Consider the following 111,403-nt stretch of genomic DNA (forward strand, 5'->3'; position numbering starts at 1 on the left):
GTGCCTAAGGGGTAATTCTGGATCTTATTGTTGAAATATATAGTTACTAATTGGCGGGTAATCCAGTAAAAGAAAGTAGGACTACAAATCGTGTGTAGTAGACAGATAGCCGTAGCCTGATTTTAGTGTCTGTAGAAGCTGACAGAAACGGTTGTGTTTTGCGTTTTTTAGTGTTCGTAATTGCCGTTTTTTTTGAACTTCAAATACAATACATACGTATGTATTGAATGGTGCAAAACATGAGTAAACCACGCAGCATAGATAGAGACAAAGTGTTAGATGTTGCTGAAGCCATCGTAGATCAAAGCGGGGCAGCGGCATTGACTATTGATGCCGTCGCTAAGGCGATGGGCATTAGTAAAGGTGGGGTGCAATCGTGTTTCGGTACCAAACAAGGCTTGGTGAATGCCATGTTGGAACGCTGGGGGCGACGTTACGATGCGTGCTTGGAAAAGGCGGCTGGTGTCTCAGTGGAGCAGTTATCCAGCATAGATAAAATCAGTCAGCACATACATATCACCGCAGATGAGCAGGCGCTTATTGCGCGAGCGGCCAGCCATCTTAGTGTGCTTCTAGAGGCTAAAGAGTTACGCGAGTGGATAAAACGCTGGCATCACGAGCGACTAGCTGAGTTAGACACCTCTACACCTGAAGGTAGACAAGCTCGTATTGCTTACTTTGCGACAGAAGGGGCGTTTGTATTGCGTTACTTCGGTTTGGCCGAGTTAAGCGATCAAGCGTGGCAAGACACCTTCAACGATATAGCAGGCTTGATGGGCAAGCAGGCGATGTAACCACCTCTTAAGTCAGGGCAGTAGTTTTCATGTTGAGTTGGATTTTTTTAGTGATATCCAGTGCGCTGGAGGTCTTGTGGGCAGCAGGGCTGAAGTATGCAGCAAGTCCAGGGGAGTGGGCTGCAACCGTTCTGTGCATTGTGGGTAGCTTTGTGTTCATGGTGCTGGCTGCACAGCGTATGGGGGCGGCGTTTGCCTATGTGGTGTTTGTCACCTTTGGCACAGTAGGCACCTATATGTTGGATGTGCTGTATTTTGGCAAAGAGCTTAAATGGGCAGCTGTGCTGGCCATTGCCGTGATTTTGTTCTCGGTGATCAAGTTAAAGCAGAACGAGGTATAGGATGAATTGGCTATTTCTGGTTCTGGCGGGTTTGCTAGAGATTTTTGTGGTGGCCGGTATTCGTGATATTGCGAGTAAGCGCTATAGACGTGGGGCTGTTGTGTATGGCTTAGGTTTATCTAGCTCGTTGTATTTCTTGTACCTTTCCATGCGTAGCATTGATGTATCTATTGCGTATACCGCTTACACAGGCATAGGGGTGATAGGTACGGTGGTGTCCGGCATTGTGTTGTGGGGCGATAAAGGTGGTGTACGCAAGTTTTTCTACTTGCTGTTGATCATTGCATCTATCGTGGCGTTGAAAATGCTGGGCTGATGAGCTGCATCGCAGAGGACAAGAGGGTATATCGCTGCTGTTTGTTAGGTTAATTGTTTCTAAAAGTTTTTATTTTTATTTTATTTGTTTATAAATTTCAATAAAATCTGCTAAATTTGCTTTATTTCTCTTAATGGTCCATGCTATAGAGTGTTATGGGTTTTAGGGAGAATAGTATGCATGCGTATGAAACACGTATACAAACTGTGGAAGTGCGTGAAGCAGGTAATATGCGATTGCGCACTTTGGCCGACACTCAGCAGTTTCATGATTACAAAGGGATGGCGGCACGTTTGGGTGTTTCGTCGGCTACGTGGCCGTTATTTGGTCAGCTTTGGCCCTCCAGTGTTCATCTGGCCAATAAAGTCGCTACACGTCCTTTAGACAAAAAATTACGGATACTCGAAATTGGTTGTGGCTTGGGGCTAGCCAGTTTGGTGGCGCACCAACGCGGACTGCAAATCACAGCCAGTGATACGCACCCGTTAAGCAGTGAATTTTTACGTCGTAATGTACATTTGAATAAGCTTTTGCCCATGCGCTACAAGTATGGCCGTTGGGGAAAAAACTATAATCAGCAAGCCAAAATATTAGGGCTAGAAGTGTTAGAAAGCCGCTTTGATTTGATTATGGCGAGCGATGTACTGTATGAGCCAGATATGCCTAACGATTTAGCAACATTCATTGACCAGCACAGTGAGCCTAATGCAGAGTTTTGGTTAGTAGATCCAAACCGTGGTTATGCCGGACGCTTTGGTAAGGCGTTGCAAGAACATGGGTTTGAGTTGTTGGAAAATACAGAACTTAAAGAAGATCCTAGCGAGCACAATGCTAAGGGGTTTTCTGGACGCTTCCTACGTTATGGCCGACAAGTGGTACACCAATAAGTAGAGCGGTAGTGTTAAAAAAAACGGCAGGCTGATTCGCCTGCCGTTTTTTCGTACAGAGGTAGCGCGAATCAGTGAGACTGATTGCGTTCTTCTTCTAGGCTGCGGTTGCGTTGTTCTATGGCAGCAGGGAACAGATCCCAGCAGGCAATAAAGAGCGCAGCGATCAGCGGGCCAATCACAAAGCCATTCAGGCCAAAGAGCGACAAGCCACCTAGTGTCGAAATCAAGATGATGTAGTCAGGGATTTTCGTGTCTTTGCCAACCAAAAGTGGGCGCAGAACGTTGTCTACCAAGCCGATAACGAACAAGCCAAATGCGGTCAGGACAGTGCCTTCAAACATCTGTCCTGTGGCAAAGAAGTAAATGGCTACCGGCCCCCAGATCAGCGAAGCGCCTACGGCAGGCAACAAAGACAACACGGCCATCAGCACGCCCCAAAATAGGGATGCCTGAATACCGAGGATAAAGAAGATCAACCCACCAAGAGCACCTTGGGTAGCGGCAACAGCAAGGTTACCTTTAATGGTGGCTCGTACTACGATTGTCAGTTTACGCAGTAGGTGGCTTTTTTGTTCTTCGCTCAGCGGAATTAAGTTGCGGCAGTGACGGCCAAGCATAGTGCCGTCACGTAACAAGAAAAACAGCATGTATAGCATAATCCCTAGGCTAACTAGGAACTGGAAGGTGTTGGAGCCTATGCTGAGCGCTTGTCGGGTTAAGAATTGCCCAGAGCTGATAGCAAACTCGGAAAAACGCTCTCGCATGTTGTCCAGATCGCCACCAAGTAGGCGGTTAGCAATGTCATGCACACTTTGTGGCATCACACGCAAGATTTGGTCTAGGTAGTTACCGAGGTTGAGTTGTCCCCCCTCCATCATTTTATAGAGTGAGACCATTTCTTGGACCAGCGCACCGGCCACTAGAATAACGGGAATAATGACGATCAGAATGATGATCAATAAGGCAAGTAACGCGGCCAGTGTTTTTCTACCATTCATGGCCGTCAAAATACGGCGTTGCAGTGGGGCAAAAATAATCGCTAAGACTACGCCCCAGAATACAGCGCCGTAAAACGGCAATAGCAGCCAAATAAACGTTAGGCTGACGAAAGCAAGCAACACCAGGAAGCTGCGGAAATAAAGGGCCGTTTCAATTTTCATGGAAAATGTGCGTAATGAGAAATCCGTGAAGTGTGCTAACGATAACCTGAATCCTGGTGTCTGCGCTTGAATTATCTGTAATTAGATATCAGTCATCTTTTCCCCACCAGCCCAGGGTTTTATAGAGCTGTACTACATAGCGTTGGGCGGTGAATTCTTCTTGCCGCAGCTGTTGCTCTATGTCGTACAGTGTACGTTGAGTTTCCAGAACGTAAAGATAGCTGCCCGAACCTGCTCCGTGCCGTGTTTTGGCAATGTCAGCAGCTCGTTGTATATGCACGCTGGCTTGTAGCAGTCGCTGTAGTTGCTTTTGGTGCTCAGTGATATTCAAGATGGCGCTTTGCACTTCTTGCTGGGCTGTGAGTATTTGCTGTTGGTAGCTTATCAACGCATAGTCACCATCCGCCTCGGCAGCACGTAATTGTGCTCGTGCAGAGGACAGGTTCACTGCCGGCCATTGCAGCAGCCCTTGAGCCGAATACGCTTGTGTAGCAGAGTTCAGGCCTTGAGTGCCCAGTGAGAAAAAGCCTAAAAAGCTACTGATACTGAGGCGTGGATACAGGTTGGCTGTGGCAGCACCGATGTGGGCAGTAGAGGCTTGCAGTTGTGCTTCAGCGCGACGTACATCGGGGCGCTGTTGAATCCACTCGTTTACCTGCGCAAGCGGCAACGTTTTGACCTCGGGGGTAGAACCTTGCTCGGGTTGCAATGATAGGTTCTCATCTGGCGCTAATCCCAGTAAGGTTTTGAGCGAGAGTAGTTGCTGCTGCATATCCAGCGTTAGGGCTTCATACTCTTGGTACTGATGTTGTAAACGGGCTTGGGCATCTTCGCTGTCTTCTGGGAGTCCAGAGCCTGCTTGGTGTTCGGCCTGCAATTGTTTGACAGTAGCTGTCCAGCTTTGTATTTGCTGTTCTTTCAGTGCTACCTGTTTTTGCAGATGACGGTACGAGAAATATGCATCGGCCACTGTGGCGGCAATAAGCTGCTGCATTTGTGTCACGTCAGCACTGGAGGCTTCGGCATCAGCGGCAGCGGCCTCGCTTAGGCGCTGTAGCCTACCAAGTAGGTCTATTTCCCATTGTACTTGCATACCTACCTGACGCGGTTCGCCTACTTCGCGTCGGTTGGGATCTATGCTGACCTGCTGGCTTTGTCGTGTTTGGCTGGCACTGCCAGTAATTTGTGGCCAGCGTTCGCTGTCTTGCTGATCTAACAAAGCTCTAGCCTTGAGCAGTCTGGCCTCGGCTTTGAGTATGTCGTGGTTTGAGAGCAGCGCTTGTTGTATGAGACTGTCTAATTGTGGGTCGTTGAACCAGTTCCACCAATGGGTGCTAGGAAGCACGGCAGAGAAGTCTTGATAAGGCAGTGCTGTTTCTGACAACTGGTGGGTAACGGGGCGCCCATAATCGGGACCCACGGCGCAGCCTGCCACCACCAGGCTGCTCGCAATCAGCGAAAGTAGAAAAGGTGTACGCATAATCATGATTGGGCTGGTCCTTCTTCTAGATCAAACTGCTCCAGTTGCTGTTGTCGGATAGTCAGTCTTTTTTGAGTATGATCTTTGGCCATCAGCAAGTAGAAAGAGGGCAGAATAAATAAGGTAAATAACGTACCTAGTGCCATACCTGTAATCAGTACAGCGCCTAGACCAAAGCGGCTATTGGCACCCGCACCGCTAGCAAACAGCAACGGCAGTAGACCAAACACCATTGCCACGGTGGTCATGAGCACAGGGCGCAAGCGAATTTCGGCGGCACGCAAAATAGCGTGGCGTTTATCCAGTTGTGATTTGTGCTGTAGCTCATTCGCGAATTCCACCATCAGAATCCCGTGTTTACTGATCAGGCCTATTAAGGTGACTAGGCCAATCTGGGTGTAGATATTGAGTGAGCCTAACCCTAGGGCGAGTGGTAGTAGCGCACCACATAACGACAAAGGAACAGTGACCAAAATGATCAAGGGGTCTACAAAACTGCCGTATTGAGCGGCCAGCACTAAGTAGATAACAATCAGCGCCCCCATGAATGCAAACACTAAGGTGTTGCCTTCTTGTTTGAACTGCCTAGAGTCGGCTAACCAGTCATGACTGAACTCAGCAGGCAAAGCAGCTAGACTTTCTTCCAAGAATGCGACGGCATCCCCCATGGCAACGCCAGGTGCCAAAATTGCCTGGAAGATGGCGGCGTTTTGCTGGTCAAACTGGGTTAGCGAGTTTGCTGTAACGTCAGACTCCAAGGTCACAATGGTAGACAGTGGAATGGTATCGCCTGCTGCTGTGCGTATGCGGTGTAGCTTTAAGCTGTCGGGGCTTAAGCGTTCTACATGATTGCCTTGTGGAATGATGTCGTATGCACGGCCTTGCATGGTGAAGCGACTGATGTAATCTTCGCCCATCAATAAGGCTAAGGATTCCCCAATTTTTTGCATGCTAATACCCAAGCTGTTGGCTTTGGCACGGTCTATGCGCAAGCGGGTGACGGGGTTGTTGTAGTCCAGATCGCTGTCTACGACAACAAACAAACCGCTTTTCCATGCTTGTGCCTTGATTTGATCCATGGCTTCAAACAGTTGTGGGTAATCTACAGTGCTTTTCAATACCATTTGTACCGGCAAGCCGCCAGTAGAACCGGGCAGGGCAGGAAGTTGGAAGATGAAGATGCTGCTACCTTCTACGTCACTGACTTTGCCTTGTAGCTCTTGCTGAATTTCAGCGGCAGTACGTTCCCTATCGCCCCAAGAGCTTAGCTCTAGGCCACCAAAACTTGCGGCTGGGCCATCGGTGCCATTGATGATCCATGAGCCTCTACCCTCAGGGATGGTGTTGAATACTTCGGTCAGCTGACGAGAGAAGTGTTCGGCATAGTTTAGGTTGCTGTATTGCGGGGATTTCACTGCACTTAACAGATGAGCTTGATCCTCAGGCGGTGCCAGTTCACGCTGTGGCATGTTGTAGAGAAATGGCAGGCTGATGAAGATCAGCACAGCAAAGGCCAGTACTTTCTTGTGATGGCGTAGTAAACCTTCCAAAATGTTGTGATAGCGTCTGCCCAGTGCGGTAAAGAAATGTTCAGCTAGCTGCGCGAGTTTGCCTTCTTGTTGTTGACGGTTTAGCAAATACGAGCTCATGACGGGCGACAGCGTTAAGGCCACCACACCAGATACCAATACAGCGCCAGCTAAGGTCAGAGCAAACTCACGGAAGAGTGCACCGGTTAACCCATCCATTAACCCAATGGGGGCGTACACAGCCGCCAGTGTTAAGGTCATGGCGATCACAGGCCCAGCCACTTCGCGTGTACCCAGTAAGGCAGCTACCACAGGAGATTTGCCTTCTAAAATATGACGGTGCACGTTTTCTACCACCACAATGGCGTCATCCACGACCAGCCCTACTGCCAGCACAATAGCCAGTAAGGTTAGCAAGTTAATGCTGAAGCCAAATGCCAGCATGATGGATGCGGCACCCAATATAGAGAGAGGGATAGTAGCAAGTGGCACCAGTACTGTACGTAGCGAACCCAAGCACAGGTAAATCACGCCAATCACAATTAGCATGGCTTCTAGTAGGGTGCTCATCACCTCATCAATAGAGGCTTGAATAAAGCGGGCAGTTTCAAAGGCCAGTTCTACCTCTACGCCAGGCGGCAAGGTGCTGCGGATGGTAGGTAGTAGCTGGCGTATGCCATCTACAATCACCAACGGGTTGCCGGTAGGGGTGGAAAACAAACCTAGATACACAGCGGGTTTGTTGTTCATTAAGCCGCTGCTGTCCGTAGCGTTGGCAGCGAGCTCTACAGTACCCACATCGCGTATGCGTATAGGACCGTCGTCGTCGTGTCGGATCACGAGGTCTTGAAACTCCGATACGCTACCTATGTCGGTGTTTACCTGAATGTTAGAGAGCACATAGCGACCCTTCACTTGTCCGGGGGCGGCAATGTAATGGTTGTTGCGTACTGCTTGGGCTACATCATTGGCGGTAAGGTCGCGGGTGGCGAGTTTTTGTGTGTCTAGCCATAAGCGCATCGCCAAGGTTTGGCCGCCATAGACTTGTACGTTTGATACGCCATCAATGGTGGAAAACAGCGGTTCCACAACCCTAGATAAATAGTCAGTGAGCTCGGGAATAGGAAGCTCTGCGCTGGAAAAGCCTACATAGGCTACAGCCGTAGAGTCGCCAGAAGAGCGTTCAATAACCGGGTCATAGGCTTGTTCAGGTAGCTTGTAGCGGATCTGGCTCACACGTGCCATGACTTCAGTCAGGGCTTTATTGGAGTCATGATTTAAGTTCAAGCGAATGGTGACGCGGCTTTGTCCTTGTACGGACGACGATTGCACATAATCAATACCTTCAACGGATGACACCGCCTGCGTGATGGGCTGTGTGATATAGCCCTGCACCACATCAGAGGGGGCGCCCGGGTATTGGGTAGTCACCGTGATAGAAGCGTTTTCTAGTAATGGGTATTGGCGTATAGGGAGTTTGCCCAATGCTTGCAAACCCAGTAAGCAAATCAGCGCACTAACAACCACCGCCAACACAGGGCGGCGAATAAAGAGATCGGTAAAGGTCATGGTGCTAGCCCTTTGTCATCCGAGAGCGCCAAGGTGTTGTGCTCTTTAATGTGAACAGGGGCTTGGTCTTGCAGTTTGATTTGGCCCGAGACTACCACTTGGTCTTCGGGTTGCAGGCCTTGCAGAATTTCAGCCAAACCTTGCTCTCGTCTACCTACGTCTACAGAGGTGCGTTTGGCTAAGGTGCTACCAGACTCGGCGGTTTGTATAGTGAACAGCGTATTGCCGTAGCTGGCGTAGTTGATGGCGGTTTCAGGCACCCAGTAGCTACTGCCGTCTTGTGGAATGCGTACTTGTATCGTGGCAGAGCTGCCCGCGCGCGCAGGTGTATCTGCAGTGGTTAGCTCGGCCTGTACAGACACATTACGTGAGCGATTGGTTAAGGGATCAATCGCGATGATGGTGGCATCGAAATCTTGATTAGGGTGAGCGTCGCTGTGCACCGTTAAGCGTTGGCCTAGTTCTAAATGGGCCGCGCTTTTTTCATCCACCTGAAAGTTCACATAGACGGTGTCGTTATTCACGAGCGAAACAATACTATCGCCGGTGTGTAGGTATTGGCCGGGATGCACTTGGCGTACACCGACTACACCAGAAAACGGCGCTCTGATCTGCTTCTTAGCAATTTGTGATTCCACTAAGCGTAATTCACCTGTGCTCATATCCAAGGCGGCTTGGGCTTGTTCCAACTGTTCTGCAGTGGCAACGCCTTGGCGATTCAGGGTGCGGGTACGTTGGTAGTGTTGTCTGGCCTGAGTGAGTTGAGCTTGTAGGCGTTGGCGCTCGGCTTGTTCGCTAGCGTCGTTCAGTTGCACTAGGGGTTGATCGGCTTTGACAGTACTGCCTGATTCTAGTAGCAGTTTCGTGATCCGGCCTTCGGTTTCTGCAGTCAGGGTGACCTGTTGTGCTGCCTCAAGCTCTCCGGTGCTAATAATATCTACATACGCAGGTTTGATCGTGACAGAAGCCACAGCAACTGGAGTAGGGGGGTATTGATAGCCGCCTTCAGACGAGGCGCCGGGAAAATAATAATAGCCAAGTACACCTATAGCTAGCACGGCGATGCCAGCAAAGGGGAAAACTACTTTCTTGGGCATTCTGTACTCCAATAAAAGGTAACAAGCGCATGTAGCCTTGTCTCTAGGTTTTAGTTGGAGTTACTATAAGACCTAAAGTTAACTTGAGGTCAAGCGATGCAAACCGCAAAAAAACAGGAAATACAACAGACTAGTGAGCGTTTTCTAACGGTGGGTGAAGTGGCCAATCGTAGTGGTGTTGCCGTCTCGGCCATACACTTTTATGAGAGCAAAGGGCTAATACACAGCGAGCGTGGTGCGAATAATCACCGGCGCTTTTCTGCGGTTACGTTGCGTTATGTGGCGATTATCAAAGTGGCGCAACGAGCGGGCCTATCATTAGAGGAAATCACACAAGCGTTTGGGCGTTTTCCGCATGGCAGCAAAATGAAAGCCGAGGAATGGCACCAGTTGTCTGGGCAGTGGCGAGAGGGGTTGGATGAGCGTATTGCACGCTTGACCCGCTTACGTGATGAGCTAGATAGCTGTATTGGTTGCGGGTGTTTGTCGCTAGAAAGTTGCCCCTTGCGTAACCCCTATGATGAGTTGGGTCAGTTGGGGCCGGGCGCTCATATCTTAGAACGCCCGGTAATAGACAAGCCGCGCGAGTGCTTAAATGCGGGAGATGGCGATTACGCCCAGCAGTAAGGCTGCAAAAAAGTAGGGCACACTGGGGCTCAAGCTGTACAGCAAGGTACCGGCAATGGGGCCTACTACCATGCCAAAACCTTGAGCAGCACCAATAGAACCAGCGGCTGCACCTTGTTCATGGGGTTCTACGGCATTAGAGGCTAACGCTGCAAAAGCCGGGAAAATGCAGCCCGTCCCTACAGAAACCACTAAGAAACTAGTGGCTAACATGCCTGTAGAAAGCGAAATGGCAGCTGAAGCGAAACCTAGCATCCCAATAACAGCGCCTATGCGGATGAGTTTCTTGGGTGGCCAGTTTAGTTGACGCACAGCAATTTGGGTCAAGATCAGGCCAACGCCTACCAGTGTGAGCGACGTGCCGGCGGCTTGTGCTGCTTCGGTGGGGGTTAGTCTTAATTGATCTATTGCAAAAAAACCAATGGTAATTTGAGCAATAGCCACACATAGCATGGCCACAAAAGCCACTGTCATAGGCCCGCGTAATCGAGGGTCATGCAAAGCAATAGCAGCACGGTTAGCGTGGGCTTGTGCTGCTTGCTTAGGTAGATAACGCCAGAGCATAAAGCTGGCTACTACTGGCAAGATAGCAATCAAGTACAACGGAGCAGCTAGGCTGTGATGGGTAAGGCTGGCGGCTAATGCTGGGCCCAGCACTAAACCAGCAGCATTGGCGGCTCCTAATGCTGCTAGGGTGGCTGTGCGTTGAGCGGGTTGTACATTATCAGCGACCAACGCTTGGCCTACGGTAGGAATGGTGGCATAAAACGCCCCCGTCACACTGCGGGCGAGCAACATACCCAAGAAAATAAGCACACTGGATGGCATAAATTGCAGCGATAGAATCAGTAGTGCACACATGGCTAAGTTGCTGAGTAAGAAGCCATTTACCCCTTGTAGCAGTACGGTTCGTCTACCGTGGTGATCACTGCGTTGTCCCCAGAGGCGAGCGGTGGCCATCCAGAGTACTCCACCAGCGGTAGCGATGGTGCCGGCTTGCCAGGGTGCCAAGCCAACGACGCTGGCGATAGGGCCTAATACGGCAATGAAAGCCATCATGGTCATACTGCACACCATGTTAGAAATCAGCAGGGGTTTGAAGTTGAATGCAGTTGAGGGCGTAGAGCTCATGAAGCGGGTATCACGAAATATTGAGGGTGAGCGCAGCGGAAAAGGAGCTGGCCAGTAGGTGCGCGAGGGCGGAGTGTTGCTGAGGTGTTTGGTTGGAAATTAGCGTATCGGCTAAGCCGTGCATGCTTTGAAACATCATAATAGCCATTTCTTGCGGATGGTCGCAATGCCATACGCCAGTGGCGTGGCCATCGAGTATGAGTTGCCGTAATTGATCAACGACCGGGTTGTTCTGCATTAAGGAGCGACTGGCGGGATGTATGTCATGAAACAGCATGTCGTGCAGCAGCTCTTGGTGAATTAAGCAGCCAAGTGCCGCGTCAAACCAATGCAGCAAGCGCTGTGCCCAATCGGCGTACGGTTGTTGTAGCGCGTGATGGGTGCGCTGGCAGAAATCATCAATAAAGCGCTGCTGTAGCGCCATGAGCAAAATGTCTTTAGAGCCGAAATGGACGTAGAACGTCCCTTTGGCTACATCAGCAGCAGCAACAATGTCATCCACACTTGTGTGCTGTATGCCTTTTTCCAAGAATAAAGCTTGGGCTGCATTCATCAGCTCCAGGCGGCGCTCTTTGGGGGCGCGGCGTCTGGGGCGTGATGTTGGGGTAGAAGGTAGATTCATGAACGCATTGCAGTTTGCAGGGCTGTCAGCGTGTGCTCCAGCGAATCTGCTTTGGGCAGTGGTTGCTTAAACACATGCTGTTCTAGCCAGACTAGTGATGAGGGGATGTCGGCAAAGGTTTGAGCGGGTACGCCAAACAGCTTTTCGGCATTCATTTTACTCTGCTTGGGGTAAAGGGCTTCAGGTACGACGCTTGCCATGCCAGTTACTTTCTCACGGATACTAGCTCCCCATTGTTGTAACCACTGTTTAGACTGCTGGGCAGAACCAGGTGGATGCACAAGAGAGTCGTCATCCATAAAAATGCGCAAGGTGGCAAAGTGTTCGTCTTGTTGCAGCCACTCAGCCCATTGTGCGAAGTGTTCATCATACTCTTCTACGGTGGCGGGGCCAGTTGCTACAGTGATGATTAAGGGCCAGTGGGATAGATCAGTTTTAAGCATAATAAACTCCTATATGATATAGATGAGAATGATAATGACTATCAGTCGGTAACGCAAGTGTTGTGATGAGTTTAAAAAATTCTTAATGAGTATCATTCTTGTCTCTAAAGACTGCTTATAATGCTGGGATATGCCTAAAAAGGAATAATGATGAAAATGAGAACAGTTTCACTGATGATCGGTTTGATGATGGCCTGCTCAGGCGTGCAAGCTGAAGAGGCTGTCAAAATCGGTTTTATGAGTGAATTGTCGGGGCCTCAAGCTGCATTGGGGCAGGACAAACTTGATGCCTTCATGATGCTGGTAGAGCAAAATGGCGGCAAGCTGGGTGGTGTGCCGGTTGAGGTCATCAAGCGTGATACTCAGTTGAAACCCGAAGTGGCTAACCAAATTGCTGATGAGCTCATCGAAAAAGAAAAAGTAGCCATCGTGACGGGGTTTTCATTCACCAACATTATGATGGCGGTAGCGAAGAAATTTGCAGATGCCAATGTCATCGTGATGAGTGCTAGTGCTGGCCCAGCACCGTTGGCTGGTGAGCAATGTGATCCTCATGTGTTTGTCATGAGCAAGCAGAATGATCAGTTTGCTGAAACCATGGGTGTGTATGCCAAGAATCAAGGCTACGAACGCGTCATTACGCTGGCACCAAACTATCAAGCGGGCAAAGACTTTGTGCGTGGCTTTAAAGTGGCCTATGCCACTGAGCTGCAAGACGAAATCTATACACCATTGAATCAGTTGGATTTCTCTACCGAAATCTCTCGTATCATGGCCGAGCAGCCCGATGCCGTGTACGTGTTTTATCCCGGTGGTTTGGGTGTAAGTTTTGTACGAGCCTACCAGCAATCGGGTTTGATGGGCCGCATTCCCTTGATGAGTGTTTCTACAGTAGATGGTACAACCTTGCCTGCGCTTAAAGGTTCGGCTGTGGGTGTACTCAGTGCATCTGATTGGGGCCCTGACTTAGATAACGCGGCTAACCATCAGTTTGTACAAGACTTTACCGAGAAGTACGGTCGTATTCCTTCAGAGTACGCCGCACAATCTTACGATGCTGCTAGATTGTTAGATTCTGCGCTGACAAAAGTAGAAGGCAATGTGGAAAACACTGAAGCTCTGCAAGCGGCTATCAAAGCAGCTGAGTTTGAGTCGGTGCGCGGTAATTTCAGATTCAACACTAACAACTACCCCATACAAGATTTTTATGTCTTTGAGGTAGTGAATCAAGATGGTGATACCACCTTGAAGACAGTGGCCAAAACCTTGACGGATGCCAAGGATGGTTATTACCAGGCGTGCCCGATGCAGTGATGTTTTGGAATCTCTTTTTTTCGCAGCTGCTCAATGGCGTACAGTTGGGCATGCTGCTGTTTCTTTTTGCTGCAGGTCTGACCCTGGTGTTGGGGATCATGAATTTCGTGAACCTCAGCCATGGGTCTTTCTACATGATGGGCGCCTACTTTTCGGCCACCACTTTTGCGCACACAGACTCATTCGTGTTGGCGGGGTTGGCAGGGGTAGGGGGAACCATGTTGTTGGCCATGGCGCTAGAGTTCGTTGCGTTGCGACGCTTGTATGCGCGAGAACACTTGGATCAAGTGTTGGCCACACTGGGCTTAATCCTGTTTTTCAATGAAACAGCTCGCATGATTTGGGGCGCCCAGCCCTTTTTTGCTAGCGTGCCAGAGTGGGCCAATGGTGCTGTCAGTATTTTCGGCATGTTCTACCCCATCTATCGTTTGTTGATTATTGCGATGGGTCTAGCAGTAGCGGCACTGATTTATTGGTTAATACATCGCACGAAGGTAGGTATGTTGGTGCGCGCCAGCTCTACACACGTGGATATCGTGTCGGCGTTGGGCGTGAATGCCAAGCTCTTGAATACCTTACTGTTCAGTGTAGGGGCAGGGCTTGCTGCGCTGGCTGGATGGCTAGTGGGGCCTATTGTGTCCGTGCAGTCCGGTATGGGCGATAACGTGCTGATTTTGGCCTTGGTGGTCATTGTGATTGGCGGCATAGGCTCCATACGTGGTGCATTTTATGCGGCGCTGATTATTGGCATTGTGGATACGATGGGCCGTGCGTATATGGCTCAAATCCTGCGTGGATTCTTAGAGCGTAGTGTGGCTGATGCGGCTGGGCCTGCGTTAGCGTCTATGTTGATTTATTTGTTTATGGCTATTGTGCTCGCGTTTAAACCGCATGGGCTGTTTCCGGTCAAGCGTTAAGGATATCTATCATGACATCACCTTCGCGAGACAAGCCGTGCTGCGGTGGCAGTACTTTCTTTGGTTTTTTGCCTGAGTCCCTTCAGTGGCGATCTGTGCGTACTATCGCTGCGGTGTTGCTGATTGCGGTGTTGCTGATTGTGCCGATGGTATCGCAGTGGTTGGGGCAGAGCTTCTATCTGACCTTGGCTACGCGTATTGTTATTTTTGCGATTGTGGCCAGTGGGTTGAACCTGATTTTAGGTTTTGGCGGACTGGTAAGCATGGGGCACGCCATGTTTGTGGGTATAGGTGCTTATGTGGTGGGCATCAGCAGTTTCCACGGTTTGCAAGATGGTTGGATGCAGTTGGGGTTGGCGATGCTGATCACCATAGGAGTTTCAGCGATAACGGGGCTGGTGTCTTTGCGCACGCGCGGTATAGGGTTCATTATGATTACCCTAGCGTTTGGGCAAATGTTCTATTTCTTGTTTGTGAGTCTTAAGCAATATGGCGGCGATGATGGCCTGTTGATAGAGCAGCGTAGTCAGTTTGCTTTCTTGCCTGATTTGAATAACAGAGTAGCGCTATATTACGTCACGGTGGTTGTGCTGTTGATGGTGATGTTCTTGGTGTGGCGTGTAGTGCATAGTCGCTTTGGCTATGTGTTGCGAGGTTTTCAAGCCAATGAGCAACGTATGGTTGCGGCAGGCTTTCCGCGTTTGCGTTATCAGTTATCCGCTTATGTGGCATCGGCTGTGATTTGTGCGATAGCCGGTGCACTACTGGCTAATTTGACGTTGTTTGCATCCCCTTCTTACTTGTCGTGGCAAGCCTCTGGTGACTCTGTGCTGATGATTGTGTTGGGCGGCATGGGTACTGTCATGGGGCCTTTATTAGGTACGGCAGTGTTCTTGTTGTTGGAAGAGGCCTTATCGGGCATGACGCAGCACTGGATGGCATGGATAGGCTTGTTTATCTTCCTGATTGCATTGTTCTCTCGTAAAGGGTTGTGGGGGGCGTTAATAGGGCTGTCCTCTAAGGGGGGAAAGTCATGAGCTCTTTACTTACCGTGCACGGGTTGCAGAAGCGTTTTGGCGGTTTAGTTGCTACCGACGATGTGTCGTTAGAGCTTAAAACTGGCGAGTGTCATGCGTTGATAGGCCCTAATGGTGCAGGCAAAACCACCTTGATGGGTTTGCTAGTGGGTGAGCTTAAACCTGATGCGGGCACTATACATTTTCAGGGTAATGACATTACCTCATTAGCGGTGCACCAGCGCTCTTTGCAGGGTATTGCGCGTTCGTACCAAATTACACAGTTGCTCAAAGGCTTTAGTGTGCTGGAAAACGTCATGATGATGATTCTGGCGCGTACAGGGTCAGCGTGGCAGGTGTTCAAGCCAGTAAGAAAAAACCAAGCAGTGAGCGATGAGGCAATGATCGCGTTGCAGCAAGTGGGGCTGGCTCAGCGCGCGCATGATGATGTGATGGCGTTGGCGCACGGCGAGCATAGACAGTTAGAACTCGCCATGGCGTTAGCGATGAAACCTACGCTGTTGCTATTGGATGAGCCTTTGGCTGGGATGAGTCGTTCAGAATCTCAGCAAATGATTGCCTTGCTGCAAGAGTTAAAAGGCCAGTACAGCATCTTAATGGTAGAGCACGATATGGAGGCGGTATTCCAGTTAGCCGATCGTATTTCCGTATTGGTGTATGGCCGCATTATTGCCTGCGATAGCCCGCAAGCTATACGCCAGAATGAAGCGGTGAACTGTGCGTATTTGGGTGACGAGGAATAGGGCATGGCGACTTTGTTAAACGTGGATGATGCGCACGCTAGCTACGGCAGTAGTCATGTGCTGCACGGTGTGAGCCTTGCATTGCAAGAGGGAGAGGTGCTTACCTTATTGGGCCGTAATGGTATGGGTAAAAGCACGCTGTTGAAATGCATCATGGGTTTACTGCCATTGCAACAAGGTGTTATTAGCTTTTTAGGAAAGCGCACTCACAAACTGGCTGCTTTTGAGGTGGCGCGGTTGGGTGTAGGGTATGTGCCTGAAGGCAGGCAAATTTTCCCTACCTTGAATGTGGAAGAAAACTTAGTGGCCACGGCGGCGAATAGGCATGGTGCAAAGCCAGTATTCGATTTGCAGCGCATCTACGAATTTTTCCCACGGCTGGAAGAGCGCCGCAACAACATGGGTAATCAGTTGTCAGGAGGCGAGCAGCAAATGTTGGCAATCGGTAGGGCGTTGATGACCAACCCTAAACTTTTAATCTTGGATGAGGCAACTGAGGGCTTAGCGCCTTTGGTACGCGCTGAGATCTGGCGGGTCTTGGGTGAGTTAAAGCAGACAGGGTTGGCGATGATTATCGTAGATAAGAATCTAAAACCACTGTTGGCGTTAGCTAACCAGCATGTGGTGCTGGAAAAGGGGTATGTGGTGTGGTCAGGAAGCAGCCAAGCCTTACAAGATAATAGGGTGATGGTAGAGCAATACCTGGGGGTATAGTGCCTAGATGGTGAATAAAAAAGCCTGAACTGAGTTCAGGCTTTTTTATATATAGGGTGCAGCATTTATTCGTCAATTTCTTCGCCTAACAGTGCTATGCGTGCTTTTTGGGCTTCACGGATATGCAGAGCAGCGGCATCGCTAGCGGCTTGGCTGTCACGAGCAATAATGGCATTGATGATGTTGCGGTGCTCTTGTATGACTTGTTGGGCGCGGCCTTGTACTTCAAAGGTGGTCTTACCCAGCAAAATCATGGAATCACGGATAGAGTTCAGTGATTTAAGCAAATAACGATTGTGTGCAGCGTAGGCCAGCGCATGGTGAAAAATGCGGTTGTGACGCGCTTGCTCAGCAGGTGTAGTGGCTGCTTCGTAGCGTTTCATGATCTCGTTTAACGAATAGATCTCAGCGTCGCTCGCATGTTTGGCGGCTAAGCCTGCTGCTGTGCTTTCTAGCACGACGCGCATATCGTAAAGTTCCATGACTTCCTGATAGCCTAAACGAGTGATTTGCATGCCGCTATATGGCGCACTGGTGAGTAAGCCTGCTGTTTCCAGGCGTCGTAGTGCCTCGCGTACAGGCGTGCGGCTCATTTTGAGCCATGTGGCAATTTCTACCTCGGTAATGCGGTGGCCCGGTTTGAGCGCGCCTTCGCGTATACCGTCTAGGATTTTTTGATAAGCCAGTTCAGATCTGGAAGTGCGATCGTCTGATAGATCATGTGAATCGGTCATGGGGGAGGCGGCTGACGCAGTCATGTATCAAATAGCCCATAGGGCTTAATTGTGTAGTCAGGCTATTGTAGGGGGCTTGGCCTTAAAAGCAAAAGCACGCGTTAACGTAAAAGCAGTACAACCGCCACAACCGTACACACTACGGCAAAAAGGCGTTGCCATAGTGGGGCGGGAATACGGGGTGCAATCAGACGGCCACCCACCATCCCCATGATGGTGCACCAAATAAATAGCCATTGTAGGGCAGTGATGGATAAGCCCTTGGTGAACGCGGAAACCACCGTGGTGGCAGAAACTAGAGCAATCACCATCAATGAGGTGGGGACGATGTTATCCATCTTAGCGGTGCTGAAATAAGCCAGCGCAGGAACAATAATGAATCCACCACCGATGCCGAGCAAGCCAGTAAAAAAACCAGACACTGCACCTATACCCGTCAATGTGATCACGGTGGCCGGTGTCCAGATAAATTTACCGTTGTGGGGTGAGAGCGTACAGGTTTTATGTGGCAGTAGTCCGGTGTCATTCATGGGGAGTCGCTGCTGTCGTGTGGCTTGATGCCACATCCGTAAGGCCACCAGAAACAGCACAATGGCAAAACAGATATTCAACCAATCTGGATTGGTGACCTGTGCCACCTTTAAACCGAAGGGGGCAGTTAACCCTCCAGCCACAGCCATGAGTATGGCGGCTTTGTAGCGTACATTGCCTTGGCGTAAGGCTTGTAACGCACCCACTAAAGCGGCGGCACCTACTGCAATTAAGGCGATGGGAGCCGCTTGAGGCAGCGTTAAACCTAAACCAAATATCAGGGCAGGTACCGCCAAAATGCCACCGCCTGCGCCAGTTAAGCCCAGCGAAAGTCCAATAATCAGCCCTAAAAGAATAGACCACATATTCTAAATTTCTAAAAGAAATAAACTTATATTAATAAATAATATGATAAGTGATGTAAAGCGCTTTGGCGAGGAGAGATGGCTGTCATTTCAATGCTTTGCTGGTTAGCAAGAAAGAAAAATTGCAAAAAAAAAATTACAGCGTCGAGAGAACGCATGATTCGTCGTGCGTGATCACGACAAAAATAGCTAGGGGTTTGCCCTTGTATTTGAATTTCAGCCCCTACAATCGCTGGAATTTTTTTTAGCCATATGCTTTTATATAAAAAAGTAACTTTCATTTATGAATTTTTGTTTAGGAGTAAATGAAATTTGCAGCGCGCTTAGAAGAATGAAATGGGTGGTTCAAACAAGCTCTAAGCAGTAGTGGTGGTTCGTATTAATCGTCAGGATGAAGTAAGTAATGACAAAAATTACCTCAATGGAAGTGCGGGATATCCGCTTCCCTACGTCAGACAATCTGGATGGCTCTGATGCCATGAACTTGGATCCGGATTACTCGGCAGCCTATGTGGTACTACATACCGATACGGCTGGGCTAGAAGGTCATGGGTTGACCTTTACTATCGGCCGCGGTAACGACATTTGTTGTGCCGCAATCAGGGCTATGGAACATCTGGTAGTAGGGCTGGATTTGGCATGGGTGGCAGAAGATATGGGACGCTTTTGGCGTCATATCACCAGCGACAGCCAATTGCGTTGGATTGGTCCAGATAAAGGGGCGATTCATTTGGCGACGGGTGCTGTGGTCAATGCCATGTGGGATCTATGGGCGAAATCCGAAGGCAAACCTGTATGGCGCTTAGTGGCCGATATGAGCCCCGAAGAAATCGTCAAACTCATTGACTTTCGCTACATCACCGACTGCATTACGCCAGAAGAAGCACTAGAGCTGTTGCGTAGTCGTGGTCAAGGCAAAGCAGAGCGCATCGCCGACTTGGAACAAAATGGTTACCCCTGCTACACCACGTCAGCGGGTTGGTTAGGCTATGACGACGCAAAGTTACGTCGCTTGGCGCAAGAGGCTGTTGATGCCGGTTTCGACTACGTGAAATTAAAAGTAGGGCGCGATCTGGAGGACGATAAACGTCGTCTGCGTATTGCTCGTGAAGTGCTGGGTGAGCGCAACTTAATGATTGATGCCAATCAGGTGTGGGAAGTGAACCAAGCTATTGATTGGCTGGATCAGTTGGCCTTTGCTAAACCGTGGTTCATTGAAGAGCCTACTAGTCCAGATGACATTGCAGGTCACCGAAAAATTCGTGAAGCCATGAAAGGCAAAATGCAGGTGGCTACGGGTGAAATGTGCCAGAACCGCATCATGTTCAAGCAGTTGATTATGGAAGGTGCGATTGATGTGGTGCAAATTGATGCCTGCCGTTTGGGCGGTGTTAATGAGGTGTTGGCGGTGATGCTGATGGCGGCCAAATACAACCTGAAAGTATGTCCTCATGCTGGCGGGGTAGGGTTGTGCGAGTACGTGCAGCATTTGTCCATGATCGACTACGTGTGCATTGCCGGTACCAAAGAGGGGCGTGTAATCGAATTTGTGGATCACTTGCACGAGCATTTTGTGGACCCGTGCCGCATTAAGAATGCTGCCTATGTGGCGCCTACCATGCCAGGTTATTCCATTGAAATGAAACGTACTTCTATTGATCAGTACGAGTTCAAAGGCTAAGTAGGAGTAGCAACGTGAGAATAGATGCGCATCAGCATTTTTGGTCTTTTGATCCTGCTCAGTTTCCGTGGATTAGTACGGAGATGGCAGTGTTAAGGCGCGACTACCACGTTGCTCAGGCCGTTGCACTACTGGATGCACACGGTTTTGACAGTGTGGTTGCGGTGCAGGCTCGCGCTGACTGGAAGGAGAATGAGTGGCTGCTTGCAGTGGCCAAGCAGTCTTCGCGTATCGCTGGTGTGGTGGGATGGGCTGATTTGTGCCATGACGCAGCGCATGCCAAGTTGGACGAATTCTTAAGCCAGCCCGAGAGTGTGGGAGTAAGAGCCATGTTGCAAGACATGGCTGACCCTGCATTAGTGCTTCAGAGCAGTATTTTCAATGATTACGTTAAGCAGATTCAACAGCAAGGGCAGGTTTATGAGCTGTTATTGCGTCACGATCAGCTAGACGGATCGGTCGCTTTTAGTCAAAGAAATGACCGCCATGTGTTGGTGGTAGACCATTTGGCTAAACCAGATTATCAAGCTGGCTTAGCGTCAGAGCAAGGCCGTCGATGGCAGCAATATTTTCACCTGTTGGGTGACTTGCCGCATGTTTATGTGAAGGTCTCAGGCCTATTGACGGAGGTGGGGGCATCGACGCTTGAACGCACAGAGCACATTGATGCACTTTTTCATCCGTTTTTGGATGTGGCACTAGAGTGTTTTGGGGCACAGCGATTGGTGTTTGGTAGTGACTGGCCTGTAGCGCATTTATGTGGTGGTTATGACGCGGGACTGGGCGTGATTGAGCGCTGGGCGAAAGCGCGGTTGTCTATAACGGAAGCTGAACAGTTGTTTGGTGGCAATGCGCAGCGTCTTTATTCAAGGTAGGGCAAAACGATGGATTTACATTTAACAAACAAAGTGGTGATTGTGACTGGGGGAGCCTCGGGAATAGGTGGTGCGATTTCCGCTCAGTTATTGCGTGAAGGGGCAAGGGTGGTGATTTTCGCGCGTTCGCCAATCAGTGCCGAGATGCAGCAAGTATTTGCTGAAACTGGTGAGTCACCGGTGTTGTATCAGCTTGATTTGCGCGATGAGGCCGCTTGCACCAAGGCGGTAAATGAGGTGATTGCTACGCAAGGACGTATTGACGCCTTGGTGAATAACGCCGGTATCAATGATGGGGTTGGATTGGATGCAGGTCGTGAGGCCTTTATGGCTTCACTGGAAAGCAACTTAATCCACTGTTATGTGATGGCGCATTTGTGTGTGGAAGAGTTAAAGCGTAATCAGGGTGTCATCTTAAATATTTCCTCTAAAACTGCGGTGACGGGGCAGGGTAATACAAGTGGGTATTGTGCATCTAAAGGAGCGCAGTTGGCATTGACGCGTGAATGGGCTGCTGCGTTGGCACCATATGGCGTGCGGGTAAATGCAATTTTACCAGCCGAAGTGATGACGCCGTTGTATGAGCGCTGGTTGCAAAGCTTTGACGACCCTGAGGCGGCCAAGGTCAATATCACGCGTCATATTCCCTTGGGTCAACGTATGACTACAGCAGAGGAAATTGCTGACACCGCCGTGTTTTTGTTGTCGTCTAGAGCGTCACACACAACGGGGCAGTGGGTGGTTCCAGATGGCGGCTATGTGCATTTAGACCGTTCGCTTACCTAGTCGAGGTGTGTATGAGAACGTGCATGATGTTGGATTTGAAAGACGACGAGCAACTCATACAAGAGTACGAGTGTTGGCACCAGCAGGTATGGCCAGAAGTGCAGGCACAGTTTTCTGAGTACGGCGTGTTAAGCATTGATATTTATCGTTTAGGCACTCGTTTGTGCATGGTGATGGAGACCGACGATACGAGTTTTGATGCGGCAGCATTTCAGCAAGCACAGCATAGCAACAGCCGAGTACAGGAGTGGGAGCGTTTGATGTGGCGTTTTCAAGCCCCTACACCGTGGACTCCAGAGGGTGAAAAGTGGGTACAAGCGCACTGCATTTATCAGTTCAACGCTGAGCGCTAAGCACTTACCAAAAGATTATCGTAGAGGTGGACAGTGAGTAATGATCAAGCAGGACAAGGTGTAAACCACGTGCAAGGCGGCTCGTACAGAGTGGCTCTGATTTTAATTACCAGCTTGTTTTTTATGTGGGGCTTGTCGTATGGCTTGCTTGATGTGCTGAATAAGCATTTTCAAGAAGCTCTAGAGCTAAGTAAGGCGCAGTCAGGATTATTGCAGGCGGCGTATTTCGGTGCTTATTTTATTGTGGCTGTACCGGCTGCGATTTTTATGGAGCGCTTCGGTTATAAGCCAGGGATTTTATTGGGTTTAGGGCTGTTCGCAGTAGGTGCCTTGCTCTTCATTCCTGCTTCTGGTGCGGCAAGTTTTGCCTTGTTTTTGTTTGCCTTGTTTGTGTTGGCGTCAGGGCTGGGGTGTTTGGAAACAGCGGCCAACCCGTATGCCACGATTTTGGGTAGCGAGGAAGGCGCAGCACGTAGGTTGAATCTGGCGCAGTCATTTAATGGCTTGGGAAGTTTTGTTGGCCCATTGATTGGTGGCACATTTTTCTTCAGTACGGCCGCAAACGAGGCAACAGGTGCTATGACAGAAGTGGCAGGGTTTGATGGGGTGCGTATCACCTATATTGCGATTGCTGCTGTAGTGGTGATTCTTGCACTATTGATTGCGCGTATTCCTTTGCCGGATATACGGGAGTCTGATACCAATGTGCAGACGCAATCCTTGCCGTTAAGCCAACAGCGCCATTATGTAAATGGCGTGATTACCTTGTTTTTCTATGTGGCAGCACAAGTGGGTTTAGGGGCGTTTTTCATCAATTACGCCATGGATCATTGGGGCAGTATGACGGCGTCTAAAGCATCGTATTGGTTATCGGTGGCCATGCTTTGCTATATGGTGGGGCGCTTTGTTAGCACCGCTCTGATGAAAGTGATAGCACCACGTGTGTTGCTGGCATGGTATGCCTTCGTGAATGTGGTCTTGATGGGGGTTGTGGTGAGCGGCATCCCCGTGTGGTCGGTCATCGCGCTAGTGTTGGCATTTTTATTTATGTCTATTATGTTCCCCACGATTTTTGCGCTGAGTTTAGAGCGACTGGGTAGCCGTACTAAGCGGGGATCATCGTATTTGATTATGGCCATTGTGGGTGGTGCCATTGCGCCATCGCTGATGGGGTGGATTGCGGATAACAGTTCAATTGAGCAAGCGTTTTGGTTGCCGTTGGGTTGTTTTGTCATCGTGTTTTGGTTCGCAAAACGAGGTAGTCAGTTAGTTTAAGTAATGTACAGAAAATAAGAGCAATGACTCTGGAGACAAACAATGAAAACACTAAAAACGTATGCAATAGCAGCTTTATCAACGTTCGCACTGGCAGCACCTATGGCAGTATTTGCTGCCCCTACCACCATTAAAGTCGCCTATGAGAACCATCCAGGGGAGCCGGCAGATTTAGTGATGCACTATTGGGCAGATTTGCTCAAAGAACGCAGCAATGGGGAGATTTTGTTAGAGCTGTACCCTAGTTCGCAGTTGGGCTCTAAAAGCGATGTGATGGATCAGGCGCTGATGGGGATGAACGTGGTGACGATTAGCGATGTGGGTTTCATGGCCGATTACGAACCAGACTTGGCTGCACTGTATGGTCCATTTTTAACGGAAAACACCGAGAAACTGTTTGAGCTGTATGACAGTCCGTGGTTTGCTGAGAAAAATAAATCCTTGCGTGAGCAAGGTGTGCATTTGGTCATCACTAACTACAACTATGGTGACCGCCATATCATTGCCAAAAAGCCTATTCGTACACCAGAAGATTTGGCTGGCATGAAAATCCGTGTGCCCAATAATGTTATTCAAATCAAAACTTTTGAGGCCATGGGAGCCACGCCCACACCTATGCCATTAGCCGATGTGTACCCAGCGCTGACGCAAGGTGTGATAGATGGTGCAGAAAATCCGCTTAGTGTGTTGTATGGGCAAAAACTGCATGAGCCCGCTAAGTACTTGTCGCTGGTGAATTACCTGACTACTGCGGCAGTATGGGTGGGGGGGGAGGCCTTCTTTAGTACTTTGCCCGAAGACCAGTTGGCATTGATTCACGAGACAGGGCGCGAGGCCGGTTTGTATAGCCAGCAGTTGGCCAAAGAAAGTGATGCCAAAGTGTTAGAGCTGATGCGTGCTCAAGGTGTAGAGATCATTGAGCCAGACCGAGAGGCCTTCAAAGCTAAAGCACTGAAAGTGTATGAGCAGTTCCCAGAGTGGTCTCCCAACTTATATCAAACCCTACAAGATCAGCTGAAATAAGACGAAATTTTGTGTTTCACGACTCATCGCTCTAGAGGTGTTGGGTGGGCTTAGGCTTGCTTAACCTTAAGAGTGATGGGCATTAGGGCTGAGGGGGAATGATGAAACAAGTGTTGAATAAGCTGGGCAATGCATTACTTGGCTTGATTCTGGGAGCGCTGGTGTGCATCACGGTTGGTGGTGTATTCATGCGTTACGTGATGCACATGCCGTGGCATTGGGTGGAAGAAATGTCGGGGCTGTTGATGGTGTGGATTATTTTTATGGGTGTGTTTTTTGCTGAGCGCGATCATGAAAATTTAACCATCAGCTTTTTGACGGATGCCATGCGTCCGCGTGTACGCCAGATTGTGTATGTGCTCATGGGGGTGTTGTCGGTGGCTGTATTGCTAATCGCAGCATGGTGGAGCTGGAGTCTGGCTGGCGCTGTGCAGGCACGTATGACACGTATTTTGGGTATTTCGCTGTTCTGGATTTATGTGCCAGTGACTATTGGTTTTACCGCTACAGCAGTGCTGATGTTTAGGCGTTTGTTTGTACGGGAATCGGCAAGTGGTAGTGGAGACGAAGTATGAGCTGGATGTGGATATTACCCATAATGTTTGGATTGATGCTGCTGAACATGCGCATTTATCTGGCCATGTTTACGGCGATTGTCGTTTACTTTTTGTTCTTTAATAGCCTGCCATTCGGTGTGGCAGTACAGCGCTTGGTTGCGCCAGCACAAAATAGCACCTTGTTGGCTATTCCCTTTTTTATTTTGTTGGGAACCTTGCTGTCTCATACAGGCGTAGCCGAACGTATCTTGCATTTGGCTAACCTGCTGGTGGGGAAATTTAGAGGTGGTATGGCAATGGCCAATATCACCATGAGCACCTTGATGGGCGGGGTGAGTGCATCTAACTTGGCTGATGCGGCTATGTTGTCCAAAATGATGGTTCCAGAAATGGAGCGTCAAGGGTATAGCCGTGCTTTTGCGGCAGCGGTTACAGCCTCGGGCTCATTGGTGACGCCTATCATTCCTCCTGGTATTGCGCTCATTATTTACGGCATGGTGGCCGACGTTTCCATTGGTCGTATGTTTATGGCGGGTATTTTGCCTGGCTTGTTATGTGCTGTATTGCTGATGGTGGCGGTGTGGTTGGTGTCAGTGAAGCGTGGCTATAAACCCATGCTTAAAGAGTGGCCCAAGCCACGAGAGCTAGGGCGTGCAGGCTTAAGTGCTTGGCCAGCGTTGTTAGTATTGGTGGGTGTAGTGGGCGGTATACGTGCCAATATCTTTACACCTACAGAAGCAGGTGCCGCAGGTGTGGTAATTGTGGCATTTATAGGTTTTGTGATTTATAAAAAAATGACCCTGGGCCATGTGGGGCATGCGCTCACTACAACTGCAAAATCGACGGCTTCGATCATGCTGGTCATTATGGCAAGTTCGGCCTTGGCGTGGATATTCTCGTTAGAGCATGCTGGGGTAGCGATGGCGAGTTGGATTAGTAGCCTTACTGATAATAAATACGTATTTTTGGCAGCGGTGAATATTTTGCTGTTGCTGCTAGGCATGTTTATTGAGGGTACTGCGCTGATTATCGTGCTGGTGCCGTTGCTCAAACCTGTGATGATGCAGATGGGTATAGATCCCATACATTTTGGACTAGTCATGATCCTGAATTTGTCTATTGGTACGCTGACACCGCCAGTAGGAACAGTGATGCTATTAGTCTGCAACATTACTCGCGTAACTATGAATGAATTCCTTAAAGAGTCTGTGGCATTGTTATTAGCCTTGTTAGTGGCTTTGGCTTTGGTAACATACGTACCTGCAATCTCGTTATTACTAACGTGATCAGTGCAAGGGGTGGGCGCGTTGGCCTAGGTTGGCGCTGCCCATTGTGTTTACTGTGTGCGAATACGAAGCTAAGCGTCCTGAATGGTTACTGCGAAAAAAACAGCCGATACAACTACAGCACCGCGCTATGCGGCTCCTGCGCTTGAGAAAGGGTTGAATATCCTTGAGGTGTTATCTGATTCTTACGAGGGCTACACCTTGAACGAAATCTCTAAAAAGCTGGATCGCAGCATGAATGAGATTTTTAGAATGGTGATGACGCTAGAGCGATGCGACTGGGTGCAGGTGGATGAGAACGGCAGATACAGCCTTACGTTGCGCATGTTTAAGTTGGCACATCAACATAGGCCTTTGCGTTCGTTGGTGAGTATTGCTACACCGTTAATGCGAAAACTGGTTAATCAGGCAAGGCAATCGTGTCACCTTACTGTGTTGCAAGATGCGAAAGTGGTGGTGATTGCACAAATAGATAGCCCGGAACGGTGGTCTTTTGGTTTAAAAGTGGGGGCTTTAGTTGGATTGCGTGACACGGCGTCTGGGCATGTATTGTTAGCTTACCGAGAAGAGTCCGAGCGCGAGCGTATTTTGGCCTTGCACGGGCCAGTAGACGGTGAAAGTACATTAACCAAAGCGCAACTGGATAAGGTCTTAAAGCAAGTGCGGGTCAGTGGTTACGCCGAAACCCCTAGCCAGCAGGTAAAAGGCATTGTGAATATTGCGTACCCAGTGTTTGGACCTAATCAAACCGTGGTGGCATGTTTGAATGTACCGTACCTAGAACGTGTGGACTTGGGTGTACAGCCCTCAGTTGATGAGCTAAAAGAAATTGTAGATAGCTATGCTAAAGAGCTGTCTGAAATGATGGGTTACAGCAGTTATAACGCCAATCCCTAAGTGGCAACATAAACCGAAAACGTCACCTAAGGGTGGCGTTTTTTTATGGGGTGTAGAAGGTGTGGTTGCCCAGAATATGGGCGGGAAAAACAAAAAGCGCCTATGTGTGAACATAAGCGCTTTTTTAAATCTGGCTCCCCGAGCAGGGCTCGAACCTGCGACCTGCGGATTAACAGTCCGTCGCTCTACCGACTGAGCTATCGGGGAATCGGTAAAGAAAGAACTATAGCATAGTTTCAAAAATTAACACAAGCCCCTTGTGAAGAAGACATGAATTATTTGTGGCGTGGGCATATTTTGACTTTTTGTTCACTCATGAAAACCCTAATCCCTTGTCTCTTTACTTACATGTTTGTTAGTTTTTGGCAGCATTTTTTTATGTTTCGGGATTTCCCTAGTTTAATAGGCAAGCAAAAATCCAGATACTTACACCTAACAAAACTGACAAACATGTAAGTTAATAAGGGTGGATTGATGGGAAAGCAAGTTTTTGCATCTGGCTCGTGTCTAGTACAACCCACGGGCAGCGAGAGTTACTGGCAGCCTGTGCCAGCGAATGGTTTTGTACGTTGTTTATTTAATAGCAAGGCGCTAGAGGCGAAAGCAGCATTTTCGGCAGGTACGCAAACCATTGATCCAGGCTGTTATGTGCGTGAACACATGCACGACACGCATGAAGAAGTGATTTATATCTACGAAGGCGAAGGCTTCGTGGTGTTGGATGGTGTGGAACATACGTTAGCGCCAGGTGCCTCGTTGTATTTGGCATCTAAGAGCACGCATAAATTTGTGAATACGGGGTCAGGGCCGTTGTCGTTCTTCTGGATGCTGATGCCTGGTGGTTTGGATGATTTTTTCAAACAAATTGGTAGAGAGCGTAAGGCTAGTGATGTACCTCCTGAGCCATTTCCTCGTCCTGACAATATTGAGGAAATAGAAGCCAACACCGTATTTGGTTGGACTAAGTCGTAAAAGGAGAGGGCTGTGTATATAGAAGAGCGTGATTACCGTATTAAACCTGGGTTAGTAAACCAGTTTGTACGTACCTATGAAGAGCATGGGTTGGCATTGCAAAAACAGTATTTGGGCAAATTTCTGGGGTATTTTATCTCTGAGATAGGCGAGCTTAATCACGTGGTGGCATTGTGGTCATACGAGAGCTTAGATGAGCGCGACAGGGCTCGTAGTCAAATGCTGGCTGATGAAAAATGGCAAGCGTATTTGGAGAAAGTCATTGATTTGATTGATACGCAGCAGACACGTATTTTGAAACCGGTATCGTTTTCGCCTATAGGCTAGTGGTGAGCAGTATGAAAAAAGTAGCTGTAATAGGTGGTGGGATTATCGGCAGTTCATGGGCCGTCGTGTTTGCTCGTGCTGGGATACAAACCAGTATTTACGATCATGATGTGAACAGCGTTGAGCGTATCAGGTCGGTTATCCGTGAGAGTGTACAAAACTCCACCCCGTTATTGATGGAAGGCGATAGCGTTGACGCCGTGATGTCGCGCATTACTATTCACACCAGTTTGGCAGAAGCATTACACGATGCTGATTACATACAGGAAGCCGCCTCGGAAAATCTGACATTGAAGCAGCAACTCTTTGCTGATATGGCAGCTCAGGCAAAAGATACAGCTATTTTTGCAAGTTCTACTTCTACTTATGGCGCGAGTTTGTTTACGCGTGATTTGGTGCAACGTGAGCGTTGCTTGGTAGTGCATCCTATGACACCTCCGCATCTGATGCCTATTGTGGAAGTGGTAGGGGCAGAGTGGACTAGTCCAGAGGTGGTGAAGACAGCGTGCGCGTTTATGCGGCAGTTGGGGCAAAGACCCGTGGTTCTGGAAAAGGAGGTGTCTGGCTTTGTATTGAATCGTTTGCAGGGCGCGTTATTGATGGAAATGTTTGAGTTGATCGCTGATGGGGTGATACGCCCAGCAGATGCCGACTTGATCATTAGCCAAGGACTAGGGTTGCGGTGGTCAGTGGTAGGCCCGTTGGAAGGCATAGATTTAAATGCACCCACAGGCATACAGGGTTACTTGGAACGTTACGGGCATATTTTTAATGAGATGGCAGAAGCCAAAGGGTTACGCCCGCCGGTAGATACGCCATTAATTCAAACCTTGCATCAGGCTATGCGAGCATCATTGGGCTTAGAGCGCCTAGATGCCAAGCGTGCGTGGCGTGATCAAGCTATGGCAGCGGTGCAGTTACAACTTAGAGAGATAGAGGAGCGCGCATGATACGCCTAGTTAAGTTGGTTGATAGTTTGAACTGCGCTATTCGGTGGGTGTTGGCGGTGTGCTTGTTAGGCATGACGTTGTGCACTTTATGGCAGGTGGCAGTACGTTTTCTGCTGGGGACGTTCAGCTTGAATATTGCCGCACCGTGGACAGAAGAGGTGGCACGTTACTTGATGATTTGGGTGATCTTTTTGGGCGCATCTATTGCGTGCCGAAAAGCGCAGCTTATTTCATTAGACGTGGTGGTGTTTAGTTTGCCCAAGAAAATTGGGGTGTTCTTACGCTACGTCTCGTTAGTCGTGTGTTTGGGGTTCTTTGTGCTGATGGTGCAGTTAGGCATGGAGTTCTTGGAGTTTGGTGCGATTGAGTCTAGTCCGGTGCTGTCCATGCCTAAAACATGGGTGTACGTAGCAATGCCCTTGGGTTTTAGCCTCATGATCGTGAACACAGTAGCCCTCATTATCGAAACCATTTCCCGTGGTGAAGATATACGGTTTACCAATGGCGAAAATATAGAGTAGGAGACGATCATGATGGGATTTGGAATTATTCTGCTGTTGGGGTTGTTTTTACTGAGTGTGCCGGTTTCGCTCAGCTTAGGTATCGCTCCTATTCCTGCGGTATTGGAAAAAGGTTTGCCGCTGATTGTGTTGCCGCAAACCATTTTCGAAGCGATGGATTCATTTGCCTTGATGGCGATTCCATACTTCGTGTTGGCCGGTAGATTGATGCAAAGCGGTGGTATTGCGAAGCGTTTGATCGAGCTGGGGATGGCACTGATTGGTTGGGTTAAGGGCGGTCTGGGTGCAGCGACTGTGTTGACCACCATGTTCTTTTCTACCATTAGTGGTTCGTCGTCAGCGACTACGGCGGCTATTGGTGGGGTGATGATTCCTGAGATGGAACGTAACCGTTACCCACGCGCTTTTTCGGCATCGGTAGTGGCGGCATCGGGTGAGTTGGGTGTGATTTTGCCACCTTCTGTACCGATGATCGTGTATGCCATGTTGACGGGTACGTCGGTCGCACAAATGTTCTTTGCTGGGATTATTCCTGGTTTGATGATCGGTTTCTCTTTAATGCTGACCATCATTATCTGGTCATCCATTAAAGGCTATGGCGATACCAAACGTGTGTCTTTCAAGGAATGGTTTGTAGGCGTAATGCGGGCATTGCGATCAGCTTTCTTGTCGCTGATGTTGCCGGTTCTGATTCTGGGTGGAATTTACGGCGGGATGTTCACGGCCACAGAAGCGGCTGTGATGGCAGTAGCGTATGCGTTTGTAGTGGGTACCTTTATTTATAAGGAGATCAACCTTAAAGAATTGCCTGCGATTCTCTGGGAGTCCGCGATTACATCAGCCATTGTGATGTTGATTGTAGGTTTTGCATCGGTGTTCGCTTATGCCTTGTCGCTGTATCAGATTCCTCAGTACATTGCCTCGGCCATTTTGTCGGTTTCCGATAATCCTTATGTATTCCTGCTGATTGTGAATATTGCGTTGCTGGTGATTGGTTTGTTTATGGAAACCTTTGCTGCCATTTTGATTCTGGCACCAGTACTCGCACCGGTAGCAGTGAGCTTGGGCATTGATCCCGTGCACTTCGGTTTGATTGTGATCGTCAACTTGGCAGTAGGGATGGTGACTCCTCCGGTTGGTGTGAACTTGTTCTTGGTTTGTGGTATTGCCAAAGTATCAATGGAAAAATTGATGCGACCACTGTCTGTATTTCTTGGCATCTTGTTTATTAATTTAATGCTGATTACCTATGGGCCATTGTTGTTAAAAGAATGGTTCAACTAAAAATAACGTTGGGAGACCGTAGCATGAAAAAAGTAGTCAAATTTATGGCTGGTATGTCGCTGTTAGCGGTGGCATTGGGTGTAAGCGCCAAACCAATCGAAATCAATATTGGCCATGCGCTGAGCGAAAACAGTTCTTATCAAGCAGCAGCCGAGCATTTCGCCAAGCTGATGAATGAGAAAACCAATGGCGAAGTAACCGTGAAAATCTTCCCGTCCGGCACATTGGGCGGTGAGTTGAAACTGGTACAAGGCTTGCGTACTGGTGTGGTGGACGCGTCCATCATGGGCCAACCTTCGTTAGAAAACACCGTGCGTGAGTACCGTGTGTTGTCACTGCCGTATTTGTTCGACAACTACGAAGAAGCCAACACCATCATGCAAGGCCCGGTAGGTGATCGTTTACTGGAAGAGCTGGATAAATACGGCATGGTAGGTCTGGGCTGGGGGGCAATTTATGCACGCAGCATGGCATCCATGAAGCCCATCAACAATGTGGAAGACATGAGCCACCTGAAAGTACGTGTGATTCAGTCTCCAGGTTATGTAGAGGCGTACCGCTCTTTAGGTTCTCAGCCTACACCTACCGCCTACGGTGAGCTGTTCTTGGCGTTGCAAAACGGTGTGGTAGATGCGGCTGAGCTGAGCCCTGATCAAACGGTGGGTGACGGTTTCTCGGAGACCATCAAGTACTACACCGTGAGTGAAGTGCATCAGTTGCCTAGCTTGTTCATCATGTCCAAGGCTAAATACGCCAGCTACCCAGAAGATGTACAGCAAGCCATTAAAGAAGCCTCTCAATCTGCGATGGAAGTAGCGCTGCAGTACCAAGATCAAAAGATGGCGGATGGCTTCAAGACCATGGAAGAAAAAGGCATTACTATCGTGCGCCCTGATTTGACACCGTTCAAAGAGAAAGCGCGCGCTGGCTGGGCTCGCATTACGCAAGACTCTCCCGGCGGTGAAGACTTCCTGCGTCAAATCGAAGACGCTCGCAAACAGTAGTAGGGGTTAGGGCAATGACGTCTTACTTTGAGTCTAGTGTGGATGGCGCAACCTTTGCTGTAGAGCGTACAGGGGAAGGTCCTGCTGTATTGCTCATCAGTGGCTTAGGCGGTAGCGCCGCCTTCTGGAAAGGTGTGAGTGCCGCGTTAGCGGCTCAGCACTATCACGTGATCTGTATGGATCAACGAGGGATTGGTGGTTCAGAGCGTGGTACAGCCAAAGTAAGCATTGCCCAGTTGGCAGAAGACTTTAATCAACTTTTAACGCATTGCGGGGTTGAGCAGGCGCATGTTGTAGGCCACTCAACTGGGGGATGTATTGCGCAGCAGTTGGCCTATGTCCATCCAGAAAAAGTGCGCTCTTTGGTGTTAGGAGCAACCTGGGCAGGGCCTAATGCGTACATGCAAAACCTATTTGCATTACGAGCGCAATTATTGCGCTTGGACCCGCAATGCTATGAGCAGCAAGGCGTGTATTTATCGTATCCCGCAGAATGGATATGGAAACACAACGCCTTTGTAGCAACAGGAAAAAAATGGGGGCCAGAGCAGGTCCAGACAGTGCAGGAACGTATAGAGGCATTGTTGCAGTTTGACGGTAGAAGTCAGGCTGCAGCCTTGAATATTCCTAGTTTGATTTTGAGCGCTGAGGACGATGCTGTGGTTCCGCATGCATTACAAAAAGAGCTACAGACTCTAGTGGCAGGCGCCACCTTGACCAGTTGGCCAACGGGTGGACATTTCTTTCCCATCACCTTGTCACATATCTATAACGATACTTTATTGAATTGGTTTTCGAGGTTTGAACATGATAAATAGCGTAGCGTTTATCGGCTTCGGTGCCATAGGCCAAGATGTTTTTAAAACATTGCAGCCTATGTTTAGTGCACAACAAACGAAGTTGCTGGTACTCAGACGACCAGACCCTCTTCAAGCTGAATTGCCTGAAGGTGTGATTGAATGTGCGTCGCTAGAAGAGCTTTTAGCGTTTAAGCCGCAACTCGTGATTGAAGCAGCGGCACAAGCTGCTGTACGGGAGTACTTACCTGCATGTTTGGAGTTGGGTATTTCAGTGGTGATCACGTCTATTGGTGCGTTAACTGATGCAGCGCTGGTGGATGAGCTGGTCCGTGTTGCAGGAGAAAACGGGTCGCAAATTCTATTGCCTTCGGGTGCTATAGGTGGATTGGATTACCTGCAGTCAGTACGTCATGCGCCTGATTTGCAGGTGGTGTATGAGTCTCGTAAACCTGTGGCGGCGTGGTTGCCTGAGTTGGCCGAGCTCAACATAGAACCAGCGTCGGTTTCTACAGAAATACTGCTGTTTGAAGGCAATGCAGCAGAAGCAGCGCAGCGCTATCCCAAAAACCTGAACGTGGCAGCAACCTTGGCGCTTGCAGGTGTGGGGATGCAGAAAACCAAGGTCAAAGTCGTGGTGGATCCAACGCTTACGCAAAACCAGCACGTTATACACATCACCAGTCAGTTTGGCAGTATGCGTTTGGTGTTGAGTAATACGCCGTCGCCGTCTAATCCTAAGTCGTCGTGGGTGGTGGCGCAAAGTATTGCCAGCGTCGTACAGCGTGAGTTTTCTATCTTGAAAGTGCGCTAGGAACCATCAATGAAACTACAGCATAAAGTCGCTGTCATTACCGGAGCAGCCTCAGGTATAGGGGCTGCAACGGCACAGTTATTTGCAGCCGAAGGCGCAAGCGTTGTGGTAGCAGATAAGGATTTGGTTGCCGCACAAATGCTGCAGCAAAGTTTGGTGATGAGTGTTGGGGCATCGGCGCTGGCTGTGCAGGTGGATGTGGCTGATTCTATTTCTGTACAGCAAATGCTGCAGCGTACGCAGGATCATTTTGGACGTGTTGATGTGCTGGTGAACAATGCGGGTTTTGGTCTGGCTAGTACGGTAGAAAACACCTCAGAAGACGATTGGACGCGATTGATGCGTGTGAACGTAGATGGTGTGTTTTACGGTTGTAAGTACGTTATCCCTATGATGCGTCAACAAGGGGGCGGGGTTATTGTGAATACCGCTTCGGTAGCGGGTCTAGTAGGCTTGCGTGAACGGGCTGCGTATTGTGCGTCTAAAGGTGCCGTGATTGCACTGACACGTGCGATGGCTTTGGATCATGCTGCCGAAAATATTCGGGTGAATTGTGTAGCACCAGGAACGGTACAATCGCCGTACTTTACTGACATGCTAGCAAAAGCCGAGGACCCACAAGCCTTATTACAGCAGCTTTCCGCAAGGCAGCCTGTGATGCGTTTAGGACAACCGGAAGAGATTGCTAAAGCAATTTTATTTTTGGCCTCGGCGGATTCGTCATTTAGCGTAGGTTCAGTATTAGTGACGGATGGTGGTTTAAGCGCCGCGTAATTTAATTTGGTAGGAATTAGTTAATTTATAGGCATGAAAAAAGAATTGAATGAAATGCTCTCAATGAAAGAGCGCATCAAGCAAGAGGCTACGCGTATGTTGATCGCGCACGGTAGTGCGGGGTTTAGATTTCAGCAGATCGCCGAAGAGCTTGATTGTACGCGGGGTAATGTGCACTATCACTACCGGCATAAGCATCAGCTTATAGAGGAAGTCACAGTGGAGTACTGCCAACGTACGATAGGGCATTTTGATCAAATTTGGCTGTCCGAGAATGATTTAAGCGAAAAGATACAGCAAAGTATGCAGTTCAATCGCTCGCGCTATTTGATCTTCAATCCTTCAGGCAGCACAGGCCATCCATGGAGTTTGATTGCGCGCATGCGCTCTGAGCGCGATCAAATTACGCCGCTGGCACGTGAAGCAGTTACCCGCTATACCAAAGAGCTACAGGCATCCGTGTTCTCGGGTATGCATCAGGCTGTAGCGCGTGGTGAGCTATGCAAAGATACCCCCGTAGAAACGGTGTCGTTGCTGCTGGTGGAAATTGCCAATAGTGCCGATCCTATTACCCGTGATGCGGGTAGCTTCACACGTTTGCAGATGATGTATGAGGCGTTTGAACGCTTGGTACGCGATGCCTATGGTAGAAAAGTGGCGGTGTAATAAAGCAGTTTAGCTAGCTGAGGTGGTGTTGGCTTGGTTACGCCTCATAAGCCCAGTAGGCAATAAATAGGCCTGCTGGGCTTTTTTGTGACCATCACATGGCGCATGGTTGTTCAGCCTGCGCGCTGGGTGGCGTGTCAAATATATGGCTATTGATAGAAGGCAGAGGGGGTCATGCCGAAGTGGCGTTTAAACATGGCGGTATAGGCGCTTTGGCTATTGTAGCCGTGCTCTAACGCTACCTGAACGATAGGGGCGCCTTGCGCCAAGCTTTCCAGCGACAGTAGTAAGCGGGCCAACTGGCGCCATTGTCCAAAGGTAATGCCTGTGTGGTGTCTAAATTGCCGATGGAAGGTTTTGGTGCTCATGGCCAATTGTTCTGCCCACTGGTCGGCAGTGGTGGGTGTGTCGGGTTGTTTAGCGAGTTGTGTGCACACACGTTTTAGTCGCTTCTCTTCAGGCCACGGCAGGTAAAAGGGCAGAATAGGCAGGGTTTGTAGCTCATCCAGAATCAGGCGCATCAATCGACCATCACGGCTGTCTAGTTCGTAGTCCAGTGGTATTTGCGAAGCCTCTAGCATTAGTTCACGCAATAAAGGTGAGACATTTAACACGCAATCGGTATCGGGTAGGTTGGGGGCGGCATCGGGGTCTATAAACAGCGTACGCATACTGACAGCACCGCTCATGCGTACTGTGTGTTTGACGTCAGCCAGTAACCACACGCCCCTAGTGGGTGGCACCACCCAACGTCCACGACTGGTTTCTATCACCATCACGCCTTGTGTGGCATAGAGAAACTGTGCTCGAGTATGAGCGTGGGATGCTATGACGTGAGCATGTGGATACTCCACCGCTAAACCTGTAATGGGGCGGGCTGCGGTCTCTGAGGGCAGGTGTACTAACGGGTCTACGCTCACTATGTCTCTTTTGCGATAACGAATGACTCATTATCTTAATACAGTCTTTTGACTTTGACTCAACATAGCCTTTTTATGTGTGTAGAGGATGAGCATGAGATTCTGGTTGTTTCCCTTTTTGGCCATCGCCATCTGGGCCGGTAACGTGGTGGTTTCTAAAATGGCGTCGGGGGCGATATCCCCTTTAGCTATTACCTTTTATAGATTGGCGTTGGCCATCAGCATCATGAGCCTATTCATAGCTGGGCCAGTATGGAAAAATCGAGCGCAAGTGAAACGGTATTGGCCAAAGCTGATGTTTTTGGGCTTTCTGAGTATGGCGTTTTACCAATGCTTGTCGTACTGGGCGGCGGATACCTCTACAGCGACTAACATGGCGATTATTACAGCATTAACCCCGTTGCTCACTATGTTGGTGAGCTCGTTAGTGTTACGTGAATTTCCTACAGTGGGGATGGTGTTTGGTGGTGCTATTGCCTTGTGGGGCACGGCTTACCTCATTAGTGGTGGCGCACCGCTAGAACTAATCAAAGGAAATTACCGTGTAGGTGATGTGTTGATGCTGACGGCTGCTATCAGTTATGCGTTTTACAGTGTGTTGTTGCGTAAATGGCAGATAGCGTTGCCAGCATGGCAGTCTACCTATATGCAGGCGATCTCGGCGTTGGTGTTTATGTTGCCCATGTTTTTATGGGTACCCAAAGGTCAGGCTATGTTGGATACCGCGACGATTCCGTTGATTTTGTATGCCGGTATTTTGGCGTCTGTGGTGCTGCCGTTTTTTTGGATCAAGGGTATAGAGTATTTAGGTCCTAATCGTTGCAGTGTTTTCATGAATTTACTGCCTGTGATGACGGCCGGTCTGGCGATTATGCTGCTGGATGAGCACTTAAAGACATATCACATTATGGGTGGTGGCATAGCCTTGCTGGGGGTGTTTATTGCTCAGACGTGGCGAGGTCGATTCTTTGCTCGTAGATCGGTACCTACCGTGAGCCGTTAAGTGGGAGAGAGAAAAGCAGGGTGGTGAACTATGGGTTGACCATGGTTTCTGCTCTGTTTTTTGGCTGACCTAACGTGTATAGCCATTGGTAAAAGAAAAAGCCCAGCTAAAAATAGCTGGGCTTTTAAATTTGGCTCCCCGAGCAGGGCTCGAACCTGCGACCTGCGGATTAACAGTCCGTCGCTCTACCGACTGAGCTATCAGGGAATAGAAAGAAACTATAGCATGTGTTTCAAATATTATGCAAGCACTTTTTAATGGGCATCCGCTGGAGGTTTGGGGCTATCGGCACTAGGTTTGATGGGTTTGGCGATCCAAACTAGCCCTAAGAGCAGCAAGAAAATAATGGATGATGCCAAGAATATATCAGTGACCGACATGGTATGCGCTTGTTGCTCAATAATGCGGTTCACCATTTCAGCGCCTTGTTGCTGTGTAAAGCCTTGATTGCGCACAGTTTGCATGACGTAATCAAAAGCAGGTTCTCCTGGTCTCGCTATCTCGGTTAAGTGGGCATGGTGCATGCTGGCGCGATCGTCCCACGCGGTGGTGGTGATGGAGGTACCAAAAGCTCCCGCTAATAAACGAGCAAAGTTAGACAAACCTGCTGCACCAGGTACACGCTCTGGAGCCAAACCCGAGAGGGTAATGGTGGTCAACGGAATAAAGAATGTCGCCATGGCAGCCCCTTGAATGAAGGTGGGCAGCATGATGGACAAGATATCCACATCCGTATTGAAGCGTGAACGTATGTAGCTGGTTAACGAGAACACTAAAAACGCAAAGGTAGCCAATACCCTAGGGTCGTGTTTGCCAAGTAGCTTACCGACTATAGGAGAGAGCACAATGGCCAGTATCCCCACCGGTGCTAAGGCTACTCCCGCCCAGGTGGCTGTATAGCCCATGGTGCTTTGTAGCCATAGCGGCATCAGTACTACCGAGCCAAAGAACACCCCATAGGCAATAGATACCGATAACACGCCTGCAGTGAAGTTGCGCTCTTTGAATAGCGTTAAATCTACGATAGGGTGTTTGGCAGTGAGTTCCCAGATCAAGAAGTACACAAAGGCCACTACGGAGACGACGGCCAGAATAACGATGAACGGGCTAGCAAACCAATCCAGTTCTTTACCTTTATCCAGCAAGATTTGTAGGGCACCTACCCAGACTATCAGTAGTGCCAACCCGATGGTGTCTATAGGTAATTCTCGGCGTCTAGACTCGCGCTCATTGTAGATTTGCCATGCGGCCCAGCCTGCTAATAAGCCAATGGGGACGTTGATATAGAAAATCCACGGCCAAGTGTAGTTGTCAGAAATCCATCCCCCTAATAAGGGGCCGGCAATAGGCCCCACCAAAATGGTCATGGACCACATGGCGAGGGCAAAGCCCGCCTTATCGCGGGGGTAACTCCCTAGCATTAAGGCTTGAGATAACGGGATCATGGGGCCAGCAACTGCACCCTGTAATACCCTGAAAAGCACCAACGATTCTAGCGACCAGGCAAAACCACATAGCCACGAGGTCAGTACAAAGAGCAGTACGGACAAGGTGAATAACCGCACTTGTCCGAAGCGTTGAGTGAGCCATCCCGTTAACGGTACGGTGATGGCGTTAGCTACCGCAAAAGATGTGATGACCCACGTACCTTGTGTGCTACTTACTCCCAAATCGCCAGCAATGGTCGGAATCGACACGTTGGCAATAGAGGAGTCCAGCACGTTCATGAACACCGCTGCAGACAGGGCAATAGTACCCATCACCCGGGCACGGCCTTGCAGCGGCGGGTAGATGATGGGCCCTTCTGCGGGTTTGCTGTCAGTAGTGGTGTCACTCATGATGCAAGATTGGCCTGAATAATGTCAGCAATACGTTGGTTCACTGCATCGTCATTTTGTTGGAAGATATCGGTGCTGAGATGAGCTGGGCCACCGGATATGTCTTCAGGTTCGCTATCCAAATCTACGATGACCAGCATCGATAAGCCAATGCGCAGAGGGTGCTTGTGCAGCTCTTTAGGGTCTAAGCGTATGCGTACGGGTAAACGTTGCACCACTTTGATCCAGTTACCGCTAGCATTTTGTGCGGGCAGTAAAGAGAACGCACTGCCTGTACCTGCCGCTAAGTTTTCTACAACGCCGTGGTATTCCACGGTAGAGCCATAGAAGTCTGCATTCAGCGTCACTTTTTGGCCTGCGCGCATGTCTTTAAGCTGGTTTTCTTTGAAGTTAGCCTCAACCCAGAGTTGATCCAACGGGACCACAGACATCAGCGTCGTACCTGCAGCAACGTGTTGACCTACTTGTACCGAGCGTTGTGCCACCATACCGCTGGTAGGCGCATCCACGCGTGTACGGGTAGTGGCTAACCATGCATTGCGGTAATGATCAGCGGCCAGTTGTACGTCGGGGTGGTTTTCTACGGTAGTACCTGCTGTTAACGCCAGATTGGTATTCAAACGAGCTTTAGCGGCTTGTATGGCAGCTTCTGCTTTATTGAGGGCGCTACGCGCAGTTTTAACGGTGGCTTCAGCGTGCAGGATTTCTTCACCGCTTACCCCGCCAATTTTGCGCAGGCTTTGACGACGACGTAAGTCGCTTTCTGCCTTTTCCAGTGTCACTTTAGCTTGGCGGGCTTCGGCTTCTTGTACTTGTACTTCTGCTTCTAAGGCATCATTTTGCGCAAACAGAGTACGAGTTTTACGTACGCTTTGTGCCAACTGTGCTTCTGCTTGTTGCATGGCAATGTTGACGTCAGTAGGGTCTAACTCAACCAATGGAGAGCCTTGCTGCACCATCTCGGTGTCATCCGCCAAGATGGCTTGTACAGTGCCCGTTTGACGGGCAGAAATCTGCACCATGTTGCCATGCACATAGGCGTCTTCAGTGCTTTCGGTATTACCTGCAAGAAACAGAGCCCACACGGCATAGGCTATGCCTATCAGAATAAAAACCGTAGTAATGCCGGTTAGCAAGCGTTTACGTTGCGAAGAGGGTTGTGTAGTCATGATTGTCTGTCTGTGTTTGGGCTGTATTATTGATCTTGAAAACCACCGCCTAGCGCGGTAGCCAATTGAGCATCGGCATTAAAGGCTTGCACACGTAGATCGGTAGTTAGTAAGGCTTGCTGGGTGACGGTGTTTTGTGCAAGCAGCACTTGCACGTAATTACCCAAGCCTGACTTATAGCGCTCTACGGCAATGTCTCTGGCTACAGAAATAGCCTCGTAGGCTTGCATTTGCTGTTGCTGCCTAGCTTCCAAAGTGTGGATGGTGCTAATGGCATCGGCCACTTCACGCACGCTGTCCAAAACACGCTGGTTGTATTGCGCGATGGCTTCATCGGTTTCTGCTTGACGGGCATGTAACTGCGCGTTTAATGCGCCACCGTGGAAAATGGGCAGGCTAATTGCCGGGCCAACGCCATAGACGCCACTGTCACCGTGCAGCAGGTTATCGGCTCCCAGAGATAGGAAGCCGGCAAAAGCGTTCAAATTAACATTGGGGAAGAAGTCGGCTTTAGCGGCTTTGATTTTGGCTTGGCTGGCTTCAATGCCTAGTTTGGCAACCAAAATATCAGGGCGTCTACCCAGTAACTCCAATGGAATATTGGCTGGCAGCAGTTGCGCTGGTAATTGCAGCGTAACAGCTTGCAGCTTTTCACCGGCAGCAGGGCCTTCACCCATTAGGCTGGCCAATTGATTACGTAGCAGTTGCGCATTGCCTTCTGCTTGCAGTTGTTGTGCACGGGTGCTGGCCAAGGATGAGCGAGCTTGTTGCAGCTCTACTTCAGTGTCCAAGCCAGCATTAATACGTTGCTCGGTAATAGTCTGAATTTCTTGATATTGCTGTTCCAGCGTTTTCAACATGTAGGCTTGGGCCAAGGCATTTTGCAAGTTGAAATAGCTTTGGGTAACGGCGCTGATTAGCGCATTGCGTGCCACCTGAATGTCTGCCGAGGCAGCCTCTTCTTGAGATAACGCACTGGCATATAACGCACGATTTTTACCCCAAATATCCAGATCAAAACCTATGTTCAAGCGCAGCGATGTATCGGTATACATAGAGCCTGCATAGGGTGCGGGGGTGCTGTAGCGTTCCGAGTAACGTTGGCGTGTCAGGCTATAGTTGGCATCAGCTTGAGGCAGTTGTACCGCGCGGGCGCTACCTACAGCAGCTTGTGCTTTACGTAAGCGGGCTTGCACTATTTGTAAGCTAGGGCTTTGCTGCAAAGCGTGTGCTATGACGTCATTAAGCTGTGGATCGTGGTACCGCACCCACCACTGATCCTCTGGCCAGCTGATTTGGCTGGATTGCAGACCAAGGGTAGAGCCTTCTATTTGAGATAAGGGCAGTGGCTGTGTGTCTATAGCGGCACAACCACTAAGAAGGGCAGCAAGTACTAGAGGGTAGATTCGCTTCATGCTTACATTTAGCTTAAACATACTGACTAAGCGCTTACTGCTTAGGCAGATATTTGTGAAAAAAATAGTGAAAGGTTCAAGAGTCAGATTCGTATGAACGTAAAGCCGCTTCGCCATTCTGACGCAAGCGGTCCAGAAAGGAGAGTAGTTGAAAAATTTCAGTAGTGCTAAAGCCGTCTAAGTGTACGTTTAAGGCTTCAGCAATTTCAGGCAGAATTTTACCTGAAACCTCGTGGCCTTCGGGTGTTAGGCTCAGCAATACTACACGTCTATCTTGCTCACAGCGTTGACGTGACAACAAGCCTTTAGCTTCTAGCCGGTCTAGTGTACGCGTCATAGCCCCTGTGTCCATTCCCATTTTCTTGGCAAGACCAGCAGGTGTATTAATGTGCTCGTGATAGCGCAGAGTCACCAGAGGGCGCCATTGCATGGCAGTAAGCCCTAAGTGTGCAATGCGCAACGCAATCACCGCATGTATGGAACCCAATACATGTTTGGTGAGTAGCCCCAGATTTGCCTGGGTTTTCAGAACATCCGTTCCTTCTTTGTAGAAAGAAGATTTTGTCATGGCGTCGCGTATATGTAGCACTGCAAGCAAAAAATTGCGTGAAGAATGCATTGTATGGTGTACTTGTCTGCCTAGGCAATATTTTTTACATCTTTAGCATCAACCCCCCCCATGCATAATGAAGCTCGCGCGGCGTTGCGCTCTAACTCTTTGTACACTGGTCTGTTACTGGCAGGTCTTGGTTCCATTTTGTTTTCAGCCAAAGCCATCGTGGCAAAGCTGACATATCAATATGGGGTCAATGCGTTGACCGTATTGGGGTTTAGGATGTTGTTGGCGCTACCGGTGTTTTTAATGATTGCGTATTGGCAGATGCGTAAGGTGAGAGCAGGGCAACTAAAACCCTTAACACTTAAGCAAATGTTTGAGCTGCTAGTGTTGGGCTTTTTAGGTTACTACTTAGCTAGCTTGCTGGATTTCATGGGTTTGGAACGTATTTCAGCCAGCCTAGAACGACTGATTTTGTTCTTGTCACCCACCTTTGTGCTGTTGTTATCGGCAGTATTTCTACGTAAAAAAATCTTGCCCAAGCAATGGTTGGCACTTGCCTTATCGTATTTAGGGGTAGGGCTGGTGTTTGTACAGGACTTATCCTTTTCAGGGGATGATGTACTGCTGGGTTCATTCTTTGTGCTTGGGTCAGCGCTGTCTTACTCTATCTATTTGATTGCTTCTGGTGAGCTTATTAAGAACATAGGCTCTACGCGGTTGGTGGCGTATGCCATGAGTATTTCCGCTGTGTATACGCTGATTCACTTGATCTCGGCCCAAGGCTGGGGGGTATTGATACAGCCAGCACCTGTGTATGGGTTATCGGTGCTACACGCTGTGTTTCACACCGTATTGCCAACGTTTATGACCATGTGGGCAGTAGAGCGCATCGGCGCCCCCATGAGTGCTCAGATGGGGTTGGTAGGGCCCGTCTCTGTACTGTTCTTGGCCAGTTGGTTCTTAGACGAGCCCATCACTGTTGTGCAAATTCTAGGTACGGTGTGTGTGTTAGCAGGGGCTTTGGTATTAGGTAAAAAACGCTAATAACGTGGTTAGATGAACCACGAAGCAGGGCTGCGGTAAAGGGCTACGCCGATGATATACATAAAGATCAGCACCGCAATGACGGCAGCAATGGCACGGGTTTGCGGTGTACGGCCACGCTTGATGGCGTAGGTGCCAACAATAATATATGCCACTAGCAACACGATTTTGGTGTACAGCCACGGGGCAGCGGCGGCGGCACCCAACATGCTTGCCATCCCCAAACCACAGGCTAACAGCACGGTATCAATCACATGGGGAGCGATGCGCACAAATTTCTTTTGTAGCAGCGCAGAGCCCGATACCGACCACCAGGCGCGAATAATGAAAAAACAGATGCTGAGTACGGCAGCCGTGACATGAGTGTGTTTAAGGGCTAAATACATGAAAGTCCTGTTTTAAAAGCGACAAAGTGGCTTCAGTATAGGTCACGATTTTGTACGGTGACCACCAAACCCTACAGTCTTTCACGTCATTGATCTAGCTCTTCGTTTAATATTATAAAAATATAATATATTATTATGTATATTGATTAGCGCTATGTGGAAATACTGCATAGCGTTTCGCACGTGTGATGTGTTTAAGGAAAGATAATGCATATCAATTGGGAGGCGTTTACGCCTTGGTCGTCTTTGGTAGGCGGCGTATTAATAGGTGCAGCCGTCAGTATTTTGCTATTGATGAACGGTAGGGTGCTGGGGATAAGCGGTATTGTGGCGGGGCTATTTAAAAACCCCCGCGTCACATGGCGGTGGTGGTTTACTGCCGGTGTCTTTGCCGCGCCTTGGTTGTATAGCGCGGTAGGTGGAGCGTTGCCTCAGCCGTCTGAGCAATCCGTGCTGGGTATAGTGGCAGCGGGGGTATTAGTGGGTGTAGGTACCCGATTAGGCTCCGGCTGTACCAGTGGGCATGGTGTGTGTGGGCTAGCGCGTTTTTCGAAGCGTTCGTTGGCAGCAACGGTGATGTTTATTGTGGCGGGCGGTGCGACGGTATATCTCTTGCGCCACGTATGGGGAGGGCTGTAATCATGGGGGCGCTAGGTGCATTAGTAGCAGGGCTACTTTTTGGCGTGGGGTTAATGCTATCGGGTATGGGGCAGCCTACCAAGGTGCAAAACTTCTTGGATTTCTTTGGTCAGTGGGATCCCTCACTGGCATTGGTGATGGTAGGGGCAATTTCTGTCGCGTGGTGGCCTTTCCTCGTTGCAAAACACGCTGTTAGTCCACCCGTTGCGGCGCTGGCGTTTGAGCTACCTACTTCAACGAAAATTGATGCGCGTTTGCTGATCGGAGCGGCTGTATTTGGCATAGGTTGGGGCCTAGCGGGTTACTGTCCAGGGCCAGCCTTAGTGTCATGGAGTGCGCTTATAGTCACCGCATGGTGGTTTGTGCCAGCCATGCTGGTGGGGATGTGGCTAAGTGATCGTTTCTTAGCTAAATAAGTAGGTACAACGCTCGCAAAGCAGCAGGGCTTACCCCAGATGGCTTTGCGAGTTTCTTTCTTCTAGCGGCAGCTTGCTGAGATTTTCCAAAATGCCGCAGTCGTTAACGTGCCCAGGGTGCTGGCACTGTTGGTACAAATCACGCAATTGCGTTTCCAAAGATTGCAGCTCTTGAATGCGTATGGTCACGTGCTGCAAGTGTTCTTGTATTAAGTCGTTGATGGGGCTGCAGTCTGGTGTAGGGCCAGCTCTGCTGTAATCCAGCAGCGTACGAATCTCTTCATGTGTCATGTCCAGACTGCGGCAATTGCGTATAAAGCGCAGCTGCTCTACGTGTTTGTTGGTGTAGCGGCGGTAATTGTTATCACCGCGTATAGCTGGCGGCAGCAATCCTATGCGTTCGTAATAGCGTATTGTTTCTGTACCACAACGGGCTAATTGAGCTAATTCACCAATTTTCATGATGTTTGTCATCCTGATGAAGAGTAGGGGCTTGACCTTAAAGCCACTACAAGGTGTGTACTGTTCAAAACATTGTGAGAAAGAGGTTTTGTGTATGACACGTTTACCGCATGAACATAATCATGATCATAACCATGATCACAGCGATCATGAACATAATCATAGCGATAGAGCTGAACAGCAGCCTACCTCGTGCTGCGCGCCATCAGATTTGACAGCCTCTGCCGTTGAGAAGTTTGCCGGTGCGGGTGATAACCAGCAACAAACTATTTTGCGTATCGAGCAAATGGATTGCCCTAATGAGGAAGCTTTGTTGCGCAAGGCGTTAACGCCACGAGCAGAGGTTGCCGGGTTGGAATTCAACTTAATGCAACGACAATTGAGCGTTGTGCATCAACCTGGTTTTCGCGAGGCACTCATCAAGATTGTATCCGGTTTAGGGATGAGCCCTGAGTTGTTGGAAAGTAAGGGAGCAGCCCTGTCTTCCCGCTTCGCTGCAGAAACAAAGTCATCATGGTTTGCCGCCTGGGGACGTATTAGCGCTGGGGTGGGTTTGGCTTTGGCCGCTGAGGTTGCAGCATGGTCCTCGGCACCATTCTGGTTAGTGGTGGTGATGTCCATTGGTGCGATCTTGTTGTCTGGCTTAAGCGTATACCGCAAAGGCTGGATCGCCATTCGTTATCTGGACTTGAATATCAATGCCTTGATGAGCATCGCGGTAACTGGTGCTGTCTTGCTAGGTGAATGGCCTGAGGCCGCAATGGTGATGTCGCTATTTAGCTTGGCGGAAATCATCGAGGCTCGCTCGTTAGACCGAGCACGACAAGCGGTAGACAGTCTCTTGGCCTTAGCGCCAGAAACTGTTGAGGTATGGAATGATGCCGATGGTTGGGTATCTGCACACCCCTCAGAGGTGGCGTTAAATACGCTGGTTCGCGTTGTGCCAGGTGGCAGATTAGGTTTGGATGGCATTGTTGAAACAGGCCAGTCCGCGGTGAACCAAGCGTCTATTACCGGCGAAAGCTTACCGGTCAGTAAAAGTAAGGGTGATAGCGTATTTGCTGGCACCATCAATGGTATGGGTGAACTGCAATACCGGGTGTCCTCTGCCTATGACCAAAGCTTGTTGGCACGTATTACTTATGCCGTACAAGATGCTCAGCAAAATAAAGCACCTGTACAGCGTTTTGTAGATAAATTCTCGCGTATCTACACGCCTATAGTGGTGTTGTTTGCTATTGCAATTGCTGTGATCCCTCCGCTGTTTATGGGTGGTGTATGGGCTGATTGGCTATACCGTGCGCTGGTGTTGCTGGTGATTGCTTGCCCATGCGCCTTGGTGATCTCCACACCGGTAGCGGTGGTAAGCGCCTTGACGCACGCCGCCAGACAAGGGTTGCTGGTGAAGGGCGGGGCGTATCTGGAAAAGCTGCGCCAAGTACGTAACTTAATGGTAGATAAAACAGGTACGCTGACTGAAGGTAGACCTGCTTTTCGTGATCACTTTATTCGTGAGGACGTAGAACCTAGTACCACCTTGGCGGTAGCACATGCCTTAGCGAGTCTGTCCGATCATCCTGCATCGCAAGCGTTAGCAGAAGCGAAGTTGTCAGATCAGCGAGTAGCGATGGTGGGTTTTGAAGCCATACCAGGAAAGGGGGTACAGGCGGCGTTGGTGGAAACAACCTACAGTCTGGGTAGCCGCGCATGGGCTGAAGCCTTGGGGGCGAGTGAAAGTTCAGATGCGCTATTGGCATGGGAAAAACGCTGGCAGTCTGAAGGAGCTAGCTTTGTATTCTTGTTCGATGGCAAGCACATCGTGGCAGCGTTTGCGATTAGCGATCCGATTAAACAAGGGGCTCAAGCTGCACTGAATGATTTGCGACAGTTGGGTGTGAATGTGTGTTTGGCGTCGGGTGATAATCCGTATGCAGTGGGTTCGGTAGCGAATTCGCTGGGGATTACAAACTACAAGGCCGAAATGTTGCCTGAGCAAAAGCTGGAGTGGTTGCAGCAATTGCAGCAACAAGCACCCACTGCGATGGTAGGGGATGGGATCAACGATGCTCCCGCCCTTGCTAAAGCAGATGTAGGCTTTGCGATGGGGGCTATGGGTTCAGATATTGCGATTGAAACGGCCGATATTGCTATCCTTAATGATGACTTGGCTAAGTTGCCAGCTAGTTGGAGGTTATCTCAAGAGCTACACGTAGTGTTGATACAAAACATTACGGCAGCCTTAGCCATCAAGGCTGTGTTCTTAGTATTAGCATTGTTTGGTGGCGCAGCTATGTGGATGGCTGTGTTGGCCGATGTGGGTGCAAGCATGCTGGTAATAATGAATAGTTTGCGTATCTTAAAGAAGTAACGATCGCGGTATAAAAAAAAGCCGCTGTACTACAGGCTAACATACTGTAGTACAGCGGCTTTTTGTGTCTTGCTGCATTGCATATTATGATAGTGAGATGCATATGCTCACGTTGATTCTTAGTTCTGAGGTTCATACATGATTGCCATTTTAGAAGCCAAACGGGCTGGTTTGCTGGAACGTAAACACTGGTTGCCCAACATCGTGGCGGGAATCATTGTGGGGATTGTGGCGCTGCCCTTGGCGATGGCGTTTGCTATTGCATCGGGCGTGAAACCAGAGCAAGGGATTTACACCGCTATCATTGCTGGTTTGGCGGTCTCGCTTTTTGGCGGTAGCCGCGTGCAGATTGCAGGCCCTACAGGCGCTTTTATTGTGATCCTGTCGGGAGTAGTCGCCCAACATGGCATAGATGGGCTGCAAATAGCAACTTTGATGGCCGGAGTCATGTTGCTCATCCTTGGCTTTACGCGCATGGGAGCGGTAATTAAGTTCATTCCGGCTCCTGTGATTGTGGGGTTCACCGCAGGGATTGGGATCATCATTTGGGTAGGGCAGTGGAAAGATTTTTTCGGGTTGCCTACGCCTGATTCCAATGCCATGTTTCATGAGCAACTTTGGTTCTTAGTGCAAAGCCTGCCATCGTTAAGTGTCACTACTACTTTGCTGGCACTATTGTCTTTGTTTTTGGTGATTATTACCCCGCGCATCAAACGCATTGAGCGCGTGCCTGGGCCGTTGGTTGCGTTAATTGCGGCCAGCTTGATTCAGGCTGTTTTTCAGTTTGAGTCGGTAGCAACTATTGGTTCGGCTTTTGGTGAAATTCCTAGAGGCTTACCGAGTTTTCAACTGCCTGAAATTACGCTCAATAGAGTATTAGACTTGGTGGGGCCGGCCTTTGCTATTGCTATGTTGGGGGCAATTGAGTCCTTGCTGTCTGCTGTGGTGGCCGACAACATGAGTCACACACGCCACAACTCTAACCAAGAGCTGGTAGGGCAAGGTATAGCTAACGTGTTGGCGCCGTTGTTTGGCGGTATTGCAGCAACCGGTGCAATCGCTCGTACCGCGACCAATATACGTAACGGTGGCACTAGCCCTATCGCGGGTATTGTGCACGTGTTGGTATTGGTTTTAGTGCTGTTAGTGTTAGCACCGTTGGCGGTATACATTCCATTAGCCAGTTTGGCAGCCATCTTGTTTATGGTGGCGTGGAATATGAGCCAACCTAAAACTGTGTATGCACTGGTGCGTGAAGCGCCTTGGGCAGACGTTTTTATCTTGGTGGTAACACTACTGATCACGGTATTTGCCAACTTGGTAGTAGCCGTGAATATAGGGGTAGTATTGGCCATGCTGCACTTTCTCAAACGTATGTCAGATAGTGTCTCTGTAGAAAAGATAGAGAAAAACCGTTTGTATGGTTTGGTGGGGCCTGAACTGCTGTCTCAATACAATAGTGATGAAGAAATTAAGGTATTGTCAGTTGAGGGGCCGTTTTTCTATGCGGGTGTGGATGTATTTGAGCGTCGTATAGAAAATCTGAAGCCTGTGCCTAAGGTGTTGCTCTTACGTATGCGGTATGTACCCTTTATGGACGGTACAGCGTTGCAGGTGCTAGAAAAAACCATTCTAGATCTACAGCGTTTAGGTTGTCGTGTCGTGATGTCTGAGCTGAATCCGCATTTGCGTAGGCAAATAGCCCGAGCTGGCTTGCTGCGTAAGGTACGCCAGCAGCTCTTATTTGAAACGGTAGAGCAGGCACTGCAAGCGGCACATGAAACCTTGCAGGAGGAAGAAAAGGTGAGTGCAGAGGCGGCATCTGCTGGCTAATTCAGCTAGCCAAAAGAAAAGGGTAGGCGTGATGCCTGCCCTTTTTTGTGACTGACGATACGATCTGGCAACGAGTCGTTGATATCTGTAGAAAGTATTCTTTGCCTTTTACCGGTTTTCTAAGGCGGTGTTAGCTCTTAGGCAACACGTCGTGAATAGCGCAGCGTAAAGCTCTGATCCGTCATGCTGAAGTATCGAATGGCGTTCATCCAGCCCAATAACACAGCAAGTGGTGGGTAAATGGCGCATAGCAATATATACAGTATCCCACTACCGTACTTGCCTAGATAAAAATGGTGTACGCCTAACCAGCCTAAAAAGAAGGCAAGCAAAATAGCTGTTTTGCGCTGTGAGGGCTGTTGCTCACCTTTTTCTTTGTCGCGACGGCTTAACCAGTAATAAGCGGGCACAGTCAGAATGACAGCGAGTACAACTTTAAACGGTTGGGAGCTGACGTAATTGGCAATAAGTACATAGAGGTCATTAACGTTTTGTACTAGTGAGCCTGTTAGCCAACTAATCCAGCTGAAAAATGACGCGAGAATGCTTTCGCCAAAACTTAGCGCAAGTAAGATCACGAGAAAGAGGGCGATAGAAACGAGGATTTTCTGAAGCATAAGCAATATATAGTTAGAGGGTTCGCGTACGGCGTACCGCTTGCTCCCAGTGTTCAAATCGTTGGGCGCGTTCACTTGCTGAGGTACGAGGAGAGAAGCGTCTGTCAATGCGCCAGTGTTGGCTAAGTTCAGCTTGAGAGCTAAATAGCCCACATCCCAAGCCTGCTAAATAGGCAGCACCTAATGCTGTGGTCTCTATCATGGCAGGGCGTACCACATCTATGCCCAGTAAATCAGCCTGTAGTTGCATCAACATATTGTTGCTGCAGGCACCGCCATCTACCCGTAACTCTTTCAGCACAATAGCATTTTTTTGTGCGTCATGAAGCATTGCTTGCAGTAAAGCGGTGCTTTGAAATGCAATACTTTCTAAAGCAGCATAGGCGATGTGCGCCATAGAGGTGTTGCGGGTAAGTCCAGTGATACTGCCCCGCGCATCGGGATCCCAATAAGGGGCGCCTAAGCCGGTAAAAGCGGGTACTAGAATTACGCCATCAGAATCAATAACTGTTTCGGCAAGCGCTTCTACCTCATGGCTAGCTGAAATAGCTTTTAGCCCGTCTCGTAGCCACTGCACTACAGCGCCACCAATAAATACACTACCTTCTAGTGCGTACTGTGCTGAGCATAAGGCTGGTTGAGCGGCTTGTGTGCACAGCAGTCCATGTTCGGAGTTCAGTGCGTGGTGGCCAGTGTGCATCAGCATGAAGCAGCCTGTACCGTAGGTGTTTTTTACCATGCCTGCTTCAAATCCAGCTTGTCCAAATAGGGCAGCTTGCTGATCGCCTGCGACGCCTCTAATAGGAATGGCGGCACCTAGTAAGGTGGGGATTGTGTAGCCAAAGTCATCGCTGGATGCGCGTACGGTAGGCAGCAGGGCAGGAGGGATATCAAAGAGTTGCAGTAATGCGGTGTCCCAGGTCTGGGTATGTATATTGAACAGCATGGTGCGAGATGCATTGCTGACATCACTAAGGTGCTGCTGCCCACCTGTGAGTTTCCAAATTAACCAACTATCCACTGTACCAAAGGCCAGTTCGCCTTTTTCTGCTCTCAGGCGAGCATGCGGCACGTGATCGAGAATCCAACGCAGTTTAGTCGCCGAAAAGTAGGGGTCTAAACGTAAGCCTGTGCGAGCCTGAACCTCGTCTTCTTTGTCTGTGTCCAGTAAGGTCTGACACAAGGGTTGAGTTCGCCGGTCTTGCCAGACAATAGCGGGATACACCGGTTCTCCCGTGTGTTTATCCCATACCAACGTAGTTTCGCGCTGGTTGGCTATTCCGATGGCGGCAATCTGTGAGGCCGAAATTCCACTTTCTTTCAGTACACGGGTAGCGGTCGCTAATTGCGACTCCCAAATGGCTAATGGGTCATGCTCTACCCAGCCAGACAGGGGGAAGTGTTGGGCAAACTCTTGCTGCGCTTGAGCAACGCAACGACCTTCTCTATCAAACAAGATACTGCGAGAGCTGGAAGTACCTTGGTCTAGGGCAAGTATGTAAGTCATGGTCCAGATGAGTGCCGCTTCTTGATGAAAGGGTCTTTATCATACGGCCGCACTAGGTTTTGTGCCATGCGTAGTGGTTGTTACAGTCGTTTCTAACCCGCGCAATAGAGGGGGGGGCGACAAAGGGGCACATAAACATACTGGGAGAGATGCGATTACGTATAAATAGAATATGAAATGTACGTTTATGCAGTAATCACATAAACAAATGTAACAAAACAATGCGAAAACATGTGCGATGTCTACTGAAGAATGTAATGTTATGTTGCTTTTATTACATCAAAATGTAAATTTACTGACATTATTTGATTTTTGTCATGCTTTGAGAGGGCTTGTAAGTAGGACTTTTCATTGGCTTCTGTTAATATTCGTTAAGAGTTATACGTAAAACGCATAATATAAAGCTCAATTATTAGATTTTTATGTATAAATTCCTAAAATTTGCAATTCTATGTATGATTTGATTGCTTTTGTTTCGATTTATTGTTTTTTGTTACCTTTCTGATGGTATTTTTTTTGTGTCAGAAATGTGTCATTTGTGGTTTTTGCAAGGGAAGACGCCATGTCCGTCACGGAAAACACGTTGTTAAGCGATATTCAGGAAGTAAATCTGTCTTATCTCATGCTGGCACAGCGCCTCCTGCGTGAAAACTTTGCGGCAGGCATGTATAGATTAGGTTTTGATGCCGATGTGGCCGAAACTGTCTTGCGCTTGTCGCCAGCTCAATTGGTCAAGTTGTCTGCATCCAATACCTTGTTGTGCGCATTCAGACTGAATGACTACGAGTTGTTGTCCACGTTGACCCAAGATGTGTTGGGTGGCGTTCTACAGCAAGCTCACTCAACGATTTTGCTTTCTCAGCGCACGATGGTTAGCGCCTAATATTTTCAGGTAGTGGTGTATGGCTACGCGCAGTGTTGCTAAAGAAGCTGAAGACATCAGTCTGGCAACAGAAATGATCAAACTGGGGGCGAGGCTGCAAGTATTGCAAGCGGAAACCTCCTTAAGTTACGACCGGTTGGCTAGGTTATACCGTGAGGTTAGGGGGTGTTCACCTCCCAAAGGTATGCTGCCGTTTTCGGTAGATTGGTTTATGACTTGGTTGCCCAACATACATTCCAGTATGTTTTACAGCGTCTATCGTTATATGGATGTGGTCACGCCAGCTCGTAAAGCACAAGCGTTGGTTGAGGGGTACCGCATCTACTTGGAGCAGGCGAATGCCGGTCGTGATGGAATAGATCCTGACGAAGAACCTGTACTCAGTTTTACACGTGCATGGATGCTTTTGCGGTTTTTTGAAAGTGGCATGGTGCAACTGTCTAGCTGTGAACAATGCGCAGGGCAATTCGTGGCACATGCTCACGATCCAGCCGCCGGTTTTGTGTGTGCTATTTGTAGACCGCCTCCACGGGCGGGAAAAACCCAAGCTAAACGTGCTCGCAAAACGACAGCGAGCAAAAGTGCTACTAAACCTACAGCATCACTCTAAGCGATAGTACTCAAGCGCTTTCTCATTTTTATGAGAAGGCGCTTTTTGCGTCGCTAAGTACAGGATTCTGAAAAGTTTACTGTGCTGAATGGATGAAATGCCCATAAAAAACCCGTCTTAAAGGCGCTTTCCCGAGTCGGGATTAAGGCGATCATAAGAGGGATACACTAATTTAAAGGCGTACCGTGTTCATACTGCTTGGCTATCTTATTGTCTTTTTCTCAGTATTCGGCAGCTATGTGGCGCTGGGTGGGCACTTGGGCGCCCTGTACCAGCCCTTTGAGTTGTTACTGATCGGTGGGGCTGCTTTAGGCTCTTATATTGCGGCGGGAAGCGGCAAGTCGTTCAAGCTCATGATGGGGGCTATTCCCACCGCCATGAAGCGCACTCCGTATAGCAAAGCTTTGTATATGGAATTGATGGGGCTGTTGTACGTGTTGCTGAATAAAGCACGACGTGACGGTCTGATGTCTATTGAGGGCGATATTGAAGACCCTACGCAAAGCGCTATTTTTACCGCTTACCCATCAGTTATGAAAGAAAAAGAACTGATTGTGTTTGTATCGGACTATATGCGACTGATGATCAGCGGCAACATGAGCTCCTTTGAAATTGAAACCTTGATGGACCAAGAGATCGAGGCTTTCATTGCTGAACGCAATACTCCCGGGCGTGCTATGCACGTCGTGGCCGATGCGCTACCAGCGTTTGGTATTGTGGCGGCGGTGTTGGGGGTGATTAAAGCCCTGGCATCAGTAGATCAACCGCCTGCGGTATTGGCTGATTTAATTTCCAAAGCGATGGTAGGGACATTTCTGGGTATTTTGATGGCCTACGGTTTTGTATCGCCTTTTGCTAGTGTGATTGAACGTCGTACAGAGGCTGCTGCCAAAGTGTTGGAGTGCATCAAAGTTACGTTGTTGGCGAATCTGAATGGTTATCCTCCGCAATTGGCCGTAGAGTTCGGCCGTAAAGTGCTGTACGCCACAGATAGACCTTCTTTTGCTGAGTTGGAAGAGCACGTACGTCAATCCCGTAGTACCGCAAACAAGCAGGGCTGATCATGAGTGCGTCCAGACCAGACCGTATTGTTGTACGGCGTAAGAAAGTCGTTGAGTCACAGCACCACGGCGGTAGCTGGAAGATTGCCTATGCTGACTTCGTGACCGCGATGATGGCATTTTTCTTGGTGATGTGGATTCTGTCGCTGATTCCACGGGAAGAGCTGCAAACCATTGCCGAGTATTTCCGGATGCCATTGGCCGAAGCGGTTTCTGGTGGGATGCGTTCTGATGCGTCGCGTTCAGTCATTCCTGGCGGGAATCCCAGCGTGATTCCTAGTGTCATGCCCTTGAACGGCGCTGATCCCGATAGTCACCGTCGCGATATAGAGCGTTTGGAAGACCTGCGCGAAGAGTTGTTAGATGTTATCGATAGCGACTCTGTTCTGAACGAATTTAAAGATCAACTGCTGATAGATATGACACCAGATGGTCTGCGCATACAGATCATTGATAAACAAAATCGCCCCATGTTCATGCTGGGTAGCGCCACGGTAGAGCCGTATATGCGCAGTATTTTGCGTGCGCTAAGTGGTCCATTAAATACATTGCCTAACCGTATTCAGGTAGCGGGTCACACAGACTCTTTTCAATATGCGCGTGGCGAGCGGGAGTACTCCAACTGGGAACTGTCGGCAGACAGGGCTAATGCGGCCAGACGTGAGTTGGTAGCAGGTGGCTTGGGGGAATCCAAAATTAAACAAATGCTGGGTTTGGCCGACACCATCAGTTTAGTTAAAGATAATCCGGCCGCAGCCGTAAATCGACGTATCAGTATTGTCGTATTGAATCAGAGAGCCGAGCAAAGGCTGGACACTCAGAATCAGTATGAAGACGTAGGACACGATCTGCAAAGTCTGATTAAAGCTGGCGAAACAATGGTGCCAGAAATTGCAGGTCCGTTTTACGACCCCTGATGTAGCTCAAGCAGTGCGATGACTACACTTGTTCGGACCCTATTTCTACGAAGGAATCACGCATGAGCTCCGGCGTTGATTTAAGCCAGTTTTTTGAGACGTTTTTTGATGAAGCAGATGAACTGCTGACAGACATGGAAAGCTTGTTGCTGGAGCTCAATCTTGAGAATCCGGACATAGACAAGCTGAACGGCATTTTCCGTGCCGCCCATTCTATCAAAGGGGGAGCCGGCACCTTTGGCTGCTTTGGTCACTTAGCTGAGACCACCCATTTACTAGAGAATTTGCTGGATTTGGTGCGCAACGGTGAAATGTCCTTGCGTAAGGAAATGATTGATTTATTTCTTGAGACTAAGGACGTGTTGACGGATCAAGTAGCCGCCTACCGTCAGGAGGAAGATCCTGACGAAGAAGCGTATCAGCGCATTTGTGCTCAGTTGCGTCAGTTGGCTGAGGAGCACAAGAAAGGTACAGCACCAGCAGCGGCGGCTCCTGCAGCAACGCCCGCGGCTCCAGTGGTGGCTGAGCCTACTCTTGCCGCAGCCCCGGCTGACCAAAGTCTGCCGTTGTGCGTGCGTGTACAACGTAGTAGCGCCAAAGATATTGCTGTACTGAAAGACGAAATGGCCATTATGGGTGATGTGCTGTACGAGCAAAGCACAGACACCGATTTGGCCGTGTGGTTGCAAACCACGGCTAGTGCTGACGACTTGATCGCTGTATGTTGCTTCGTGGTGAACGAAGACCAAGTGAGCGTACAGCGAGAGGCGTTGCCTGCGGCTAGTGCTCCACCAGTGGCTGTTGAGGTGCAGGTAGAAGAACCTGTAGTGACTCCCGTGGTGGAAGAAAAGCCCGCAGAACCAGAGCCAACTCCCGCAGCAGAAGTAGCTGAAACCAAAACCACACCAGCAGCTAAAGCTAAAAGTGGCACTAGTAATAGTGCACGTAGCGAATCCAGCACCATCCGCGTGGGGGTTGAGCGTGTAGACCAAATCATCAACTTAGTGGGTGAACTGGTTATTACTCAAGCTATGTTGGTGCAAACAGCATCCACCTTGGATCCAGTGGTACACGATAGATTAATCAACGGCATTGAGCAGTTGGAGCGTAACGCTCGTGACTTGCAAGAGTCCGTGATGTCTATACGCATGATGCCAATGGATTACGTATTTAGCCGTTTCCCACGCGTAGTACGCGAGAACGCTGCTAGGCTAGATAAACAAATACGTCTGGTGACCAAAGGGCAAAGTACTGAGCTAGATAAAAGTTTGATTGAGCGCATCATTGATCCGCTCACTCATTTGGTACGTAACAGTATTGACCACGGTATAGAAACACCCGAAAAGCGTGAAGCAGCTGGCAAGAGTCGCGAAGGTACGTTGACGCTGTCCGCGCAACACCAAGGCGGTCATATCATCATTGAGGTGATTGATGATGGTGGTGGTCTGAACCGCGGAAAAATCCTCAAAAAGGCGATGGCCCAAGGCTTAATCAGCAATGAAAACATTCCTGATGAAGAGTTGTGGCAGTTGTTGTTTGCGCCGGGTTTCTCTACAGCAGAAAAAGTGACCGATATTTCTGGTCGTGGCGTGGGCATGGACGTGGTGCGTCGAAATATCCAGAGCATGGGCGGACACGTACAAATGTTCTCGCGTGAAGGCAATGGCACCACAACACGTATTGTGTTGCCACTGACCTTAGCCATTCTGGATGGCATGTCGGTGCAAGTAGGTAATGAGACCTTCATCTTGCCGCTGAGTCATGTGACTGAGTCCATGCAGCCTACCACTGAACAGTTGCGCCAGTTGTCCAACGACGACCATGTGATCCATGTGCGTGGGGAGTATCTGCCCGTGATCTCTTTAGGGGATATCTTCTCTGTTGAAGGGGCTGAAACTGATATGACCAAAGCCATTGCCGTCATTCTACAAGCTGAAGACATGCGCTTTGCCTTGTTGGTGGATCACCTTATTGGTCAGCACCAAGTGGTGGTGAAAAACCTAGAAGCTAACTACAGAAAAATACCGGGCATTTCTGCGGCCACCATTTTGGGGGACGGCAGTGTTGCCCTGATCGTAGATGTTTTTGCCTTGCACCGACTAACGCGTGACCGTGTTGGTTCGCTGAGCTAAAGAAATTTCAGTACGGAGTACACATGTCGACTATAGAAAGCAAACACGATAATCAGAACGAAGGTGCAGGTAAGGAATATCTGGTTTTTATCCTTGCACAGCAAGAGTACGGTATTGATATTCTGAAAGTGCAGGAAATCCGCGGGTATGACGCTCAAAGTGTGACACGTATTGCGAACGTGCCTTCCTTTATCAAAGGGGTGACAAATCTGCGTGGGGTCATCGTACCTATTGTGGATTTGCGCATCAAATTCAATATGGATGAAGTGAGTTACGACCACCAGACCGTGGTAGTGATTTTGAACTTGGGCTCCAGAGTCGTAGGCGTAGTGGTAGATGGCGTATCAGACGTATTGGTTTTGCAAAACTCGCAAATCAGTGATGCACCACAGTTTGGTACAGCTTTTTCTACCGAATACTTGACTGGCATTGGCACGTTGGATGAGCGCATGCTGATTCTTGTGGATATAGAAAAACTGATGACCAGCGATGAAATGGCGCTAATGGATAGCGCATTGGTGTAACGCCCACACGAGTTTCTGGATAAAAAGCAAAAAAGAGGAGATGTATATGCTGAAAAGGTTAGGGCTTGCTAATTTGAAAGTACGAACCAGTTTATTGCTGGTGATGTTTTTCTTTATGGTGATGTTGTTGGCCGGTGCGGCATTAGGCATTTTTTCTTTACGTGCTAATAACCAGGCGTTGGACGTGATTGTGACCAATCAAAAGGCCAATGAATTTCTGAATCGCAGTATAGGTTTTTATAAAGATACGCAGACGGCATTAGGCAGGGCGTCGGCAGCGTATCTTTCCAATCAAAACAATCAGAGCTACACCACCTCGAGTGAGTGGGTGAGTGGCACAGATGGGGCAGCACGCAAGCTGGACGACAACACGATACGGTTATTGAACCGTGTAGACATGGACTATCAGCGCACCAAAATGGCGTTTGATGAGTTCAAAGAATACTCCAGCGAGTTTGAGGATACAAACAATGCGTATGTGCCGGTATTTGCCAGCTTCGAGAAGTTGCTAGAAGCGATTCCGCCATTGTTGGATTTGGTTAAACAGGGACGCATGGAAGAGTTCCGTGTGCATCTGGCCATTTTGGCATCAGGTGCAGAGTCTGATATGTACTATGCTGCCGAACGTTTGCAGCAGTTCCAGCAAGCCTATATTGATGAAAGTTTTGAGAAAGAAGATAAGCAGTACGACCTAGTTATTCAGTTGGTGGGTGTGGCGCTGGCGCTGTGTGTACTGATTTGTTTGGGCGTGTATGTGTTCTTGCGCAGTATGGTGCTCACACCGTTGCGTACGGCTAAAGAACACTTTGATCGTATTGCGAGTGGTGATTTAACGCAGCGCATTGAAGTCACCTCAGATAACGAAATTGGTGTACTAAGCGAAGCGGTGCGTCGCATGCAAGACAGCTTGCGAAAAATGGTGCATGCCGTACGTGATGGTGTGCATGCCATTGAGCAGGGTTCGCAAGAGATCTTCCAAGGCAATACTGATTTGAGTAGCCGAACCGAGCAACAAGCAGCAGCGTTGCAAGAAACGGCAGCCAGTATGGAAGAGCTGTCTAGCACGGTACGCCAGAATGCGGATAATGCGCAGCAAGCAGACCGCGTCACACATGATGCGGCGGCTGTAGCTGAGCGTGGTGGTCAAGCCGTATCTAAAGTGGTGGATACCATGAACGATATCGCGGCCAGCTCAAATGAAATTGCCAATATCGTGAGTGTGATTGATGGCATTGCGTTCCAAACCAATATCTTGGCACTGAACGCAGCCGTGGAAGCGGCTCGTGCAGGTGAGCAAGGTAGAGGCTTTGCCGTGGTGGCAGGTGAAGTACGCTCTTTGGCGCAGCGCAGTGCGCAGGCGGCCAGAGAGGTCAAAGTCCTGATCGAAGGCTCATTGCAAAAAGTGAGTATAGGTGCACGACAGGTAGACGATGCTGGCGGCATCATGCAAGAAGTGGTGGGATCAGTGCGGGGGGTTACCGTGTTGATGGACGAGATCTCTTCGGCATCGCATGAGCAGTCAGAAGGTATTGATCAAGTGAATCAAGCAGTATCCCAAATGGATGCTGTGGTACAGCAAAATGCGGCATTGGTAGAACAAGCTGCAGCGGCAGCAGGTTCACTACAAAGTCAGGCAGCGCAACTGATGGAAGTAGTGGCCGCATTTAAGATTAATTCGGGCGAAATAATTGAAATGCAGGCAGATGAGCTGGGATATGACGACGACGAATACGAAGCCGTGTCCTCAGTGCGTCCTCAGGTGCTGGCGACTTAGTATTAGAGGCTTATGACTCATCTTACGTCGGAATCTTTTGTCTACTCCTTGCCGGTGATACCGCAGGCGACAAGGGATGACTTCAATCGTACGGCCCGCATGCTCAAAGAGCGAGCGGGCATTGTGCTGGGCGAGCACAAAGAAGACATGGTGGCTCGTAGTTTAGGGCTAGAGGCCAAGAATTTGGCTGTAACGGAAGTGCGCCAGTATTTGGATTTTCTGGAGCACAACCCTAAGGCTCCTGAATGGGAACGGTTTGTAAATACCTTCACGATCAACCACACGGCTTTTTTTAGAGAAAGCCACCACTTTGGTACGTTGGCTGAGTTTGTGAAAAAACGCAGTAAGCCGTTATCGGTGTGGTGTGCAGCAGCCTCTACGGGCGAAGAGGTATACACCATTGCCATGGTATTGCATGAAAACGTCAGCAACGCAGACGTTAGCTGTAATTTATTGGCGTCTGATATTGATACACAGGCGCTAGTGCGTGCTCAAGAGGGCGTGTACTCGCAAGATAGAGTGCAACCCGTTGAGGATCACTTGCTGAGAAAGTATTTTCAGCGAGGAGTAGGTAAGCGTGCAGGCATGGTGCGAGTGAAGCCCGTGTTACGCAACATGGTGGACTTCAGAATGATTAATCTAGTGTCTGCTGAAAACTGGCCTACGGACCAAAGTTTTGACGTGGTGTTCTGTAGGAACACCATGATTTATTTCGAAAAAGAAACGCAAAGCAAACTGTTGGATAAGTTTGCTCAGGTGATGAAGCCAGGGGCTTTGTTATTTGTTGGGCATTCGGAAAATATTTCTCATTTGAGCAAGGCATTCCGTTTACAGGGGCAAACCGTTTACGTGCGTGTTTAATGATGAAGCGCAGGCGGTTCTCCCTTTAACTGATTGAACGTAACATGAAAAAAATTCGAGTGATTTGTGTTGATGACTCGGCGTTAGTACGTAGTTTGATGATGGAAATCATCAATAGCCATCCTGATATGGAGGTTGTGGCAACGGCGCCAGACCCTTTAGTGGCTAGGGAGTTAATCAAACAGCACAATCCGGATGTATTGACCTTAGACGTGGAAATGCCGCGTATGGATGGGCTGGACTTCCTAGAGCGCTTGATGCGGTTGCGCCCGATGCCGGTGGTGATGGTGTCCTCGCTAACCGAGCGTAACTCAGATGTCACTATCCGTGCCTTAGAGCTAGGCGCTGTGGACTTCATAACTAAACCTAAGTTGGGTTTGCGTGACGGCTTGTTGGAATACTCCGATCTGATTGCAGACAAAATTCGTGCGGCGGCCATGTCCAAACCCCGTCAAAGTACGGTGGCAGCAAGCAGTGAGCCACGTTCGCGACTGACTCACCACTTCTCCACGACAGAAAAACTGATCTTGATCGGTGCTTCCACTGGCGGGACTGAAGCCATACGTCAGGTGCTAGAGCCTATGCCAGCAAATAGCCCTGCGATCTTGATTACGCAGCATATGCCAGCAGGGTTTACTCGCTCGTTTGTGCAGCGATTGGATAGTTTGTGCGCGGTGCAGGTGCATGAGGCTGAGCATGGCCAGCGTGTGTTGCCTGGTCATGTGTATTTGGCACCAGGTGGTATTGCCCACATGAAACTGGCGCGCTCCGGTGCGAATTATGTGATTGAGTTGGAAGACAGTGAGCCTGTGAACCGACATCGTCCTGCTGTGGATGTGCTGTTCCGCTCTGCTGCCGAAGTGGCCGGCAAAAATGCTGTGGGTGTATTGCTTACTGGCATGGGCAAAGATGGTGCACAAGGATTGTTGGCTATGAAGCAAGCAGGAGCTGTAACGTTTGCCCAAGATGAGGCCACCAGTGTGGTATTTGGTATGCCCCGCGAAGCACTGATGATTGGTGCGGCGGACGAGGCCGTGCCTTTAGGTGAAATCAGCGCAAAGTTGCTGGCGAGTGCAGGATCTTACGGACATAGGGTTTGATTTGGCGAAAGGCCCTCGCCAGTGCTTTATTTATGATGGAGAGCTTTTGATGGCTAATAAAAATATAAAAATTCTTGTAGTAGACGACTTTCCTACGATGCGTCGCATTATCCGTAATCTGCTTAAAGATTTAGGCTACGAGAACGTGGATGAAGCAGAAGATGGCGCTATGGGCCTAGAAAAACTGCGCAATGGCAACTTTGATTTTGTCGTATCAGACTGGAATATGCCCAATCTGGATGGCTTGGAAATGCTCAAACAAATACGAGCAGATGCTAACTTGTCTACCATGCCAGTGTTGATGGTGACGGCAGAAGCCAAAAAAGAAAATATCATCGCAGCAGCTCAGGCAGGCGCCAGTGGCTATGTTGTTAAGCCTTTTACCGCCGCTACGCTTGAGGAGAAGCTCAATAAGATTTTCGAAAAAATGGGCTAAAGCAGGAGAGTTGGGATGGATGAAGATCATAGCAGGACAACTACTGTCGAACCATTGGGGCAGATGTCTCTTGATGTAGTGCAGCGTATCGCACAGCTGATGAGGCTAGTGCGAGAGAGTATGCATGAGTTAGGGCTGGACCAGGCGGTTAAGGACGCTGCGCATGCCATCCCCGATGCAAGGGATAGGCTACGTTATGTAGGGCGCATGACTGAACAGGCCGCCAATAAAGTGCTCACCGCAGCGGAAGAAACAGGTCCGTTGCAAGAGCAACTGTCTGCAGGTTCTCAAAATCTGGGTCAGCGTTGGCAGCACTGGTTTGATGCCCCTGCTGAGTTGCCCGTTGCCCGTGAGCTGGTGGATGACACACGAGATTTCTTAGATCTAGTGGGCAGACACAGTAAATCCACTCAGGAAAACCTGATGGAAATCATCATGGCGCAAGACTTCCAAGACTTAACCGGTCAAGTGATTCAGGGCATGTTGAAAGTCATAGGCACGATAGAAACCGAATTGGTGCAAGTGCTGATTGATAGTGTGCCTCCTGAAAAACGCGAAGAAACTGCCGGTTTGTTAAACGGTCCTGTCATCGACACGGCCGCTACCGATGTGGTAACAGACCAAGATCAAGTGGATGATTTGCTATCCAGTTTGGGCTTCTAAGCGTCGTATAGCTTCTCTGTTTTATATCCGGCTTTATGAATAAAGCCGGTTTATCGCCCTTGCTTAGTCCTTAGCTTGCTGCGGCTTGCCTCTACAATTTTTATGCTTGGATACGTGTGCCAGCACGATAACGGTCTGGAGTGATATGTATCCGTAATTTTGTTGGCAACGCATAGCATGGCTGAGGACAGCGATCTAGAAAAAACCGAACCGGCCTCACCCCGGCGCCTAGAAAAGGCGCGCGAGGAGGGGCAAGTTGCGCGTTCGCGTGAGCTCAGCACATTTTTAATTTTGGCCGTAGGGGCAGCCACACTGTGGTTGTCTGGCGGTTTGCTGTACAAGGCCTTGTCTGGCGTTATGCGCAGCAGCATGTGGTTTGATGTGCGTGTATCCAGAGAAGCTACTGTGATGACGGCGAATGCAGCGACGCAAGCATTTGAGGCGCTGCTAGGGTTACTGCCTTTGTTTTTGGCGCTAATAGTTACCGCTATTGCTGGGTCTGCGTTATTGGGTGGTTTCTTGTTTTCATGGAAATCCTTAGAGCCCAAGTTTGAAAAAATGAACCCGCTGAAGGGAATCAAGCGGATGTTCTCTGCGCAAACCTTGATCGAGTTGGTTAAGGCGCTGGCTAAGGCAGGCTTAATAGGTACCGTCGCGGTAATGGTGATCTGGCATTTCAGGGATCAAATGACTGGTCTGATGCATGTGAATCCTACCGAGGCATTGGTGAAAGGCTTAGGGTTGGTGGCCTTAAGTTGTGCGCTGATTATTTCTAGTTTAATCGTGATTGTATTGATCGATGCGCCGTGGCAATTGTTCAGTTTCTTCAAAAAAATGCGCATGTCCAAGCAGGATCTAAAAGAAGAACACAAAGAAAGCGAAGGTGATCCTCACGTTAAAGGACGTATACGTTCGCAGCAGCGTGCTATGGCACAGCGACGCATGATGTCCGAAGTACCTACCGCTGATGTGGTCATCACCAACCCTACGCATTATGCCGTGGCGTTGCGCTACGCTGAAGGCGAAAAAGGCGCGCCACGTGTAGTGGCCAAGGGGACGGGGTTAATTGCACAGCGTATACGTGAGTTGGCAGCGGAGCACCGTATTCCTAGATTGGAAGCGCCTCCGTTGGCACGAGCCTTACATGGCCACGTGGAATTGAATCACGAAATCCCTGTTGAGTTGTATGCCGTTGTTGCCGAAGTTCTGGCTTGGGTTTTCCAGTTACGTCACTGGAACCAAGGTGTAGGACTAGAACCGCAACAGCCTGTTAATTTGGAAGTCCCCAAAGGTTTTGATCCTTTGACGACTTCAGCCAATGTTTCTGCTGAATGAATAGCTTTATAACCTTACTGAAAACCAATGGTTCGGCTCACGCCAAGATGCTGGCAGGCCCGGTACTGATCCTGCTGGTGTTAGCGATGATGGTATTACCATTGCCGCCATTCTTGCTGGACTTGCTGTTCACCTTCAACATCGCGTTGGCTGTGATGATTTTATTGGTGGCGATGTTCACCAAAAAGCCTTTGGACTTTGCAGCATTCCCATCTGTATTGCTGTTTGCGACTTTATTGCGTTTGGCATTGAACGTAGCCTCTACCCGAGTGGTATTGCTAAATGGCCATAAAGGGCCAGATGCTGCCGGTCAGGTGATCGAAGCCTTTGGCCACTTTCTGGTGGGAGGTAACTTCGCCGTTGGTTTAATCGTTTTCATTATTTTGGTGATCATTAACTTTATTGTGATTACCAAAGGTGCGGGGCGTATTGCTGAGGTGGGTGCCCGCTTTACGTTGGATGCGATGCCCGGTAAACAGATGGCGATTGATGCTGACTTAAACGCAGGGTTAATCGGTGAAGAAGAAGCGCGTCGTCGTCGTAAAGAAGTGTCGCAAGAGGCTGAGTTCTATGGTGCGATGGACGGGGCTAGTAAGTTTGTGCGTGGTGATGCGGTAGCTGGTCTGCTGATCATGGTTATCAATATTATTGGTGGTCTGATCGTAGGGGTGATGCAGCATGATTTGTCTTTTGGTGAAGCGGGTCACGTGTACACCTTGTTGACCATTGGTGATGGTCTGGTTGCTCAGATTCCTGCGTTGGTGATTTCCACCGCAGCGGGTGTGGTGGTGTCTCGAGTCGCTACCGACGAAGACGTGGGCCAACAGATGGTAAGCCAACTGTTCAGTAACCCTCACGTGATGTTTTTGACTGCCGGTATTTTGGGGTTGATGGGCTTAATTCCTGGTATGCCTCATTTGGCGTTCCTAACTTTTGCTGCCATCGTGGGAGCTGTTGGTTGGTCGCTGTACAAGCGTCAACAACAAGTAGAGCAGGCGCAAATAGTAGGGCCTAGTGAGGCAGAAAGGGCTGCTGATGCCGCCGCTTCAGAGGCTAGTTGGGATGATGTGGCGATGGTAGACCCACTAGGTTTGGAGGTGGGCTATAGGCTAATTTCGTTGGTGGATCACGCGCAGAATGGCGAGCTTTTGCATCGTATTCGCAGTTTGCGTAAAAAATTCGCACAAGATGTGGGCTTTTTGCCGCCAGTGGTGCATATCCGTGACAACTTAGAATTGAAGCCTAACGACTATCGGGTGCTGTTGTATGGCGTAGAAGTAGGGCGTGGCGTGGCCATGCCGGGCCAGTGGCTGGCTATAGATCCGGGCGGTGTCACCATGCCGTTGTCGGGTACTCCTACTACTGACCCAGCGTTTGGCTTACCGGCGGTATGGATTGATGTGTCGCTGCGCGAGCAGGCGCAAATCGCTGGTTATACCGTGGTAGATGCTAGCACCGTCGTGGCAACGCATTTGAATCACTTGTTGCATCGCCATGGCGCGCAGTTGTTGGGTAGACAAGAAGTGCAGCAGTTGCTGGATCGCGTGGGCAAAGAGTTGCCAAGACTGGTGGAGGATTTTGTTCCCAAAACGGTCAGCTTGGGGTTGTTCCATAAAGTGCTGCGTGGGTTGCTGAGTGAGGAAGTCTCAATCCGCGATATGCGCACCATTATCGAAGTGGTGTCCGAAAACATCGCCCGTTTGCAGGCCCAGAATCAGTTGGGTGCAAACTTGGATGAGGCTGCAGAGTTGCTGGCAATGGTGCGTACGGCATTGGGTAGAGCTATTACGCAGCAGTGGTTCCCAGGCGAAGGCGAACTGCATGTCATTGGTTTGGATGCGCGCCTTGAACGTGTCTTAACGCAGGCGTTGACCAGCAGCGGGGCGTTGGAGCCAGGTTTGGCTGAAACATTATTGGCAGAAGCGCAGCGCGCCACGATGCAGCAAGAGCAGCGTGGAGATGCGGCTGTCTTGGTGGTGCCAGCTTTGCTGCGCCCATCGTTGTCTCGCTTCTTGCGTCACCACTTACCGCAGTTGGGTGTGTTGTCTAACCAAGAAATTCCAGATGAACGAGTCATGAAAGTGACTGCAGTGATAGGTAATCAGGCATGAGTGTAAGTCGTTTTTTTGGTAGTACCAGTAGGGAAGCAATGCGTCAGGTGCGTTTGGCGTTAGGGCCAGATGCTTTGATCGTGTCCAATAGACGTGTCAACGGCGGCGTGGAAATTCTGGCAACAGATGCCACGGCAAGTGCCGAGCCTACACCTGCGATCATGCCTGTGCCGGAGCAGGCTCAGGGCGCAGCGACGAGCATGGCTGACAGTATGCCAGCACCGACTGCTGCACCGTATTCAGGTATCAATCAGCAGCAGCCCGCAGAGTTGATGACTGCTATTGGTGCGATGCGTGGTGCACTGGAAAATCGTATTGATGAGCTGTTGTGGAGCAATCAACTGCAACGAGCGCCAGAAACTTTGTCGTTATTTCAAACCTTACTGGGTTATGGCTTTAGTACGGCTTTGCTGCGTGCCATGTTGAAGCGTATGCCTGCTCACCTTAATGACAGAGCGGCTTTTGAGTGGGCCAGACACGAGCTGGATACTCACTTGCCCGTGCTGGCTAGTGAAGACAGATTATGGCAGCCCGGTTTAGCACTGGCGTTAGTGGGGCCTACTGGTGTAGGAAAAACCACCACTATTGCAAAGTTGGCAGCCCGCTGTGTTAAACGTTTTGGTCCAGATAAGTTGGTGCTTATCACTACTGATACGTACCGTATTGGTGCTCACGAACAGCTGAAAATTTATGCTGATATCCTGCGTGTTCCTGTACACGTGGTGCAAGACTCTGCAGGCTTACGTCAGTTGCTGCTGAGTATTCGTTCTGACCAGATTATCTTGATTGATAATGTGGGTATCAGCCAGCGTGATCGTTTTGTGGCCGACCAGGCAGCCTTGTTGTCTAGTGCGGGGCGACGTATACAGCGTCTGTTGGCGTTGAATGCCTCCAGTCATGGTGACACCCTAGATGAAGTGGCGAGAGTGTACAAAACTGACGGTGGTACACCATTGTCTGGCTGTATTATTACTAAGGTGGATGAGGCTAGTCGTTTAGGGCCTGCGTTGGATACGGCTATACGTTATCAGTTGCCTGTGCACTATGTGTCAGATGGTCAGAAAGTCCCAGAAAATCTACGCTTCATGACTGCCAAGCAGTTGGTGGATGTGGCATTCACTCGTACGTCTTACAACAGCAAAGCGTTGTACGCACCCACGGCGGGTGACTTGGCTGCCTTGTTGTCGGTAGCAGAGCAAAAAGAGTCGGTTAGCGATGCAGATGAGCAAGCACGTAAACAGAAACTGACCGCATTGGTGATGAGTGGTGCGGGCATGCGTAAGCTAGATATAGAAGGCTTGCGTAAGCACGCATCGACTATTGAGCATTCGTTAGCATTGTCAGCCGCCTTTGATGGTTGGCGCGACTTATCTGTGGGCCCACAAGATAATGTCTACTTGGTTGAGCAAGCAGAGGACCTGATGCGTTCCGCTTTGCATGAACTGAGCGAGTCCACGGCGACGATGATGCTAAGCAGTTATCAGTCGGTCAATATCGCACTGGGCAATGACCAAGATAAAAGTAAAGTATTGCTGACGAATCTGTGCACAGAGCGCGGCGAAGCGCTAGCTGCACCGTTGCAGCAGTTGGCTGGCCCTATGGGGTGGTTAAATACAGTGGGTGAGCATGTGCTGCAAGAGCCGCAGTGGGCGGATCAGTTATTGCAAGCAGTGCAATGGGTAGAACAGCGTCGTAACGCTACCCCGATTATGCATATGCTGGAAGGCTTTACACCGGCTGTATGGCAGGCGTTAGCCGCCGAAGGCACAGCATTTATGGCAAGCGTACCGCTTGGCAGTCGTTTCTGGCATGAAAATGGGACTACCAGTGCAGCCGCCAGAATTAAGCAAATGCAGTTCCATGCAGTATCCGATTTATCGCGTAAATTGCAGTTACAGCAATTGGTTGGGCAGACTATTCCTAGCTTAACGTTGTGGGTAGCTAAAGAGCGTGTCTCCATCCGTCAGCGAGGTGTCGCTGAATTACCCTTGGATCTTATTGCGGTACGTCTGACCGATCGCTATAGCGGTGCTGTATTACGGGACTCCGTAGTCTTGCTGCACGCGGGCGAGTTCACAACAGGCTTATCAGACGCTGATGTGGCGATGTGGGCGGTGCTGCAGCATGAGCAGCGTCTAGTAGGGCGTTTGTTAGCGCCTGCATGGCGTGCTGTGCAAGAAGATGTTGCGCAGGAATTGTCGGTAGCACAGCAGTTGCGTGCATCGGCATTGTTAGCGTTAGCAGGCAGTGACGTGCAACACTCATCGCAACAACAAGGCTTGTATAGTCAGTTGCAGACATTGCTGCAGCAGCGCAGTGCATTGACTGCGCCTAAGCTGATTGAGGCAATATTGCGCTGCTTTGCCTTGAAAGAGGCGCTGCAAGAGGCCTAAGTGGTTAGGCCTTAATAGCAGAGTGTTGTAGTTTGTGTGAACGGGTTTTACCTTGGGCGGTATAAACCTGTTCCGAACGCTGCATCATGCTGGTGATGGCTTGTAGGGCTTGTTGGTTATGCTCCAGATAGGTCTGGATGATAATGCCGTTCTGATTGTTTTGATGTTGAGCAGTTTCAGCTAACTCAAAGAAACGCTGCACGATAGTGGCTAGTTCTGCATCGCTTTCGGCTGCGGCGACTAACCCTTCGTGTGAGTTTTCTAATCCCAATGCGCTTAACGCGCGACCACATGCTTCATGTTGTGTTTCTAGTTCTGCCAAGAACAGGTTTTTTTTCTGTGTGAAAGCGAGCAAGTCGGAATCATCATGCGTCGTGAGCAACAGGTCGTTTTCTTGTGACAATGTCTGGTTAAAGGATTCCAAAACGGTAATGGCTTGGTTCAGACAGGACTGTAGAGACTGTGTGCTCATGATGATGTAACTCGCGCTATTTCAGAAGCTCTCTGGCGCTGGCAATTAATGAGTCCGCAATGCGGCTGGTATCAATTTCCAATTTGCCAGAAGCAATGGCGTCCTTGATGGACTGGATTTTTTCAATATTCAGGTCGTGTTCGGACGATTGCAGGTTTTGCAGTTGTCTAGCAGTGGTGCTCAGATCAACCTGACTGGAGGAGGTCGTGTTGCTTGCCTGATAGGCATCCGTCATGGCACGTTTATTTTGACCAACACTAAGCCGGTCAGTAACGGGCTGTTTGCTGGAGTTGATATTAATTTTCATGGCTGTGAACGTAAAAGGTCAGAAGCTGGGTTCCAACAGTAACGGCAGTTACTGCTGTTTCTTTAATGGTGCTGTGTAGCGCTGTAATAAAGAATAGGATCATTTTACGTTAAAGCGGCACTTGAACCGTAGAAGAATCAAGTACTGTGCCAGTAATCACCTGCCCGGAAGCAACACGTACTTGTACTTGGCTGCCAGGTGCTGCTGTTTGTAGCGCCTGGCCTTCATTGCTGATCACAAACCCGTTTCCCCTGGCAATAGTGCGTACATTTTGGCCGCGTTGCACCGACTGTGGGTTTTGCAGCAATGTAGATTTGATGGTGCTGCCCGTGTTGACACGTTGGCCAGCCATGTAGCCCACAATCAAACTGGGGTCGGTGACCACATTAGGAGGAAGGCGTAGCAAATCGCCTTCTCTAGTGATTAGGTCATCAAGCGAAATCAATTCGCCTTTGTTGATGGTTTTGTTGCTGACGTAATAAAAGCCTTGGATGCTAAGCGCCGCTTGTACCGGTACCGTCCACGTTTCTGGGGCTAAACAACTAACAATTACGCGCATACGTGAGCGCAATGCCGCATTGCCTGGCACCGCGTAGTTCAAGCTTTCGCATGCGGGTTGTTGTTGCAAGCGTGGTGGTGTCACGGTGATAGTGGTTGTGCCCGCTAATGATTCCGCTTGTTCCATGAGGTAATTACTTACGCCCTCTACGATTTCCTCTGCTGATTGCAGGGGGGAAGCGTAAAGGGGTTGGCTGCCCAGCAGGGCCATGAAAACTAAAGTAGAAACATGTCGCATGACAGCATTGTAGTCAGTGCAATTCGCGAGCAAGAACTGAACTAGCAAAGAAATACTGTCTTATTTCCTACTTTGTAGAGGAGGGCGCGCGGCTACCATTATGGCATTCGGTGGCAAATGGCTGCTGCCTGCGGGTTTCCTTCAGGGAACGCAAGACAAAGGTATACAACATGATCGACCGTATCGGTGAAGATTTCAGTTTTTACAAAACGGCATTAAGTTTGCGCCAACAGCGTCAAGAAGTATTGGCGGCCAATATTGCTAATGCCGACACGCCGCACTACAAAGCGCGGGATATAGACTTTAGTCAGGCCTTGCAGCAGGCCATGGGCAACAGCATGAACTTGCCTGCCGTTAAGTTGGATATGACTTCCTCTCGCCACATCGCCGGCGCAGGCTCGATGGCATTGCAGAACGACTTGCTGTACAGACAGCCGCTGCAACCTAGCTTGGATGGCAATACGGTAGATATGGATGTAGAGCGTATGGCCTTTGCAGATAACAGCATGCACTACCAAAGTTCGTTGACCATTCTGTCACAGCGTATCAAAGGGCTGATGGCTGCGTTGCAGCAATAAGGTGACTCATGAGTAATTTCAGTATTTTTCAGATTGCCGGCTCAGCATTAAATGCTCAGTCGCAGCGCATGAACGTCAGCGCCAGCAATATTGCCAACGCAGACAGTGTGGCTGGGCCAGATGGCTTGCCATATAAAGCACGCCAAGTGGTGTTTCAAGTGTCGCCATTAAGTCCACAAACAGCTGTGGGTGGTGTGAAAGTAGCGTCGGTGGTGGAAAGCAATGCACCTGCTCGCATGCAGTATGACCCGCACCATCCTCTCGCTAACGATCAAGGTTATGTGGCCATGCCCAACGTGGATGTGGTGGCTGAAACCGTCAATATGATTTCGGCCTCGCGCTCGTATCAAGCCAACGTGGAAGTGGTAAACACCGCTAAAAACTTGATGATGCGTACGCTGAGTCTAGGTCAGTAAAAGGAAAGCAAATGACTACTGTTAATGGCACAGATTCAGCTAATAACGCCATGAACTATGCGCGTCAGCAAAATAACAGTTTGATGGCTGAAACGCAGGACAGGTTTCTGACATTGCTGATTACGCAGATGCAAAATCAAGACCCGATGAATCCCATGGACAACGCTCAGGTGACTAGCCAGATTGCGCAAATGTCCACGGTGCAAGGCATTCAAGATTTGAATAACACCTTGTTGGCGGTGTCTGGGCAGTTGGACGTGTCTCAGTCTATGCAAGCAGCGTCGCTCATTGGTAAAGAAGTACTGGTGCCGGGCAGCAAGATCAAAGTGGGTACCAACCCCGACGATAACAACATCAAGTCCACCACTGGTTTTGGCGTGGATATCACTGCTCCTGCACAGAAAGTGGTTGTGTCTATTACCGACCAAGCTGGTCGTGTAGTGCGTCAGTTAGAGCTGGAAGACATGAAGCTGGGTATACACAGCCTAGAGTGGGATGGCCTAGACGACGCTGGTAATCCTGTTCCCGATGGTGCGTACAACACCAAGGTAGAGGCATTGGATGCTGACGGTAAAGCCGTAAAAGCTGAAATGCTGACTTCGGGCAAAGTGGGCAGCGTGTCCTATAGCACCAAAGGTTTGCTGTTGGATCTGGGTTTGGCTGGTACGTATTCGCTGTTGGATATACGCAAGATTATGTAAGGCTTCACCGTAAGTGGTGAGGAACTCAAACGAATTTAAGCGAGAAAAATCATGGGTTTTGGACAAGGTTTAAGCGGGTTAAATGCAGCGTCACAGAATTTGGACGTGATTGGTAATAACATTGCGAACTCGTCTACGGTGGGCTACAAGTCTTCCAATATTCAGTTTGCCGACGTTTACGCGAGCTCCCGTGTGGGGTTGGGTGTGAGCGTGGCAGGGGTGAACCAGCGTTTCACCATTGGTACCGTATCCATTACGGGTAACCAGTTTGATATGGCTATTGATGGCGAGAAAGGGTTATTTAGGTTGGTGGATCAAAGCGGTGCCGTAGTGTATTCGCGTAATGGTCAGTTTTCGCCAGATAAAAACTTGTTTCTGACCAACTCACAAGGTCACCGTCTAACAGGTTACTTGCCTGGTTCTACTGATCCGCAGCCTATTCGTGTGCCTACTGGCAATATTGCGCCTAAAGCAACTAGCAACATGAGCTTGCGTGCCAACTTGGACTCCAATGCGAAGGTTGTGCCAGCGGGTACCACAGTAGATCCAGCCAATCCAGACACCTACACCAGCTCTTTTCCTTATAACGTGTATGACTCTTTGGGTAACGCGCATCAGGTGACACAGTATTTCATCAAGCGTGACGCGGTGAACGGTGAATCGGTGTGGGATGTACAGTACTTCATGAACGGTAAGGTACTGGGTACACCTGACCCTAACAGTGCTGATCCAGATATCATCCCTACTACCAATACGTTGACCTTCAATAAGGCTGGCGAGTTGGTGTCGCCTACAGGCGCTGTGACGCTGAGTTTAACTGTGGATGGTGGTAACTCTCCAGCTGAAAACCTAGACATCAACTTGTCTTACGCTGGCTCCACACAGTTGGGTGGCCCATTTGCCGCAACGCCAGATCAAGACGGCTACAAAATGGGTGAATACGCCAGTATGTCTATTGCGGCAGACGGTAGCATTGTTGCTAACTACACCAACGGCCAAACTCAAACTATGGGTACATTGGTCTTGGCTGATTTCTACAACATGCAAGGCTTGCAACCTCTGGGCGGTAACGTTTGGTCTGAAACAGCAACATCCGGTCAGCCTATTTTGGGCAGACCTGGTGAGAACGGTATGGCTGTGGTTCGCGGTCAGTCGGTGGAAGAGTCCAACGTAGACATGGGTCAAGAGCTGGTCAATATGATTATTGCGCAGCGTACTTACCAGGCGAACGCACAGACTATTAAAACGCAGGATCAGGTGTTGCAAACACTGATCACCATGCGCTAAGGCTGAGTCATGGATAGGATTATCTACACCGCTATGAATGGTGCGCAGCGCCTGCTAGAACAGCAGTCTTCGCTGAGCAACAACTTGGCCAACATCAATACCTCAGGCTTCAGAGAGCAGTTGGCGTTGCAACGAGCAGTGCCCATACAGGGCACTCCTGGTTTGCCTACGCGTGTGTCTACCGTCACGGTGACACCAGGCAGCCGCATGCAGGCTGGCCCGCTAAGCGAAACGGGCAACCCACTGGATGTGGCAATTGCCGATCAAGGCTGGTTTGCTGTGCAAACGCCGGAGGGCGAAGCCTATACCCGTGCGGGTGACTTCTCTATAGATCAAGACAATATGTTGGTGAACCAACGCGGGCAATTTGTATTGTCTGCCGACGGGGCACCCATTGAAATTCCTGATCGTGCGGTACTGACTTTTTCGTCTGATGGTCAGATCACGGCATTAGGGGCTGGAGATAATCCTAGGGATATACAGGTTTTGGGTCAGTTAAAACTGGTTAATCCCGATCCACAAACCTTGCAACGTAGTGATGACGGTCTGTTCCGTACTACTACCGGCCAAGCACAGCCTATGGATGAAAGCGTGAAAGTGGTTTCAGGCTTTGTGGAAAAAAGTAACGTCAGCGCGGCAGAAGCCATGGTGGGCATGATCAACAACGCTAGACGTTTTGAAATGCAGATGAAAGTGCTGCAAGACGCCAACACCAACGCAGAACGGGCTAATTCCATTCTGTCTATGAACGGTTAAGTCATGCACGCGTTGCATGTGAAGGAATACAAATGATTAGATCTCTTTGGATTGCCAAGACAGGTCTGGAAGCACAACAGACTGGTATGGATGTGATTTCCAACAACTTGGCTAACGTGAATACAGCCGGTTTCAAACGCGGCCGTGCCGTCTTTGAAGACTTGATGTACCAAACCATTCGTCAGCCTGGTGCTCAAGTAGGGGCAGCCAATCAATTGCCTACTGGTTTGCAGTTGGGTACAGGTGTGCGCACCGTATCTACAGAGCGTATTCATACGCAAGGCGATTTGCGCCACACCGGTGGCACGATGGATGTGGCGATTGAGGGCCGTGGTTTCTTGCAGGTGGAAATGCCTGACGGTACTTTTGCCTACACACGCGCTGGCACATTGCAGATGGACCAAAACGGTCAGTTGACTACGGCAGGTGGTTACCCCATTCAGCCGCCCATCAACATCCCTGATAACGCCTTGGAAATTAGCATTGGTCGTGACGGTACAGTGTCTGTGACTCAGCCAGGTGCAGTGGGTACCAGCGTTGAGGTAGGGCAGTTGCAGCTGACAACATTTGCTAACCCCGGTGGTCTGCAAAGCATGGGTGAGAACCTGTACGTAGAAACCGACTCTTCCGGTGCGGCTAACTTCCAGCAACCAGGTTTAGATGGTGCGGGTATTGTGCGTCAGCATTACACCGAAACGTCTAACGTGAACGTGGCTGAAGAGCTGGTCAACATGATTATTGCTCAGCGTTCCTACGAAATGAACAGTAAAGCCGTGTCCACATCGGATCAGATGTTGGCGCGTTTGACGCAACTGTAAACGGTTGATGGATAACAGCGTGGTAGTAATGAAAGTGATGATGCGTAGTCTGCTGGGGGCTTTAGTAGGAGCCGTAATGCTGATCCAAGGCTGCGCTCTGGTGCCTCCTGAGCCTGTGGTAACAGGGCCGTTGACAGCGCAACCGCCAGCACAAATCTTGCCGGAAGTGGTGGCTAATGGTTCTATTTACCAGCCAAGCGCTTACGGTAACTATCCGCTGTTTGAAGATCGTAGACCGCGTAACGTGGGCGATATTGTGACTATCGTCATACAAGAGCGTACGAACGCGGCGAAAAACGTTTCCACCAGTACCAACCGTAACTCCAGCGGTGGTTTGAATTTTGGTGCTGATCCTTCAATTTTGCCTAGCGAACTAGGGGCTAGACAAAACTTTGAAGTGGAAGGCAAAAACCAAGCCAATGGTACCGGTAGCAGCCGTGCAGACAACATGTTCTCTGGCACGTTGACGACTACCGTGATTGGCGTCTTGCCTAATGGCAACCTGCAGATTGCCGGTGAAAAACAAATCGCCATCAACCGAGGCAGCGAATATATGCGCTTTTCGGGGGTGGTAGATCCACGCTCCATTTCGGGCAGCAATACGGTCAGCTCCACTCAAGTGGCTGATGCACGTATTGAGTTCCGCAGCAAAGGGGTGATGGACGAGGTGCAAACCATGGGTTGGTTGCAGCGCTTTTTCCTGAATATTTCTCCGTTCTGATCAATGGGTATGACGATGACTATACGGACGGTATTACGCGTATTGTTGGCCGGCGTGTTGCTGGGCTTGCAATTGCCTGTGCATGCGGCTGACCGCATTAAAGATTTAGCCACTATCCAAGGGGTGCGTGATAACCAGTTGATTGGTTATGGTTTGGTGGTGGGGTTGGATGGCAGTGGTGACCAAGTGCGCCAAGCGCCTTTCACTCAACAGAGTTTGACGAACATGTTGTCGCAATTGGGGGTGACTATTCCTCAAGGTAGCAACATGCAACTGAAAAACGTGGCTGCTGTGATGGTAACAGCGCGCCTACCGGCGTTCTCACAACCCGGACAGTCCGTCGATGTGGTGGTGTCCTCTATGGGTAACGCCAAAAGTTTGCGCGGCGGTACCTTGTTGATGACGCCACTTAAAGGTGCGAACGGCCAAGTGTACGCCTTGGCACAGGGTAACTTGCTGGTGGGTGGTGCAGGCGCTGAGTCGGGTGGCTCTAGTGTGCAGGTGAACCAACTTAATGGCGGCATCATTCCTGGCGGCGCCATTGTGGAACGCGATGTGCCTACCACCTATATTCGTGATGGGTTGATTTCACTAGAGCTGAATAGCTCCGATTTTGGTACTGCACAAAACGTGGTGGCTGCCTTAAATAGGCATTTTGGCAGCAATATTGCTACCGCACTGAATGCGCGTGTGATTCAAGTACAGGCACCATTAGGGCCTGATATGCAGGCGAATTTCTTGTCGCAAGTGGAAAACTTGCAAGTGCACTTGCCGCCAGCAAGAGCTCGTGTGGTGGTGAATGCTCGTACTGGCACGGTGGTGATGAACCGTACGGTGACTATTGATGAAGCAGCCATCGCCTATGGCAATTTGTCCATCGTGATCAGTAAGCAGTCCGAAGTGAGTCAACCTAATACACCATTTACTGAAGGGCAAACGGTAGTGACCGATCGTACTGACATAGAAATGCGATCTGACGGCGGGGCGTTGCAACGTGTGAGTACCAGTGCCAACTTGGCTGATGTGGTACGTGCGTTGAATGCGCTGGGTGCTACCCCTCAAGAATTGCTCTCCATTTTGCAAAACCTGAAGAGTGCAGGTGCCTTGCGTGCCGACCTAGAGGTAATTTGATCTTATGAGTATCCATTACTACCCCCGCCCCGGTTCGGGTGCAGAACAACCTGTTTCGATGTTTGATGCCGAGCAATTGGCACAGTTGAAACGTAATGCTCAGGAGAATAAGGGGGGTACGGCAGAGCAACAGAAAATTGCTCAGCAGTTCGAGGCATTGTTCATACAGCAGTTGCTCAAGCAGGCGCGCGCTAATGCCAGTGGTAATGGATTGTTTGATAGCGAACAAGTACGCATGACACAGAGCATGGGTGATGAGCAGTTATCCCTGCAATTGGCGAATCCTGGTATAGGGTTGGCAGAAGCATTGATACGCCAGATGCAGGGTGGTGAAGCCGGTATGGGTCAACCGGACTCTACTGCCTGGCAGCAAGGCTTAGCCAGTAGAGATCAAGGCATGGCACGGAATGTAGATGCCCCTTCTATTAGTGCGTTAATCCGTAAGTTAAGTGCTAAAGGTAGCTTGGATCAGGTGTATTCCGCAGTACGAGGTGCGCCCGAGCATGTGCGTAACTTTGTGGGAAAAATGCATGCTGCTGCTGAAGCTGTGGCAGAGAAAAGTGGCGTACCTATGAAGCTACTGCTTAGCCAAGCCGCACTGGAATCTGGTTGGGGTAAGCGTGAAATCTTGCATGAGAATGGTCAAAGCACGCATAACCTGTTTGGTATTAAGGCGGGTAAGAGCTGGACAGGTAAGGTGGCACACATTATGACCACCGAATTTGAGAATGGTGAATACAAAAAAGTAAAACAACCGTTCCGTGCCTATGACTCGTATGAAGACTCGTTGGCTGACTATGCGCGTTTGATTAGTACCAGTCCACGTTATGAGTCAGTCATGCAGGCTGCTACGCCTCAAGAGGCGGCACAGCGCGTGCAAGATGCAGGCTATGCCACCGATCCTAACTATGCGCAAAAGCTGATACAGATCATGGCATATTTTGATGCCGGAAGCCGTTAATTTCCCCTAAAGATTAGCCGTTGTAGCCCGTTAATACTCCATTGATCGTGTTTGCGTTGCCTTGGTTGGCAGCGCTTTCTCAAAAACGGAATTTGTTATGAATTTATCCCGCCTCGGTTTGTCTGCTCTGCAAAATGCACAGCAAAATCTTCAGATAACCGGCCATAACATCAGCAACTCAAAAGTTGAGGGTTATAACCGTCAAACGGTGTTGTCCCAAACAGCAGGCGCTCAGAACATAGGGGCGGGCTATGTGGGGCGTGGCGTACAAGCGGTTACTGTACAACGTGCATACGACTCTTTTGTCTGGAACCAGTTAGTGCAGTCACAAAGTGCTGGCGCGTCGCTGATCACTTACGGTAACGAAATCTCCCAGGTTAACAACCTGTTTGGCGATCGTACTGTGGGTATTAGTCCTGCTATTCAGAATTTCTTTGATGCCATGAATGCTGTGGCATCCAGCCCTAGCGATCCAGATGCTAGACAAGAACTGTTGGGTAGAGCACAAAGCTTGGTCACACAGTTCAATGATGCGCAAAGCTCATTGCAAGCACAGCGCGACAACATTAATACACAAGTGCGTACTACGGTTTCACAGATCAATAGTTACGTAGAACGTATTCACGACATGAACCAACAGATCACGGCAGCCAAAGCGGCTACACCTGATCATAGTCCTAACGACTTATTGGATCAGCGCGAGCAACTGGTAATGGAGCTGAACCAGTTGGTAGACGTGAAAGTGATTGAGCAAGACGGCGTATTTAACTTGACCTTGAACAATGGTCAAGTGTTGCTGGGTGGTAGCCAGGTGTTCCCTCTACAAGCTCAAACCTCTAATAGTGACCCTTCTAAGGTTGTAGTGGCTTACACCGCTGCATTTGAAGATGGCGTAGGCAAAACTGTACAGTTGCAGGATAGCAATTTCAAAGGTGGCCAATTGGGCGGCTTATTGAGATACCGCAGCGAGTCTTTAGATGCCACTCAAAACTATTTAGGTCGTTTGGCCATAGGTATTACCAGCGCCATTAATGCCGTGCATGCAGAAGGTTTTGACTTGTCAGGTAATGCAGGTGGTGATTTCTTCCGCATCGAACTGGGCAAACCTATCCCTAGCAACAAAAGCAGTGTATCGCCTGCACCTGATTTGAATATTTCGTTAACCGATGCGAATAAGTTGACCGGTTCGGATTACCAGATTGAGTTCCGCAACGGTGAGTACAGCGTGAAAACGCTGCCTAATGGCCCGACCAAAGTAGTCACACCAGCCGAAGCCGAAAACGGCTTTGAAATTGATGGTGTGCAGTTCAAGTTTGACGGTGCCTCGTCAGCAGTAGACGGTGACAGTTGGTTGGTACAACCCACTCGCGATGCCGCAGCACGTATAGAGCTGGTGTTGGATGATCCAGCAAAAGTAGCTGCTGCAGGTAAAGATGCTGATGGTAACCCATTGGGTTCTGCTAACGGTGATATCGCCTTGAAACTGGCCAAGTTGCAAGAGCAACGCACGCTGGGTAATGGCTCATTGAACTTCAACGAGGCTTACGGCCAGTTGGTGAATAAAGTAGCGGTGCAAGCGCAGCAAAATGCAACAGCTGCTAAAGCACAAGCTAACTTGATTCAACAAAACTATGCATCGCAACAGCGTATTTCTGGCGTAAACGAAGACGAAGAAGTCCTGAATTTGGATAAGTTCTTACAACAATATCGTGCTGCTTCCCGCATGATCGAGGTGAGCTCGAACATGTTTGATACTTTGCTGGGTTTGCGTAACTAACCCGCTGTCTTAACAGGAAAACACTCATGCGTATCAGTACTAATCTGTATTTTCAGACGGGCTTGAATTCTGTTAACCGTCAGCAGTCACAGTTGATGGAAGTCTTTCAGCAAATTGGCAGTGGGAAACGTTCATTGTCACCCGCGGATGACCCGCTGGCTGCTGCACAAAGTATTACCTTGGCTCAGGCGCAAAGCATGAATAAACGCTTTGCAGAAAACCGCCATGTGGCTACTCGCATGCTGAGCGAAGAAGAAAATATTCTGAACTCCTTAACCTCACAGGTTCGTGACGTTAAAACTCGTTTGGTGGAAGTTGGTAATGGCACCTTATCGGATGCCGACCGCTCCACACTGGCAAACGTTTTGCGCGATAGCATGGAATCGCTGTTGGGCTTGGCAAATAGCAAAGATGCGGCAGGCCAATACCTATTTTCTGGCAGCCAAGGTAACGTAGCGCCGTATGTGTATGACGGTACTTCTGTTACGTATCATGGTGACGAGATAGAGCGTTTGGTACAAGTGGACCAAACCCGTCAGCTACCAACTAGCAATCACGGTGTAGACGTATTTTCACGTGTGACCCCTGGTGCAAACTCTTTTATTACTGGTGCTGCTTCTAGCAATGGTGGTACTGGGGTTATTGCTCAACCAAGCATTGTGAATCCGCAAGCTGCTCAAAACATGATGAGTTTTGAAGTGCGATTCATTGATAGCAATACCTATGAAGTGGAAGCTAACTACCTTGAGGCAGATGGTTCTATTTCTACTGTGGTGTCCCCAGCGCAGGCCTACACGGTCAATGAAAAAGGCGAAACCATCATCAATCTGCCTGCTGGCAATGATGATTCGGGCATCAGCATTTTCTTCGCAGGTAAGCCCGCTGCTGGTGATAGCTTTAGCGTAGAACGAGCTACGGCTACGGCGCGTGGTGATTACGCCAAAACGGATGTAAACCTGTTCAACACACTGAGCGACCTGATTAATGTGTTAGAGCAACCTTCATCGGGTGATCCAGTGGCTCAGGCAGCCCTTCGTAATCAGCTAAACGGCGCTATGCAGCGTTTGGACATCAACTACGACAATATTCTGACGGTACGTGCCTCCGTGGGCGGACGCATGAATGAAATCGCTGCATTGAATGACAACGGTACGTTGCAAGCTTTGCACTTAAGCAAAGAGCTGATTCGCATTGAAGATCTGGATTACTACACAGCGTCTTCGCAGTTGGAGCAGCGTAGTGCAGCGTTGGAAGCCTCTGTATTGGCATTCAAGAAAATCCAAGGTGCAAGTTTGCTGGCAATGAGGGCAGGCTAAGCGATCATTTTCGTCAGAATTTTGGTTCGTAGTGGGCAGTTGACTATCTAAACTGGGTAAAAGCAGATGTTATTCAAACATATTAAAATCAAAACGGGTGCTACCGTTTTGCTGGCAGGGTTGTTCTTGTCGGCATTACTGATTGCCGTACTGGGGCTGTATTTTCATGCACAAAGTCTGGCTGCCTTACAGCATTTGGCGAGTGGTAGCATGAACGCATCGGCCTTGAAAACACATTTGCAGCAAGCGGAAAGCTTGTACCAGGTTAGTTTGTACTGGTCTATTGGCTTTGGCGTGTTAACCGTCATTTTGGCTATTTTGATGTACCAGTACTTGTCAGTACGCGTGGTTCGTCCTTTGCACCAAGTTATGCAGCATTTTGAAAGTATGGCTGCTGGCGATCTGAGCCAACGCGTAGTGGTGAAAACAAATAACGAAATGGGCAGTATGTTTTCGGCCCTGCGTAAATTGCAAGATGCGCTAATTCGTATGGTGAGTGCGGTACGCAACGGTATGGATGAGATCAGTGCTGGTTCTATAGATATCGCTGATGGCAACCGTAATCTGAGTGATCGCACCAGTGATCAAGCTGCAGCTTTGCAACAAACAGCCGCCAGCATGGGGCAACTAGCAGGTACTGTACGTCAGAATGCCGATAATGCTCACCAAGCAAACCAACTGGCTGCTACAGCGTCTGATGTGGCGCAACGCGGTGGTAAAGCGGTGGGTGAAGTGGTTGCTACCATGCAAGGTATTTCTGCGAGTTCCAGCAAAATTGCCGACATCGTTGGTGTGATTGATAGCATTGCTTTCCAAACGAACATCTTGGCGCTGAATGCGGCGGTAGAAGCAGCGCGTGCTGGCGAACAAGGTAGAGGTTTTGCGGTAGTGGCTTCTGAAGTGCGTGCGTTGGCTCAACGTAGTGCGCAGGCTGCTCGTGAAATTACGGCATTGATTGATGACTCCGTATCCAAAGTAAGCGAAGGCTCGGGTCAGGTAGAGCGCGCTGGCGCTACCATGCAGGAAATCGTCGATTCCGTGAAACGCGTGACTGACATCATGGGTGAAATCACGGCAGCGACGATTGAGCAGTCGTCCGGTATTGACCAGATCAACCGTGCAGTGGGCCAAATGGATGAGGCCACACAATACAACTCACGCTTGGTAGAGCAAACAGCCAGAGCCGCTACTACCTTGAATGCAGAGCTCAAGCATGTGCAAGATGCCGTGACCAGCTTCAGATTGCCTGAGTCCGAAGTGATTGATATTGCGGCTCGCCAAGTGCGCGCAAAGCAGGCTAGAAAGGTACAGACCAATACCGAACACCGTTCTGCAGCAGCAACTGGTACTGCAGGTAAACAGCTAACTTCTGCTCGTACAGCTAGCAGTGCAGCGGCAGCACACAGCAGTGCTACCTCTAGCTTGCCTAAGAAAAGCAGTAGTGCCGCCGCTAACGATATGACATTGTTGCGTCCTGATTTAAGCGGTAGCAAAAAATCGCAAAACAGTGACGATGATTGGGTGGAGTTCTAAAACGTGAAATCGTTGTGGCGTGCATCTTTAGTGGCGTTAACTCTGATGCTGGCAGCTTGTTACAGCACAGGTAATGCGTATAACAGTAATACGGCATGGTTAGAACCTGGCGTTACCACGGTAGCTGATGCACGTTTGGGGTTAGGGGCTGCGCCGGTGACGGTGTATCCTCAACCTGATGGTGGTTCTATACAAGTATGGCACTCTAGCCGTGCGTTGGTACCTGATGCGATTTATATGGAACGTGACTTATGGTTAGAGTTCGGCCCAGATCAGGTATTACGCCAGATACTGCGCCGTTCAACCAGCTAGTAAACTCGTCATACACACAGAAAAAAGCACGCAGAATAGGCGTGCTTTTTTGTTGGCCTACTGTGCTTCTACGACTTTAGGTTCATCGTGAAATAATAGCTTTTATGCTAGGGTAAGACTAGGTGGATAGCCCATGACTTCCACGTTTACTCCCTAGGCAGATTACGCTATGTGTTCTCTCTTTGTATCCAAGCCCTCTGCTGTACTGAGCACTGGCCAAGAGGCCGTGCGCCAAGGGCTGCAATCGCTTATACAGCTTTTCAAGCAGTATCCTCCTTTTAGCAGCTTGTCGGCAGATGAAATGCTGCAGTTGTTAAAGCGTGGGCAACTGGTGTTTTATGCGCAAGGCGATGTGATTGCATCGCCTGCACAAGGCATGTGTGAGCGGTTGTGGATAGTGCGCCAGGGGATGGTGCGTATCGCCAGTGTAGAGCATGATGCTACTGGGCAATGTTTAGAAAAACAGGTGATAGGGATGCTAGGGGTGGCTGACTGCTTTCCTCTAGGTGCGCTGATGGGGGAAAGGCCTACTAGCCGTTTGTATGTGGCAGCAGAAGATGTGTTCTGTGTGCAGATAGATAAAACCGATTTTCTGCAGGTGTTGCATCAGTCTGAAAGCTTGCGTCATTTTGTTTTTAAGGGTGTGAGCAGTTTATTTGGGCAACTGTACGAGCAAACGCGCACCAGTGCTTATGAGCGTAATGCAGTAGGCGTGAACCTCAATGCACCACTGGATACATTGTTGTCCCGCGAACCCATTACCTGTACTCCAGAATTGTCGCTACGAGAAGTAGTGCGACACATGCATGAGCAGGGCATTAGTAGCATTGTGATCATGGGTGATGATCATCCAGCGGGTATTTTTACCTTACGTGATTTGCGTAGAATCGTAGCGCAAGGGGGCAGCTTAGAGCAGCCCGTATCGCAGGTGATGAGTGCTCAACTGATTGCGTTAGGGCTAGATGCTACGGTGTTTGATGTGGCGCTGCTTATGGCCAAACACCGTATAGGCCACGTGTGCATCATCGAGAACGGCCGATTGTACGGGGTGTTGTCTGAGCGTGATGTGTTTGCGTTGCAGCGGGTAGATTTAGTCAGCGTATCGCGCAGGCTATATCATGCAGCAACGGTAGATGAGTTAGCGGCTGTTTATCGCAACGTGCAACCGGTGCTGACGACGATGCAAGCCCATGGTGCCGATGCCATACAACTCATGGAGCTCATTTGTGGGCTACGCGATCACTGTATTAGCAGGGCGATTGCATTGTGCTTACCAGATCATCCTGCTGTTGATTTTCCTTTTGATTGGGTAGTGTTTGGTGCGGGTGCTAGAGGGGAACAATGGCTATTTAGCAAGCAACAAAGTGGCATCGTATTTGAGGCAGAGGATACCGCGCAGGATGTAGAGAAACAGCAAAAATTGTTGCCGTTAGCGGCGCAGGTGGTAGAGGTATTACAACTGTGTGGCATGCAGCTATGCCAAAGCGAGAAATTGGCGAGCCTTCCAGAATATTGTCAGTCTGTGCAAGGATGGCAGCAACACATGACAACATGGCTAGAGTCTGGCTCTGCCAGGGCTTTATCCACGCAGCAATCGTTGTTGGATCAGCGTTGTGTGTGGGGCAGTGGTTTGGCTTGGGGGCAATGGCATAGCCAGTGGTTGCAACGATTGCAAGAGCATGGGGATGCGCTACGACGATTGAAGAAAACGGTGTTGCGCTATAGATTGCCCTCGGCAGAGCAGTTGCAGCGTTTTTTGGAAAGTAAACAGTTTGTGGTGGCAGATCAGGATTTTCGTAAACAAGGTTTGCGTGTACTCACACAAGCAGTACGTGTGCTGGCGTTAGAACTCGGCTGTAGCGATACCAACACCTTAAAACGGCTCAGTTGTTTGGTGCAGCATCAGGTGATACCCCTGGCATCGGCACATGCGTTGCGGCAAGCCTTTAATTATTTGCATCTACTTAAGCATCAGCAAGAACTGAAAAACGAATTGGAGCCAGATGAGTCCACTAGGCTCACGCCTTTAGAAAAGCGACTGTTCCGTGAAGCATTACGGCAGATTATGCCTTTGCGTGAAGCACTAGAAAAATGACTACTACACGTATCAAACAGTTTTTACAGCGCTATTTGAAAAAGGCAGAAGCAACGCCAGATGTTGCGCTGCCGTGGCTAAGCCCGTGGGAGCAACCTTTGCTAGGTACACGGTATTTTGTGTTGGATCTAGAGTCTGATGGCTTGCAGCTCAAAAATAACCGCATTTTGTCGGTAGGGGCTATAGCGGTAGTAGAGCAATCGTTGTGCTACGGCGAGGCTTTTTATCACGTGCTGCAACATACAGGTACGGTGCAGGCAGATGCGATGTTAATTCATGGGTTGTCGCCTAGTGCGCTACAGCAGGGTGATAACACGGCAGAAGTATTGCAGGCGCTCTGTGAGCATGGGCAGCAGAGCGTATGGGTGGGCTTTCATGCGGGGTTTGATGCCTTGTTATTGCAGCAGGCATTTGAGTCTGTGCTGCAGTGGCCATATGAGCCGCAGAGCCTGAATGTAGCTGAGTATTTGCCAGCGCTATTTCCTGATAAAGCCAGTGCACAGCATAGTCTGGATGATTGGGTGGAGCACTTTGCGTTGCAAGGCATAGAGCGTCATAACGCATTGGGTGATGCTATGGTCACAGCAGAGCTACTGCTGATTGCTTTGCGTAAAGCGTCTCAATTGGGGTTGGCGACTTGGGGGGAGGTGCGACGGCTACGTCAGCAACAGCAAAAGAAGAGTGGCTATTGATCAATAGCGCTTACAAGCCGGCCAAGCCTCTGGCCATACGCAGCATGGCGCTGTAACCAGAGTCAAAAAAGCGCATTAAGAAAGGCGTGATTTGTGGGACTACCACGGTTAACAGTGATAACCCTACTAACAAGCTAATGGGGAAGCCCACAGCAAATACAGTAAGTTGCTGTGCAGTACGGTTCAAAATCCCAAATGCTAAGTTAATTGTCAGCAACACGATAATCAGAGGCAGGGCGAGTAGTAGCCCGCTAATCATGAGCTGGGCACTCCACTCTAAAAGCACCCCCCAGCCGTTACTGTTTAGGCTACCTGGTTGTATGGGCAAGATCTCAAAGGTTCTAAACAGCACTTGCAGCATAATCAGATGACCGTTTAGGGCCAAAAAAACCAGCATAGCGACTAGGTTTAGAAAGCGTGATAGTACAGCGGTATTGGAACCAGTAGCGGGGTCAAAAAATGAGGCAAAGGACAAGCCCATTTGCAGGCCTATGAACTCACCAGCGGTTTGTACAGCAGCAAACACAATACGCATGATTAAGCCTAAGGCTACACCTATTAAGATTTGCTGTATGCCTAGCAGCAAAGCAGGGTAGGAGCCTGTAGGCAGTGTTGGCATGTCAGGCAAGCTGGGCGCAATGACAATCGCTATGAGAGCTGCTAAGCCAATTTTTACTTTTTTGGGAACCGACGACTCACTGAACAGCGGCGCTGTGGCAACTAGCCCTAATAGCCTAAAGAAAGGCCATATGAAACTATTGAGCCAAAGGTAGGCTTGTTCAGTGGTGAACTGGATCATGTAGAAGTGCTACTGCACCAAGCCTGGAATAGAGGAAAACAGGCTTTGTATGTAGTCCACTAAGGTACTGATTAGCCAAGGGCCTAACAGCACAATGGTAATGCCTACGGCCAACAACTTAGGAATGAATGACAGCGTCATTTCATTGATCTGTGTAGCGGCTTGGAAAATACTGATGGCTAAACCTACGGTTAGTGTGACTAACAGCAGGGGACCGGCAATGGTCAATGCTATTTTCAGTGCCATGTAGGTCATGGTCATGACGGTTTCAGCGGTCATGCTCTTTACCTCAAATATAGAAGCTGCGCGCTAGAGAGCCCAGCAGCAAATTCCAACCGTCTGCCAGCACAAAAAGCATGAGCTTAAACGGTAGCGAGATGGTGACCGGTGGCACCATCATCATCCCTAGCGACATCAGCACACTGGCAATCACCAAGTCTATGATGAGAAAGGGGATGAAAATCGTGAAGCCTATTTGAAAAGCGGTTTTCAGTTCACTGGTGATAAACGCTGGTGCTAAGACGCGCAATGGCACATCAGTCGGGGATTCCAGATTGCTTACACCAGCCATTTCGCTAAACAGTTTCAGGTCGGTTTCACGTGTTTGGTGCAGCATGAACGTTTTCAGGGGCTGGCTTCCGCGTTCTAAGGCTTCAGGAAAGGAGATCTCAGCACGGGAGAGTGGCGCATAGGCTTGTTCGTGTATTTGCTCGAACACTGGCCCCATCGTAAAGAAGGTCAGAAACAGCGCCAGGCCAATTAACACCATATTAGGTGGAGCACTACCAGTACCCATGGCGTTACGTAGCAAGCCCAGCACAATCACAATACGGGTGAAACCTGTCATCAATAACAGGATGGCAGGCAAGAACGACATCATGGTCAGTAAAGCCAAGGTCTCTAGGCTTAATGACCAGCGTTGTCCGCCGTCGTCGGTAGGGGTAGTGGTAAAGGCCGGTAAGCTGGCTTGTGCCCAGACATCCAGCGGATACAAATACAGCAGCATAGCGATCAGAGCACAGCCCGACAGTAGCCAAAAACGGCGTAGGGGCAGGCGATCAGCTAGCCGATTAAGAGGTTGAATTCTGCTCATGTTGGCGTTGTTGCAGATGGTGTTGAAAACTCTCTGGTGTCGCAGCGGAGGATTCAAAACGGTGCAACAAATTGATCTGCTGAGGTGTGACACCCAACAGTAGTTTCTGGCCTTCACTTTCTACCAGTAGCACATGCATACGTGGCCCCACACCCTGTTTGTCTAGTATGGTAATCAAGGGCTTTTTACCTGTAGGGCGCAAGAGCTTGGTGCGTTTGGCCAGCCACCCACCTACTACGATCAGTAGAATGACAGCAATCAGGCTTGCGCTGATTCGTAGTAGGTCGGCTTCGTTCATGGTGCTTATCTACGCGTATTCAGGCGTTGGATACGGTCGGAAGGGGTAATGATATCGGTTACACGAATACCGTATTTTTCATCCACCACCACGACTTCGCCTTGGGCGATTAAGTAGCCATTCACGAAAATATCCATAGGCTCACCGGCTAGGCCATCTAGCTCTACAACGGAACCTTGTCCCAGTTGTAGGATGTTTTTGATGGTCAGGCGGGTGCGGCCCAGCTCTACAGACAACTGAACTGGAATATCCATGATCATGTCTATATCACTGTGGCTGCTACCGGCAGCACTGCTCAGTGGCGGGAAAATCGCGTTAGGTTTAGGTGCACCGCTTTCTGGCTCTAGTGAAGTAGGGGTGGCAGCAGTTTGCTCCGCTAATGCTGAAGCCCAATCATCATTCAGGTTTTCCAGACCGGCCGCTTGGGTAGATGAGGATTTATCGTCACTCTGACCAGCCAGTTGTTCAGCCATGGCAGCATCCCAGTCTAGCTCGGTGTTGTCATCAGAAGAAACAGGCGGTGTGGGGTTGTTATTCTGAGGTTCTGTCATGTAAGTTCACTTTTCGGAAATCAGGTTCTGTATAGGTCAGAACTTTTTGTACGCGCAGTGCCATATGCCCATTGGAGGTGCCGTATTGGCATTCCATGATGGGTACGCCATCAACGTGTGCAAAGATGCGTTCGGGAATATCAATAGGGAGTACATCGCCCACTTGCAGTTGCATCAACGAGGAAATAGAGGTGTGGATTTTCTGGAAATCCGCGACCAGTTCTACATCGGCGCTACGTACTTGGCGTGTCAGTTGTTGGGTCCAGCGCTGATCAATCGCGCTGCTGCTGGTATCTTGCAGAGGGCGTGTCAATAAATCACGTACTGGTTCAATCATGGAGTAGGGCAGGCAAATATTCAGATTGCCACCTTGTGCACCAAACTCGATGTTGAATGACGTTACGACCACCAAGTCGTTGCCTGAACTAATGCTGGCGAACTTGGTGTGCATTTCTGAACGCACATATTCGTACTCAAGCTTGTAGACGTTTTCCCAAGCTTCGCAATAGTTTTCCAGTGTGTGCGTGAGCAAACGCTGAATGATGCGTTGCTCGGTAACGGTGAAATCTCTACCTTCTACGCGAGTGCTGTAACGACCATGGCCGCCGAATAAACTGTCGATGATCAGGAACACCAAGCTGGGGTCAAACGTGAACAGCGAAATACCGCGCAACGGCTTCAGGTTCACCATATTCAGGTTGCTGGGCACCGGCAAATTACGCTCAAAGTCACTGTATTTTTGTACTTTGATGGTGCCAACAGTAATGTCCGCATTGCGGCGCATAAAACTGAGCATGGTGCTGCGCAAACGACGAGCAAAACGCTCGTTGATTAGTTCAAGCGTTTGCATGCGATGTCGGATGACTCGCTCGGGTGACGCTAAGTCATAAGGCCTTACACCGCTGGATGGCAGTTCTTTGCTGGTGTTCTCGGCACCTTCACCGGTGACACCCGCCAGCAGGGCATCGACTTCGTCTTGTGATAAAAAGCTTTGGTACGACATTTACTGGACCACAAAAGCGGTGAATAAAACGTTGGCGATGCGCGGTTTTACAGAGCTAGGCTCGTAAGGTGCATTCAAAACCATCGTGAGTGCATTCACCAGCTCTTCTCTACCTTGTGGTGTTTGCACATAGAAAGGGTTCTGAGCTGACAGGGTTTTGAGTACGCGATCGCGAACCACTGGCATAAATTCACCTAACAACAAACGGGTGTCTTCGTCTTCTACACGCAGCGTCAAGGCGGTGTAAAGAATACGCGAGCGTTGACCATCATTTAGTGTGACCGTGAAAGGCTCAAGCGAGGTGAAAATAGGTTTGGGCGCGACCGCGGGAGCAGCAGGTTTGGCTGCTGGTTTTTCTGCGTCTTCGGTGGCTTGCTCGGTAGCGTTGTCGTTAGGCGCGGCAAAGAAAGTAATACCGCCTTGTTGCCACGAGTAGTACAACGTTGCCCCTACGCTGGCTGCAATAATCAGCAAGACAATAAGCAAATTCTTTAGAAAGCGAGAAAACCCAGAACGCGCTGGGCGACGGCGTGGTCGCTCAACGGGGGTAGTCGCTGATGAGGATGCGTTTTTGGAGCGAACTGTAGTAGAAGTAGCCATAGTAACAATGTCGCGCGAAATTCTGTGTCGCAGCAAAAAAAGCCCTAGGACATTGTGCCCCAGGTGGTCAATTCAAATGCCGTGGAATAAGGCAGGTATTGCCGTCTTAATCCACTCTTTATGGTGTGCTAAATAAAAACGTTGGATCAGGTATGCCTTACGCAAAGGTATCAATCAAGGCATCCGGTATGGCTCGTCGAACAGGTGGAGCAATGGTCTCGGTGGTAGCAGAGGATCGCCCGTGTAAGAGATCATCAAAGCGACTGGATGATGCTGAGTTGGAGTCTGAGCCGTGACCTTGTTGTTGAGAGAAAAACGCTTGATCAGAGGGTTGATCGCTGACATCGGCCTGACCCAGAGATAATCCGTTTTGTGCCAAGGCTTGTTGCAACTGTGGCAAGGCTTGTTCCACAGCCTGACGTACATTGGCATGTGCCGACACAATGTAGGCATGGGCAACGTTGTCGCTGAGTTTTAAGCTAATACGCAGCGGACCAAGCTCAGGTGGATCCAGTCGTAATTCGGCGTGTTGTACCCCTTGTCTAGAGAAGCTCAGCATGGTTTTGCTGAATTCTTGTCCCCAGGTGGTGGAGTCTACCGGTTGATTCAAACTGGCTTGCAACACAGGTGAGGAGCTAGGGACAGCAGCGGTGGTAATAGACGATGCTGCACCGGTGATGGCTGTGGTGACCGCAGGAATATCGGCTGTTTGAGCCACAGTTTCAACATGAGCAACAGGCGGTGTAGTTGCAGCTGCTGGCACGGTGGTTAATACCGCCTTGATGTTGTCAGTATTGTTTGAGTTCTTGTTGTTAGTTTGTGCAGTACTGAGCAGTGTCGCGGTAGTGTCTGTTTTGTTGGTGGCAGGTTTGGCCACTTCAGTCATGGTTGCAGCATCAGTTTCAGTCGATGTATCAGCACTGCTAGCAGCGGGTAACGTAGCTGCTGTGGTTGTTGCCTGTTGAAGGGTACGTGTATCAGCAACCCGTTTTTCTGTTGGTTGAGCCGTTGTTTGTAGACGTGCTTCCGTAGCTTGCAGCAGTTTTTCTGTAGGCAGATTGCGAGGCTTAGATGTGTTGTGCTCTACGCCTTCAGTGGCTACAGGTTGCTGGCGTAACCCTTGTTGTATGCTGGCAGACTCTGCTGCAATGAATAGAGTGGTAGCAATTAGATTTAATGCAGAATCAGTGTCGTCATCAGGTTGCGATGCAGGCTCAGACAATGAGTCGGTTTTTTGTTTGTTAAAAGGCAGCTGACCGGGTGTGGCTAATACGGAATCCGTTGCCGCTTCGCTGCCGTCAGCCACGTCGTTCTGCGAGGCCAATACCGAAGCAAAACTCTCTGTTTCGGTATTGGGTTGTGCAGCGGAGGTGGGGGGCGCACTGGCTGGAACAGAAGTAACCAGAGTAAGAGCCTGTGTAGTCATAACTGCCTCGGACTAATTGGTAGGGTGTAAACGCTGGAATAAAGCTGCCGAAAACTCATCGTTTAGGCGTTGTTCTTGGCGCGCTTGTACGCGCTGCCATTCGGCCTGACGACGGGCGTGCAAAGTTTCATAAGCATGTAGGCGTTTCTTTTCTTCTAGCCATAGTGCTTGCTCTTTGCTGATTTTTTCTGACAACTGACCCAATATAGTATTTTGCTGCTGAATGGCTTCATCCAAAGTGCCGATAAAGCGCTGAAAATTCATGTAGTTCGACATGGCAACGCCATTTTGGCCTGCCTCTAGTAAGCGCTGGGCATAGTCTTGGCGGTACTCATGCAGCATGTTGAGCTGCTGTTGAGCGGCATTGTGGCTTTGGTTTAGAGCTGCCAAGCGCTGAGCGACTTCATCACGACGATGCTCGCTAAGCTCAATCAACATGTCTAGAGAGTGCTGCGGTTTCATAGGCTATTGCTTCCTGAGTTCAGGACAGTGCGTAGCAGCGCAACGGAGTCGTTGTAATCCACTTGCTCATTGACGTCCTGTTTAAGAAAACTCTCCAACCAAGGGAAGCGATCTATGGCTTCATCAATAGCTGGGTCATTACCTTTGGTGTAAGCACCTACCGCAATCAGGTCATGATTGCGTTGATAGCGAGAAATCAGTCCCTTGAAACGGTGCACGCACTGTATTTGTTCAGGAGGCACCACGGCAGACATCACGCGTGAAATGGAGGCTTCAATATCAATAGCGGGATAGTGGCCGGTTTCGGCTAGACTTCTAGACAGCACAATGTGGCCATCCAAAATGGCACGTGCAGAGTCAGCGATAGGATCTTGCTGATCATCGCCTTCGGTTAGAACGGTGTAGAAAGCAGTGATAGAACCTGCTTTACCTTGTTGGTTCACCGCACCATTACCGGCGCGTTCTACTAGTGCTGGTAGCTTGGCAAAAACAGATGGTGGGTAGCCTTTGGTGGCCGGTGGCTCACCCACGGCCAAGGCAATTTCCCGCTGTGCCATGGCGTAACGGGTGAGGGAGTCCATGATTAGCAAAACGTGTTTGCCTTGATCACGGAAGTACTCTGCAATACGTGTGGCGTACACTGCACCTTGTAAGCGCAGCAAGGGAGACACATCTGCTGGTGCAGCAACGACTACCGCACGCTTCAGACCTTCAGGCCCTAAGTTGTGTTCGATAAACTCTTTAACCTCTCTACCGCGCTCACCAATCAAACCCACCACAATAATATCGGCTTGGGTGTAGCGGGCCATCATGCCTAACAGCACACTTTTACCTACCCCTGAGCCAGCAAAAAGCCCCATACGTTGGCCTCTGCCTACGGTCAGTAAGGCGTTGATGGCTTTGACGCCTACGTCTAGTACCGTATCAATGGGGGCTCGCGCTAAGGGGTTAATAAGCGCGCTGTGTAGGCTAGCGGTTTTGGCGGTAGACGGTTCTGAGAAACCATCTAATGCTCGACCTGAGGCATCCAGCACGCGTCCTAACAAATGATCGCCTACCGGTAGATGGTGGGTGATGGCGGGTGGTGGCGGTGGTGTGGCTTGTCCGTCTTTGGGTAGCGCAATGGGTGCGTCATAGCTGGCCTCTAAAGGCAGCACGCGAGCACCCGGTGTTAGCCCAGCGGTATCACCTTGAGGCATTAAAAACAGTTTGCCGTTTTCAAACCCTACGACTTCGGCATCGGCCCATAACCCTTGGGCTGAAGACAGCTCAATACGGCATGCTGACCCTACAGGTAAGCGCAGCCCCGTTGCTTCAATGACCAATCCGGTCGCGCGTACCACACGGCCGCTATACAACAGTGGATCGGTAGACTCTACTCGCAAGACCGCATTTTGCAGTTGAGCTTGCCAGCGAGAAGGAAGGGAGGCTGGCAGCGTGCTCATGATAGTTCCAGTTCACTCGCTTCGGGTGTAGCAAGATTGAGGGTATGAATTGCTCTATGCCAGCGTGTTTCTAAGGTGGCATCTATATCGCCCAGTGCTGTGCGTACACGGCAACCGCCAGCGGTGATGCTTTCATCTTCTAGGACGCGCCAGGAGGGTAAGTGCTCTTGCTGTTGCAGGTAATCGTGCACCAAGGTGTGATCACTTGGGCTCACATAGAATGTGATGCCGCTTTGGTCATCCATGTTGGACTCCAACAGTGTACGTATAAGGTGCAGGAGCTGTTCTGGTTGTGATGTCAGTGTTTGTTGAACCACATGACTGGCAATGCGCACGGCAGTATTAAGTAGCGCCTCGCCCATTTCGCCATACAGGTTTTCTAGGTGGCTTTGGGTGCCGCTTAAAAGTGTGCTTAATTGCTCAGCTTGTTGCTGCGCCAGATGTTGGCCTTCAGCAAAGCCTTGCTCTTTACCTTGGGCTAGGCCTTCTTCGTGACCTTGGTTTTTACCATTCACTAGCCCCTCAGCAACCCCTTGTTCGTGGCCTTTTGCGTAACCCTCTTGGTAGCCTTCGGCGTGGCCGCGTTGAACAGCGGCTTGGCGCAGTTGTTCAATTTCGGCCATGAGTTGTGCCACATCCGGCATGGCTGGTTTGGCTGTGTCATCGCGTTTACGCTGTTTGCCTGCTACTTCTGGCAGTTCAAACGCCTGCATTTCCCAGCGTTGCCAATGACCATAAGGGGAGGAGGGGGTGTGATTAGACATACTCGTCGCTTCCTAAGCCACCCAAGGTGATTTGACCGCTCTCGGCCAAGCGACGGGCCACTTCCACAATGGCTTTTTGCTCTTGTTCCACCTTGGACATACGTACAGGGCCTTGAGCATCCAAGTCTTCGCGCAGCATATCGGCGGCACGGTTGGACATGTTTTTGAAGAATTTGTCGCGCAGCTCGTCCGTGGCACCTTTTAGTGCAATAGTCAGGGATGCAGTTTCTGTTTCTTTGAGGATGAGCTGGATTGCCGTATCTTCAATGTCTGCCAAGTTATCAAAGACAAACATTTCTTCCACGATACGGTCGGTCAGGTCATTATCAATACCACGCAAACTCTTGATTACAGACTCTTCGTCGCTGGCGCTCAAGTAGTTCAGAATCTCAGCTGCAGTACGAGTACCACCCATTTTGCTGCGTTTGGCACCTTGACCAGACAGCATGCCATTTAACACTTCGGTTAATTCGTGCAAGGCATTAGGCTGTACACCACCAAAGGTAGCCACACGTAGAATGACGTCATCACGCAAACGCTCAGGCAGTTCTGTCAGAATGTCGGCGGCGCGATCACGCTCCAAGTGCACCAAAATAGTGGCAATAATTTGGGGGTGTTCGTCGCTAATCAGTTCGGCAACACTGTGTGCATCCAGCCAGTTCAGTGCATCTATCCCGCTGCTAACGCCGTCACCAGCTTCCAGAATATCTTCGATCAAGCCTGCGGCTCTATCTGTACCCAGCGCTTTATTGAGTACCGAACGAATGTACTCGTTGGAGTCCAGTGTGACGGCCATGAACTGATCGGCCTCTTGTCTGAACTCTTCCAAAATAGCGTCCATGTCGGCGCGAGTCAGTTGCTTCAGGCTAGCCATGGCTGAACCCAGCTCTTGAACCTCTTTGGGGTTCAGGAACTTGAACACTTCTGCGGCGGCATCTTCGCCTATGGCCATCATGAGGATGGCACTTTCTCTCAGTTTATTATCCGCGCTTTTCATCTTTATTTTCTTTGCTCATCCAACTGCGCAATACCATGGCTACGGCTCGTGGGTCTTGCTCAGCCATAGAACGTGCGGTGCTCAGGTTGTCTTCATAACGATTGATTTCAGTAGCTCGGTCTTGGGCTAATTGCTGGCGCTCCAAGTCTTGCTCTTGTTCAGCACGACGGGCATCAGCTTGAGCAGATGCTTGGATAAACCCTTGGATGATTGGGTTGACCACAATGCGCCAAAACACGAAGAACAGTACCGCTAACAACAGATATTTGATGAGGGACATGCCTAGCTCTAGATAGTCGTTGTTTTTCCAGAAAGGAACGGAGGTATCAGGTACATCACTGAAACGGCTGTTGACTACGCTGATGCTGTCGCCTCGGTCTACGGAAAAGCCCACCGCTTGCTTAACGAGCTCACGAATGTTTTCCAATTCGTTTTCGTCCAACGCTACTAATTCGCCTTGGTCTAAGCGGTAATTCACCACTACAGCCACCGACAAGCGTTTCAACTGGCCATTAGGGCCTTTGATGTGGCTGATCGTGCGGTCTACTTCATAGTTAGTGGTGACATCGCGACGTGCGTTGCCAGTAGCAGAGACTTCTCTGGCTTGCTCATTCAGGTTACGCAAGCTGTTTTGTTGAGGGTCTTGTTGAGTAGCGGTGGCTGTAGCATTGGCATCTGCTGGGGCTTCAGGCGTAATAATCGGAGCAACAGGATCAACTGGGGGTTGGTTACTGAGTGCGCCCGGTACACCTTCGGCAGGCAAGCTATTGTTGTTGATGGATGTGCTGCTTTGCTCGCTGCGTACAGCAGCTTCACCAGGGCGTTGGTTGGGTCGGTAGATTTCCGATGTTTCCTCACGCTTGGCAAAATCCATGTCGGCACTAACTTGGGCTCGTACATTACCCGGGCCAAGAATGGGATTTAACAGCGTCAAAATACGTTGTACAGAACGGTGTTCAATATCGTTAACCAGATTCTGCTGTTGGCTATTCATGCCGCCTTCGCCAGCAGGCATAGTTAGCAATCTGCCGTTTTGGTCTACCACGGACACGTTCTGAGCATTCAGGTTTGGCACACTAGAGGATACTAACCATGTGATGGCAGACACTTGGTCCTCGCCCAAACTGCGACCGGGGTACAGGCTTAACAGTACTGAAGCGGTGGGCTCTTGTCGGTCACGCACAAACAGCGTTTCCCGAGGAATCGCCAAATGCACTCGCGCTTCTTGTACGGCGTGCAGCGCTTGAATGGAGTTAGCGAGCTCACCCTCAAGTGCGCGTTGGTACGTCACTTGCTCGGTAAATTGGCTGGCACCAAAACGAGATTGATCCAGCAACTCAAAACCAACGTTTCCTGCTTTGGGTAAGCCTTGGCTTGCCAACTGCATACGGGCTTCAGGCACTTGTGCCTGGGGGACCAGAATGGCTGTGCCGTTATCCGAGAACTGGTAAGGAATATTGAGTTGCGTTAGTGCGTTCACAATGGCACCGCCATCGCGATCATCCAAGTTGGAGAACAACACACTGTAGTCAGGTTTGCGAGCCCACATGGCTGCGACAGCAACCAGAGCAATCATGGCAGCAGCGATACCCAACTGCAGAGGTCGGGGAAGGGCCATGATTTTAGAAAAACCGGGAACGCGCGAAAAAATCTGCACTGCCTGATTCACGACAGATTACCTCATCTTAATGCATCGCGATGTCGCGACAGGACTGTGCGGGAGTAGTAGATACGACCATGTAAAAACATGAAAACGAGAATGACTTTAATAACAGCAACGATAAAAGCCTGGGCTTATACCGGCATGCTGGCGATCTCTTGGTAAGCAGCAACTAAGCGGTTACGCACTTGAACAGTGGTTTGGAAAGCAACGCTAGCGGTTTGCATATCAATCATTACGTCGTTTAGAGCAATGCCAGGTACACCGGCCTCAAACGCTTTGGCTTGATCTTGAGCTTGGTTTTGCATGGCTGACAGGCGTTGCAGAGAACGTGACAGTTCGGCTGCAAAACCGGATTCGGTAGAGCTGGCCTGATGAGCGCTGGCAGGGCGATTGGCTGCAACGTCGCTAAGGGCCTGCATTTTTGCCAAGACAGACTCTAGGCTGGAAAGCATGGAGGTAGACATTTAAAACTCGTCCAAAGTGGTGCACGGAACCCATTGTCATAATGAGTCGATTACACAGCCTACTGTACCTGTGTACGCACTAAGGTAAGCGGTGTATCTACCGCCAAAAAAGTGGGCTTTTCAAGCCTTATGGTTTTTTTCAGATGAGGTGAGGGGCTGAGTATCTAGATTTTCAATGCTGTATACCCATGCCAGTAATTCAGCCACTACTTGATAAAGTTGTGGAGGAATATGAGCGTCCAGATCAACCTGCATTAGTAAACTCACCAGTTCACGCGACTCATGTATATGTAGTCCGTTAGCTTCGGCTGTTTGGATGATGGTTTCAGCAATGTTGCCGTAGCCCTTGGCGACAACCTTGGGTGCGGGGTCATGCGCATCGTAGCGCAATGCGACGGCGCTAGGTCGTAACGGCGATGAGAAAATTTTATCCGTCATGATGCGTCAGAGGCGGGTGGCAGTAATGGGGTATCGTGCAGGCTTAGAGTATGCAAGTTGAAGCCTAATGCAGACAACCTATTTTGTAGGGCAGGTAAGTGCGCATTCAAGGAGTTATGACCATCCGGTGCAGTGATGCGTAGGGATAGCTGTTTATCTACCAAGGTCAGAGCCACTTCTACTGTGCCTAGTAATGGGAGCTGCATGCGTAAGTGGCTATCCCATTGTTGGCTACTAACAGTGCGTTTGTGATTGGCTGAGCCTTCGTGTTGTTGTTTGCGTTGAATGAGCCAGTCTAGCGGTACATTTTGCCAAGCCTCGCCACGCCATTGAAATTGCTGATTAGCGAGCACTTCAAGTTGCTGTCGTATGAGCAACGAGTGTGGGGAGTCGCTGCTATCTGTGGCGGCAAGTGTGGCGGTGGTTTGTGCTGTAGAGGCAGAACCGCTTTCGGGCTTGGCGTGCTGCGTGTTTTGCGATGAACTCTGCGCAGTATTGTTGGTTAACAGGTTTTGTGGTTGCTGCGTTAGGGTATGCAGCGCACCTTGACCGAAGGCAAAACGAGCAAGCTGTGCCTCATAGAACATGCCGCTATGTTGTACGGTTTGTTGCAGGCCTTTCATGAAATTTTGCGCTAATGCCGCAGTATCCAACTGCTGCAGTAGGCTTGTAGAGGCAAGCGCTGGGCGCATGAGTTGTGCGGTAGCGGTGGATTGTTCTGTGGCGGGTGGTGGGGGCGCTGGTTGCTGAGTTTGCGACGAGCTGACTGTGTGTGAGCGTGCTTGTGTTAACGCCGCTTGCAGTAGTGTGCGTAGGTCGCCGTTGTTAGCCAGTGGTTGCCGACCTTGTAGCCCTTGCTTGATCTCTGGGTAGCGATCAATGATTTGCAAAATGGTTTGTGCCGCTTTACCTAATGTGGTGGGGGCTGATTTAGTCGCTGAGGTGCTGGTTTGTCGCAGTAGCGACTCTATAGCGGCCTGTCTATTGAGGCTGACATCTTGCCTAAGTTGTTGCTGCTTACCTTGCTGATGACGGGTAGCCTGCTCCACGCTTTGTTGTGGATGGCGCGAAGTGGGGTTTTCACTGCGTTGATTGCGCTCGGGGTGCTGTGCTTGGCTGACGGCATCAGGTCTAGCCCCCGAGCTGATGTTGCTTTGTTGGCCAAGGGTATTACCCAGTGCCGCATCTAGACGCTGTATAAGTAGAGTGCCTAGAGGGGAGTGACCACCTATGCTCATAGATGACTAGCGGTATTGGGGTAGTACGTTTGCAGAATATTCTGTTGGCGTTTCATGTTGCCCAGTAGTTTGTCCAAGCGTTTCAGCTCAGGTGTGGCAAGGTGACGAATCTGGGCGTCGTCTTCCAGTATGCGTGAAAGCAGTTCGCGTCTAGCTTCGCGGTCGCTGCTGTTTAGCGTATCCATAGTGCGTAAGCAATCTACCGCTTCAATGTAGCGTTCGCTGAGTGTAAACACCTCATCCCAAGCATTAAGCTGTGCTTGTTGCAGCATGCTGCTGGTGATGTTTGCAATAGTCTCGTACTGTTGTAGGAGGGTGGGGTTGTTGGTGCTCATGATGGTGGTGCTCGGTGTAGAGATGCCAGTCAAAAGAGGGGTCGCCTCTTTAGGTGCGTTGTGGGTCAACGGCGGTAACCCAAGCTTGCCCAAGCTCTTCTAGTAGCTTGTCAGCAGTATCTAGTTTGGTGCGGTCAGCATCCAAATTTGCACGCAGTAAATGGTGCAGGACAATGTCGTAAGCAGCAATGAGATTTTGTGCAACCTCACCACCTTTTTCGGTGTTCACTGCAGCTTTTAGGCCGCTATCGACGATGTCTATAGCTTTGGATATAGCCTTACCACGCTCGGCTATATTATTTTTTTCAAAATGCAGTTTGGCTTGAAGTATGGCGGCCCGTGCCCCCTGAAACAATAAAGTGATCAGGCGTTCTGGAGAGGCGCTAAGAACTTCTGTTTCCAGACCTATGTTGGCATAGGTCTGTACCGATCGTTGGCCGTAGCCGCGTCTAGTGGGGGCGTAAGTCATAACTATTTTTTATCGCTCATGTTGCCAAGCATGGAAAGTTGTTGGCTTAGGTAGTTGCTGATACCACCCATATCACTCATCATTTTGTCTAAGCTGGAAAATTGCTTTCTGTAAGCTTCCATGGTGGTTTCAATGCGTGTTTCAGCAGCAAGCATTTGCTTATCAATGTCTTTGATGTTTTTGGTAATGCTGTCGCTAGTCAGTGCCAATAAGCCATCTTTTTTCTTAAGGTAAGTTTCGGTGTTGTCTACTAAGCGCTGACCTATGGCTTTTTCGCCAGAGAAAAGCTTCGCTACATCGCTGTAGTTTTCTTTAATTGCTTCGTCTAGTTTTTTCTGATCCAGCTCCATCACGCCTGTGCTGGGGTTGATCTTGATACCTAGCTGAGACAGGTTGCGCACATCACCATTACTTAAGTTGTAGCTGATGGCTTCGCGCATATCTGCTTGCATGCGACGTGGCAGAGCTTCGCCGGTAAGGGCGCTGCCTTGTTGTTTGTCTATGTCGAATTTGGTCTGTGCAGCGATGGTGCTGTGCAGATTGTTGTAGGCCGTCACAAACTCTTGGATCAGTTTGCTGGTGGCGGCGTCATCACGCGTAACAGCAACTCTGGAAGGTTTGCCATTTTCGCTGGCAGAAGTGGTTTGGTTTAGTGTGAGCGTAACGCCTTCAATCGCGTTTTCAACGGTGTTGCTTTGGCTAGTAATCGTGATGCCATCAATGCTGATTTCAGCGTTTTGGGCAGCTCGTACTGTGAAGGAGTTAGTGTTGTTGGCATCAAAGCCAAGAAAATCGTTCAGTTGATCGTTGTCTTTGACTTCGATTTTGCTAACGGAGTTCGCTGTACCTGTTTTGCTGGAGCTGATAACGAGGTGAGACTTACCGCCGTCATCGTTAATTAGGGTGGCGCGTATGCCTAGTTTTGGATCGCTATTAATGGCTTGAACCATGCCTTCCATGGTGTTTTCGAAACCACCAAGATCCACTTCGTGCGTATCACCATTTTCCATGGTGACGCTGATTTTTCCACCTTCTTGATCGCTCAGAACCTTAGTGCGATCTTCGGTTTTAGTCAGACGTTGTGCCGTGGCGAGGTGTTTAACTTCCACATCATAGGAGCCCGCAATAGACTTGTTATTGGCGGTGACTTGTATGGCCTCGTTGGAGCTAGTGGCTTTGTAAGCGCTGAATACAGCGGGGTCAGCTAGCTTTTTGCCTATGCCCTGTAGCGCATCTAGCGAGCTTTTGAGTTGGCTGTAGCCAGACAGGCGTGCTTCGGCCGCTGATTTGCGGTCTTGAATAAGCGCCAGCGACATGTTTTCTACCTTGCGCAGGTCAGCCAGAATTTTGTCTACAGGTAGGCCTGAGCCTACACCAACGGATGAAATTGCCATGAATCGAGCTCCTTGTTCTGTATTGTGCCTGAGTCAGTCTGCTTACAAAGCGACTGTTAGCGTGCCTAAAGTTCCTTAGATCAATGGTTTCGTTACCATTTATGCCTTAGTGCTGATGCCTTTTCCTTGGAATTGAGCAATCATTTTGGCGACTGCCATGACGGCCTCGGAGGGCACTGTGCGAATCACTTCGCCACTGTCGTTATCCACGATAGAAAGCACGATGCGTTGTGTGTCTGGGTCTATGTCAAAGCGCAAGCCCGTAGACCATGCCTGCATATCTTGATTCAGCGTTTCCAGCGCTTTATCTAACGTGCTTTTTTCCCATTCAAACTCATAAGCTGTATGTTTGCCAAAAGGAGTGGGGTGCTTATCGGCCGTGGATTTCTCTGTGGCTGCTGATTCAGTCACGGTTACCGCCGCATTAACCTCAGTAACAGCATCCGATTCCAAATTTTGTTGGGCGGAGATGAGCGCTGTGGAAGAAAGCGATAAAGTGTGTCCTGTAGGGTTGATCATGCGATGTCTCCGATCCGGGACGGTTAGCACAGGGCAAGCTGGAAGGCTGCCAGTAAGGGTATAAGGAATCTATAGGGTTTAACGGATCACAAAGAAAAATCTTTAGTGGCCCTTAAAGGGCAATAGCCGAGCTAATGGTGCGAATAGGCGTGAAAATCAGCGTTTGATTCATAGACCTCAAATGCGATGTAGGCCTGAGAATAGCTAAATTATGTGTAAGCATTTCCGGATCTATCGCACATGACCGCTTCAGAAAACGCTTTGATCGAGAAGTACGCGCCGCTCGTAAGACGACAGGCGCTTCTGCTCGTGTCGCGTCTGCCTTCCAGCGTCGAGCTGGATGATCTTATCCAAGCCGGTATGATCGGCTTGCTGGATGCCGTTAGGCGTTATCAAGTGATGGTAGAGGCGCAGTTTGAAACCTATGCCGTGACCCGTATACGTGGTGCCATGGTTGATGAGCTACGCAGTCAAGACTGGTTACCCCGTAGTGTGCGCACTAAGGCACGCCAAATTGATAATGCAGTCACTGCGCTGCGTCAGCAATTAATGCGCGAACCACTAGAGTCTGAAATCGCTGAACAGCTAGATCTCACCATAGATCAGTATTACCAATTGCTAGAAGAAGCCAGCGGTGTGCAAGTGTTGCACTATGAAGATTTGGCAAGGCGAGAAGAAGGGGTTGGCGACGCCTTGGAGTTCCTCTCGGGGGGGGCAAAGCCGTCTTCACCTTTGGAAAATCCGCTGTTGCAGCTAGAATCCCAAGCGTTACGTGGCGCGTTGATATCAGCTATTGACCAATTGCCCGAACGAGAAAAGCTACTGCTGTCGTTACAGTTTGAGCAAGACCTGAATCAAAAAGAGATAGCGATGGTGATGGAAGTCACAGAGGGTAGGGTTTCGCAATTACGCAGTCAGGCTATTGCCCGTATTCGTGCGGCGCTATCGCGAGAGCAATGGGAGTACTCACCGGGTAGTGTGGAGTACTCCGCATTGCTGTAATGCGGCCGCATTACTATTTCTTCATGGCCGCTTCTAGTGCATTAGCCAGTTCTACTACAGACGCTGCATAAAAGTAGCTGCGGTTGTAGTGGGTAATGGAAAAGAAGCTAGGGGTGGCAACGCGGTACTCAACGGTTCCGCGAGGCTCATCCACCAAATTCACAATACCCAACGGTACAGATGCCAATGCGCCGGGCGCACGTTGGTTGGGATATAGCGTGTTCCAGTTCAACGTGGCTTCGAGTCCACCCGTAACTAAGCTTTCTGGTTGTGCGGGCAGAGGTACATCTAAAAAGGCGGGTTGGCCGACTACCCAGCCGTGTTCCAGCAAGAAGTTAGCGATAGAGGCACTGACATCCGCAATAGAATCATGCAGATTAATGTTGCCGTTGTTATCACCGTCTTTGGCGTAACGCAGCAAACTGCCAGGCATAAATTGTGGCAAGCCCATGGCACCAGCAAAAGAACCCTCAACAGCGCTGGCATCCAATATGCCGGCTTGGTGTAGGTAAATCAGGTCAGCCAGTTGGTTACGAAAGAGTTCGCCACGTTCTGGGCGGCTATCGTCGGGGTAACTAAAGCCTAAGGTGCTCAGTACTTCTAGTACATTGAAGTCGCCTGTGTATTTACCATACAAGGTTTCGACGCCAATGATGGCTACTAATATAGAAGCAGGCACACCATATTGCTGTTCGGCTTTGGCTAAGGTTTCGGCATGGTTACGCCAGAAAGCGACGCCTTCACGTATGCGAATGGGTTCTACAAAGCGGTTGCGGTAGGTGACCCAGCTTTTTTTGATGCGGCCTTTACTAGGTGCCATCAGTTTTGCTGCGGTGGCATTGTATTTTGCCTGTTGCAGCAGAGAGGTAGTCAATGCGACAGGAATTTGACGTTGTGCTTCTAAGGCTTGCGCCCATTCCAATGCCCAAGGCTGTAATGTGCCGTCGGCACGTACAGGCGGTTGGCGTCTGGCAGCGCTGGAGCTACCTGCATTCAAGTCTTCATAAATGACTAGCTCGCGGTGGCCTGAATTCACCGTGTTAACAGGTGATGCAGGTGCGCTGACGCTAGAGGGCACTACGGCAGTATCCGTAGCAGGAGTTGAGTGCGGAGAGGCACAGCCCGTTAGTAGGGCAAGTAATAGGCAGCTTCGTAGAATAGTCACGGCGATAGGCATGAGATGGCGTTCCTTCAAGACCCACTATGTTACTGGTTTTGCGTGACGACTGTATATGCTGAAACCGTAAAAGTTCGGTACTGACATTGTGAGTAAAACTGCAGTCATTGTGATAATTTTGCAGTATAAACGCTGCAGATTTAGGTATAGTGATAGGTTGGGTATGGTGATTTGCAATCACTCAAACTATGAGTGCCATTGAAATTTGTTTAAAAGTGTTTTGGAGATAACCGGATGAAAGTCTTGGTACCCGTGAAGCGCGTCGTTGATTACAATGTAAAAGTACGCGTGAGATCTGATCAAAGCGATGTAGATATTGCTAACGTCAAAATGTCGATGAACCCCTTTGACGAGATTGCTGTCGAAGAGGCTGTGCGTCTGAAAGAGCAGGGCGTGGTCAGTGAAGTGATTGCAGTGTCATGCGGTGTGACAGCTTGCCAAGAAACCTTGCGTACAGCGATGGCCATTGGTGCTGATCGCGCTATCTTGGTTGAAACTGATGCAGAACTGCAGCCTTTGGCCGTATCCAAACTGTTGAAAGCAGTGGTGGACAAAGAGCAGCCACAACTGGTGATTCTGGGCAAACAAGCTATTGACGACGACGCTAACCAAACAGGCCAGATGTTGGCTGCTTTGTTGGATTGGCCACAAGCTACCTTTGCAAGCAAGGTAGAGTTGGCTGCTGATTCCGTGCAAGTAACGCGCGAAGTAGATGGCGGTCTGGAAACTCTGAAATTGAATCTGCCAGCTGTTATCACTACCGATTTGCGCTTGAATGAGCCGCGTTATGTCACGCTGCCCAATATCATGAAGGCGAAGAAAAAGCCTTTGGAAACCATCAAGCCCGAAGAGGTTGGCGTTGATGTAAGCCCGCGCTTGAAGACACTGCAAGTTAGCGAACCACCTGCACGTTCTGCAGGGGTGATCGTGGCAGATGTAGCTGCCTTGGTTGAGAAACTGAAAAACGAAGCAAAGGTGATCTAAGTCATGGCTATTCTTGTAATTGCAGAACATAACAACGAGAGCTTGAACGTTGCGACTCTGAATACGGTTGCAGCAGCAGCTAAGATTGGTGGTGATATCCACGTTTTGGTAGCTGGTCACAATGCTAAAGCTGCTGCTGATAGCGCAGCTAAGGTTGCTGGCGTAAGCAAAGTATTGTTGGCTGACGATGCTAGCTTGGCTGATGGCCTGGCTGAAAACGTGGCTGCGCAAGTGCTGGCAGTGGCTGGTGATTACAGCCACATTCTGTTCCCAGCTACGTCTTCCGGTAAAAACGTTGCACCTCGCGTAGCAGCTAAACTGGATGTGGCACAGGTTTCCGACATCATTGCCGTAGACTCAGCTGATACGTTCAAGCGTCCAATCTATGCAGGTAACGCAATTGCTACTGTGCAGTCCTTGGATGCTAAAAAAGTGATCACTGTGCGTACTACCGCATTTGATCCTCAAGCAGCCGAGGGTGGTTCTGCTGCCGTTGAAAGCGTAAGCGTTGCCGCTAACTCTGGTAAATCCCAATTCGTGGGTCGTGAAGTAGCGAAGAACGACAGACCTGAACTGACAGCAGCATCTATCGTGGTGACTGGTGGTCGCGGTATGGGTAGTGCCGATAACTTCAAACTGCTAGAGCCTTTGGCTGACAAACTGGGTGCTGCTATTGGTGCATCCCGTGCGGCAGTCGATGCTGGTTACGCTCCTAACGACTGGCAGGTGGGTCAAACTGGTAAGATCGTTGCTCCACAACTGTACGTGGCATTTGGTGTGTCTGGTGCGATTCAGCACTTGGCTGGTATGAAAGACTCCAAAGTCATCGTTGCGGTTAACAAAGATGCAGAAGCACCGATTTTCGGTGTGGCAGATTATGGTCTGGTGGCAGATTTGTTCACAGTACTGCCTGAGCTGGAATCAGCACTGTAATCGAGTATTTCCGTTTTATGCAGTAGAAAGCCCCACGAGTTATGTGGGGCTTTTTTGTTTTTGCTGCAAACAATGCCACTATAAGGTTATTTCTAATAGTTATTTGTATGTGCTTTTTAATGCTGGGAGAATATATTCATTCTAAGCCGCTGTAAGGCGACTTATTCATAGATTCATGAAAATGACCAAGGAGTGATTTATGGCTACATTGCGTTTGGGTGACATTGCCCCTGATTTTGAACAGGAATCTTCCGCTGGTAAGATTCGTTTCCATGAGTTCCTTGGCGATAGCTGGGGTGTATTGTTTTCTCACCCAGCAGACTTCACGCCAGTCTGCACTACCGAGCTAGGCTATACCGCTAAATTGGCTGATGAATTCGCTAAGCGTGGCGTCAAAGTGATCGCTGTATCGGTGGATGGCAACGATTCCCATAAAGAGTGGATTGCTGACATTAACGAAACCCAGAAAACCACAGTGAATTTCCCTATTTTGGCTGATGAAGATCGTAAAGTTTCTGAGCTGTACGACATGATTCACCCTAACGCCAGCACAACCGTGACAGTGCGTTCTGTGTTCATTATTGATCCAGCTAAGAAAATACGTCTGACCATTACATACCCTGCTAGCACAGGCCGTAATTTCAACGAAATTTTGCGTGTGATTGATTCTTTGCAACTGACAGACAATCACAGCGTGGCAACACCAGTGAACTGGGAAGATGGTCAAGACGTGATCATCGTGCCATCACTGAAAGACCCTGAAGTGATTAAACAGAAGTTTCCTAAAGGCTATACGGAAGTGCGCCCTTACTTACGCATTACCCCGCAGCCTAATAAGTAATACGTAGACGCTTGCTTGCTACGCAGTTCAGCCCTCTGTGGTGTTATACGCCACAGAGGTTTTTTTATGCTTGCCTCAAATGCTGTTAATCTATACAGTACTGTATAAGAAAACAGTTAATTGAGGTGCGTTATGTCTTTCACTACGTATAGAGAACAACAGAGTCACAGCGTGTCATCCCATATGCGTTCTGCAGTCTTAGATGCTTCTTTCCCTGCAGAGCAAAACTGCTATTTAACCGCTAAGCGTTCACAGCGTTATTCCAAAGTACTGGATATCTGTTTGGTTGCCTTGTGGGGCGTATCTATTCCAGGTTTGATGTGGCTGGGTGCGTATAGCGGCTTATAAGCGTTTAGGGGACTAAAGTCGTCCATTCTAGGGTACGGAATTTTTGATCGGCTAGTTGTTCGGCACGATGTAGTGTGTCGGCATCCAGCGATACCTCTTCCAGCGGTGCTAGCTTTCTGAACTGCTCTATCATGCAGTTAATAATTGCTTCACGCTCCAGCCCGGTTTGGCTACGTAAAGGGTCTACACGTTTTTTAGCGCTGGTAGTGCCTTTATCCGATAGTTTCTCTTTGCCGATGCGCAGCACTTCTAGCATCTTGTCGGCGTTAATGTCGTACGCCAGCATGGTGTGGTGCAGCACCGCTTTAGAGCGTCTGGCCTGAGCCGCGCCACCAATCTTGCCCTTGCTGCTGGTGATGTCATTTAAAGGCTGATACCACGCATCTATACCCAGCGTTTTCAATGTTTCTACTACCCAGCTATCCATTAGCGCGTAGGACTCTTGAAAACTCATGCCGTGTACTAGCGAGTCAGGGGCACAAATAGAGTAGGTGATGCCATTGCCTGGCTCAAGAAACATAGCGCCACCGCCACTAATACGACGTACCACAGAAATATCGTGGCGTGCTGCACCTTCTGGGTCTACTTCGTTTTTTAGTGATTGGAAACGGCCAATAATCACTGTAGACGATGCCCATTCCCAAATACGCAATAATGGGGGGCGCTTACCTGTGCCTACGTCATCGGTCAGGATCTCATCCAGTGCCATGTGCAAGGCAGGGTCTTGTGGTAAATCGTGAATCAACTGCCAGCGGTAGTGATTCCAGTCTGTACGTGTGGTCATGCTAGGGCTCTCCCTACAACAACAGCAACAGCTGCGGCGTCAAAGCCGAATAGCTGAGCCTCAGCGGGTAGCGACTGTTCAACGGCAGCCTCAATAGTAGCGGCATCACTGGTAGCAGCTAAGCCTGTTAAGGCATGGTTGATGTGATCCAGAGCTTCGGGAGGTTCCAGAAAGAAATCACCGCTAAGTTGTACGTTAGCTAACTGATTATCGTGAACCTCAAAGTCTATAACCACCAGTTTTCCACCGGGGACTTTATATTCACCATGCTTCATGTGTATGTTCCTGAGTAAACGGTACGGTATGCACTGGCGCAGTGCATCATCAGACGTACGCAAAACGAGTACTCCTGAGGGCATCGTTCCGCGCTAAGTTGTATGCTAGCTAAATTCTGTGTGTTTTAGGGGGATATGCTACGTTTGGCCTTGAAAATAAGGATTTTTTTCAAGATGGGTGCTAAAATACCGAGTTCATCCTCTGATGGGTAATTAGGTCTATAAACTTTAAGATAGACTTGAAAATGGCAAACAATACCCAGTCAAGATGCTTTGGAGCTTATTGTGAATCTTATCGAAATCCTGGAACAGGAAGAAATCCAACGCCTGACAAACGGCCAAGCATTGCCTGAGTTCGCTCCTGGCGATACCGTTGTCGTAAACGTAAACGTTGTTGAAGGTACACGTAAACGTGTACAGGCTTACGAAGGTGTAGTTATTGCTCGCCGTAACCGTGGCCTGAACTCTTCTTTCATCGTGCGTAAAATCTCTTCCGGTGAAGCTGTGGAACGTACATTCCAGTTGTACTCCCCACAAGTAGCAAGCATTGAAGTTAAACGTCGTGGTGCTGTGCGTCGCGCGAAACTGTACTACTTGCGTAGCCGTTCCGGTAAGGCCGCTCGTATCAAAGAAAAATTGGTACGCAAAAACGCTGCTCAAGCGTAAGCGCTGTAATACCATCAGAAAGGGCACCTTAGGGTGCCTTTTTTGAAACCAGAGAGTTCTTAATGTCTGAAATCATGCCTACAGATGTAAAACGGAGCACGTGGTTTAACCCAGAAACCCAACCCGTTATTGCCGTAGACTCCTTGCCTAGCTTGGCTAAAGAAGCCTTGCAGGAAGATTTCATTCGTGAGGCTTTCAAAGAAATGCCCTTGGGCCAAGTTGATCCACACTTTCAAGGCCAATTTGTAGAAAATTTTACCGCAGCACCCACGGCTATTCCTGCTGCCGTGTATTTGGGGTTGCAACAGCGTGAGACAGGTATGTCCATGCTGTTTACTCGTCGTTCTGCACAATTACTGCATCATGCTGGGCAAATTAGTTTTCCGGGAGGACGCATAGACCCCGAAGACCTAAGCGTGCAAGCAGCTGCATTGCGAGAAACGCATGAAGAGGTGGGTATTGATCCTGACTATCTAGAGCCGTTAGGGCAGCAACCTATCTTTTTAAGCTCATCAAGTTTTGCTATGTGCCCTGTAGTGGGCATGATTCACCCTGGCTACCGTATTGTGCCGTCCCCGGCAGAAGTGTCAGAGGTGTTTGAGGTGCCGTTATCGGCATTATTGGACCCTAGTCAGCACACCTTGCATCAAGTGCAAATCAATGGTGTGAATTACCGCCAGTATTTTGCCATTCGTTGGCAGCAGCATTTTATTTGGGGGGCTACGGCGGTGATTGTCCGTAATTTCTACCATTATTTGCATGCTGCACACCAACGCTTAGCCTAAGGCTCAGTACCGGCTTTGCGCCTCGTATTCCGCTAGCAAACGCTCATATAAGGCGTAGCGTTCTGGGTGAATTTTTCCTGCCTTAAGCGCTGCCACAATACCGCAATGTGGTTCATGGCGATGTGTGCAATTATAAAACTTGCAGTTCGTCAGTTCTTCCACGAACTCAGGAAACCCTCGAACAATATCAGCGGGTTCTAGGTGGGCTAAGCCAAAGGTTTGGAATCCAGGGGAGTCTATAAGTTGGCCCGTGACGCCAGGGATATGGTACAGACGTGTGCTGGTAGTGGTGTGTCTCCCTGTACCTAATGCCTCGGAGTGTGTTTGGGTATGTGCGTTCGCTTCAGGGATTAGTGTGTTTAGTAGTGTGGATTTACCCATACCGCTTTGTCCCAATAGCAGCGTGCAGCGGTTTTCTAATATGGGATACAGCAGGCTTTTAACTTGTTCTTCATTGAGCGCACTAAGCTCAATGATAGGAATATTTAAATCGGCCAAAGGCTGTAATTGTTGTCTAGCACGTTCTACGCTAGGTAGGTCGGCTTTATTTAGAATGATAATTGGGGCAATGTCAGAAAACTCGGCTGCTACCAGTGCACGGCCACAGAGGTCCTCTGAGAAAGGTGGTTCTGCGGCGACCACAATCAGTAGTTGGTCAATATTGGCGGCAAATTGTTTAGAGCGCGCCTCGTCTGATCTATATAGCAGATTGCGGCGATCATGTATGGTTTCTATGGTACCTTGTTCTGCGCTTTGGACACTAAAATCTACCTTATCACCCACGCAAATACCGCTGCGCTTGCCGCGTGTGTAGCACTTACGTACATCACCGTTTTCGTCTTCTACAAAATAGTGACGGCCATGTGCTGCGATAACGGTACCACTAGATAGATTGCTGGTTTTCATAACGTTCCAAGTGTTGGAGGCGGCTTAGGGCACTAGGGTGGGTGTCGTAAAAAGCGGAGTGCAAAGGGTCGGGCGTTAAGGTTGCTGCATTATCGTTATAGAGCTTCAGCAACGCATGGCGCAGATGTATGGATGGACATTGTGCAGCGGCAAACGCATCTGCTTGGTATTCGTGCTTTCTGGAAGACAGGTTGGTTAAGGGAGTGATCCAGAAAGTGAACACGGGTAGGCACAGGAAGAACAGCACCAAGGCCATGCCATCGTTGGCCCGGCCTAATTGTGGAATCACACCTAGGTCTACATAAAACCATGCTTTTTGAGAAAGCCAGCCTAGCAGTAGGAACACTAACAGTGAGCCTAGAAAATTAAAAATCAGGCGCTGGCGTATGTGGTGGTGCTTAAAGTGACCCAGTTCGTGCGCCAGTACAGCTTCAATTTCTTCATCGTCTAGTTTGTTGAGCAGCGTGTCAAAAAACACGATGCGTTTGTTATTACCCAAGCCGGTGAAATAGGCGTTGCCATGAGCAGAGCGTTTGGAGCCATCCATGACATACAAGCCATTCAATTTAAATTGACAACGTTCCGCTAGTGCATTGATGCGATCACGTAGGCTGTCGCGTTCTAGGGGCTTGAAGCTGTTGAAAAGCGGGGCGATGAATGTGGGGTACGCCCAAATCAAAAATAGGTTAAAACCCACCCAGAACAACCATGCCCATAACGGCCATTGCGCCCCAGCTTTTTCCATGAAGAGCAAAATGGCGCCAGCGCAAATGCTTAGCAATACCATGCCTAAGACGCTGCCTATTAACGTATCGCGCACAAACAAGGCAGGGGTAAGGCGATTAAAGCCAAAGCGAGCTTCTAAGCGGAATTTTTTCCACACATTAAAAGGCATGCTGATTAGCCCAAGTAGGCCTGCAACGCTAAGGATTAAGGCAATTTGACGCCAAATTTCATGATCTATATGACGTGCCCAGAATAGATCTAGTTGCTGTAGGCCACCCATTAACGTTAAGCAAATCAACACTACAGCATCCACTAAACGTTCGTATTGGTTAAGCTTCACTTTCGCGACGGTGTAGTCTGCGGCTCGTTGATGGCTGCGTAACGAAATACGCGAGCTAAACTCCTCTGGTACAGTACCGCGATGCAACATGACGTGGTGAATCTGTCGTTGCGCCAACCAAAAGCGGGTAAACAAATCCAGCAGAAAGAAGCCTAGAAAAAGGTAAGTGAACATGTAGTGCTGGTAGGTATGCGAAAATAGGGTTTTTAAAGGAAGATTATATGGCGGTTACAAATCAACGTTTGGTCTGGTTAGATATGGAAATGACCGGATTAGACCCAGAAAAAGAACGTATCATCGAAGTGGCAGTCGTTGTGACTGAAGCAGATTTAAGCATTGTGGCAGAAGGTCCGGTGATCGTCATCCATCAAAGCGATGCCTTGCTGGATGCAATGGATAATTGGAATAAAGGTACACATGGTCGTAGTGGCTTGATTGATAAGGTAAAAACATCTACTACTACTGAAGAACAAGCTGAAGATGTGTTGCTAGCTTTCTTGAAAAAACATGTACCTGAAGGTGCTTCCCCTTTGTGCGGTAACACCATTAGCCAAGACAGACGCTTTATGTACAAGTACATGCCTCGTCTGGAGCAATACTTCCATTATCGTAACCTGGACGTCAGTACCTTAAAGGAATTGGCGCGACGTTGGAAGCCTGAAGTGGTAAGTAGCTTTGTAAAACACAGCCGCCACGAAGCGTTGGCTGATATTTACGAATCCATTGATGAATTGAAACACTACCGAGAGCACTTCCTGAAAGTGTAAGTAGCACGGTAGGCAGAGGGGCTATACATGGGCAGCATTGCGGGAATAGGCACCGACATTACATATGTAT

Annotated in this window: 119 protein-coding genes and 2 tRNA genes (1 of these 121 cut by a window edge); 73 read left to right on the plus strand and 48 right to left on the minus strand. The window is 49.5% G+C overall.

Translation table 11 applies throughout. The annotated features are described in order from the left end of the window. Positions 1–239 precede the first annotated feature (239 nt). The 4 genes from AC3QL0_RS05035 to AC3QL0_RS05050 all read left to right on the plus strand — a co-directional run bounded on the left by AC3QL0_RS05035 (position 240) and on the right by AC3QL0_RS05050 (position 2,338). Positions 240–794, plus strand: coding sequence for a TetR/AcrR family transcriptional regulator (locus AC3QL0_RS05035; protein ID WP_493010354.1), 555 nt, complete (start codon positions 240–242; stop codon positions 792–794). 29 nt (positions 795–823) lie between these two features. Further along, positions 824–1,135, plus strand: coding sequence for a DMT family transporter (locus AC3QL0_RS05040; RefSeq protein WP_493010355.1), 312 nt, complete (start codon positions 824–826; stop codon positions 1,133–1,135). 1 nt (position 1,136) lies between these two features. Continuing rightward, the gene (locus tag AC3QL0_RS05045) at positions 1,137–1,451 is read left to right on the plus strand and encodes a DMT family transporter (RefSeq protein ID WP_135867181.1); all 315 of its coding nucleotides are present in this window, start codon (positions 1,137–1,139) and stop codon (positions 1,449–1,451) included. 176 nt (positions 1,452–1,627) lie between these two features. Beyond that, a complete protein-coding gene (locus AC3QL0_RS05050; RefSeq protein WP_493010356.1) occupies positions 1,628–2,338 on the plus strand; it encodes a class I SAM-dependent methyltransferase in 711 nt (236 codons plus the stop codon). A gap of 71 nt (positions 2,339–2,409) precedes the next feature. Here the strand turns inward: AC3QL0_RS05050 and AC3QL0_RS05055 are convergent, their stop codons facing one another. The 4 genes from AC3QL0_RS05055 to AC3QL0_RS05070 all read right to left on the minus strand — a co-directional run bounded on the left by AC3QL0_RS05055 (position 2,410) and on the right by AC3QL0_RS05070 (position 9,176). After that, positions 2,410–3,501, minus strand: a complete 1,092-nt coding sequence (locus AC3QL0_RS05055; RefSeq protein WP_493010357.1) for an AI-2E family transporter — start codon at positions 3,499–3,501, stop codon at positions 2,410–2,412. Positions 3,502–3,589: 88 nt separating this feature from the next. Beyond that, positions 3,590–4,987, minus strand: coding sequence for an efflux transporter outer membrane subunit (locus AC3QL0_RS05060; protein WP_493010358.1), 1,398 nt, complete (start codon positions 4,985–4,987; stop codon positions 3,590–3,592). Next, complete coding sequence (locus tag AC3QL0_RS05065) at positions 4,984–8,079, minus strand: MexW/MexI family multidrug efflux RND transporter permease subunit (RefSeq protein ID WP_493010359.1); 3,096 nt, start codon at positions 8,077–8,079, stop codon at positions 4,984–4,986. Before AC3QL0_RS05065 ends, AC3QL0_RS05060 begins: the two co-directional genes overlap by 4 nt. Then, on the minus strand, positions 8,076–9,176 hold the full coding sequence (locus tag AC3QL0_RS05070; protein WP_493010360.1) for an efflux RND transporter periplasmic adaptor subunit: 1,101 nt from the start codon (positions 9,174–9,176) through the stop codon (positions 8,076–8,078). The genes AC3QL0_RS05065 and AC3QL0_RS05070 overlap by 4 nt, the downstream gene beginning before the upstream one ends. Before the next feature lie 96 nt (positions 9,177–9,272). On the opposite strand from AC3QL0_RS05070, the gene soxR reads away from it, so the two are divergent. Continuing rightward, positions 9,273–9,803 (plus strand): redox-sensitive transcriptional activator SoxR, encoded by a 531-nt coding sequence (soxR, locus tag AC3QL0_RS05075; RefSeq protein WP_493010361.1) that lies wholly within the window; start codon positions 9,273–9,275, stop codon positions 9,801–9,803. On the opposite strand, the gene AC3QL0_RS05080 is transcribed toward soxR, so the two are convergent. From AC3QL0_RS05080 to AC3QL0_RS05090, 3 genes are read right to left on the minus strand one after another with little or no spacing between them, the layout of a single operon-like run. Beyond that, positions 9,768–10,934 carry an MFS transporter gene (locus tag AC3QL0_RS05080; protein ID WP_493010362.1) on the minus strand — a complete coding sequence of 389 codons (1,167 nt, stop codon included), beginning with the start codon at positions 10,932–10,934 and terminating at the stop codon, positions 9,768–9,770. The genes soxR and AC3QL0_RS05080 overlap by 36 nt on opposite strands. A 10-nt stretch (positions 10,935–10,944) precedes the next feature. Beyond that, entirely contained in the window at positions 10,945–11,556 is a 612-nt protein-coding gene (locus AC3QL0_RS05085) for a TetR/AcrR family transcriptional regulator (RefSeq protein WP_493010363.1), read from the minus strand. Further along, on the minus strand, positions 11,553–11,999 hold the full coding sequence (locus AC3QL0_RS05090) for a hypothetical protein (RefSeq protein WP_493010364.1): 447 nt from the start codon (positions 11,997–11,999) through the stop codon (positions 11,553–11,555). Before AC3QL0_RS05090 ends, AC3QL0_RS05085 begins: the two co-directional genes overlap by 4 nt. Before the next feature lie 156 nt (positions 12,000–12,155). On the opposite strand from AC3QL0_RS05090, the gene AC3QL0_RS05095 reads away from it, so the two are divergent. The 5 genes from AC3QL0_RS05095 to AC3QL0_RS05115 are packed head-to-tail and all read left to right on the plus strand — an operon-like array spanning position 12,156 to position 16,724. Beyond that, positions 12,156–13,313 (plus strand): ABC transporter substrate-binding protein, encoded by a 1,158-nt coding sequence (locus AC3QL0_RS05095; RefSeq protein ID WP_493010365.1) that lies wholly within the window; start codon positions 12,156–12,158, stop codon positions 13,311–13,313. Then, positions 13,313–14,230: a branched-chain amino acid ABC transporter permease gene (locus tag AC3QL0_RS05100; protein ID WP_493010366.1), complete on the plus strand. Its 918-nt coding sequence runs from the start codon at positions 13,313–13,315 to the stop codon at positions 14,228–14,230. The genes AC3QL0_RS05095 and AC3QL0_RS05100 overlap by 1 nt, the downstream gene beginning before the upstream one ends. A gap of 11 nt (positions 14,231–14,241) precedes the next feature. Further along, a complete protein-coding gene (locus tag AC3QL0_RS05105) occupies positions 14,242–15,267 on the plus strand; it encodes a branched-chain amino acid ABC transporter permease (protein WP_493010367.1) in 1,026 nt (341 codons plus the stop codon). Further along, complete coding sequence (locus AC3QL0_RS05110; protein ID WP_493010368.1) at positions 15,264–16,010, plus strand: ABC transporter ATP-binding protein; 747 nt, start codon at positions 15,264–15,266, stop codon at positions 16,008–16,010. Before AC3QL0_RS05105 ends, AC3QL0_RS05110 begins: the two co-directional genes overlap by 4 nt. Before the next feature lie 3 nt (positions 16,011–16,013). After that, on the plus strand, positions 16,014–16,724 hold the full coding sequence (locus AC3QL0_RS05115) for an ABC transporter ATP-binding protein (RefSeq protein ID WP_493010369.1): 711 nt from the start codon (positions 16,014–16,016) through the stop codon (positions 16,722–16,724). 65 nt (positions 16,725–16,789) lie between these two features. Here the strand turns inward: AC3QL0_RS05115 and AC3QL0_RS05120 are convergent, their stop codons facing one another. Both AC3QL0_RS05120 and AC3QL0_RS05125 read right to left on the minus strand, forming a co-directional pair. Then, the gene (locus AC3QL0_RS05120; RefSeq protein ID WP_493010370.1) at positions 16,790–17,458 is read right to left on the minus strand and encodes a GntR family transcriptional regulator; all 669 of its coding nucleotides are present in this window, start codon (positions 17,456–17,458) and stop codon (positions 16,790–16,792) included. A 101-nt stretch (positions 17,459–17,559) separates the two neighbouring features. After that, positions 17,560–18,354 (minus strand): sulfite exporter TauE/SafE family protein, encoded by a 795-nt coding sequence (locus tag AC3QL0_RS05125; RefSeq protein ID WP_493010371.1) that lies wholly within the window; start codon positions 18,352–18,354, stop codon positions 17,560–17,562. A gap of 403 nt (positions 18,355–18,757) precedes the next feature. Here AC3QL0_RS05125 and AC3QL0_RS05130 point away from each other — a divergent pair, with 403 nt between their 5' ends. The 9 genes from AC3QL0_RS05130 (at position 18,758) to AC3QL0_RS05170 (ending at position 27,087) form a co-directional block, all read left to right on the plus strand. Then, positions 18,758–20,035: an L-fuconate dehydratase gene (locus AC3QL0_RS05130; RefSeq protein ID WP_493010372.1), complete on the plus strand. Its 1,278-nt coding sequence runs from the start codon at positions 18,758–18,760 to the stop codon at positions 20,033–20,035. Positions 20,036–20,049: 14 nt separating this feature from the next. Beyond that, the gene (locus AC3QL0_RS05135) at positions 20,050–20,910 is read left to right on the plus strand and encodes an amidohydrolase family protein (RefSeq protein ID WP_493010373.1); all 861 of its coding nucleotides are present in this window, start codon (positions 20,050–20,052) and stop codon (positions 20,908–20,910) included. Positions 20,911–20,919: 9 nt separating this feature from the next. After that, positions 20,920–21,696 carry an L-fucose dehydrogenase gene (locus AC3QL0_RS05140; RefSeq protein WP_493010374.1) on the plus strand — a complete coding sequence of 259 codons (777 nt, stop codon included), beginning with the start codon at positions 20,920–20,922 and terminating at the stop codon, positions 21,694–21,696. Between the two features lie 23 nt (positions 21,697–21,719). Continuing rightward, a complete protein-coding gene (locus tag AC3QL0_RS05145; protein WP_493010375.1) occupies positions 21,720–22,049 on the plus strand; it encodes an L-rhamnose mutarotase in 330 nt (109 codons plus the stop codon). 33 nt (positions 22,050–22,082) lie between these two features. Then, positions 22,083–23,324, plus strand: coding sequence for an L-fucose:H+ symporter permease (gene fucP, locus AC3QL0_RS05150; RefSeq protein WP_493010376.1), 1,242 nt, complete (start codon positions 22,083–22,085; stop codon positions 23,322–23,324). Positions 23,325–23,366: 42 nt separating this feature from the next. Continuing rightward, on the plus strand, positions 23,367–24,347 hold the full coding sequence (locus AC3QL0_RS05155; protein WP_493010377.1) for a C4-dicarboxylate TRAP transporter substrate-binding protein: 981 nt from the start codon (positions 23,367–23,369) through the stop codon (positions 24,345–24,347). A 98-nt stretch (positions 24,348–24,445) separates the two neighbouring features. Beyond that, entirely contained in the window at positions 24,446–24,922 is a 477-nt protein-coding gene (locus AC3QL0_RS05160; RefSeq protein WP_493010378.1) for a TRAP transporter small permease, read from the plus strand. Positions 24,923–24,945: 23 nt separating this feature from the next. Continuing rightward, on the plus strand, positions 24,946–26,190 hold the full coding sequence (locus tag AC3QL0_RS05165) for a TRAP transporter large permease (protein ID WP_493010379.1): 1,245 nt from the start codon (positions 24,946–24,948) through the stop codon (positions 26,188–26,190). 84 nt (positions 26,191–26,274) lie between these two features. Beyond that, positions 26,275–27,087, plus strand: coding sequence for an IclR family transcriptional regulator (locus AC3QL0_RS05170; RefSeq protein ID WP_493010380.1), 813 nt, complete (start codon positions 26,275–26,277; stop codon positions 27,085–27,087). 131 nt (positions 27,088–27,218) lie between these two features. On the opposite strand, the gene AC3QL0_RS05175 is transcribed toward AC3QL0_RS05170, so the two are convergent. Continuing rightward, positions 27,219–27,294: transfer RNA gene (locus tag AC3QL0_RS05175), tRNA-Asn, on the minus strand. Positions 27,295–27,561: 267 nt separating this feature from the next. Here AC3QL0_RS05175 and AC3QL0_RS05180 point away from each other — a divergent pair. Genes AC3QL0_RS05180 through AC3QL0_RS05225 form a run of 10 tightly spaced genes read left to right on the plus strand, consistent with a single transcriptional unit; the run spans position 27,562 to position 35,196 of the window. Next, the gene (locus AC3QL0_RS05180) at positions 27,562–28,059 is read left to right on the plus strand and encodes a cupin domain-containing protein (protein WP_493010381.1); all 498 of its coding nucleotides are present in this window, start codon (positions 27,562–27,564) and stop codon (positions 28,057–28,059) included. 12 nt (positions 28,060–28,071) lie between these two features. After that, positions 28,072–28,386, plus strand: a complete 315-nt coding sequence (locus AC3QL0_RS05185; protein ID WP_493010382.1) for an NIPSNAP family protein — start codon at positions 28,072–28,074, stop codon at positions 28,384–28,386. 11 nt (positions 28,387–28,397) lie between these two features. Then, the gene (locus AC3QL0_RS05190; RefSeq protein ID WP_493010383.1) at positions 28,398–29,336 is read left to right on the plus strand and encodes a 3-hydroxyacyl-CoA dehydrogenase; all 939 of its coding nucleotides are present in this window, start codon (positions 28,398–28,400) and stop codon (positions 29,334–29,336) included. Next, positions 29,333–29,857 (plus strand): TRAP transporter small permease, encoded by a 525-nt coding sequence (locus AC3QL0_RS05195; protein WP_430223676.1) that lies wholly within the window; start codon positions 29,333–29,335, stop codon positions 29,855–29,857. Before AC3QL0_RS05190 ends, AC3QL0_RS05195 begins: the two co-directional genes overlap by 4 nt. Before the next feature lie 12 nt (positions 29,858–29,869). Beyond that, entirely contained in the window at positions 29,870–31,141 is a 1,272-nt protein-coding gene (locus AC3QL0_RS05200) for a TRAP transporter large permease (protein ID WP_493010944.1), read from the plus strand. 23 nt (positions 31,142–31,164) lie between these two features. Further along, positions 31,165–32,145 (plus strand): TRAP transporter substrate-binding protein, encoded by a 981-nt coding sequence (locus AC3QL0_RS05205; RefSeq protein WP_493010384.1) that lies wholly within the window; start codon positions 31,165–31,167, stop codon positions 32,143–32,145. Between the two features lie 14 nt (positions 32,146–32,159). Then, positions 32,160–32,963, plus strand: coding sequence for an alpha/beta fold hydrolase (locus AC3QL0_RS05210; protein WP_493010385.1), 804 nt, complete (start codon positions 32,160–32,162; stop codon positions 32,961–32,963). Next, complete coding sequence (locus tag AC3QL0_RS05215) at positions 32,953–33,756, plus strand: aspartate dehydrogenase (protein ID WP_493010386.1); 804 nt, start codon at positions 32,953–32,955, stop codon at positions 33,754–33,756. The genes AC3QL0_RS05210 and AC3QL0_RS05215 overlap by 11 nt, the downstream gene beginning before the upstream one ends. 9 nt (positions 33,757–33,765) lie before the next feature. Then, complete coding sequence (locus AC3QL0_RS05220) at positions 33,766–34,530, plus strand: SDR family oxidoreductase (RefSeq protein WP_493010387.1); 765 nt, start codon at positions 33,766–33,768, stop codon at positions 34,528–34,530. 33 nt (positions 34,531–34,563) lie between these two features. Next, entirely contained in the window at positions 34,564–35,196 is a 633-nt protein-coding gene (locus AC3QL0_RS05225) for a TetR/AcrR family transcriptional regulator (protein WP_493010388.1), read from the plus strand. Between the two features lie 149 nt (positions 35,197–35,345). Here AC3QL0_RS05225 and AC3QL0_RS05230 read toward each other — a convergent pair whose 3' ends face one another. Then, positions 35,346–36,116 (minus strand): AraC family transcriptional regulator, encoded by a 771-nt coding sequence (locus tag AC3QL0_RS05230; protein ID WP_493010389.1) that lies wholly within the window; start codon positions 36,114–36,116, stop codon positions 35,346–35,348. 94 nt (positions 36,117–36,210) lie between these two features. Between AC3QL0_RS05230 and AC3QL0_RS05235 the strand changes: the two genes are divergently transcribed. Continuing rightward, complete coding sequence (locus AC3QL0_RS05235) at positions 36,211–37,119, plus strand: DMT family transporter (RefSeq protein WP_493010390.1); 909 nt, start codon at positions 36,211–36,213, stop codon at positions 37,117–37,119. Between the two features lie 131 nt (positions 37,120–37,250). Here the strand turns inward: AC3QL0_RS05235 and AC3QL0_RS05240 are convergent. The 5 genes from AC3QL0_RS05240 to AC3QL0_RS05260 form a co-directional block, all read right to left on the minus strand. Then, positions 37,251–37,326: transfer RNA gene (locus AC3QL0_RS05240), tRNA-Asn, on the minus strand. 47 nt (positions 37,327–37,373) lie between these two features. Further along, on the minus strand, positions 37,374–38,957 hold the full coding sequence (locus AC3QL0_RS05245) for a DHA2 family efflux MFS transporter permease subunit (protein WP_493010391.1): 1,584 nt from the start codon (positions 38,955–38,957) through the stop codon (positions 37,374–37,376). Then, a complete protein-coding gene (locus AC3QL0_RS05250; protein WP_493010392.1) occupies positions 38,954–40,126 on the minus strand; it encodes an HlyD family secretion protein in 1,173 nt (390 codons plus the stop codon). The genes AC3QL0_RS05245 and AC3QL0_RS05250 overlap by 4 nt, the downstream gene beginning before the upstream one ends. A gap of 26 nt (positions 40,127–40,152) precedes the next feature. Next, positions 40,153–41,541, minus strand: a complete 1,389-nt coding sequence (locus AC3QL0_RS05255; RefSeq protein ID WP_493010393.1) for an efflux transporter outer membrane subunit — start codon at positions 41,539–41,541, stop codon at positions 40,153–40,155. Positions 41,542–41,617: 76 nt separating this feature from the next. Further along, a complete protein-coding gene (locus AC3QL0_RS05260) occupies positions 41,618–42,109 on the minus strand; it encodes a MarR family winged helix-turn-helix transcriptional regulator (RefSeq protein ID WP_135866817.1) in 492 nt (163 codons plus the stop codon). Between the two features lie 111 nt (positions 42,110–42,220). On the opposite strand from AC3QL0_RS05260, the gene AC3QL0_RS05265 reads away from it, so the two are divergent. Continuing rightward, on the plus strand, positions 42,221–43,144 hold the full coding sequence (locus AC3QL0_RS05265) for a DMT family transporter (protein ID WP_493010394.1): 924 nt from the start codon (positions 42,221–42,223) through the stop codon (positions 43,142–43,144). Positions 43,145–43,152: 8 nt separating this feature from the next. On the opposite strand, the gene AC3QL0_RS05270 is transcribed toward AC3QL0_RS05265, so the two are convergent. Further along, complete coding sequence (locus AC3QL0_RS05270) at positions 43,153–43,530, minus strand: SirB2 family protein (RefSeq protein ID WP_493010395.1); 378 nt, start codon at positions 43,528–43,530, stop codon at positions 43,153–43,155. A 207-nt stretch (positions 43,531–43,737) separates the two neighbouring features. On the opposite strand from AC3QL0_RS05270, the gene AC3QL0_RS05275 reads away from it, so the two are divergent. Next, the gene (locus tag AC3QL0_RS05275; protein WP_493010396.1) at positions 43,738–44,169 is read left to right on the plus strand and encodes a YeeE/YedE family protein; all 432 of its coding nucleotides are present in this window, start codon (positions 43,738–43,740) and stop codon (positions 44,167–44,169) included. Beyond that, the gene (locus AC3QL0_RS05280) at positions 44,154–44,585 is read left to right on the plus strand and encodes a DUF6691 family protein (protein ID WP_493010397.1); all 432 of its coding nucleotides are present in this window, start codon (positions 44,154–44,156) and stop codon (positions 44,583–44,585) included. The genes AC3QL0_RS05275 and AC3QL0_RS05280 overlap by 16 nt, the downstream gene beginning before the upstream one ends. 30 nt (positions 44,586–44,615) lie before the next feature. Here the strand turns inward: AC3QL0_RS05280 and cadR are convergent, their stop codons facing one another. Then, the gene (gene cadR, locus AC3QL0_RS05285) at positions 44,616–45,047 is read right to left on the minus strand and encodes a Cd(II)/Pb(II)-responsive transcriptional regulator (protein WP_493010398.1); all 432 of its coding nucleotides are present in this window, start codon (positions 45,045–45,047) and stop codon (positions 44,616–44,618) included. A gap of 94 nt (positions 45,048–45,141) precedes the next feature. Between cadR and AC3QL0_RS05290 the strand changes: the two genes are divergently transcribed. Next, positions 45,142–47,415, plus strand: coding sequence for a heavy metal translocating P-type ATPase (locus tag AC3QL0_RS05290; protein ID WP_493010399.1), 2,274 nt, complete (start codon positions 45,142–45,144; stop codon positions 47,413–47,415). A gap of 138 nt (positions 47,416–47,553) precedes the next feature. Continuing rightward, positions 47,554–49,248, plus strand: coding sequence for a SulP family inorganic anion transporter (locus AC3QL0_RS05295; protein ID WP_493010400.1), 1,695 nt, complete (start codon positions 47,554–47,556; stop codon positions 49,246–49,248). A gap of 137 nt (positions 49,249–49,385) precedes the next feature. Here the strand turns inward: AC3QL0_RS05295 and AC3QL0_RS05300 are convergent, their stop codons facing one another. Then, a complete protein-coding gene (locus AC3QL0_RS05300) occupies positions 49,386–49,865 on the minus strand; it encodes a TM2 domain-containing protein (protein WP_493010401.1) in 480 nt (159 codons plus the stop codon). A 13-nt stretch (positions 49,866–49,878) separates the two neighbouring features. Beyond that, positions 49,879–51,372 (minus strand): glycerol kinase GlpK, encoded by a 1,494-nt coding sequence (gene glpK, locus AC3QL0_RS05305; protein WP_493010402.1) that lies wholly within the window; start codon positions 51,370–51,372, stop codon positions 49,879–49,881. A gap of 562 nt (positions 51,373–51,934) precedes the next feature. Here glpK and flhD point away from each other — a divergent pair. The 14 genes from flhD to flhF all read left to right on the plus strand — a co-directional run bounded on the left by flhD (position 51,935) and on the right by flhF (position 68,172). Continuing rightward, positions 51,935–52,255 carry a flagellar transcriptional regulator FlhD gene (flhD, locus tag AC3QL0_RS05310; RefSeq protein ID WP_166408342.1) on the plus strand — a complete coding sequence of 107 codons (321 nt, stop codon included), beginning with the start codon at positions 51,935–51,937 and terminating at the stop codon, positions 52,253–52,255. Between the two features lie 19 nt (positions 52,256–52,274). Beyond that, complete coding sequence (gene flhC / locus AC3QL0_RS05315; RefSeq protein ID WP_493010403.1) at positions 52,275–52,865, plus strand: flagellar transcriptional regulator FlhC; 591 nt, start codon at positions 52,275–52,277, stop codon at positions 52,863–52,865. A 185-nt stretch (positions 52,866–53,050) separates the two neighbouring features. Further along, entirely contained in the window at positions 53,051–53,926 is an 876-nt protein-coding gene (gene motA / locus AC3QL0_RS05320; protein WP_135866874.1) for a flagellar motor stator protein MotA, read from the plus strand. Positions 53,927–53,928: 2 nt separating this feature from the next. Then, the gene (motB, locus tag AC3QL0_RS05325; RefSeq protein ID WP_493010404.1) at positions 53,929–54,843 is read left to right on the plus strand and encodes a flagellar motor protein MotB; all 915 of its coding nucleotides are present in this window, start codon (positions 53,929–53,931) and stop codon (positions 54,841–54,843) included. A 62-nt stretch (positions 54,844–54,905) separates the two neighbouring features. Then, the gene (gene cheA / locus AC3QL0_RS05330) at positions 54,906–56,975 is read left to right on the plus strand and encodes a chemotaxis protein CheA (RefSeq protein ID WP_493010405.1); all 2,070 of its coding nucleotides are present in this window, start codon (positions 54,906–54,908) and stop codon (positions 56,973–56,975) included. Between the two features lie 23 nt (positions 56,976–56,998). After that, positions 56,999–57,499, plus strand: a complete 501-nt coding sequence (locus tag AC3QL0_RS05335) for a chemotaxis protein CheW (protein ID WP_493010406.1) — start codon at positions 56,999–57,001, stop codon at positions 57,497–57,499. Between the two features lie 46 nt (positions 57,500–57,545). Continuing rightward, positions 57,546–59,273: a methyl-accepting chemotaxis protein gene (locus AC3QL0_RS05340; RefSeq protein ID WP_493010407.1), complete on the plus strand. Its 1,728-nt coding sequence runs from the start codon at positions 57,546–57,548 to the stop codon at positions 59,271–59,273. Between the two features lie 12 nt (positions 59,274–59,285). Next, the gene (locus AC3QL0_RS05345) at positions 59,286–60,134 is read left to right on the plus strand and encodes a CheR family methyltransferase (RefSeq protein WP_493010408.1); all 849 of its coding nucleotides are present in this window, start codon (positions 59,286–59,288) and stop codon (positions 60,132–60,134) included. A 44-nt stretch (positions 60,135–60,178) separates the two neighbouring features. After that, the gene (locus AC3QL0_RS05350) at positions 60,179–61,234 is read left to right on the plus strand and encodes a protein-glutamate methylesterase/protein-glutamine glutaminase (RefSeq protein ID WP_493010409.1); all 1,056 of its coding nucleotides are present in this window, start codon (positions 60,179–60,181) and stop codon (positions 61,232–61,234) included. Between the two features lie 49 nt (positions 61,235–61,283). Beyond that, complete coding sequence (gene cheY, locus AC3QL0_RS05355) at positions 61,284–61,670, plus strand: chemotaxis response regulator CheY (RefSeq protein WP_135862099.1); 387 nt, start codon at positions 61,284–61,286, stop codon at positions 61,668–61,670. 15 nt (positions 61,671–61,685) lie between these two features. Next, positions 61,686–62,333: a protein phosphatase CheZ gene (cheZ, locus tag AC3QL0_RS05360; protein WP_493010410.1), complete on the plus strand. Its 648-nt coding sequence runs from the start codon at positions 61,686–61,688 to the stop codon at positions 62,331–62,333. 177 nt (positions 62,334–62,510) lie between these two features. Then, positions 62,511–63,668, plus strand: coding sequence for a flagellar biosynthesis protein FlhB (gene flhB / locus AC3QL0_RS05365; RefSeq protein ID WP_493010411.1), 1,158 nt, complete (start codon positions 62,511–62,513; stop codon positions 63,666–63,668). Continuing rightward, entirely contained in the window at positions 63,665–65,779 is a 2,115-nt protein-coding gene (flhA, locus tag AC3QL0_RS05370; protein ID WP_493010412.1) for a flagellar biosynthesis protein FlhA, read from the plus strand. The genes flhB and flhA overlap by 4 nt, the downstream gene beginning before the upstream one ends. After that, positions 65,776–68,172: a flagellar biosynthesis GTPase FlhF gene (flhF, locus tag AC3QL0_RS05375; RefSeq protein ID WP_493010413.1), complete on the plus strand. Its 2,397-nt coding sequence runs from the start codon at positions 65,776–65,778 to the stop codon at positions 68,170–68,172. The genes flhA and flhF overlap by 4 nt, the downstream gene beginning before the upstream one ends. Positions 68,173–68,176: 4 nt before the next feature. Here the strand turns inward: flhF and AC3QL0_RS05380 are convergent, their stop codons facing one another. From AC3QL0_RS05380 to flgA, 3 genes are all read right to left on the minus strand, one after another. Beyond that, positions 68,177–68,644: a flagella synthesis protein FlgN gene (locus AC3QL0_RS05380; RefSeq protein WP_493010414.1), complete on the minus strand. Its 468-nt coding sequence runs from the start codon at positions 68,642–68,644 to the stop codon at positions 68,177–68,179. Between the two features lie 16 nt (positions 68,645–68,660). Further along, entirely contained in the window at positions 68,661–68,951 is a 291-nt protein-coding gene (flgM, locus tag AC3QL0_RS05385; protein ID WP_493010415.1) for a flagellar biosynthesis anti-sigma factor FlgM, read from the minus strand. Between the two features lie 109 nt (positions 68,952–69,060). Next, a complete protein-coding gene (gene flgA / locus AC3QL0_RS05390) occupies positions 69,061–69,720 on the minus strand; it encodes a flagellar basal body P-ring formation chaperone FlgA (RefSeq protein WP_493010416.1) in 660 nt (219 codons plus the stop codon). Positions 69,721–69,917: 197 nt separating this feature from the next. Here flgA and flgB point away from each other — a divergent pair, with 197 nt between their 5' ends. The 15 genes from flgB to AC3QL0_RS05465 all read left to right on the plus strand — a co-directional run bounded on the left by flgB (position 69,918) and on the right by AC3QL0_RS05465 (position 84,841). After that, on the plus strand, positions 69,918–70,325 hold the full coding sequence (gene flgB, locus AC3QL0_RS05395) for a flagellar basal body rod protein FlgB (protein ID WP_493010417.1): 408 nt from the start codon (positions 69,918–69,920) through the stop codon (positions 70,323–70,325). An 8-nt stretch (positions 70,326–70,333) separates the two neighbouring features. Further along, complete coding sequence (flgC, locus tag AC3QL0_RS05400; protein ID WP_430219336.1) at positions 70,334–70,741, plus strand: flagellar basal body rod protein FlgC; 408 nt, start codon at positions 70,334–70,336, stop codon at positions 70,739–70,741. 11 nt (positions 70,742–70,752) lie between these two features. After that, positions 70,753–71,442: a flagellar hook capping FlgD N-terminal domain-containing protein gene (locus tag AC3QL0_RS05405; protein WP_493010418.1), complete on the plus strand. Its 690-nt coding sequence runs from the start codon at positions 70,753–70,755 to the stop codon at positions 71,440–71,442. A gap of 51 nt (positions 71,443–71,493) precedes the next feature. Further along, the gene (flgE, locus tag AC3QL0_RS05410; protein ID WP_493010419.1) at positions 71,494–72,729 is read left to right on the plus strand and encodes a flagellar hook protein FlgE; all 1,236 of its coding nucleotides are present in this window, start codon (positions 71,494–71,496) and stop codon (positions 72,727–72,729) included. Between the two features lie 9 nt (positions 72,730–72,738). Beyond that, positions 72,739–73,485, plus strand: a complete 747-nt coding sequence (gene flgF / locus AC3QL0_RS05415; protein WP_493010420.1) for a flagellar basal-body rod protein FlgF — start codon at positions 72,739–72,741, stop codon at positions 73,483–73,485. 32 nt (positions 73,486–73,517) lie between these two features. Continuing rightward, positions 73,518–74,303: a flagellar basal-body rod protein FlgG gene (gene flgG / locus AC3QL0_RS05420; RefSeq protein ID WP_135862075.1), complete on the plus strand. Its 786-nt coding sequence runs from the start codon at positions 73,518–73,520 to the stop codon at positions 74,301–74,303. A 37-nt stretch (positions 74,304–74,340) separates the two neighbouring features. Beyond that, entirely contained in the window at positions 74,341–75,024 is a 684-nt protein-coding gene (locus AC3QL0_RS05425; protein WP_493010945.1) for a flagellar basal body L-ring protein FlgH, read from the plus strand. 15 nt (positions 75,025–75,039) lie between these two features. Continuing rightward, on the plus strand, positions 75,040–76,155 hold the full coding sequence (locus AC3QL0_RS05430) for a flagellar basal body P-ring protein FlgI (RefSeq protein WP_493010421.1): 1,116 nt from the start codon (positions 75,040–75,042) through the stop codon (positions 76,153–76,155). Positions 76,156–76,159: 4 nt separating this feature from the next. Further along, on the plus strand, positions 76,160–77,116 hold the full coding sequence (gene flgJ / locus AC3QL0_RS05435) for a flagellar assembly peptidoglycan hydrolase FlgJ (protein WP_493010422.1): 957 nt from the start codon (positions 76,160–76,162) through the stop codon (positions 77,114–77,116). Positions 77,117–77,213: 97 nt separating this feature from the next. Further along, positions 77,214–78,893: a flagellar hook-associated protein FlgK gene (flgK, locus tag AC3QL0_RS05440; RefSeq protein ID WP_493010423.1), complete on the plus strand. Its 1,680-nt coding sequence runs from the start codon at positions 77,214–77,216 to the stop codon at positions 78,891–78,893. A 26-nt stretch (positions 78,894–78,919) separates the two neighbouring features. Further along, positions 78,920–80,209, plus strand: coding sequence for a flagellar hook-associated protein FlgL (gene flgL / locus AC3QL0_RS05445; protein WP_493010424.1), 1,290 nt, complete (start codon positions 78,920–78,922; stop codon positions 80,207–80,209). Positions 80,210–80,275: 66 nt separating this feature from the next. Next, on the plus strand, positions 80,276–81,742 hold the full coding sequence (locus tag AC3QL0_RS05450) for a methyl-accepting chemotaxis protein (RefSeq protein WP_493010425.1): 1,467 nt from the start codon (positions 80,276–80,278) through the stop codon (positions 81,740–81,742). 3 nt (positions 81,743–81,745) lie between these two features. Beyond that, positions 81,746–82,054, plus strand: a complete 309-nt coding sequence (locus AC3QL0_RS05455) for a hypothetical protein (RefSeq protein ID WP_135862063.1) — start codon at positions 81,746–81,748, stop codon at positions 82,052–82,054. 169 nt (positions 82,055–82,223) lie between these two features. Next, entirely contained in the window at positions 82,224–84,149 is a 1,926-nt protein-coding gene (locus AC3QL0_RS05460) for a DUF294 nucleotidyltransferase-like domain-containing protein (protein ID WP_493010426.1), read from the plus strand. Continuing rightward, positions 84,146–84,841, plus strand: coding sequence for a 3'-5' exonuclease (locus AC3QL0_RS05465; RefSeq protein ID WP_493010427.1), 696 nt, complete (start codon positions 84,146–84,148; stop codon positions 84,839–84,841). The genes AC3QL0_RS05460 and AC3QL0_RS05465 overlap by 4 nt, the downstream gene beginning before the upstream one ends. A 10-nt stretch (positions 84,842–84,851) precedes the next feature. Here the strand turns inward: AC3QL0_RS05465 and fliR are convergent, their stop codons facing one another. The 20 genes from fliR to AC3QL0_RS05565 all read right to left on the minus strand — a co-directional run bounded on the left by fliR (position 84,852) and on the right by AC3QL0_RS05565 (position 100,799). Continuing rightward, positions 84,852–85,640 carry a flagellar biosynthetic protein FliR gene (gene fliR / locus AC3QL0_RS05470; protein WP_493010428.1) on the minus strand — a complete coding sequence of 263 codons (789 nt, stop codon included), beginning with the start codon at positions 85,638–85,640 and terminating at the stop codon, positions 84,852–84,854. Positions 85,641–85,649: 9 nt separating this feature from the next. Then, the gene (gene fliQ, locus AC3QL0_RS05475) at positions 85,650–85,919 is read right to left on the minus strand and encodes a flagellar biosynthesis protein FliQ (RefSeq protein WP_493010429.1); all 270 of its coding nucleotides are present in this window, start codon (positions 85,917–85,919) and stop codon (positions 85,650–85,652) included. A gap of 10 nt (positions 85,920–85,929) precedes the next feature. Further along, on the minus strand, positions 85,930–86,733 hold the full coding sequence (gene fliP / locus AC3QL0_RS05480; protein WP_493010430.1) for a flagellar type III secretion system pore protein FliP: 804 nt from the start codon (positions 86,731–86,733) through the stop codon (positions 85,930–85,932). Next, a complete protein-coding gene (locus AC3QL0_RS05485; RefSeq protein WP_493010431.1) occupies positions 86,711–87,031 on the minus strand; it encodes a FliO/MopB family protein in 321 nt (106 codons plus the stop codon). The genes fliP and AC3QL0_RS05485 overlap by 23 nt, the downstream gene beginning before the upstream one ends. A 5-nt stretch (positions 87,032–87,036) precedes the next feature. Beyond that, entirely contained in the window at positions 87,037–87,582 is a 546-nt protein-coding gene (fliN, locus tag AC3QL0_RS05490; RefSeq protein WP_493010432.1) for a flagellar motor switch protein FliN, read from the minus strand. Beyond that, complete coding sequence (gene fliM / locus AC3QL0_RS05495) at positions 87,563–88,585, minus strand: flagellar motor switch protein FliM (RefSeq protein WP_493010433.1); 1,023 nt, start codon at positions 88,583–88,585, stop codon at positions 87,563–87,565. Before fliM ends, fliN begins: the two co-directional genes overlap by 20 nt. Further along, a complete protein-coding gene (locus AC3QL0_RS05500; protein WP_493010434.1) occupies positions 88,586–89,185 on the minus strand; it encodes a flagellar basal body-associated FliL family protein in 600 nt (199 codons plus the stop codon). Between the two features lie 157 nt (positions 89,186–89,342). Further along, positions 89,343–90,611 (minus strand): flagellar hook-length control protein FliK, encoded by a 1,269-nt coding sequence (locus AC3QL0_RS05505; RefSeq protein WP_493010435.1) that lies wholly within the window; start codon positions 90,609–90,611, stop codon positions 89,343–89,345. 12 nt (positions 90,612–90,623) lie between these two features. Then, complete coding sequence (gene fliJ, locus AC3QL0_RS05510) at positions 90,624–91,073, minus strand: flagellar export protein FliJ (protein WP_493010436.1); 450 nt, start codon at positions 91,071–91,073, stop codon at positions 90,624–90,626. Next, positions 91,070–92,518, minus strand: a complete 1,449-nt coding sequence (gene fliI / locus AC3QL0_RS05515; protein WP_493010437.1) for a flagellar protein export ATPase FliI — start codon at positions 92,516–92,518, stop codon at positions 91,070–91,072. The genes fliJ and fliI overlap by 4 nt, the downstream gene beginning before the upstream one ends. Next, on the minus strand, positions 92,515–93,282 hold the full coding sequence (gene fliH, locus AC3QL0_RS05520; RefSeq protein WP_493010438.1) for a flagellar assembly protein FliH: 768 nt from the start codon (positions 93,280–93,282) through the stop codon (positions 92,515–92,517). The genes fliI and fliH overlap by 4 nt, the downstream gene beginning before the upstream one ends. Beyond that, complete coding sequence (gene fliG, locus AC3QL0_RS05525; RefSeq protein ID WP_135865348.1) at positions 93,275–94,279, minus strand: flagellar motor switch protein FliG; 1,005 nt, start codon at positions 94,277–94,279, stop codon at positions 93,275–93,277. The genes fliH and fliG overlap by 8 nt, the downstream gene beginning before the upstream one ends. Next, positions 94,263–95,948, minus strand: a complete 1,686-nt coding sequence (gene fliF, locus AC3QL0_RS05530) for a flagellar basal-body MS-ring/collar protein FliF (RefSeq protein WP_493010439.1) — start codon at positions 95,946–95,948, stop codon at positions 94,263–94,265. The genes fliG and fliF overlap by 17 nt, the downstream gene beginning before the upstream one ends. Before the next feature lie 125 nt (positions 95,949–96,073). Beyond that, positions 96,074–96,406, minus strand: coding sequence for a flagellar hook-basal body complex protein FliE (fliE, locus tag AC3QL0_RS05535; RefSeq protein WP_493010440.1), 333 nt, complete (start codon positions 96,404–96,406; stop codon positions 96,074–96,076). A gap of 120 nt (positions 96,407–96,526) precedes the next feature. Then, entirely contained in the window at positions 96,527–96,844 is a 318-nt protein-coding gene (locus AC3QL0_RS05540) for an EscU/YscU/HrcU family type III secretion system export apparatus switch protein (protein WP_493010441.1), read from the minus strand. After that, the gene (fliK, locus tag AC3QL0_RS05545; protein ID WP_493010442.1) at positions 96,841–98,082 is read right to left on the minus strand and encodes a flagellar hook-length control protein FliK; all 1,242 of its coding nucleotides are present in this window, start codon (positions 98,080–98,082) and stop codon (positions 96,841–96,843) included. Before fliK ends, AC3QL0_RS05540 begins: the two co-directional genes overlap by 4 nt. Continuing rightward, positions 98,079–98,450, minus strand: coding sequence for a flagellar protein FliT (locus AC3QL0_RS05550; protein WP_493010443.1), 372 nt, complete (start codon positions 98,448–98,450; stop codon positions 98,079–98,081). The genes fliK and AC3QL0_RS05550 overlap by 4 nt, the downstream gene beginning before the upstream one ends. A gap of 16 nt (positions 98,451–98,466) precedes the next feature. Continuing rightward, positions 98,467–98,886, minus strand: coding sequence for a flagellar export chaperone FliS (gene fliS / locus AC3QL0_RS05555; protein ID WP_493010444.1), 420 nt, complete (start codon positions 98,884–98,886; stop codon positions 98,467–98,469). Positions 98,887–98,888: 2 nt separating this feature from the next. Then, on the minus strand, positions 98,889–100,280 hold the full coding sequence (gene fliD, locus AC3QL0_RS05560; protein WP_493010445.1) for a flagellar filament capping protein FliD: 1,392 nt from the start codon (positions 100,278–100,280) through the stop codon (positions 98,889–98,891). 99 nt (positions 100,281–100,379) lie between these two features. Then, positions 100,380–100,799: a flagellar protein FlaG gene (locus AC3QL0_RS05565; protein WP_493010446.1), complete on the minus strand. Its 420-nt coding sequence runs from the start codon at positions 100,797–100,799 to the stop codon at positions 100,380–100,382. 240 nt (positions 100,800–101,039) lie between these two features. Between AC3QL0_RS05565 and AC3QL0_RS05570 the strand changes: the two genes are divergently transcribed. Continuing rightward, positions 101,040–101,801: an RNA polymerase sigma factor FliA gene (locus AC3QL0_RS05570; protein ID WP_493010447.1), complete on the plus strand. Its 762-nt coding sequence runs from the start codon at positions 101,040–101,042 to the stop codon at positions 101,799–101,801. 13 nt (positions 101,802–101,814) lie between these two features. On the opposite strand, the gene mltB is transcribed toward AC3QL0_RS05570, so the two are convergent. Further along, the gene (mltB, locus tag AC3QL0_RS05575; protein ID WP_493010448.1) at positions 101,815–102,978 is read right to left on the minus strand and encodes a lytic murein transglycosylase B; all 1,164 of its coding nucleotides are present in this window, start codon (positions 102,976–102,978) and stop codon (positions 101,815–101,817) included. Between the two features lie 234 nt (positions 102,979–103,212). Here mltB and AC3QL0_RS05580 point away from each other — a divergent pair, with 234 nt between their 5' ends. From AC3QL0_RS05580 to AC3QL0_RS05595, 4 genes are all read left to right on the plus strand, one after another. Then, positions 103,213–103,962, plus strand: coding sequence for an electron transfer flavoprotein subunit beta/FixA family protein (locus AC3QL0_RS05580; protein ID WP_493010449.1), 750 nt, complete (start codon positions 103,213–103,215; stop codon positions 103,960–103,962). A 3-nt stretch (positions 103,963–103,965) separates the two neighbouring features. Next, on the plus strand, positions 103,966–104,895 hold the full coding sequence (locus AC3QL0_RS05585; RefSeq protein ID WP_493010450.1) for an electron transfer flavoprotein subunit alpha/FixB family protein: 930 nt from the start codon (positions 103,966–103,968) through the stop codon (positions 104,893–104,895). Positions 104,896–105,094: 199 nt separating this feature from the next. Beyond that, positions 105,095–105,736 carry a peroxiredoxin gene (locus tag AC3QL0_RS05590; RefSeq protein ID WP_493010451.1) on the plus strand — a complete coding sequence of 214 codons (642 nt, stop codon included), beginning with the start codon at positions 105,095–105,097 and terminating at the stop codon, positions 105,734–105,736. 132 nt (positions 105,737–105,868) lie between these two features. Further along, positions 105,869–106,084: a hypothetical protein gene (locus AC3QL0_RS05595; protein WP_493010452.1), complete on the plus strand. Its 216-nt coding sequence runs from the start codon at positions 105,869–105,871 to the stop codon at positions 106,082–106,084. Between the two features lie 4 nt (positions 106,085–106,088). Here AC3QL0_RS05595 and AC3QL0_RS05600 read toward each other — a convergent pair whose 3' ends face one another. Together AC3QL0_RS05600 and lplB are read right to left on the minus strand one after the other, a co-directional pair. Beyond that, entirely contained in the window at positions 106,089–106,868 is a 780-nt protein-coding gene (locus AC3QL0_RS05600) for a lipoate--protein ligase family protein (protein WP_493010453.1), read from the minus strand. Next, a complete protein-coding gene (lplB, locus tag AC3QL0_RS05605) occupies positions 106,865–107,143 on the minus strand; it encodes a lipoate-protein ligase small subunit (protein WP_493010454.1) in 279 nt (92 codons plus the stop codon). Before lplB ends, AC3QL0_RS05600 begins: the two co-directional genes overlap by 4 nt. 285 nt (positions 107,144–107,428) lie before the next feature. Between lplB and rplS the strand changes: the two genes are divergently transcribed. Both rplS and AC3QL0_RS05615 read left to right on the plus strand, forming a co-directional pair. Beyond that, positions 107,429–107,809: a 50S ribosomal protein L19 gene (gene rplS / locus AC3QL0_RS05610; protein WP_493010455.1), complete on the plus strand. Its 381-nt coding sequence runs from the start codon at positions 107,429–107,431 to the stop codon at positions 107,807–107,809. 62 nt (positions 107,810–107,871) lie between these two features. Further along, the gene (locus AC3QL0_RS05615) at positions 107,872–108,594 is read left to right on the plus strand and encodes a CoA pyrophosphatase (RefSeq protein ID WP_493010456.1); all 723 of its coding nucleotides are present in this window, start codon (positions 107,872–107,874) and stop codon (positions 108,592–108,594) included. A 3-nt stretch (positions 108,595–108,597) separates the two neighbouring features. Here the strand turns inward: AC3QL0_RS05615 and rsgA are convergent, their stop codons facing one another. Both rsgA and AC3QL0_RS05625 read right to left on the minus strand, forming a co-directional pair. Next, positions 108,598–109,500: a ribosome small subunit-dependent GTPase A gene (gene rsgA / locus AC3QL0_RS05620; protein ID WP_493010457.1), complete on the minus strand. Its 903-nt coding sequence runs from the start codon at positions 109,498–109,500 to the stop codon at positions 108,598–108,600. After that, complete coding sequence (locus AC3QL0_RS05625) at positions 109,478–110,740, minus strand: M48 family metallopeptidase (protein ID WP_493010458.1); 1,263 nt, start codon at positions 110,738–110,740, stop codon at positions 109,478–109,480. Before AC3QL0_RS05625 ends, rsgA begins: the two co-directional genes overlap by 23 nt. A gap of 47 nt (positions 110,741–110,787) precedes the next feature. Here AC3QL0_RS05625 and orn point away from each other — a divergent pair, with 47 nt between their 5' ends. Both orn and acpS read left to right on the plus strand, forming a co-directional pair. Then, the gene (orn, locus tag AC3QL0_RS05630) at positions 110,788–111,333 is read left to right on the plus strand and encodes an oligoribonuclease (protein ID WP_493010459.1); all 546 of its coding nucleotides are present in this window, start codon (positions 110,788–110,790) and stop codon (positions 111,331–111,333) included. A gap of 27 nt (positions 111,334–111,360) precedes the next feature. Beyond that, positions 111,361–111,403, plus strand: partial view of a holo-ACP synthase gene (gene acpS, locus AC3QL0_RS05635; RefSeq protein WP_135863775.1) — the 5' end (the start) only. It continues 359 nt past the right edge of the window; 43 of the gene's 402 nt are visible here — the first part of the coding sequence; the start codon lies at positions 111,361–111,363; the stop codon falls past the right edge of the window.

This window comes from Paenalcaligenes sp. GW821-LYS-B07-1, from assembly GCF_058803365.1.

What these genes read in the sequence shown, in the direction of transcription:
- AC3QL0_RS05035 (WP_493010354.1), top strand. Translation starts at nt 240, where the DNA reads ATGAGTAAACCACGCAGCATAGATAGAGACAAAGTGTTAGATGTTGCT.
- AC3QL0_RS05040 (WP_493010355.1), top strand. Translation starts at nt 824, where the DNA reads ATGTTGAGTTGGATTTTTTTAGTGATATCCAGTGCGCTGGAGGTCTTG.
- AC3QL0_RS05045 (WP_135867181.1), top strand. Translation starts at nt 1,137, where the DNA reads ATGAATTGGCTATTTCTGGTTCTGGCGGGTTTGCTAGAGATTTTTGTG.
- AC3QL0_RS05050 (WP_493010356.1), top strand. Translation starts at nt 1,628, where the DNA reads ATGCATGCGTATGAAACACGTATACAAACTGTGGAAGTGCGTGAAGCA.
- AC3QL0_RS05055 (WP_493010357.1), bottom strand. Translation starts at nt 3,501, where the DNA reads ATGAAAATTGAAACGGCCCTTTATTTCCGCAGCTTCCTGGTGTTGCTT.
- AC3QL0_RS05060 (WP_493010358.1), bottom strand. Translation starts at nt 4,987, where the DNA reads ATGATTATGCGTACACCTTTTCTACTTTCGCTGATTGCGAGCAGCCTG.
- AC3QL0_RS05065 (WP_493010359.1), bottom strand. Translation starts at nt 8,079, where the DNA reads ATGACCTTTACCGATCTCTTTATTCGCCGCCCTGTGTTGGCGGTGGTT.
- AC3QL0_RS05070 (WP_493010360.1), bottom strand. Translation starts at nt 9,176, where the DNA reads ATGCCCAAGAAAGTAGTTTTCCCCTTTGCTGGCATCGCCGTGCTAGCT.
- soxR (WP_493010361.1), top strand. Translation starts at nt 9,273, where the DNA reads ATGCAAACCGCAAAAAAACAGGAAATACAACAGACTAGTGAGCGTTTT.
- AC3QL0_RS05080 (WP_493010362.1), bottom strand. Translation starts at nt 10,934, where the DNA reads ATGAGCTCTACGCCCTCAACTGCATTCAACTTCAAACCCCTGCTGATT.
- AC3QL0_RS05085 (WP_493010363.1), bottom strand. Translation starts at nt 11,556, where the DNA reads ATGAATCTACCTTCTACCCCAACATCACGCCCCAGACGCCGCGCCCCC.
- AC3QL0_RS05090 (WP_493010364.1), bottom strand. Translation starts at nt 11,999, where the DNA reads ATGCTTAAAACTGATCTATCCCACTGGCCCTTAATCATCACTGTAGCA.
- AC3QL0_RS05095 (WP_493010365.1), top strand. Translation starts at nt 12,156, where the DNA reads ATGAGAACAGTTTCACTGATGATCGGTTTGATGATGGCCTGCTCAGGC.
- AC3QL0_RS05100 (WP_493010366.1), top strand. Translation starts at nt 13,313, where the DNA reads ATGTTTTGGAATCTCTTTTTTTCGCAGCTGCTCAATGGCGTACAGTTG.
- AC3QL0_RS05105 (WP_493010367.1), top strand. Translation starts at nt 14,242, where the DNA reads ATGACATCACCTTCGCGAGACAAGCCGTGCTGCGGTGGCAGTACTTTC.
- AC3QL0_RS05110 (WP_493010368.1), top strand. Translation starts at nt 15,264, where the DNA reads ATGAGCTCTTTACTTACCGTGCACGGGTTGCAGAAGCGTTTTGGCGGT.
- AC3QL0_RS05115 (WP_493010369.1), top strand. Translation starts at nt 16,014, where the DNA reads ATGGCGACTTTGTTAAACGTGGATGATGCGCACGCTAGCTACGGCAGT.
- AC3QL0_RS05120 (WP_493010370.1), bottom strand. Translation starts at nt 17,458, where the DNA reads ATGACCGATTCACATGATCTATCAGACGATCGCACTTCCAGATCTGAA.
- AC3QL0_RS05125 (WP_493010371.1), bottom strand. Translation starts at nt 18,354, where the DNA reads ATGTGGTCTATTCTTTTAGGGCTGATTATTGGACTTTCGCTGGGCTTA.
- AC3QL0_RS05130 (WP_493010372.1), top strand. Translation starts at nt 18,758, where the DNA reads ATGACAAAAATTACCTCAATGGAAGTGCGGGATATCCGCTTCCCTACG.
- AC3QL0_RS05140 (WP_493010374.1), top strand. Translation starts at nt 20,920, where the DNA reads ATGGATTTACATTTAACAAACAAAGTGGTGATTGTGACTGGGGGAGCC.
- AC3QL0_RS05145 (WP_493010375.1), top strand. Translation starts at nt 21,720, where the DNA reads ATGATGTTGGATTTGAAAGACGACGAGCAACTCATACAAGAGTACGAG.
- AC3QL0_RS05155 (WP_493010377.1), top strand. Translation starts at nt 23,367, where the DNA reads ATGAAAACACTAAAAACGTATGCAATAGCAGCTTTATCAACGTTCGCA.
- AC3QL0_RS05160 (WP_493010378.1), top strand. Translation starts at nt 24,446, where the DNA reads ATGATGAAACAAGTGTTGAATAAGCTGGGCAATGCATTACTTGGCTTG.
- AC3QL0_RS05165 (WP_493010379.1), top strand. Translation starts at nt 24,946, where the DNA reads ATGTTTGGATTGATGCTGCTGAACATGCGCATTTATCTGGCCATGTTT.
- AC3QL0_RS05170 (WP_493010380.1), top strand. Translation starts at nt 26,275, where the DNA reads ATGGTTACTGCGAAAAAAACAGCCGATACAACTACAGCACCGCGCTAT.
- AC3QL0_RS05180 (WP_493010381.1), top strand. Translation starts at nt 27,562, where the DNA reads ATGGGAAAGCAAGTTTTTGCATCTGGCTCGTGTCTAGTACAACCCACG.
- AC3QL0_RS05190 (WP_493010383.1), top strand. Translation starts at nt 28,398, where the DNA reads ATGAAAAAAGTAGCTGTAATAGGTGGTGGGATTATCGGCAGTTCATGG.
- AC3QL0_RS05195 (WP_430223676.1), top strand. Translation starts at nt 29,333, where the DNA reads ATGATACGCCTAGTTAAGTTGGTTGATAGTTTGAACTGCGCTATTCGG.
- AC3QL0_RS05200 (WP_493010944.1), top strand. Translation starts at nt 29,870, where the DNA reads ATGGGATTTGGAATTATTCTGCTGTTGGGGTTGTTTTTACTGAGTGTG.
- AC3QL0_RS05205 (WP_493010384.1), top strand. Translation starts at nt 31,165, where the DNA reads ATGAAAAAAGTAGTCAAATTTATGGCTGGTATGTCGCTGTTAGCGGTG.
- AC3QL0_RS05210 (WP_493010385.1), top strand. Translation starts at nt 32,160, where the DNA reads ATGACGTCTTACTTTGAGTCTAGTGTGGATGGCGCAACCTTTGCTGTA.
- AC3QL0_RS05215 (WP_493010386.1), top strand. Translation starts at nt 32,953, where the DNA reads ATGATAAATAGCGTAGCGTTTATCGGCTTCGGTGCCATAGGCCAAGAT.
- AC3QL0_RS05220 (WP_493010387.1), top strand. Translation starts at nt 33,766, where the DNA reads ATGAAACTACAGCATAAAGTCGCTGTCATTACCGGAGCAGCCTCAGGT.
- AC3QL0_RS05225 (WP_493010388.1), top strand. Translation starts at nt 34,564, where the DNA reads ATGAAAAAAGAATTGAATGAAATGCTCTCAATGAAAGAGCGCATCAAG.
- AC3QL0_RS05235 (WP_493010390.1), top strand. Translation starts at nt 36,211, where the DNA reads ATGAGATTCTGGTTGTTTCCCTTTTTGGCCATCGCCATCTGGGCCGGT.
- AC3QL0_RS05245 (WP_493010391.1), bottom strand. Translation starts at nt 38,957, where the DNA reads ATGAGTGACACCACTACTGACAGCAAACCCGCAGAAGGGCCCATCATC.
- AC3QL0_RS05250 (WP_493010392.1), bottom strand. Translation starts at nt 40,126, where the DNA reads ATGACTACACAACCCTCTTCGCAACGTAAACGCTTGCTAACCGGCATT.
- AC3QL0_RS05255 (WP_493010393.1), bottom strand. Translation starts at nt 41,541, where the DNA reads ATGAAGCGAATCTACCCTCTAGTACTTGCTGCCCTTCTTAGTGGTTGT.
- AC3QL0_RS05260 (WP_135866817.1), bottom strand. Translation starts at nt 42,109, where the DNA reads ATGACAAAATCTTCTTTCTACAAAGAAGGAACGGATGTTCTGAAAACC.
- AC3QL0_RS05265 (WP_493010394.1), top strand. Translation starts at nt 42,221, where the DNA reads ATGCATAATGAAGCTCGCGCGGCGTTGCGCTCTAACTCTTTGTACACT.
- AC3QL0_RS05270 (WP_493010395.1), bottom strand. Translation starts at nt 43,530, where the DNA reads ATGTATTTAGCCCTTAAACACACTCATGTCACGGCTGCCGTACTCAGC.
- AC3QL0_RS05275 (WP_493010396.1), top strand. Translation starts at nt 43,738, where the DNA reads ATGCATATCAATTGGGAGGCGTTTACGCCTTGGTCGTCTTTGGTAGGC.
- AC3QL0_RS05280 (WP_493010397.1), top strand. Translation starts at nt 44,154, where the DNA reads ATGGGGAGGGCTGTAATCATGGGGGCGCTAGGTGCATTAGTAGCAGGG.
- cadR (WP_493010398.1), bottom strand. Translation starts at nt 45,047, where the DNA reads ATGAAAATTGGTGAATTAGCTCAATTAGCCCGTTGTGGTACAGAAACA.
- AC3QL0_RS05290 (WP_493010399.1), top strand. Translation starts at nt 45,142, where the DNA reads ATGACACGTTTACCGCATGAACATAATCATGATCATAACCATGATCAC.
- AC3QL0_RS05295 (WP_493010400.1), top strand. Translation starts at nt 47,554, where the DNA reads ATGATTGCCATTTTAGAAGCCAAACGGGCTGGTTTGCTGGAACGTAAA.
- AC3QL0_RS05300 (WP_493010401.1), bottom strand. Translation starts at nt 49,865, where the DNA reads ATGCTTCAGAAAATCCTCGTTTCTATCGCCCTCTTTCTCGTGATCTTA.
- glpK (WP_493010402.1), bottom strand. Translation starts at nt 51,372, where the DNA reads ATGACTTACATACTTGCCCTAGACCAAGGTACTTCCAGCTCTCGCAGT.
- flhD (WP_166408342.1), top strand. Translation starts at nt 51,935, where the DNA reads ATGTCCGTCACGGAAAACACGTTGTTAAGCGATATTCAGGAAGTAAAT.
- flhC (WP_493010403.1), top strand. Translation starts at nt 52,275, where the DNA reads ATGGCTACGCGCAGTGTTGCTAAAGAAGCTGAAGACATCAGTCTGGCA.
- motB (WP_493010404.1), top strand. Translation starts at nt 53,929, where the DNA reads ATGAGTGCGTCCAGACCAGACCGTATTGTTGTACGGCGTAAGAAAGTC.
- cheA (WP_493010405.1), top strand. Translation starts at nt 54,906, where the DNA reads ATGAGCTCCGGCGTTGATTTAAGCCAGTTTTTTGAGACGTTTTTTGAT.
- AC3QL0_RS05335 (WP_493010406.1), top strand. Translation starts at nt 56,999, where the DNA reads ATGTCGACTATAGAAAGCAAACACGATAATCAGAACGAAGGTGCAGGT.
- AC3QL0_RS05340 (WP_493010407.1), top strand. Translation starts at nt 57,546, where the DNA reads ATGCTGAAAAGGTTAGGGCTTGCTAATTTGAAAGTACGAACCAGTTTA.
- AC3QL0_RS05345 (WP_493010408.1), top strand. Translation starts at nt 59,286, where the DNA reads ATGACTCATCTTACGTCGGAATCTTTTGTCTACTCCTTGCCGGTGATA.
- AC3QL0_RS05350 (WP_493010409.1), top strand. Translation starts at nt 60,179, where the DNA reads ATGAAAAAAATTCGAGTGATTTGTGTTGATGACTCGGCGTTAGTACGT.
- cheY (WP_135862099.1), top strand. Translation starts at nt 61,284, where the DNA reads ATGGCTAATAAAAATATAAAAATTCTTGTAGTAGACGACTTTCCTACG.
- cheZ (WP_493010410.1), top strand. Translation starts at nt 61,686, where the DNA reads ATGGATGAAGATCATAGCAGGACAACTACTGTCGAACCATTGGGGCAG.
- flhB (WP_493010411.1), top strand. Translation starts at nt 62,511, where the DNA reads ATGGCTGAGGACAGCGATCTAGAAAAAACCGAACCGGCCTCACCCCGG.
- flhA (WP_493010412.1), top strand. Translation starts at nt 63,665, where the DNA reads ATGAATAGCTTTATAACCTTACTGAAAACCAATGGTTCGGCTCACGCC.
- flhF (WP_493010413.1), top strand. Translation starts at nt 65,776, where the DNA reads ATGAGTGTAAGTCGTTTTTTTGGTAGTACCAGTAGGGAAGCAATGCGT.
- AC3QL0_RS05380 (WP_493010414.1), bottom strand. Translation starts at nt 68,644, where the DNA reads ATGAGCACACAGTCTCTACAGTCCTGTCTGAACCAAGCCATTACCGTT.
- flgM (WP_493010415.1), bottom strand. Translation starts at nt 68,951, where the DNA reads ATGAAAATTAATATCAACTCCAGCAAACAGCCCGTTACTGACCGGCTT.
- flgA (WP_493010416.1), bottom strand. Translation starts at nt 69,720, where the DNA reads ATGGCCCTGCTGGGCAGCCAACCCCTTTACGCTTCCCCCCTGCAATCA.
- flgB (WP_493010417.1), top strand. Translation starts at nt 69,918, where the DNA reads ATGATCGACCGTATCGGTGAAGATTTCAGTTTTTACAAAACGGCATTA.
- flgC (WP_430219336.1), top strand. Translation starts at nt 70,334, where the DNA reads ATGAGTAATTTCAGTATTTTTCAGATTGCCGGCTCAGCATTAAATGCT.
- AC3QL0_RS05405 (WP_493010418.1), top strand. Translation starts at nt 70,753, where the DNA reads ATGACTACTGTTAATGGCACAGATTCAGCTAATAACGCCATGAACTAT.
- flgE (WP_493010419.1), top strand. Translation starts at nt 71,494, where the DNA reads ATGGGTTTTGGACAAGGTTTAAGCGGGTTAAATGCAGCGTCACAGAAT.
- flgF (WP_493010420.1), top strand. Translation starts at nt 72,739, where the DNA reads ATGGATAGGATTATCTACACCGCTATGAATGGTGCGCAGCGCCTGCTA.
- flgG (WP_135862075.1), top strand. Translation starts at nt 73,518, where the DNA reads ATGATTAGATCTCTTTGGATTGCCAAGACAGGTCTGGAAGCACAACAG.
- AC3QL0_RS05425 (WP_493010945.1), top strand. Translation starts at nt 74,341, where the DNA reads ATGATGCGTAGTCTGCTGGGGGCTTTAGTAGGAGCCGTAATGCTGATC.
- AC3QL0_RS05430 (WP_493010421.1), top strand. Translation starts at nt 75,040, where the DNA reads ATGACTATACGGACGGTATTACGCGTATTGTTGGCCGGCGTGTTGCTG.
- flgJ (WP_493010422.1), top strand. Translation starts at nt 76,160, where the DNA reads ATGAGTATCCATTACTACCCCCGCCCCGGTTCGGGTGCAGAACAACCT.
- flgK (WP_493010423.1), top strand. Translation starts at nt 77,214, where the DNA reads ATGAATTTATCCCGCCTCGGTTTGTCTGCTCTGCAAAATGCACAGCAA.
- flgL (WP_493010424.1), top strand. Translation starts at nt 78,920, where the DNA reads ATGCGTATCAGTACTAATCTGTATTTTCAGACGGGCTTGAATTCTGTT.
- AC3QL0_RS05450 (WP_493010425.1), top strand. Translation starts at nt 80,276, where the DNA reads ATGTTATTCAAACATATTAAAATCAAAACGGGTGCTACCGTTTTGCTG.
- AC3QL0_RS05460 (WP_493010426.1), top strand. Translation starts at nt 82,224, where the DNA reads ATGTGTTCTCTCTTTGTATCCAAGCCCTCTGCTGTACTGAGCACTGGC.
- AC3QL0_RS05465 (WP_493010427.1), top strand. Translation starts at nt 84,146, where the DNA reads ATGACTACTACACGTATCAAACAGTTTTTACAGCGCTATTTGAAAAAG.
- fliR (WP_493010428.1), bottom strand. Translation starts at nt 85,640, where the DNA reads ATGATCCAGTTCACCACTGAACAAGCCTACCTTTGGCTCAATAGTTTC.
- fliQ (WP_493010429.1), bottom strand. Translation starts at nt 85,919, where the DNA reads ATGACCGCTGAAACCGTCATGACCATGACCTACATGGCACTGAAAATA.
- fliP (WP_493010430.1), bottom strand. Translation starts at nt 86,733, where the DNA reads ATGAGCAGAATTCAACCTCTTAATCGGCTAGCTGATCGCCTGCCCCTA.
- AC3QL0_RS05485 (WP_493010431.1), bottom strand. Translation starts at nt 87,031, where the DNA reads ATGAACGAAGCCGACCTACTACGAATCAGCGCAAGCCTGATTGCTGTC.
- fliN (WP_493010432.1), bottom strand. Translation starts at nt 87,582, where the DNA reads ATGACAGAACCTCAGAATAACAACCCCACACCGCCTGTTTCTTCTGAT.
- fliM (WP_493010433.1), bottom strand. Translation starts at nt 88,585, where the DNA reads ATGTCGTACCAAAGCTTTTTATCACAAGACGAAGTCGATGCCCTGCTG.
- AC3QL0_RS05500 (WP_493010434.1), bottom strand. Translation starts at nt 89,185, where the DNA reads ATGGCTACTTCTACTACAGTTCGCTCCAAAAACGCATCCTCATCAGCG.
- AC3QL0_RS05505 (WP_493010435.1), bottom strand. Translation starts at nt 90,611, where the DNA reads ATGACTACACAGGCTCTTACTCTGGTTACTTCTGTTCCAGCCAGTGCG.
- fliJ (WP_493010436.1), bottom strand. Translation starts at nt 91,073, where the DNA reads ATGAAACCGCAGCACTCTCTAGACATGTTGATTGAGCTTAGCGAGCAT.
- fliI (WP_493010437.1), bottom strand. Translation starts at nt 92,518, where the DNA reads ATGAGCACGCTGCCAGCCTCCCTTCCTTCTCGCTGGCAAGCTCAACTG.
- fliH (WP_493010438.1), bottom strand. Translation starts at nt 93,282, where the DNA reads ATGTCTAATCACACCCCCTCCTCCCCTTATGGTCATTGGCAACGCTGG.
- fliG (WP_135865348.1), bottom strand. Translation starts at nt 94,279, where the DNA reads ATGAAAAGCGCGGATAATAAACTGAGAGAAAGTGCCATCCTCATGATG.
- fliE (WP_493010440.1), bottom strand. Translation starts at nt 96,406, where the DNA reads ATGTCTACCTCCATGCTTTCCAGCCTAGAGTCTGTCTTGGCAAAAATG.
- AC3QL0_RS05540 (WP_493010441.1), bottom strand. Translation starts at nt 96,844, where the DNA reads ATGACGGATAAAATTTTCTCATCGCCGTTACGACCTAGCGCCGTCGCA.
- fliK (WP_493010442.1), bottom strand. Translation starts at nt 98,082, where the DNA reads ATGAGCATAGGTGGTCACTCCCCTCTAGGCACTCTACTTATACAGCGT.
- fliS (WP_493010444.1), bottom strand. Translation starts at nt 98,886, where the DNA reads ATGACTTACGCCCCCACTAGACGCGGCTACGGCCAACGATCGGTACAG.
- fliD (WP_493010445.1), bottom strand. Translation starts at nt 100,280, where the DNA reads ATGGCAATTTCATCCGTTGGTGTAGGCTCAGGCCTACCTGTAGACAAA.
- AC3QL0_RS05565 (WP_493010446.1), bottom strand. Translation starts at nt 100,799, where the DNA reads ATGATCAACCCTACAGGACACACTTTATCGCTTTCTTCCACAGCGCTC.
- AC3QL0_RS05570 (WP_493010447.1), top strand. Translation starts at nt 101,040, where the DNA reads ATGACCGCTTCAGAAAACGCTTTGATCGAGAAGTACGCGCCGCTCGTA.
- mltB (WP_493010448.1), bottom strand. Translation starts at nt 102,978, where the DNA reads ATGCCTATCGCCGTGACTATTCTACGAAGCTGCCTATTACTTGCCCTA.
- AC3QL0_RS05580 (WP_493010449.1), top strand. Translation starts at nt 103,213, where the DNA reads ATGAAAGTCTTGGTACCCGTGAAGCGCGTCGTTGATTACAATGTAAAA.
- AC3QL0_RS05585 (WP_493010450.1), top strand. Translation starts at nt 103,966, where the DNA reads ATGGCTATTCTTGTAATTGCAGAACATAACAACGAGAGCTTGAACGTT.
- AC3QL0_RS05590 (WP_493010451.1), top strand. Translation starts at nt 105,095, where the DNA reads ATGGCTACATTGCGTTTGGGTGACATTGCCCCTGATTTTGAACAGGAA.
- AC3QL0_RS05595 (WP_493010452.1), top strand. Translation starts at nt 105,869, where the DNA reads ATGTCTTTCACTACGTATAGAGAACAACAGAGTCACAGCGTGTCATCC.
- AC3QL0_RS05600 (WP_493010453.1), bottom strand. Translation starts at nt 106,868, where the DNA reads ATGACCACACGTACAGACTGGAATCACTACCGCTGGCAGTTGATTCAC.
- lplB (WP_493010454.1), bottom strand. Translation starts at nt 107,143, where the DNA reads ATGAAGCATGGTGAATATAAAGTCCCCGGTGGAAAACTGGTGGTTATA.
- AC3QL0_RS05615 (WP_493010456.1), top strand. Translation starts at nt 107,872, where the DNA reads ATGTCTGAAATCATGCCTACAGATGTAAAACGGAGCACGTGGTTTAAC.
- rsgA (WP_493010457.1), bottom strand. Translation starts at nt 109,500, where the DNA reads ATGAAAACCAGCAATCTATCTAGTGGTACCGTTATCGCAGCACATGGC.
- AC3QL0_RS05625 (WP_493010458.1), bottom strand. Translation starts at nt 110,740, where the DNA reads ATGTTCACTTACCTTTTTCTAGGCTTCTTTCTGCTGGATTTGTTTACC.
- orn (WP_493010459.1), top strand. Translation starts at nt 110,788, where the DNA reads ATGGCGGTTACAAATCAACGTTTGGTCTGGTTAGATATGGAAATGACC.